Origin of the sequence: Paenibacillus ginsengarvi (assembly GCF_003626695.1) — a bacterium.
GTDB classification, from domain to species: Bacteria; Bacillota; Bacilli; order Paenibacillales; family NBRC-103111; genus Paenibacillus_AB; species Paenibacillus_AB ginsengarvi.
Window position 1 is genome coordinate 66,034 of record NZ_RBAH01000018.1, and the last position, 114,795, is coordinate 180,828.

At 52.5% G+C, this 114,795-nt stretch carries 89 protein-coding genes, 1 rRNA gene and 2 pseudogenes (1 of these 92 only partly in view); 77 read left to right on the forward strand and 15 right to left on the reverse strand.

The genetic code is table 11. The annotated features are described in order from the left end of the window. From spoIIID to argH, 51 genes and pseudogenes are all read left to right on the forward strand, one after another. A protein-coding gene (gene spoIIID / locus D7M11_RS22500; RefSeq protein ID WP_120749516.1) for a sporulation transcriptional regulator SpoIIID crosses the window boundary here: on the forward strand, window positions 1-8 show its 3' portion. The gene continues 280 nt to the left of window position 1, outside the view; only the last 8 of its 288 coding nucleotides appear in the window; its start codon lies beyond the left edge, outside the window; the stop codon is at window positions 6-8. A gap of 235 nt (window positions 9-243) precedes the next feature. Next, on the forward strand, window positions 244-1,245 hold the full coding sequence (gene mreB / locus D7M11_RS22505; RefSeq protein ID WP_120749517.1) for a rod shape-determining protein: 1,002 nt from the start codon (window positions 244-246) through the stop codon (window positions 1,243-1,245). 140 nt (window positions 1,246-1,385) lie between these two features. Then, complete coding sequence (locus D7M11_RS22510; protein ID WP_120749519.1) at window positions 1,386-2,282, forward strand: flagellar hook-basal body protein; 897 nt, start codon at window positions 1,386-1,388, stop codon at window positions 2,280-2,282. Between the two features lie 12 nt (window positions 2,283-2,294). Continuing rightward, window positions 2,295-3,167, forward strand: a complete 873-nt coding sequence (locus tag D7M11_RS22515) for a flagellar hook-basal body protein (RefSeq protein ID WP_120749520.1) — start codon at window positions 2,295-2,297, stop codon at window positions 3,165-3,167. A 25-nt stretch (window positions 3,168-3,192) separates the two neighbouring features. After that, the gene (locus D7M11_RS22520) at window positions 3,193-3,483 is read left to right on the forward strand and encodes a DNA-directed RNA polymerase subunit beta (protein ID WP_120749521.1); all 291 of its coding nucleotides are present in this window, start codon (window positions 3,193-3,195) and stop codon (window positions 3,481-3,483) included. A 166-nt stretch (window positions 3,484-3,649) separates the two neighbouring features. After that, window positions 3,650-4,177, forward strand: a complete 528-nt coding sequence (locus tag D7M11_RS22525) for a CDP-alcohol phosphatidyltransferase family protein (protein ID WP_120749522.1) — start codon at window positions 3,650-3,652, stop codon at window positions 4,175-4,177. Window positions 4,178-4,338: 161 nt separating this feature from the next. Then, on the forward strand, window positions 4,339-4,764 hold the full coding sequence (gene fabZ / locus D7M11_RS22530) for a 3-hydroxyacyl-ACP dehydratase FabZ (protein WP_120749523.1): 426 nt from the start codon (window positions 4,339-4,341) through the stop codon (window positions 4,762-4,764). Window positions 4,765-4,856: 92 nt separating this feature from the next. After that, a complete protein-coding gene (locus D7M11_RS22535) occupies window positions 4,857-6,569 on the forward strand; it encodes a phospho-sugar mutase (RefSeq protein ID WP_120749525.1) in 1,713 nt (570 codons plus the stop codon). Between the two features lie 181 nt (window positions 6,570-6,750). Next, entirely contained in the window at window positions 6,751-8,721 is a 1,971-nt protein-coding gene (locus D7M11_RS22540; protein ID WP_205127102.1) for a DUF5693 family protein, read from the forward strand. Beyond that, entirely contained in the window at window positions 8,706-9,812 is a 1,107-nt protein-coding gene (gene csaB / locus D7M11_RS22545; protein WP_120749527.1) for a polysaccharide pyruvyl transferase CsaB, read from the forward strand. Before D7M11_RS22540 ends, csaB begins: the two co-directional genes overlap by 16 nt. A 210-nt stretch (window positions 9,813-10,022) precedes the next feature. Then, a complete protein-coding gene (locus tag D7M11_RS22550; protein ID WP_120749528.1) occupies window positions 10,023-11,108 on the forward strand; it encodes an MraY family glycosyltransferase in 1,086 nt (361 codons plus the stop codon). 330 nt (window positions 11,109-11,438) lie between these two features. Beyond that, window positions 11,439-16,766, forward strand: a complete 5,328-nt coding sequence (locus tag D7M11_RS22555) for an S-layer homology domain-containing protein (RefSeq protein WP_193556260.1) — start codon at window positions 11,439-11,441, stop codon at window positions 16,764-16,766. 456 nt (window positions 16,767-17,222) lie between these two features. After that, window positions 17,223-20,354, forward strand: coding sequence for an S-layer homology domain-containing protein (locus tag D7M11_RS22560; protein ID WP_120749530.1), 3,132 nt, complete (start codon window positions 17,223-17,225; stop codon window positions 20,352-20,354). Window positions 20,355-20,488: 134 nt separating this feature from the next. After that, on the forward strand, window positions 20,489-22,657 hold the full coding sequence (locus D7M11_RS22565; protein ID WP_120749531.1) for a hypothetical protein: 2,169 nt from the start codon (window positions 20,489-20,491) through the stop codon (window positions 22,655-22,657). A 93-nt stretch (window positions 22,658-22,750) separates the two neighbouring features. Further along, window positions 22,751-23,425: a hypothetical protein gene (locus D7M11_RS22570; protein ID WP_120749532.1), complete on the forward strand. Its 675-nt coding sequence runs from the start codon at window positions 22,751-22,753 to the stop codon at window positions 23,423-23,425. Window positions 23,426-23,517: 92 nt separating this feature from the next. Beyond that, window positions 23,518-23,790 carry an alpha/beta-type small acid-soluble spore protein gene (locus tag D7M11_RS22575; RefSeq protein ID WP_120749533.1) on the forward strand — a complete coding sequence of 91 codons (273 nt, stop codon included), beginning with the start codon at window positions 23,518-23,520 and terminating at the stop codon, window positions 23,788-23,790. A 190-nt stretch (window positions 23,791-23,980) separates the two neighbouring features. Then, the gene (metK, locus tag D7M11_RS22580) at window positions 23,981-25,186 is read left to right on the forward strand and encodes a methionine adenosyltransferase (RefSeq protein ID WP_120749534.1); all 1,206 of its coding nucleotides are present in this window, start codon (window positions 23,981-23,983) and stop codon (window positions 25,184-25,186) included. A 318-nt stretch (window positions 25,187-25,504) separates the two neighbouring features. Continuing rightward, complete coding sequence (locus D7M11_RS22585) at window positions 25,505-28,153, forward strand: stalk domain-containing protein (RefSeq protein WP_240041256.1); 2,649 nt, start codon at window positions 25,505-25,507, stop codon at window positions 28,151-28,153. Window positions 28,154-28,257: 104 nt separating this feature from the next. Then, window positions 28,258-29,415, forward strand: a complete 1,158-nt coding sequence (locus tag D7M11_RS22590; RefSeq protein WP_120749535.1) for a sensor histidine kinase — start codon at window positions 28,258-28,260, stop codon at window positions 29,413-29,415. Between the two features lie 4 nt (window positions 29,416-29,419). Beyond that, complete coding sequence (locus D7M11_RS22595; protein ID WP_120749536.1) at window positions 29,420-30,133, forward strand: response regulator; 714 nt, start codon at window positions 29,420-29,422, stop codon at window positions 30,131-30,133. A 68-nt stretch (window positions 30,134-30,201) separates the two neighbouring features. After that, entirely contained in the window at window positions 30,202-30,606 is a 405-nt protein-coding gene (locus tag D7M11_RS22600) for a glycosyltransferase family 2 protein (RefSeq protein WP_120749537.1), read from the forward strand. A 37-nt stretch (window positions 30,607-30,643) separates the two neighbouring features. Next, window positions 30,644-32,503: an ATP-dependent helicase ComFA gene (locus D7M11_RS22605; RefSeq protein WP_120749538.1), complete on the forward strand. Its 1,860-nt coding sequence runs from the start codon at window positions 30,644-30,646 to the stop codon at window positions 32,501-32,503. A gap of 52 nt (window positions 32,504-32,555) precedes the next feature. Next, on the forward strand, window positions 32,556-33,314 hold the full coding sequence (locus tag D7M11_RS22610) for a ComF family protein (RefSeq protein ID WP_120749539.1): 759 nt from the start codon (window positions 32,556-32,558) through the stop codon (window positions 33,312-33,314). Window positions 33,315-33,380: 66 nt separating this feature from the next. Beyond that, window positions 33,381-33,797 (forward strand): flagellar protein, encoded by a 417-nt coding sequence (locus tag D7M11_RS22615; protein WP_120749540.1) that lies wholly within the window; start codon window positions 33,381-33,383, stop codon window positions 33,795-33,797. Window positions 33,798-33,891: 94 nt separating this feature from the next. Beyond that, window positions 33,892-34,158, forward strand: coding sequence for a flagellar biosynthesis anti-sigma factor FlgM (locus tag D7M11_RS22620; RefSeq protein WP_120749541.1), 267 nt, complete (start codon window positions 33,892-33,894; stop codon window positions 34,156-34,158). A gap of 24 nt (window positions 34,159-34,182) precedes the next feature. Then, window positions 34,183-34,677: a flagellar protein FlgN gene (locus D7M11_RS22625; protein ID WP_120749542.1), complete on the forward strand. Its 495-nt coding sequence runs from the start codon at window positions 34,183-34,185 to the stop codon at window positions 34,675-34,677. 42 nt (window positions 34,678-34,719) lie between these two features. Next, on the forward strand, window positions 34,720-36,312 hold the full coding sequence (gene flgK, locus D7M11_RS22630; RefSeq protein ID WP_120749543.1) for a flagellar hook-associated protein FlgK: 1,593 nt from the start codon (window positions 34,720-34,722) through the stop codon (window positions 36,310-36,312). Between the two features lie 44 nt (window positions 36,313-36,356). Continuing rightward, window positions 36,357-37,253, forward strand: coding sequence for a flagellar hook-associated protein FlgL (flgL, locus tag D7M11_RS22635; protein WP_120749544.1), 897 nt, complete (start codon window positions 36,357-36,359; stop codon window positions 37,251-37,253). A gap of 32 nt (window positions 37,254-37,285) precedes the next feature. Next, the gene (locus tag D7M11_RS22640; RefSeq protein WP_120749545.1) at window positions 37,286-37,858 is read left to right on the forward strand and encodes a DUF6470 family protein; all 573 of its coding nucleotides are present in this window, start codon (window positions 37,286-37,288) and stop codon (window positions 37,856-37,858) included. 71 nt (window positions 37,859-37,929) lie between these two features. Next, window positions 37,930-38,412 carry a flagellar assembly protein FliW gene (fliW, locus tag D7M11_RS22645; protein ID WP_120749546.1) on the forward strand — a complete coding sequence of 161 codons (483 nt, stop codon included), beginning with the start codon at window positions 37,930-37,932 and terminating at the stop codon, window positions 38,410-38,412. Continuing rightward, window positions 38,393-38,644, forward strand: a complete 252-nt coding sequence (gene csrA / locus D7M11_RS22650) for a carbon storage regulator CsrA (RefSeq protein ID WP_120749606.1) — start codon at window positions 38,393-38,395, stop codon at window positions 38,642-38,644. Before fliW ends, csrA begins: the two co-directional genes overlap by 20 nt. A 195-nt stretch (window positions 38,645-38,839) precedes the next feature. Beyond that, window positions 38,840-39,257, forward strand: a pseudogene (locus tag D7M11_RS22655) (flagellin N-terminal helical domain-containing protein); the annotation flags it as partial. 2,162 nt (window positions 39,258-41,419) lie between these two features. After that, window positions 41,420-41,686: pseudogene (locus D7M11_RS22660) on the forward strand (flagellin); the annotation flags it as partial. Window positions 41,687-41,865: 179 nt separating this feature from the next. Continuing rightward, window positions 41,866-43,065: a flagellin lysine-N-methylase gene (fliB, locus tag D7M11_RS22665; RefSeq protein WP_240041257.1), complete on the forward strand. Its 1,200-nt coding sequence runs from the start codon at window positions 41,866-41,868 to the stop codon at window positions 43,063-43,065. Between the two features lie 81 nt (window positions 43,066-43,146). After that, the gene (locus tag D7M11_RS22670; protein WP_240041258.1) at window positions 43,147-43,497 is read left to right on the forward strand and encodes a flagellar protein FlaG; all 351 of its coding nucleotides are present in this window, start codon (window positions 43,147-43,149) and stop codon (window positions 43,495-43,497) included. A 28-nt stretch (window positions 43,498-43,525) separates the two neighbouring features. Continuing rightward, window positions 43,526-45,043 (forward strand): flagellar filament capping protein FliD, encoded by a 1,518-nt coding sequence (gene fliD, locus D7M11_RS22675; protein ID WP_120749548.1) that lies wholly within the window; start codon window positions 43,526-43,528, stop codon window positions 45,041-45,043. A gap of 20 nt (window positions 45,044-45,063) precedes the next feature. After that, window positions 45,064-45,450, forward strand: coding sequence for a flagellar export chaperone FliS (gene fliS / locus D7M11_RS22680; RefSeq protein WP_120749549.1), 387 nt, complete (start codon window positions 45,064-45,066; stop codon window positions 45,448-45,450). Between the two features lies 1 nt (window position 45,451). Further along, the gene (locus D7M11_RS22685; RefSeq protein WP_120749550.1) at window positions 45,452-45,787 is read left to right on the forward strand and encodes a hypothetical protein; all 336 of its coding nucleotides are present in this window, start codon (window positions 45,452-45,454) and stop codon (window positions 45,785-45,787) included. Between the two features lie 368 nt (window positions 45,788-46,155). Further along, window positions 46,156-46,353 (forward strand): cold shock domain-containing protein, encoded by a 198-nt coding sequence (locus tag D7M11_RS22690; RefSeq protein WP_120749609.1) that lies wholly within the window; start codon window positions 46,156-46,158, stop codon window positions 46,351-46,353. Window positions 46,354-46,727: 374 nt separating this feature from the next. Beyond that, window positions 46,728-47,282, forward strand: coding sequence for a ribosome hibernation-promoting factor, HPF/YfiA family (hpf, locus tag D7M11_RS22695; RefSeq protein ID WP_120749551.1), 555 nt, complete (start codon window positions 46,728-46,730; stop codon window positions 47,280-47,282). Window positions 47,283-47,474: 192 nt separating this feature from the next. Continuing rightward, entirely contained in the window at window positions 47,475-48,563 is a 1,089-nt protein-coding gene (locus tag D7M11_RS22700; RefSeq protein ID WP_120749552.1) for a site-2 protease family protein, read from the forward strand. 161 nt (window positions 48,564-48,724) lie between these two features. After that, window positions 48,725-51,229 carry a preprotein translocase subunit SecA gene (secA, locus tag D7M11_RS22705; RefSeq protein WP_120749553.1) on the forward strand — a complete coding sequence of 835 codons (2,505 nt, stop codon included), beginning with the start codon at window positions 48,725-48,727 and terminating at the stop codon, window positions 51,227-51,229. Between the two features lie 122 nt (window positions 51,230-51,351). Further along, window positions 51,352-52,465, forward strand: a protein-coding gene (gene prfB / locus D7M11_RS22710) for a peptide chain release factor 2 (RefSeq protein WP_120749554.1) whose coding sequence is annotated in 2 segments (ribosomal slippage) — window positions 51,352-51,423 and window positions 51,425-52,465 — 1,113 coding nt in all. Because the reading frame shifts where the segments join, the coding sequence is not laid out codon by codon here. A gap of 88 nt (window positions 52,466-52,553) precedes the next feature. Then, on the forward strand, window positions 52,554-53,423 hold the full coding sequence (locus tag D7M11_RS22715; RefSeq protein WP_120749555.1) for a YitT family protein: 870 nt from the start codon (window positions 52,554-52,556) through the stop codon (window positions 53,421-53,423). Between the two features lie 269 nt (window positions 53,424-53,692). Next, complete coding sequence (gene argC, locus D7M11_RS22720; protein WP_120749556.1) at window positions 53,693-54,742, forward strand: N-acetyl-gamma-glutamyl-phosphate reductase; 1,050 nt, start codon at window positions 53,693-53,695, stop codon at window positions 54,740-54,742. Window positions 54,743-54,809: 67 nt separating this feature from the next. Beyond that, a complete protein-coding gene (gene argJ / locus D7M11_RS22725; RefSeq protein ID WP_120749557.1) occupies window positions 54,810-56,042 on the forward strand; it encodes a bifunctional glutamate N-acetyltransferase/amino-acid acetyltransferase ArgJ in 1,233 nt (410 codons plus the stop codon). 79 nt (window positions 56,043-56,121) lie between these two features. Next, window positions 56,122-56,910: an acetylglutamate kinase gene (gene argB, locus D7M11_RS22730; protein WP_120749558.1), complete on the forward strand. Its 789-nt coding sequence runs from the start codon at window positions 56,122-56,124 to the stop codon at window positions 56,908-56,910. Window positions 56,911-56,973: 63 nt separating this feature from the next. Further along, entirely contained in the window at window positions 56,974-58,164 is a 1,191-nt protein-coding gene (locus D7M11_RS22735) for an acetylornithine transaminase (protein WP_120749559.1), read from the forward strand. A 79-nt stretch (window positions 58,165-58,243) separates the two neighbouring features. Further along, entirely contained in the window at window positions 58,244-59,206 is a 963-nt protein-coding gene (argF, locus tag D7M11_RS22740; protein WP_120749560.1) for an ornithine carbamoyltransferase, read from the forward strand. Window positions 59,207-59,359: 153 nt separating this feature from the next. Continuing rightward, window positions 59,360-60,598, forward strand: coding sequence for an argininosuccinate synthase (locus tag D7M11_RS22745; protein ID WP_120749561.1), 1,239 nt, complete (start codon window positions 59,360-59,362; stop codon window positions 60,596-60,598). Window positions 60,599-60,747: 149 nt separating this feature from the next. Then, complete coding sequence (gene argH, locus D7M11_RS22750) at window positions 60,748-62,163, forward strand: argininosuccinate lyase (protein ID WP_120749562.1); 1,416 nt, start codon at window positions 60,748-60,750, stop codon at window positions 62,161-62,163. A 97-nt stretch (window positions 62,164-62,260) separates the two neighbouring features. Here the strand turns inward: argH and D7M11_RS22755 are convergent, their stop codons facing one another. Further along, window positions 62,261-63,727, reverse strand: coding sequence for a VanW family protein (locus D7M11_RS22755; RefSeq protein WP_120749563.1), 1,467 nt, complete (start codon window positions 63,725-63,727; stop codon window positions 62,261-62,263). 466 nt (window positions 63,728-64,193) lie between these two features. Between D7M11_RS22755 and ftsE the strand changes: the two genes are divergently transcribed. The 5 genes from ftsE to D7M11_RS22780 all read left to right on the forward strand — a co-directional run bounded on the left by ftsE (window position 64,194) and on the right by D7M11_RS22780 (window position 70,110). Next, the gene (gene ftsE, locus D7M11_RS22760; protein WP_120749564.1) at window positions 64,194-64,880 is read left to right on the forward strand and encodes a cell division ATP-binding protein FtsE; all 687 of its coding nucleotides are present in this window, start codon (window positions 64,194-64,196) and stop codon (window positions 64,878-64,880) included. Continuing rightward, window positions 64,870-65,787, forward strand: a complete 918-nt coding sequence (ftsX, locus tag D7M11_RS22765; RefSeq protein WP_120749565.1) for a permease-like cell division protein FtsX — start codon at window positions 64,870-64,872, stop codon at window positions 65,785-65,787. The genes ftsE and ftsX overlap by 11 nt, the downstream gene beginning before the upstream one ends. Window positions 65,788-65,860: 73 nt before the next feature. Continuing rightward, window positions 65,861-67,054, forward strand: coding sequence for a murein hydrolase activator EnvC family protein (locus tag D7M11_RS22770; RefSeq protein ID WP_120749566.1), 1,194 nt, complete (start codon window positions 65,861-65,863; stop codon window positions 67,052-67,054). A gap of 144 nt (window positions 67,055-67,198) precedes the next feature. Then, complete coding sequence (locus D7M11_RS22775; protein ID WP_120749567.1) at window positions 67,199-68,659, forward strand: S41 family peptidase; 1,461 nt, start codon at window positions 67,199-67,201, stop codon at window positions 68,657-68,659. A 158-nt stretch (window positions 68,660-68,817) separates the two neighbouring features. After that, window positions 68,818-70,110 (forward strand): PDZ domain-containing protein, encoded by a 1,293-nt coding sequence (locus D7M11_RS22780; protein WP_158606779.1) that lies wholly within the window; start codon window positions 68,818-68,820, stop codon window positions 70,108-70,110. A gap of 92 nt (window positions 70,111-70,202) precedes the next feature. Here the strand turns inward: D7M11_RS22780 and trpB are convergent, their stop codons facing one another. The 3 genes from trpB to D7M11_RS22795 form a co-directional block, all read right to left on the reverse strand. Then, complete coding sequence (trpB, locus tag D7M11_RS22785) at window positions 70,203-71,366, reverse strand: tryptophan synthase subunit beta (RefSeq protein WP_120749569.1); 1,164 nt, start codon at window positions 71,364-71,366, stop codon at window positions 70,203-70,205. Between the two features lie 206 nt (window positions 71,367-71,572). Beyond that, the gene (locus D7M11_RS22790) at window positions 71,573-72,364 is read right to left on the reverse strand and encodes an OmpA/MotB family protein (protein ID WP_120749610.1); all 792 of its coding nucleotides are present in this window, start codon (window positions 72,362-72,364) and stop codon (window positions 71,573-71,575) included. Then, window positions 72,348-73,142: a flagellar motor protein gene (locus tag D7M11_RS22795; protein ID WP_120749570.1), complete on the reverse strand. Its 795-nt coding sequence runs from the start codon at window positions 73,140-73,142 to the stop codon at window positions 72,348-72,350. Before D7M11_RS22795 ends, D7M11_RS22790 begins: the two co-directional genes overlap by 17 nt. A 160-nt stretch (window positions 73,143-73,302) precedes the next feature. On the opposite strand from D7M11_RS22795, the gene uvrB reads away from it, so the two are divergent. From uvrB to D7M11_RS22815, 3 genes are all read left to right on the forward strand, one after another. Next, window positions 73,303-75,297, forward strand: coding sequence for an excinuclease ABC subunit UvrB (gene uvrB / locus D7M11_RS22800; protein ID WP_120749571.1), 1,995 nt, complete (start codon window positions 73,303-73,305; stop codon window positions 75,295-75,297). Between the two features lie 125 nt (window positions 75,298-75,422). After that, the gene (gene uvrA, locus D7M11_RS22805; RefSeq protein WP_120749572.1) at window positions 75,423-78,305 is read left to right on the forward strand and encodes an excinuclease ABC subunit UvrA; all 2,883 of its coding nucleotides are present in this window, start codon (window positions 75,423-75,425) and stop codon (window positions 78,303-78,305) included. 406 nt (window positions 78,306-78,711) lie between these two features. Next, window positions 78,712-78,924: a hypothetical protein gene (locus D7M11_RS22815; protein ID WP_120749574.1), complete on the forward strand. Its 213-nt coding sequence runs from the start codon at window positions 78,712-78,714 to the stop codon at window positions 78,922-78,924. 75 nt (window positions 78,925-78,999) lie between these two features. Here the strand turns inward: D7M11_RS22815 and D7M11_RS22820 are convergent, their stop codons facing one another. The 5 genes from D7M11_RS22820 to D7M11_RS22840 form a co-directional block, all read right to left on the reverse strand. Further along, window positions 79,000-80,148, reverse strand: a complete 1,149-nt coding sequence (locus D7M11_RS22820) for an MBOAT family O-acyltransferase (RefSeq protein ID WP_120749575.1) — start codon at window positions 80,146-80,148, stop codon at window positions 79,000-79,002. Window positions 80,149-80,312: 164 nt separating this feature from the next. Next, window positions 80,313-81,215 carry a type 2 periplasmic-binding domain-containing protein gene (locus tag D7M11_RS22825; RefSeq protein WP_240041259.1) on the reverse strand — a complete coding sequence of 301 codons (903 nt, stop codon included), beginning with the start codon at window positions 81,213-81,215 and terminating at the stop codon, window positions 80,313-80,315. A 30-nt stretch (window positions 81,216-81,245) separates the two neighbouring features. Continuing rightward, window positions 81,246-82,457 carry a hypothetical protein gene (locus tag D7M11_RS22830; RefSeq protein WP_120749576.1) on the reverse strand — a complete coding sequence of 404 codons (1,212 nt, stop codon included), beginning with the start codon at window positions 82,455-82,457 and terminating at the stop codon, window positions 81,246-81,248. An 8-nt stretch (window positions 82,458-82,465) separates the two neighbouring features. Further along, the gene (locus D7M11_RS22835; RefSeq protein ID WP_120749577.1) at window positions 82,466-82,717 is read right to left on the reverse strand and encodes an acyl carrier protein; all 252 of its coding nucleotides are present in this window, start codon (window positions 82,715-82,717) and stop codon (window positions 82,466-82,468) included. A gap of 41 nt (window positions 82,718-82,758) precedes the next feature. Beyond that, window positions 82,759-85,947, reverse strand: coding sequence for an FG-GAP repeat domain-containing protein (locus D7M11_RS22840; RefSeq protein ID WP_240041260.1), 3,189 nt, complete (start codon window positions 85,945-85,947; stop codon window positions 82,759-82,761). Between the two features lie 204 nt (window positions 85,948-86,151). Between D7M11_RS22840 and D7M11_RS22845 the strand changes: the two genes are divergently transcribed. From D7M11_RS22845 to D7M11_RS22880, 8 genes are all read left to right on the forward strand, one after another. After that, on the forward strand, window positions 86,152-87,138 hold the full coding sequence (locus tag D7M11_RS22845; protein WP_158606780.1) for a PfkB family carbohydrate kinase: 987 nt from the start codon (window positions 86,152-86,154) through the stop codon (window positions 87,136-87,138). A 6-nt stretch (window positions 87,139-87,144) separates the two neighbouring features. Beyond that, on the forward strand, window positions 87,145-87,654 hold the full coding sequence (locus D7M11_RS22850) for a metallophosphoesterase (protein ID WP_120749579.1): 510 nt from the start codon (window positions 87,145-87,147) through the stop codon (window positions 87,652-87,654). 184 nt (window positions 87,655-87,838) lie between these two features. Continuing rightward, the gene (locus D7M11_RS22855; RefSeq protein WP_120749580.1) at window positions 87,839-90,370 is read left to right on the forward strand and encodes a U32 family peptidase; all 2,532 of its coding nucleotides are present in this window, start codon (window positions 87,839-87,841) and stop codon (window positions 90,368-90,370) included. 125 nt (window positions 90,371-90,495) lie between these two features. Further along, window positions 90,496-92,301 carry an AfsR/SARP family transcriptional regulator gene (locus D7M11_RS22860; RefSeq protein WP_120749581.1) on the forward strand — a complete coding sequence of 602 codons (1,806 nt, stop codon included), beginning with the start codon at window positions 90,496-90,498 and terminating at the stop codon, window positions 92,299-92,301. After that, the gene (locus D7M11_RS22865; protein WP_120749582.1) at window positions 92,295-93,746 is read left to right on the forward strand and encodes a PP2C family protein-serine/threonine phosphatase; all 1,452 of its coding nucleotides are present in this window, start codon (window positions 92,295-92,297) and stop codon (window positions 93,744-93,746) included. The genes D7M11_RS22860 and D7M11_RS22865 overlap by 7 nt, the downstream gene beginning before the upstream one ends. Continuing rightward, complete coding sequence (locus D7M11_RS22870) at window positions 93,733-95,337, forward strand: PP2C family protein-serine/threonine phosphatase (RefSeq protein ID WP_120749583.1); 1,605 nt, start codon at window positions 93,733-93,735, stop codon at window positions 95,335-95,337. The genes D7M11_RS22865 and D7M11_RS22870 overlap by 14 nt, the downstream gene beginning before the upstream one ends. A gap of 28 nt (window positions 95,338-95,365) precedes the next feature. Next, window positions 95,366-95,881, forward strand: coding sequence for an ATP-binding protein (locus D7M11_RS22875; RefSeq protein ID WP_120749584.1), 516 nt, complete (start codon window positions 95,366-95,368; stop codon window positions 95,879-95,881). Next, window positions 95,878-96,252: an STAS domain-containing protein gene (locus D7M11_RS22880; RefSeq protein ID WP_240041261.1), complete on the forward strand. Its 375-nt coding sequence runs from the start codon at window positions 95,878-95,880 to the stop codon at window positions 96,250-96,252. Before D7M11_RS22875 ends, D7M11_RS22880 begins: the two co-directional genes overlap by 4 nt. Before the next feature lie 90 nt (window positions 96,253-96,342). Here D7M11_RS22880 and D7M11_RS22885 read toward each other — a convergent pair whose 3' ends face one another. Beyond that, window positions 96,343-96,777: a MarR family winged helix-turn-helix transcriptional regulator gene (locus D7M11_RS22885; protein WP_240041262.1), complete on the reverse strand. Its 435-nt coding sequence runs from the start codon at window positions 96,775-96,777 to the stop codon at window positions 96,343-96,345. Window positions 96,778-97,081: 304 nt separating this feature from the next. Here D7M11_RS22885 and D7M11_RS22890 point away from each other — a divergent pair, with 304 nt between their 5' ends. From D7M11_RS22890 to D7M11_RS22905, 4 genes are read left to right on the forward strand one after another with little or no spacing between them, the layout of a single operon-like run. Further along, the gene (locus D7M11_RS22890) at window positions 97,082-98,077 is read left to right on the forward strand and encodes an ABC transporter ATP-binding protein (protein ID WP_120749586.1); all 996 of its coding nucleotides are present in this window, start codon (window positions 97,082-97,084) and stop codon (window positions 98,075-98,077) included. Next, window positions 98,070-98,786 carry an ABC transporter permease subunit gene (locus tag D7M11_RS22895; protein ID WP_120749587.1) on the forward strand — a complete coding sequence of 239 codons (717 nt, stop codon included), beginning with the start codon at window positions 98,070-98,072 and terminating at the stop codon, window positions 98,784-98,786. Before D7M11_RS22890 ends, D7M11_RS22895 begins: the two co-directional genes overlap by 8 nt. Before the next feature lie 12 nt (window positions 98,787-98,798). Further along, window positions 98,799-100,190 (forward strand): GldG family protein, encoded by a 1,392-nt coding sequence (locus tag D7M11_RS22900; protein ID WP_120749588.1) that lies wholly within the window; start codon window positions 98,799-98,801, stop codon window positions 100,188-100,190. Beyond that, window positions 100,187-101,119, forward strand: a complete 933-nt coding sequence (locus D7M11_RS22905; RefSeq protein WP_120749589.1) for a DUF4340 domain-containing protein — start codon at window positions 100,187-100,189, stop codon at window positions 101,117-101,119. The genes D7M11_RS22900 and D7M11_RS22905 overlap by 4 nt, the downstream gene beginning before the upstream one ends. A gap of 88 nt (window positions 101,120-101,207) precedes the next feature. Here D7M11_RS22905 and D7M11_RS22910 read toward each other — a convergent pair whose 3' ends face one another. Then, entirely contained in the window at window positions 101,208-102,248 is a 1,041-nt protein-coding gene (locus tag D7M11_RS22910; protein WP_240041263.1) for an alpha/beta hydrolase family protein, read from the reverse strand. A gap of 103 nt (window positions 102,249-102,351) precedes the next feature. Beyond that, on the reverse strand, window positions 102,352-103,689 hold the full coding sequence (locus tag D7M11_RS22915) for an ABC transporter substrate-binding protein (protein ID WP_120749590.1): 1,338 nt from the start codon (window positions 103,687-103,689) through the stop codon (window positions 102,352-102,354). Window positions 103,690-104,109: 420 nt separating this feature from the next. Between D7M11_RS22915 and D7M11_RS22920 the strand changes: the two genes are divergently transcribed. Further along, entirely contained in the window at window positions 104,110-105,513 is a 1,404-nt protein-coding gene (locus D7M11_RS22920) for an extracellular solute-binding protein (protein ID WP_120749591.1), read from the forward strand. Window positions 105,514-105,556: 43 nt separating this feature from the next. On the opposite strand, the gene D7M11_RS22925 is transcribed toward D7M11_RS22920, so the two are convergent. The 3 genes from D7M11_RS22925 to D7M11_RS22940 all read right to left on the reverse strand — a co-directional run bounded on the left by D7M11_RS22925 (window position 105,557) and on the right by D7M11_RS22940 (window position 108,016). Further along, complete coding sequence (locus tag D7M11_RS22925; protein WP_120749592.1) at window positions 105,557-105,931, reverse strand: GIY-YIG nuclease family protein; 375 nt, start codon at window positions 105,929-105,931, stop codon at window positions 105,557-105,559. 154 nt (window positions 105,932-106,085) lie between these two features. Then, entirely contained in the window at window positions 106,086-107,225 is a 1,140-nt protein-coding gene (locus D7M11_RS37935) for a dihydrofolate reductase (RefSeq protein ID WP_338042512.1), read from the reverse strand. Then, window positions 107,222-108,016, reverse strand: a complete 795-nt coding sequence (locus tag D7M11_RS22940) for a thymidylate synthase (protein WP_120749593.1) — start codon at window positions 108,014-108,016, stop codon at window positions 107,222-107,224. Before D7M11_RS22940 ends, D7M11_RS37935 begins: the two co-directional genes overlap by 4 nt. 269 nt (window positions 108,017-108,285) lie before the next feature. On the opposite strand from D7M11_RS22940, the gene D7M11_RS22945 reads away from it, so the two are divergent. The 5 genes from D7M11_RS22945 to D7M11_RS22965 all read left to right on the forward strand — a co-directional run. Continuing rightward, entirely contained in the window at window positions 108,286-108,702 is a 417-nt protein-coding gene (locus tag D7M11_RS22945) for a PspC domain-containing protein (RefSeq protein WP_120749594.1), read from the forward strand. Between the two features lie 354 nt (window positions 108,703-109,056). Next, window positions 109,057-109,749 (forward strand): heptaprenylglyceryl phosphate synthase, encoded by a 693-nt coding sequence (pcrB, locus tag D7M11_RS22950; protein ID WP_120749595.1) that lies wholly within the window; start codon window positions 109,057-109,059, stop codon window positions 109,747-109,749. A gap of 16 nt (window positions 109,750-109,765) precedes the next feature. Then, on the forward strand, window positions 109,766-112,084 hold the full coding sequence (pcrA, locus tag D7M11_RS22955; protein ID WP_120749596.1) for a DNA helicase PcrA: 2,319 nt from the start codon (window positions 109,766-109,768) through the stop codon (window positions 112,082-112,084). A 180-nt stretch (window positions 112,085-112,264) separates the two neighbouring features. Continuing rightward, complete coding sequence (gene ligA / locus D7M11_RS22960; protein ID WP_120749597.1) at window positions 112,265-114,268, forward strand: NAD-dependent DNA ligase LigA; 2,004 nt, start codon at window positions 112,265-112,267, stop codon at window positions 114,266-114,268. 329 nt (window positions 114,269-114,597) lie between these two features. Next, window positions 114,598-114,795 (forward strand): 16S ribosomal RNA (locus D7M11_RS22965); the annotation flags it as partial.

A 114,795-nucleotide genomic window follows, 5' to 3' on the forward strand; every position in this document is an offset into this window, starting at 1 on the left:
CAAGATAGTCGGACCATCGATCCAACCAAACGCCCATCCAAATCCTTCACCAAAACATTGCGAAGCCGTTTGCAAGCGGATTACCGAAATATCGTGTAGATTGTAAAAAAGGAGTTTTGAAAAAGTTGTCGAATTAAGTATACTTATACGTATGTAGGTAATTTCGGATTGTTCGCCCGCGGATGGAATCGTTTCGTCCTGCGCGGCAGGCATTATTCCGTTATGCTCCCGGGAGGATGTAGGATGTTTAGCAAAGATGTAGGAATCGATTTGGGTACGGCCAATGTTCTCATTCACGTCAAAGGGCGCGGGGTTGTGCTGGATGAGCCGTCTGTCGTTGCCATTGAAAGTGAAACGAAGCGGCTGCTCGCCGTCGGTGAGGAAGCTCACCGGATGGTCGGGCGTACCCCCGGCAACATTGTGGCAATTCGCCCCTTAAGGGATGGAGTTATTGCCGATTTTGAAATCACCGAGCTGATGCTCAAACATTTTATTAACAAAATCGGCGGCAAACGTTGGTACAGTCACCCGCGAATTCTCATTTGCGCTCCTGCCAACATTACTTCCGTGGAACAGAAGGCGATTCGCGAAGCGGCGGAACGCAGCGGCGCGAGAGAAGTGTACTTGGAAGAGGAACCGAAGGCTGCTGCGATCGGGGCTGGAATGGACATATTCCAGCCTAGCGGCAATATGGTCGTCGACATCGGCGGAGGGACTACGGATGTAGCCGTTTTATCCATGGGCGACATCGTAACCTCCTCCTCCATCAAAATAGCGGGGGACAAGTTCGATGCCGCGATCATGAAATATATCAAATCGAAGTACAAGCTCCTGATCGGCGAACGCACGTCCGAGGATATCAAGCTGACGATTGGAACGGTTTATTCCGATGCGCGCAAAGAGGAAATGGATATTCGCGGCCGGGATATGGTTTCGGGGCTGCCGCTTACCGTAACGATCCGTTCGGACGAGATCAAGGAAGCGTTATGGGAAACGGTGTCGTCCATCGTCTCTGCGGCGAAGGTCGTACTCGAGCGTACCCCCCCGGAGTTGTCGGCGGACATTATCGACCGCGGCGTCATTTTGACGGGTGGCGGAGCGCTGCTTCACGGCATCGATCAGCTGCTGGCGGACGAGCTCCGGGTACCGGTGCTGATCGCCGATAACCCGATGAGCTGCGTTGTACGCGGTACGGGCATTATGCTCGATAATTTAGATAAGGTAACGAAGAAAAAATTCGGGTAAACGTTTCGGCGTTTCGCTCCGATATATAGAGTATAGGATAAAGCTCAGCAGATCCTAACGAAACCAGCTTTTTCTCCAAAAAAGCTCAGCATATGCTTACGAAGCCAGCTTTTTCTGCGAAAAAGCTCTCAGGAGGTCCCATGCTAAGAGGACTATACACCGCAACCGCCGGCATGATCTCACAGCAGCGCAAGCACGACACCATTACCAACAATATCGCCAATATGAACACGCCCGGCTTTAAACAAAGCCGAGCGGTTTCGCGTTCCTTTCCGGAAATGCTCATCGGACTGATGGAAGGAAAGCCGGGAATGGAAGTGGCGAATACAGGCAAATTAAATACAGGGGTACTGGCCGAAGAGGCGCTGACGATCAACGTTCAGGGCATTCTGCGCGAAACGAACAATCCGTTCGACTTCGCGGTCGTATCCGACATTCAAGTTCCGGGGCTTCAGTTCGACGCCGGCAAAACGATTACCCCTGAAGGCGAGCGTATTTTTCAGCCGCAAGCGTTTTTGACGGTTGCGAATGAGGCTGGAGAGCCACGGTATACGCGAAACGGCAAATTTAGCGTGACCGAGCAAGGAGCGCTTGTGACCGCCGAAGGGTTCCGGGTTCTCGGGGAAAACGGGGAGCCAATCGTGCTGCTCGACCCGGCCACGCAAATTCCGATTACGAATATTACCGTGAACAGGTACGGACAGCTTCTCGATTCTACGAACGGACAAGCTCTCCTGGACGGAGCAGGAATCCCGATTCGGATGCTCATCTCCAGAGTGGACAACCCGATCCGGCTGGTTCCGGAGGGCTCGAACTTGTTCCGGCTTGACGCTGCCGATGAAGGCGCGGTTACGCAGGTGACGGCCGCTGACGCCGTCGAGGTAAAGCAGGGATTCGTAGAGTCGTCGAACGTCGATCCGACGCAGGCGGTCGTCGATATGATGTCCGCATCCCGGATGTACGAAGCGAACCAGAAGGTCATTCAGGCTTACGATAAAAGTATGGAGAAAGCCGTCAATGAAATCGGAAGAGTGTAAAAGGGGTAGCCAATGAACCATTCGATGATCAACTCGCTTGTCTCCATGCAAGGTGTTCAGCAGAAGCTGGATGTGATCGCAAACAACATGGCCAATATAAATACGACCGGGTATAAGCGCAAAGAGGCGACGTTTCACGACGTTCTGACCACAACGATGCGTCAGCCGAACGCGTTCCAGCAAGCCGGCCGCTTGTCGCCGCTGGGTCTGACTCAAGGGTGGGGGGCCAAGCTGAGCCAGATCCAAACGCTTATGGCGCAAGGATCACTGAAGCAAACCGACCAGCCTACCGATTTGGCTATCGAGGGCGATGCCTTGTTCGAAGTGATCATTCCGTCCGTCGACGACAACGGGCAGCCGTTTCAGCAAACGGCATGGACTCGCGATGGGGCTTTTTCGCTGAGGGAGCAGCCAGGCGATACGGAGAATGTGTATTTGACTACACAAGAAGGACATCTTGTCATGGGCGCCGACGATCAGCCGATTCAAGTGCCGATCGGTTCCCGGATCAAGGTGGATCCGAACGGCGTCGTTATGGCCTATAACGACGGTCAGACGGATCAGCCGCCCGTTGCCGCAGGCACACTGAAGCTGGTTCAGGTCGTCCGTCCTCAGCTGCTGCAAAACCGAGGAGATAATCTGTACACGCTGCCGGACGCCATTGATCCCGCACTTGGGGAAGTACTGCGTGTCGTCGCTCTCGACGGCGCCAACCCCGAGGCTGCGAAAGTAAAAGTGCAGCAAGGATTTTTGGAGCAATCCAATGTAAACATTGCGGAAGAAATGACGGAGCTGATGATGACGCAAAGGGCGTTCCAATTAAACGCCAAGGCGCTGACGTCAGCCGATACGATGATGTCTCTGGCCAACAATCTCCGAGGCTAATTCATGATGTTGGAGGAGGCCATCTATGCTTGATCAAGATACGAACGTCGTGCCGCAGCTTCCTGTGCAGCCGCCAAAACAGCCGCAGCCACAGAAGCAGGAGAAGCAGCAATCGAAAGAGAAGCGTAAGCTTAGGAGGCGCTGGGTTCGCATTGTCCTGTGGATATTGCGAGCACTGCTCGTTCCGGTTCTCTGCGTCGCGGCGGTTATTGCCGGACTGTATATCGGATATGTGTATTTGGGTCATAAACAATCGGCGGACGTATGGGAATGGACGACTTGGAGACATTTGTTCGATCTCGTATTCGGAAGCTGAAGCGGCTCTCTGCCGGGCTTTCATCTGCTGTTGCCAACCATTAAACAAACCGAGTGGCGGTACCGCTATTTCGGTTTCCTTACTCCCCGCTCCGGGGAGTTTTATTTTGCAGCCAAGGACGGTATAATGGATAGGTGTGGAAGTATGATCCGGGGGAGAGAAACGGGTGAATTTGCCAAATCTTTTGACGTTAAGTCGATTTGGGTTGATCCCGATATACGTCGTTTTTTTCGCCACGAATCATTTGAAAACGGCATTTTTAATTGTCGTTTTAGCAGGGGCGACCGATGTATTGGACGGTTATTTGGCCCGGACAAGGGGACAAATTACACAGGTGGGCGTCATGCTCGATCCGCTTGCCGACAAATGTATGATGCTCACCGTCATCATATCGCTGCTTGTTTCGGGGATGATTCCCTGGCTCGTAGCTGTAGCGATGTTCGTCCGCGATGCCGGGATGATCGCGGGTTCCGCCTTCTTCCATTTTCGTGGCAAGATGACGGTGCCGGCCAACACTCTGGGCAAGCTGACAACCGTTTTGTACTATTTCGCGTTTTTGTTTATTTTTTTCGATTTCTCATTTGCGATTCCGTACCTTTGGTTTGTCGTTGGCGTATCGTTCCTGGCATCGATCATCTACATCATTTTATTTCTCGGTTTGAACCGCACAGAGGATGGAGAAACAGACTCATAAGCGTTAAAAAGGAGCACAAGCTGCTGGACTATCTCGGAGTCCTTCAGCGTATGCTCCCTTATATCAACCTTCGCTACTGCAGGTCACGAAGGGGACAATATCTAGTCTAAGTTAATGGACGCCATTTTATACAAGAAGGCAGAAAGGGGCCGATCCCGTTTATGGACATTACGCAAATTCAGGAAACGATTCCTCATCGTTATCCATTCCTGCTTGTGGATCGCATTTTGGAAATCCAGGAAGGGGTCCGCGCCGTCGGTTTGAAAAACGTAACGATTAACGAGCCGTTTTTTAACGGCCACTTTCCCGGATATCCGGTCATGCCGGGTGTACTCATCGCGGAGGCGCTTGCCCAGGTAGCTGCGGTAGCGATGCTCAGTTCCGAAGGGAATCGCGGCAAAATCGGCCTGCTTGCCGGTATTGACGGGTTTCGCTTCCGCGATCAGGTAAAACCGGGGGATACGCTCATTCTGGAAATGGAAATTACCCGGATGAAAGGCACGATCGGCAAAGGCCGAGGCGTTGCCAAAGTCGGGGACAAGGTTGTTGCCGAAGGTGAACTGATGTTTGCGCTCGCCAATCCGTAGGCGCCCAGCACCTGTAGCCTTACGACAATGTGCATACGCGATAGAGAAGACCTCGTCTTAGGCTGTTACTATTTTGAGACCGGGAGAGATGCATGTTGAGTTTGGATCATGCGATGAAGCAATACGAGATTTGGATGAACGATTCTTTCATTGATGAACATACGAAGCAGGAGTTGGAATCGCTGCGGGGCAGCGACAAGGAATTGGAGGACCGATTTTATCGGGATCTCGAGTTCGGCACAGGCGGACTGCGCGGGGTTATCGGAGCCGGTACGAATCGGATGAACCGATATACGGTGGCGAAGGCAACCCAAGGTCTGGCGCAATTTATTATCGGGCAAGCCCAGAGGAAACCGGGCTCGGTCGTAATCGCTTATGATTCGCGGAACCAGTCGCCGGAATTCGCTCTCGAAGCGGCCCTTGTGCTCGCTGGCAACGGAGTGAAGGCTTATGTGTTCGAATCGCTTCGGACTACGCCTGAGCTGTCGTTCGCGGTGCGGCATTTGAACGCATCGGGAGGCATCGTCATAACGGCGAGCCATAATCCGCCCGAGTATAACGGTTACAAGGTGTACGGCCGCGACGGCGGGCAACTGGTCCCGCACGATGCTGGGCAGGTGCTTGCGCAGATTGAGGCAATCACCTCGTTCGCCGCGGTAAAACGTATGGAGCGCAGCGAGGCCGAAGCCAAAGGACTTCTGGAATGGATCGGCGAGACGGTAGATGAAGCTTTTGTTCAGGCCGTGTCGAGCGTAAGTCTGCACCCGGACGTTATTAAGTCGACAAGCGATGATTTCCGCATTTTATATACGCCGCTTCACGGGGCCGGCAATTTGTCGGTTCGCGCCGTGCTGGAGCGGATCGGGTTTCGCCATGTGTTTGTTGTTCCGGAGCAGGAGAAGCCGGATGCGAATTTTTCGACCGTGAAGTCGCCTAACCCGGAAGAACGCGAAGCCTTTACAATGGCGCTTGCTATGGCGCCGCAGACGAACCCGGACATCATTATCGGAACCGATCCCGACTGCGATCGGATGGGAGCCGTCGTCCGAAACGATCAAGGCGAATTCGTCGTACTGAACGGCAATCAATCCGGCGCGATTATGGCCTATTATGTGCTCAGCAGCCTGAAGGAACGCGGCGAACTGCCGGATAATGGCGTCCTCGTCAAGACGATCGTCACTAGCGAGATGGGTGCGGTCATCGCCGAAAGTTATGGCGTCCGTGTCATCAATACGCTGACCGGGTTTAAATATATCGGCGAGAAAATGACCGAGTTCGATCGTACAGGGCAGTACCGGTTCTTGTTCGGCTACGAGGAAAGCTACGGTTATTTGGCCGGAACGTACTGCCGGGACAAGGACGCTGTGCTCGCTTCGATGCTTATATGCGAAGCGGCTGCATATTTTAAAAGTAAAGGTAAAACGCTGTACGATGTACTTCAGGAGCTATATACGAAATATGGCTATTTCCGCGAAGCGCTGGAGTCCCGGACAATGAAGGGTAAGGACGGCCTGGACAAAATCAAGGCGATCATGGAAGACTGGCGGTCTCATCCTTTGGCGGAAGTAGCGGGCGTACCGGTGGTTCGCGTACAAGACTATTCCAAAGGGATCGACGGCCTTCCTGCCGAGAACGTGCTGAAGTATACGCTGGCGGACCATTCTTGGTTCTGTCTTCGTCCATCGGGCACCGAGCCGAAAATTAAAATGTATTTTGCCGTACAGGCCTCTTCCGGAGAGGATGCGGCGGGACGCCTCGATCGTCTTCGCGTATCGGTGATGTCCAGAGTCGATCAGTTTCAATAAAAGAAGGAACATGCCTCTTCGAACGGTGCGACAGTTCCGCACGGACCTTGTGTCGCGCCGGCCCGAAGAGGTTTTCCGGGTTTCGGATTGTTTTCAACAAGACAAGTAACAAGGAGTGAATGGCTTGCTTCAGCGGTATGTTACCTTAAACAAACTTGCGAGCAAATGGCTTTGGTGGCTCGTGGTGATCGGATTGATCGCTTCCGTGCCGCTTGTTTCCGAACGAATTCAAACGGAACGGTCCACGAAAAACGTGGAAATGGTATTCGATTATCGCGACCTGCTCGACGTATCCATCTATCGCCCGAATCCCGATGCTTATATTATCGAAAAGTTGAAGCTGATGAAAGAGGCCGGAATCGGCACGATGTCCGTATATGAAAGCTCGCTGGAGGAACTGAAAAACAGCCGGCGCATCCAGGTGTACACGCCTCAAGAGTATTCGCTGTTAACGGGCAAACCGCTCACGCCGGGGGAAAATTACACCTATTTGCTGTTTACTTCCACTGAAGCCAGGGACAAGCTTCAACCGATTATCGAGAAAACGTACAGGGACCGGCTGGATATTAACGTCAGCTCCTGGTCGTACAATAACCGTCCAGGGCTGATCATCAGTCTTCCATATGAAGAGGCGAACACGAAGCCGATGGAACCGGACCCGATTACGATGGATATGCTCCAAAATCAGGGTTTCCGGCTGATCGTGCGGCTGTCGAACCGGATGCAGCCATATAGCGAGGAGGAGCTTGAAGGATTACTCCATAAGTTAAGCTCCCGAGGCGTAAAACGGATCGTATTCGATGGCAGCGCCGTTACTGGCTATGACGAAAACCCGGACAACAACCATGTGAAAGAAACGGCCGAGCTTCTGAAGAAGTACGGATTCGGTGCGGCCATCATCGACCGCTTGAAGGCGCCGCAAAAAGGCTTTACGATTTCATTTGCGGATCAGCTTGATTACAACATCGTACGGTTGTTCCCTCTGTACGATACCGAGGTCAATCTGAAGCCAGAGCTAATTGAAGACAAGCTGGTGCTGGCCGTCAAAGACCGGAACTTGCGTATTTTATTTTTAAATACGAAAGCGGCCAAAGATCTCGATAAAGGGTATATTAACGATTACCTGGACAATCTCTTGAAAAGCTTGACCGGTTCCGAGGAGGATCAAACGGAAGGAGCTATCGCCAGAATCGAAAGTCTGGGCTATAACATGGGCGAAGCTCACGCTTTTGTGGTGCACGGCGAATCGCTGAAGCCGCTCAAGCTGGTGCTTCTCGTTGCAGGAACGGCTGTAATTGCACTTACCATAGCCATGTTTTTCCCGATCTTAACGTTGCTGGCGTTTGTGCTAGGAGCATTAGGTTCTCTTGCGCTGTATGTGCTGTCCAATTCGATTGCGCTGCAAGCGATGGCTTTCGGAGTAGGTGTATGCGCCCCGACGCTAGCGACTATTATGGCCATCCGGTATTTGCGCAGGCTTCGAGAAGGGAAGTCCGGTTCCGGCTGGGTTCGAGCGACGCTTGTGTTTGTAGCGGCTTCGCTAATGTCTGTCGGCGGCGTATTTTATGTAGTGGCGTTGCTGAGCGGCATTACGTACTATTTAGTGCTGGAACAGTTCCGCGGCGTGGCGCTTTTGCATCTCCTTCCGATTGCGCTTGTCGGGGTTTACGCCCTATTTTTTGCCGAGTCGAAAAAACCGGGTGAAATTATCGCACGGATTCGGGCCATTTTGTTCGCGAAAATTACCGTCATTTGGGTTGTGCTGGCCGTAGTGTTCGGTGGGGCCCTCTACTATTACTTGACGAGAACCGGCAATGCCGGACAAGCTTCCCAGATGGAAAAGCTGATCCGGACTTATTTGGAAAACGGATTGGGCGTACGCCCCCGGTTCAAAGAATTTTTGTTCGCGCATCCTTTGTTCATATTGGCCGCTTATCTGTATATGAAATATAGAAACGCCATCTTCTTGTTCGTCGGCGCCGTCATGGGGCAGCTTTCGATCATCGATACGTTTGCCCATTTGCACACGCCGCTGTACATCTCGTTTATTCGCGTCGGGCTTGGCATTGGCTTCGGTATCTTGTTCAGTATTGTTTTCGTCCTCGTGTGGGAGCTGCTTGAGAAAGGATGGCGTAAATGGGCACCGAGGTAAGACGACTTGTGCTTTCCGGCTATTATGGTTTCGGCAATAGCGGAGATGAAGCGGTACTACAATCGATTTTACTTGCACTTCAGAGCGAAGGCGAGCGGCAAGGCGTCCGGATCGAGCCGGTCGTGCTCTCGATACGACCGGAACAAACGGCAGCGATGTACGGAGTAAAAGCGGTGCATCGGATGCGCTTTGCCGATGTATCGCAGGCGATTCGCGAATGCGACGGGCTGATCAGCGGGGGAGGAAGCTTGCTGCAGGATACGACGGGGATCAAAACGATCCCCTATTATCTGGCTATTTTGCGGCTGGCGCAGTTTTATCGCAAACCTACCTTTATATATGCGCAAGGAATCGGTCCTGTCCGGCGCCCTTTATTTTTCCCGTTTATACGAACGGTATATAAGAAGTGCCGTTATATTTCCGTCCGCGACGAGGAATCGGCTGCTTTGCTGAAACGTATGGGAATTACGCGGAATACGATCGAAGTTGTGCCTGATCCGGTCATGGGATTAACGCCGAAGAGCGGTTTTGCACGCTTGAATCGTGCCAAGCCTGTTGTAGGTGTATCGGTACGATTTTGGAATAAAGATCGTTCGGAACTTGATGCGCTTGCAGAGGCGCTTCGGTCCATTGCCGGACAACGGCCTGTCACCATCCGAATGCTTCCGTTTCACTTGCCTGACGATGCAGACGCCTCCAGTTATGTGATGGAACGGATAGGCTCACTGCCTGTTCATTCCGACATGGAGATCAAGCAGAATGCGATTCATCCTCAGGATATGCTAGGAGAAGTAAGCGATTGCGATGTTCTCATTGGCATGCGGCTCCATTCCTTGATCTATGCGGCCTCCCAGAAAGTACCGCTGATCGGAATATCATACGATCCCAAGATCGATCAGTTTTTGAACCGGCTCGGCTTGGCTGCGGCGGCAACGACGGAACGTTTCGATCCGAATCAAGTGGTGCGGGAAGCTATGCAGCATCTCGATCATCCCGAAGATTGGCTAGCTCAAACCGAGCCCGCAATCGAGCGGTTGAAAAAACAAGCGAGGCAGCCAGCGCAACAAATCGTCTCGACCTGCGCATACTAAAGGCGAGCCGCGAAGATAAGCGGAGAAACAACAGTCGGCCGAATGAGAAAATCCCTTTAGTTTCAGAATTGGATTCAAAACTGCCCATTTCGCGCATTTTTTGCTTGAATTTCGCTGTGGAGTTTCCGCACATTTCGGAGTATAATGGGTCCGTTGGTCTCTTGACCTTGTCAAGAACCGACACATAGAGATGGGGGTGGGGTAAGTCGGATGGAATTTGTTTATTACATCATCGGTTTTATCGCAGCTTGCGTATTAGCCGTCATCCTGACACCTGCAGTCAAAAAGTTCGCTTTCCTAGTGGGAGCGGTAGATAAGCCGAACCAGCGTAAAGTACATACGCGCATTATGCCTCGATTGGGCGGTTTGGCCGTATTTCTGGCGTTTGTAGGAGCATTCTTCGTCATTGCGCCGATGACGGATGATTTGAATTGGAAAGTGGCCTCCGCTCTGCTGATCGGTAGTTCGCTTATTGTGCTGGTTGGAGCGCTTGACGACCGATTCGATCTGTCGCCGAAAACGAAACTTTTCGTCGAGCTTGTAGCAGCGCTTGTCATTGTTTTTTACGGCGACATTCAGATCGATCTGGTTAACTTGCCTTTCGGCGACTCGTTCGAAACGAAATGGCTCAGTGCGCCGCTTACGATATTCTGGATCGTTGGGGTTACCAACGCGGTCAATCTGATTGACGGGTTGGATGGACTGGCTGCCGGGGTGTCCGGTATAGCCAATGCGACCATGCTCGTTATGGCGATCATGATGGGCAATGTTACGGTTATCCTGTTCAGTGCACTGCTGCTCGGCAGCATTATCGGATTTTTATTTTACAACTTCCATCCCGCCAAAATTTTTATGGGCGATTCGGGAGCATTATTTCTGGGCTTCTGCCTCGCGACCTTATCGGTACTCGGATTTAAGCAGGCTACGCTGGTTTCGTTTATCGTACCGATCTTGATTCTTGGCGTCCCGCTTTCGGACACATTCTTCGCGATCGTACGCAGGAAGCTCAACAAGACGCCGATATCGGTGGCGGATAAAAACCATTTGCATCACTGTTTGCTTCAAATGGGACTTGGACACCGGAATACGGTGCTTGTTATATACGGAGTATCGGTTTTCTTCGGGCTTTGCGCCATTTTGCTGTCGCAAACGTCACAATGGGTGGCGGTAGTGTTTATCGCAGTGATCATGATCGTGCTTCAGGTCGGAGCTGAAGCGATCGGCATTGTGGGCAAGAGCAATCGTCCCGTGCTCAATTTGTTTTTACGCTCCAGATCGAAAAATGTTTCTAAATAACGCTTATCGATCCACAGATCGAAGAACGTTTCTTAAATAGCTTGTATCGATCCTAAAACCCCAGCGAAGGCTGGGTTTTTTGTTGATTCTTTTCCATAACTATCTATTAAATTTCGGGCCATTCCGACCGATAACAAAACTACAAGATTCTTTTTTCGGAGGACGACTCCTCCTTATAAGGAATAAACAAAACAAGAACAAAAAGAAGGGAGCCAGGAGAGAACTAGGCGGGAAGGAACAAACAAACGTTCATAAGTAACTTTGAATAAGATTTGAGGAGGAAGAGCTTTGAGGAACAACTTGCGCAAGTGGACAAGCGTAGCTCTCATTATGGCTATACTGATGAGCCTGCTTCCGGCGATGTCCGCCAATGCGGCCACGGCAAGAATCACGATCAAGGAGCTGTTTACGTCGGATACGCAGCCGGCTGACGATTCCATGATTCCGCGATACACGAGCAACCCGGTTAATATTTCGGCCACGATTGAAAATATAAGCGACACTCAATTAGGTGAGCTTTACTACGAAATCACGAATATGACTACGACGAAAACTCCGGTTGTAGAGAAAACGAACAAAGCTCAGAAGACCGGTCAATTTGATATCGTATTCAAAAACGTACTGCTTACGGAAGGTCTCAATAAAATTGTAGTAAAGCTCGGCGATACGAGCGTTATTTCTTCCGCTCCGGGCTGGGTTTATTTCACGCCTACAACGACGCTGACTACCTTCAATATTAATGGCCAGCCGTTCCAGGACGGCAAAATGTATCCGGAAAATCCGGGTCAATCGACCGTATTGAACATTTCCGGTACAGCGCCTAATGCTACCGAAGTCAAAGCGTATACGGAAGGCAACCCGAATCCGATTAACGCTTACTTGAACAGCGGCGAGTTTTTCTTCATCGCGGACGACGTCAATAATACGCAGTCGACGGCCAATTTGCGTCTGCGCGCCGGGGATAACCCGCTGACGATTATGTCGGTCAATAATACGAAGACTTATCAGATGAGTAAAAATTTAATCTACAACAACGGATTGCCGTTTGCCTTTAATGCGAAAATAACGGAGTTGCCGCTCAGTAGTCCTCCAACAACGAAGGACTTGATTAAAAATCCGACGGTAACAACGCCAAAAGTTAATATATCGGCGCTTTTAAAAGATGATTTAACTACGCTTGGCGACTTGCAGTACAATTTTGTGGATGTGTTTGTAGGAGGACAGAAGTTCGGACCGTACAACTTGTCCGGTGCGGCCGCGGCTCCGAGAACAACTTCTATGTATCCTAATATTGTTTATGAGGGGCATAGTCCGACGAGAATATTCGTTTCGGGTCAGGCGCTAAGCAACTCGGTTTTGCTTACACTGACAGATAAAAACGATGCGTTGGTAGGCGTGCTGGAGGATAAAGGTCCGGTTGCTGTAAATGCATCCCAAACGGCAGCTGTATATGCCATACCGGAAGGCACATTTATAAAGGACAATGGTCCGTATAAAGTGAGCTTACGAGCAGGAACGGTAGCTAGCAAGTCTCCGATTTTGCACACTGAACCTTTTTCCATTGCAGTAAATAAGTCGACGGACCCGCTTCCGAAAATTACGAACAGTACCATCCCGAGTATTAAGGTAGGTCAGTCTCCGGTACCGCAACCAAGCTTTGTTGTAACTGGAACGGGTTTGAGCGAAGCTGATTTTACAATTACGTATACCGACCTAAGCGGTAAACCTGCAGGTCAATCGGCCGCTACCAAGATTTCCGGCGATACGTCGAATATGACGTTAGGTTTCGCCGGTCCGACTGCAACGGTGGATGGCCTGTATAAGTACAAAATTGCATACAAAAGCGTACCGCTTGCCGAACAGGAGTTTCAGATCGATAAGAAGGATCCGATTTTGCCTACAGCTACATTTGGCGGAACGATCGGAGTGACGAAGACCCCTTCACCTACAACGATATACGTTTCCGGAACGAATCTGGGAACTAGCGCAAGCGATTATCGTAATGTGAAGCTTGTGAATGTTAATGACAGCAGCGATTTCGTTCTGGTGAATGTGTTTGAAGCGCGTGAAAATGCCCTTCTGTTGCAGCCATTAAGCAATCTGGATCCCTTGAATCCTGTTTACGGCCAAACCAAGTTTACAGCCGGTGCAACTTACAAATTAGAGTTTGAAAAGCAGCTGAGGTATCCGGACGGAACTTTGGCTAACTGGACAAATCCAATATCCACTGTGACAAACGGGGTTTATGTATCACAAGCTACCAGTAGCGCCAGTATTCAGTCTGTTTCTATTCCGCAAGTAACACTTGCTGAAGTGAGCACAGCGTCGATTACGATTCAAGGCGACGGCATGTTGGATGCACTAAAATTGTCGGCTATCGTCATGAACGAAGACGGAAGTAATCAGCGAAGCGCAAAGGTTTCGTCTGTATCCCAAGACGGGAAAACTGCAATTGTCGATTTCTCCACAATTGCAGGCCTTACTGCTGGAAACTACTTGCTCAAGTTGGCTTACAATAGTGGTACATTAGTTACATTAGGTCAATATCCGTTTACGATTGCTGATCCATCACCAACAGGATTTACTACATCAGGGTCTACAATGACTATCACGGGAAATAATTTGGGGCGAGATATTTCGAAATTGAAGCTGAGATTTGCTGCCGAAGATAATCCGTCCTATATTATGGAGGCTATGGCGACCCAGGTTGTTTCGGGGCGAACGGCTACCTTTAATAAGCCGGTCGATTTATCGAATGGTACCTATACAGTAAGCTTGCTCTACAACGACACCATAGTCGGCAATGCATTCACTTATAGTGTAAGTGCGGCACCTACACAGCTGAGCGAAGCATCTGAGTGGTCCCAGCCGGGCAGATATAAAGTGTTTAATTTCTCTGCCGATGTGGACATCCCATCTGACCGTACGCAACTGGTACAATTTAAATTTTATAATTCAAATGCAGATGATATCCCAGTAACTGCCTATACCTTTAATTATGTCAATCCGGACTTACCATACGTGGAATCTGTCGATAATATGTCCGAGTCAAACGTAAACAATATTTCCGAATTGCCGAGGACATTCCGCGCTCTTGCCAGTGCTCAGACGGAAAAGCTTAATGTGTACTTGGGCGAGTACACAAGTAATTCGGAAGTTTATTTGACAGCGGGCTGGAACGGATCATCGAAAGATACAATCAACGGTGTTGAATATCGGGTATTCACCTTTGAACTTCCCGCCAATGTACCGAATGGATTTACACAAATGACGGTTATTCCGAGTTCTGACGCTCAAAGGGTGGATAAAACCAAAACAGGGGAAAACTTCTCAGGTAAGAGACAGTTTGATATGCTGATCTCCAATACGCCGTACCTAATTGTAAATAATATTTATAACGGTATGGTTGTAAAAACGCCAAGCACCCAAATCGTATGCGAGCAAGGGGGACTTGTCGGCAGCTGTGTATCCGGTCGGATAGTTAATGTTCCGAATATAAGCAGTGATTTGGCACGACCGGATCGGATTGAAGTAACGCTAAACGGCATACCTAATACTTCAATTAATATTGCAGCTGACAAGACTTTTACGTTATCCGTTTCCGATTTGCGCGAAGGCAAGAACACATTAATTTTTAAAATTTATATTAATTCGATTCTCGTCACGACTGCATCTTACGAAATATTCGTATTCAGCACGGATGCGCCGGAGTTTATTTCGGTAAATCCTGTGGAAACATCCGATGTGAAAAAGTTCATAGCGGCGACCAAGCCGGATACGTACGCGACCAGTGAAACGGCAGTTTCGTTCTCCGGGCAATTTGCCAATGCTTCCGAAATCAAGCTGACGGTGCGTACGAAGGATGCAAACGGAGTACCGGTTGTGAAGTCTGATCGTCGCTATGGCGGCAATTACGGAAACCTTGATCCGCAAGTCAACAATCCTTATTATTTTAGCACCATCAATCAGGGGCAGTTCCGAACAAATCTTATACCGCTTCAGGCAACGGGAGATACCATCTTCGAGTTTTCGATTACGAACGCGTCGGGCATTACGGTGACTAAGGTTATCACGATAAACAGAGAGCCGCTTCCTTATATCATTAAGTCTCCGAAGCTGATTAAGAACGAAAAACACGAAGACCAAGCGAATATCAATAGCAATTATATTGAAATTGAGATCGAAGCCGAAAATGCAACCTCGGTACTGTTCGGCAAGGAAGAAGCTGTGATACGCGAGGTAACGGAAAACGGCATCAAGAAAAATCATTTCTTCTATGAAGTAACCGGATTAAAAGCAGGAAAAAATACGGTGAAATTTACTGTAGTTCGTGGCAATAATATCAAGACGAATGGCAGCTTCGTACTGTACAACTCAGATACGGCCATAGAAGGCGCACAATACAAAGCGCCTCTGCAGTCGACTACAACGGTATTTGACGGCCAGCTCACGCTTAAATTCCCGAAAGGGACCAACTTTATGCGTAACGAGCCGGGTGCGATTAATCAATATTTGACTTCGGATCGTAAAATTTTGTACGGTATCGCAAGCAAATCAGACGGACGCGTAGATAAAATCAAGCATCCTTCCGCTTCGGATGGCCAGATCGGAAACGGCAATCCGTATATCGACGGAGTAGGGAAGTTGATGCTCACGGAAACCACGGGACGGTTCCGTTCTGCGAGCAATTTGTTCTGGGTCGATGCCGGGACGATCAAGAAAAATGAGCCGGATATGATTAAAGCGTTGAACGGAAGCGGACGGCTGCCTTACGACAAGGAAGAGTTCTATCTTCGCACGAAGGAAGACTTGGTCGTAACGACGGACCGCGGAACGCTTACCTTAAAGTACGATTCCAGTATTCGGGACGATGCTTGGAAGTATTTGAGCGTTTATCATTTTGATATTTACGAAGACTATACGGGTATCGTTCAAGGCAGATGGAGAAACCTTGGCGGCGTCGTAGACACCGGCAAAAATACGATTACGGTTCCATTCGATACGTTCGGGTATTACCAGGTCGTATATATGGATAAGAGCTTTGACGACGTAACCGGACATCCTTGGGCGCGTAACGACCTCGATATTTTGTATTCGAAGGGGTACATGCTCAATAAGGAGAGCTCGAGCTTTGTGCCGAACGAATCGATCAAACGCGGAGAATTCGCGACGATGCTCGTGAAAATTTTCGACTTGCCGCTGAACTATACCGAGGTGCCGACGTTTACTGACGTGCAGCGGGTTAATTTGCTCACCAGACTGTATGACTACAAGTATATTGAGACGGCTGCCAAGGCAGGTATTGTGCGCGGTGCCGCCGGCGGGCGATTTATGCCGGATAGCGATATCACCAGACAGGATGCCGCCATTATGATCGCCAGAGCCGCGGATCTGAAACTGTCGTCCGATTCGAACATCGACAAAGTATCGGCCAGTCTGCAAAAGACGTTTACCGACGGAGACAAAATCGATATTTATGCAAGGACTGCTGTTGAAGCTGTTTCCAAAGCCGGTCTGATCGAAGGAAAAGAAAACGTGTTGTTGCAAGGCCAGACTAAGGCGACGGTTCGTTTCGATCCGCTCGAGACATTCACAAGAGCCGAGGCTGCGGCGGTAGCGATCCGGGTTCTGAAAAACCAAAAGAAAATTCCAAAATAATACTGTCTTTATGTTGCTGTCGGCTTAGGCCGGCAGCATTTTTGCGTTTTATTCATCAGGGTCATCAATGGAAAATACTTCGTAATGACGAATGTGATGGATGCAGGTATACTGAGTTTGTAGCAAAACGCTATACGGTCTGATATACGAAATGTAAGAAGACCTTCATTCTGAGGCTGAGCGCAGACATAGAAAACTTTTTTCGAAAAGTCGCAACTTTTTTCGAAACGCTGCGTTTAATTAGTTGAGTTAGCAAACAGCGCACAACAAGAACATAAGAAAGCTAGTCGCTGTGGTACTTTTTCACAAATTATTGCTTTACGCTGTGAAAGTACCATTGTATAATGTTATAGTGGCTAGTCTTCTATTTCGACAGTTTACTAGTTTCTGTGACACAAGTTACAGAGTCCTTATAAGAAGTGGCGCTCAAACTCTGGAAAGGAGGTGAATTGGCCGATGAGTAACAAGAGCTTCCCATCAAAACTAAACACTCAAACATCGTATGATGATAATCGAGGAGGAGAAAAAAAGGTTATGAAAAAAAGTTTGTCTGTACTCGTAGCAACAGCTATGGTGTCGTCCGTATTCGCATCCGTTGCATTTGCAGCTGATACAACTTTGACGACTCAACAAAAATTGGATGCCTTGATCGCAGCTGGCATCTTCGATAAAGACGGAACAGGTAACGGATCCGAACTGGATGCCAACATGTCCCGTGAGCAATTGGCTAAAATCCTTGCTAAACTGAAAGACCTGAAAGAAGTTTCCGGTACTAGCTACACGGACGTTGCTGCTGACCGCTGGTCCGCTGGTTTCATCCAAGCAGTATCGAAAGCGACTCCTGTCTTGATGGATGGCGTAGCTGACGGCGTATTCAATCCGTCCGGCGAAGTTACTCTTGAGCAACTTGCTACTGTAGCAGTTCGCGCATTGGGCTTGCAACCGAACAACAGCGGTGCGGTTAAAGGTAACGTATCTAGCTGGGCTAAAGGTTATGTTGCAACTGCAATCGCTAACGGCCTCCTGAGCGAGAAAGCAGACTTCACGAAGTCCGCAATCCGTTCCGAACTGGTAGAAGCTACTTATGGCGCGAAAGAAGCAATCGAAAAAGCTAATGTTCCTGCTCAAGTTTCGGTTAAAGAAGTTAAAGCGACTGGTGTTAAAACCGTAACGGTTGCACTTGATCGTGATGTTGACACTTCTAAAGCGACTGTAACGCTGAAAAAAGGTTCGACTGCCATTACAACTACTACGAAGTGGTCTGCCGACAAGAAAACAGCTACTTTGACGCTGACTGAGACTACTCTCAAAGCTGGTGAATATACTGTAACTCTTGGTGGTTTGGATGCATCCGCAATCAAAACTGCTGAAGGCAAATTCACTGCAGAAGACGAAAAAGTACAAAAGATCGACTTCGTTAATGCAAACGACACGATTGCTTACGCTAAAAATACGGTTGTAAAAATCAAAGCATCGAACCAATATGGTGAAAATGCTTCGTCCTCGGCTGGTAACTACAATGTATACGGCGCAACTAAGCTGACCAAAGATGCTGAAGGTTACTTGTTGGCGACTGTAGACACAACTACTCAATCGCAAGGCGTTGGCATCGTAACTCTTACGATTATCAATAACGACAGCCACGTATCGGCTACAAAAAACTTCAAAGTTGGAACTGCACCGATTCTTTCCAAATTGGAACTTGGCGATCCTCAGTACTCCAACGGTACTGCAGTTACTGGCAGCGGCGACAATGTTAAGTTCACTTTGAACCTGTATGACCAATACGGCGGTTCGATGGGATACGACGCATTGAACATCGGCAGCACGGGTGAGTTGAAGCCAACTGTAATTTGGAACACTTATCTTGAGGGTGTAAACTATGCAACTGAAGATAATGGCAATAATGTTCCGATTTTGAAAATCAATTTGACAAAAAATGTTGACAAAGACGGCGATTACACGTTTACGGTAATTAACCAAGCGGCATCTGCTAGCGGTAAAATTACGGTTAAGTCCGCTAAAGTCGCTACTAAAGTCGAAATCGGCGCACCAGAAGGTGACGTAATTGCCGCTGGCGACAAGAACGTATACGTTCCGATTATTGCTTATGACGCAGCAGGTAATGTATTGAGTGCTTCAGATCTTGTTAGCGATGAAAACCTGAAGCGTATCATGGTTTCCAGCAATGCAAGCACTTCGACGCAACTCGTTGCATCGGGCGAAAATAAAGGTAAAGTTTTGCTGGATAATGTTCCGGGAAGCAAGAACAGCGCTGTTTCCTTGAATGTGTTCATTGCTACGGCTAATGTTCAAAGCAACGCTTCGAAAACATTCACGGTTCAACAAGCCCGTATTCCGGACTTCATTAAAGAAGTAACTGTTCCAGGCAAACAACTTGCCCCAGGCGGTTCGACTGCATTCAAATATGCTATCTATGACCAATATGGCAAAGTAATGGATACTGTTAACCAAGTTGACTCGCAAGGAAATATTTCCGCTAGCGGTTCGACATTTAAAGTAACAGTTACGGCAAACACTTATGATGCAAATGGCAATCTGGTAACTGGTATTACTAAAGGTAATAAAGTTGAAACCTTGCCAAACGCTCTTGCTTATGTAACTACTGATGCTGATTCTGCTGATTCTAACGTAGTACAGTTTGACAGTACTGCAAAAGAATTTGGTCCAGACGTAAAAACTGGTTTTGGCGGTTCTACTTACAGATTTGCTGCTAAGAATACTGATGCTGCAAAAGGTTATAAAGTAGAATTGACAGTAAAACTGTGGAAAGACAGCACGGAACTCAGCAAAGTTGTAAGATCGGTAACTGTAGCAAACGTTACATCGTCTGACATGACTTACAGCTTGAATGCCGTAGCAGCTCTTTACAATGCAAAAGACCAAAACAACTATTCTGTAACTGATGCTGTTTATAATAAAACCAGCGCAGGGGTAGAAGAGAAGTTCGAAAGAAAAGATCAAATCGTAGCAACCAGCAAATTTGGCCGTGAAGTAGTGGTTTCGGCTAAAAATGCAGCTGGTGAAACGGTCGGAATTCCGAAACAAATCATCTCGATCCAACCTACTGATTCGAGCATCGTTAACACTTTGGTTGTTCCTCAAGCTAACGGAAACTCCAAAGCATACGTTATCGGTGTAAAACCTGGTACAACAACTGTAACGGTTAGCTTCTTGGCACCGGACGGTTCAACTAAAACTTTGGATACTAGCGTAACCGTTAAAGGCGATGCTATGAATGTAACTAAAGTATCTTGGGATGCTAAAGCTTACAATGATAAGCTCACCTTCAATGCCTTCATCAACGCTAACATCGTTGATAACTACAATGTAACGTTTGAAGATGCAACTGCTCAAAAATACAACTACCTGTTGGGTGCAACGTTTGGTATTTCGAACGTATCTGGCGGTACTGCAAAAGTTGACCAATATGGCAACGTTACTGCTACACCTACAGTAGCTGGCGGCACAGTTGTTTTTGACCTTTCGGTTAATGCTGCAGGTAAATCGGCAACTACTACGATTTACGCTAACGCTGCTACAACTACTCGCTCGGAACACAAGTAATCATAAAATTTTTACCGAAAAAGAAGACCCGAAAAGGTCTTCTTTTTCTTTTTATATAACTATTTTTTAATCTAAACGAAACAATTTTCACATTTATTCGTCTATTACTTTAGTAGAGTTAAAGGAGGCCTTTTATGACAAAGAAATCCAAGTTCAAGCGGCTAACGATGCACTCCGTACTGGCATTATCGCTAATGGCGAGTGCTGCGCCGATGTATACATATGCAGATGGAGTTCAGGCTGAAGCAGAAAATGTATTCGATATCCCTTCTATAGGCTCTGTGTGGGTCAATAATAGCAGTTATTTTGAAATAAAGAATGTAAGACTAACCCCGGGATCGGATTCCAATCTGGTCACGTTTGCAATTAAAATCGTAAATGGCAGTTCAAGTGACATTCAATTTATCGATTATTGGATTAAATTGCAGACTACGGCAGGTGCTAAATTCACTGTTAATGTCATTCCGCAAGACAAGGACAAAAATTTGATTCCGGCAGGCGGCTCGCAAGAAATCCAATTTTATGCAAGTGTAACTCCAACCTCAAAATTATCGGACTTGGAATTCAATGTAATCAAATGGGATTTTTCGGCTACAGATTATCAAAAAGTACTTGGTTCCTTAAGAGCATCTGATGAATACAGTACGGTCGCACCTGCCGGTGCAAAAGCTAATTTCAAGATCGCCAAAACAACCATCCAAGGATACATCAAAAAAGCTACAACGAGCAGTAATGAAGAGAACTATTTACCGTCTGTACTACTTGAACTTCAAAATACAGATTCGAGAAGCCTAAAACTCCCGGCACTGAAGTTTATGCTGCGGACAGCAGATGGGCTAACCTATCCTTTACAAGCAACTGGCGTTGGCGACAACACCACGATCGACCCACTGATGAAAAAGGAGATCGCACTAAGCGGCAAGCTTCCTCGTTCTATACAAAATGAAGGTTGGCAGTTGGTTATTACTGAAGTAACCAGTACCGGAGAAGATTCAAATATTAATGCAGCCATAGTTGAATTTGCTCTTCCCAAATCTCAAGGAGATCAAACTTCCACGGAGAAAGAACAATCTTTCTCCAATAAAGACGGCGCTTATGTAACCAAGTTAGAATCGATTCAAAGAATGCCATGGGAAGACGAAGATATTATTTCGGCTATGATTTCCTTAAAAACGAGTGAAAATAAGTCGATGCCGATACCTAATTTAGTCGGATATATTAAACTCGATGACTCCGTCAAAGTAGATGTTAAAGTGATACAAACCGATAATGTAATTGGTCTTCAGCCTGGGAAAGAAGTACGGTTGCAGTTGTTGGGCAAAATTCCATACACTTATGATTTTTCAGAGTTGACGATTTACCTTCAAGAAAAGGAAGGTACCACCACAGGTACTGGTAGTTCAAGCGGAAGCACCGGGGGAACCGTAACTGATCTAGTTCAGTTTAAAGTTAACTCTGAGATGGATAATCTCCCATTGGTTAATCCGAAAGAACATTTCAAAATAGGAGGTGTAGGACGGAGCGGAGATTATACAATCCAATCTGTTAACACATTCCCAGGAAAAAGTTCGGATATTGTAACCGCTCAGGTAGAAGTTGAAAATTTAGAAAAACGTGCGAACGAACTTTCTAAATTGGTGGCACACTTTAAAGGTTCCGACGGAACGATCTACCCGGCAGCTATTTCGGATATCAAATCAAAAATAAGTCCTTCTGGTAAAGCGTTGCTTTTTATATCGGCTAGAGTAGCCAGCAATAAATCGAGTGATATTACCCAGTTGATTTTGGGTGAGGGAATTACGGAAGGGAAGTTTACGCAAGTAGACGGTAAGCCGGACTCTTACGTCAATGCTGTTTCTTTCTTCCTGCCAAGCGAACAAAAAGAGGCGCTGAGTGCTGTAAAAGAAATCAATCTATTCCCTTATAACTTGAAAGTGAATAAAGTTGCAACAGCTGTAGACCAACAAAAAATAACATTAAAATTTAATTATGAGCTCGAAAAAGATGCACAATATGAAGTGAATTCCGAAGATTATAAGTTGGTTGTTGAATTGGCTGACGCTGATGGCAAAGCAACTATGAGCTGGCCGTTAAATGTCGAGAAAACAAAAGATGGCGCTACGGATGGTAAAGACACTCTTCGCATCGGTAAGGAAACTATAGAATTAACGAAAAACGATGAAAACTTCATCTTTAAAGTAACCTACTTAAAAAAGTACAAATTGAACATTTATCATCAATACCAAGGCGAAAAGAAATTAATCGCCAGTCAAGACTTTGATTGGTTCATCGTATCCGACTGATCCACCTTCTGAGTCCTTTCGATCATTTTCCAAATGTCGAAAGGATTCTTTTTTTCATGCGTCGAATGTAACCATAGTCAGGAGGCGAACCAATTGGTACAACCACGCAAGCTTATTCTAACCGGCATACTTGGATTAGGTATCGCAGCAGGCATCTATGCAGGACAAGCGGTCATCATATCGAAAGCGGATGGAGCCGTACAGCCTGGATCGGCAGACGATCCACTTGTCACCAAAAGTTACCTGGATGAACAATTGAAAAAGTTGACCGGGGGACAGTGGACAGCTCCTTCTACGACGCCAACTCAAACCGGGACCAATACAGGAACGGGAGTATCCGAGCAGCGCGTAAACGAGCTGATTGCTGCGGAAGTGGCGAAAGCGAAACAAGAGCTGTTGAGTCAGTTGAATACATCTGGCGGAACATCAACTCAACCGGCACAACCTACCCCGACTCTACCCGCCGGAACAGCCCAACTTGAAGTTATTAAGCTCGAAGCCGGCCAGATTTTATATGGTGGTATCGGCTCGGAAATCATTGTCCGCACCGGTAAAACGATAGCGGTAAGCAATGACGATGGAATACCGGATGTAACCGCAGGGAAAGATATAGCAGCAGGTGCAGCCATTGAAAACAATCACTTGCTCGTCATCCCCCATGAAGGACGCGGTGTGAAGGCCGATCCGAAAAACAAAGACGAAATTTACATTATGATTCGCGGCAGTTATTTATTGTTAAAAGAGGGCGGAGCGAAGACGACTCCATAATTTTTACCCATTCTGACAACAATACATACGGTTCATCCCTTTGCATGCAGCCATACTAACGGTACACCAGCATTAAGGGAGGTGAACCGAAAATGGCCAGCAATCGTAAAATGGTTCCGGAATGCCGGAAGGCGCTCGATCAAATGAAATACGAGATCGCAGCAGAGCTTGGTCTTCCAGTAGGCGGAGGGTTGTCTCAGTTCGAAAACGTGGAGTTTGCTACGGAGCTCGGAGGGATCTCCTCGGGTTCGATCAAGGAGGATTACTGGGGACATATCGCCAGCCGGGATGCAGGCGCCGTAGGGGGCTCGATCACGAGAAGACTTGTCCAGCAGGCAGAGCAAACCTTGTTCGGGATGCAATAATTTTGCCTTTATTCGTTTATTGACAGGATCGGACAAATCCAGTAACATCAATATTTGAAGGTATCGCATTCGCAACCTTTTCCTACCGGAAAAGGTTCATTTTTTGCTTGTTGGCTCGACATCATTTGCCTTATTTCGCGTAAAGGTTTTTCTTACGATAAATACTTGTTGCAGGAGGTTGAATGGATTTATGTCTTTGAAGAACGGTCGCCGCTTGTTTACATCTGAATCCGTTACGGAAGGGCATCCGGACAAAATTTGCGATCAGATTTCCGACGCGGTGCTGGACGCTTTTTTGCAAAATGACCCTAACGCCCGGGTAGCTTGCGAAGTTTCGGTTGCTACTGGTCTTGTCCTCGTAATCGGCGAAATTAGCAGCTCTGCGGAGTTTGTCGATATTTCCGCTATTGCGCGCAATACGATTAAGGAAATCGGCTATACGCGTGCAAAATATGGCTTCGATGCTTCCACCTGTGCGGTGCTGACATCGCTCAACGAGCAGTCGGCTGACATCGCTCTTGGCGTGGACAAGGCGCTGGAAGCCAAAGAAGGAACGATGACGGACGAACAGATCGAAGCGCTTGGCGCCGGAGACCAAGGCCTTATGTTCGGCTTCGCCGTTAACGAAACGCCTGAACTGATGCCGCTTCCGATCGCGTTGTCGCATCGTCTGGCCCGCCGTTTGTCGGAAGTGCGCAAGAACGGTACACTCCCATACTTGCGTCCGGACGGCAAAACGCAAGTAACGGTTGAATACGAAGGCGACAAGCCTGTTCGTGTCGACACGATTGTCGTTTCTACGCAGCATGCGGAAGAAATTACACTGGAGCAAATTCAAAGCGATATCCGTGAGCACGTTATTAAACCGGTTGTTCCGTCCGAATGGCTGGACGATCAAACGAAATATTTCATTAATCCGACAGGCCGTTTTGTAATCGGCGGTCCTCAAGGCGACGCCGGACTGACCGGACGTAAAATTATTGTCGATACTTACGGCGGATACGCTCGCCATGGCGGCGGCGCATTCTCGGGTAAAGACCCGACGAAGGTTGACCGTTCGGCAGCTTATGCAGCACGTTATGTAGCGAAAAATATCGTTGCTGCAGGCTTGGCGGAAAAAGTGGAAATTCAGCTTGCTTACGCAATCGGCGTAGCTCGTCCGGTTTCGGTCAACGTAGATACATTCGGCACTGGCAAAGTTAGTGAAGAGAAGCTGGAAGAGCTGATCCGTAATAACTTCGACCTTCGTCCGGCAGGCATCATCAAGGAGCTGGATCTGCGCAAACCGATCTACCGTCAAACGGCTGCTTACGGTCACTTTGGCCGCACCGATATCGACTTGCCTTGGGAAAGAACGGATAAAGTCGAAGTGTTGAAGCAACAAGCTTTCGCATAATTCACATGAACAAGGAGCCGCTTCCTGCTAAGCGGCTTTTTTTGTTGCTCCTGGCCTGTGGCGATCCCCAGAAAGAAGACTACTAGATTCGAAGTATATAAGTACACGCAAAATTCGACACATCCGAGCCCAAATAGGAGTGCAGTCAAACTTCTGGTAGAAAAGATCGTGTAGGACGACTTGCCTATATCCGCCTATGCGAGGCGGAATGTATAGAATTGTAGAATAGAGACGTAACTTTTTCGAGGGAATAGGAGTCTATACAGTTGGATCGAAATCACGGATATAGATAGAGAGATTCGGAGAGGAGCATCATACTTGCATCAAGAGAAACGAAACAAAAGCAAGCCGGGGAGGAAACTTGCTGCGTTGCTTCTGGCAGCCGCAATGGTTGTCGGGCCATGGGTTCAATCATCGCCGATCTATGCGGCCACAGCGGCCGAATCGCCGGTACTGTTGACCGCACAGGAGCCGCTCACGTATGGAGCGATACGCAAAACGTACGACTGGAGCTTCGTCCGGAACAAACAGCCAGTCTCCGTCAAAGTGAATGTAGTCGAGGTGGATTTGAAAAATCCTTATGTGAAGCTGGATACGGTTGTCGGTACCGGCGGACAATTGACGAAGAAGCAAAACGTACGCAAGATGGCGAATGAAACAGGAGCCGTAGCTGCCATTAACGGAGATTTTTTCAACACGAAGGCGGAAGGGGTGCCGATGGGGCCGCAAGTGAGCGGCGGCAAACTGGTTGCGACTCCGCCGTATTTGACCGGTTGGTATTCCTTTGCCTTGACGAAAGAGAATAAGCCCGTTATCGATATGTTTACCTTCCAGGGCAAAATCGTCGCCAGGGATGGGGCTTCGTACCCGCTTGGAGGAATTAACAAGACGTACTATTGGTACGAGAATGATGGTGTCCATGAAGAAGGCGGACACAGCATGGTAGACGGCCTTTATATGTATACGAGCACTTGGGGACAGGCCGACCGTTCCAACGACGGGGTTACTGTGCCAACCGAAATTTTGGTGCAGAACGGCATTATCAAGGATATCAGACGTCCAGGCATATTCGAAATGGTGGCGCCCGCAGACGGATATATTTTGCGTGCGTCGGGGAAAGCGGACGAGTTTGTCGCCCAGCATTTGAAAGTGGGAGAGCCGATCTTCTCCGACTACAGGATGCTGTCGCAAGATCCGGCGGTGCAGTACGATGCGGCTAGCTTCAAAACAATGATTGGCGGGCATACGATTTTGGTCGATGGAGGTCAGCCAGCCCCTTTCTCTCATGAAGTCGGGGGCGTAAGCGGCTACTCGCCGGTTGCCCGGACCGCTATCGGCTACTCGCAGAATGAGCAGTACGCGTACCTGATTGCGGCGGATACAGGACTTACATTGCCGGAGCTTCAGCAATTTATGGTGCAAATCGGCGTGTACAAGGGGATGAATCTGGACGGCGGCGGCTCGACGCAGATGGCGGCAAGACCGCTTGGCGAATTCCAGACGTCTCTCGTAAGTGCGGATGTCGGTTACGAGCGTCCGGTTGTGAACGGTTTGGCCGTATATTCGTTATCGCCGAAAGGGCAAGTCCGGGATGTTCTCATCCAAGGAGCCACTACGCTGTTTATCGGGCAGAAGGCGACTTACAGTCTGAAAGCATACGACGATTACTACAACTCGGTAAAGGCTGACGAAATACCGGCAAGCTGGACGTCCTCGCAGCCGATCGGCGCCTTCCAGGGCAATGTATTCACGGCTTCGGCCGCGGGTAAAACGAAGCTCACGGTGGCATCGGGCAAAGCGACCAAAAGCATCGATGTCGAAGTGATAGGCGGAAAAGATATCGCCAGCCTGAAGCTGAGCTCGTCGTCTACATCGCTTATGGCGAACTCGGTATACACGCTGACGGCAAGCGTCCAAGCCAAATCGGGAGCGAAGGCGAATTTGCCGGTCGAATCAATGAGCCTCGAGTTTATCGGCTTCAAAGGCCGGGTGGAAGGCAACAGGCTGATGGTCGACAGCATCGATAAAGATGTTACGGAAGGGCGGATCATTGCCAGATACGATGGGTTTTCTACCATGCTGACAATGCCGATCGTGGATTCCAAGGTCGCAGAAACGTTCGACGGCATGACTCCTATTACCTTTACCTCGACGGCAGGCGTTGTAGGTAGCGTGTATAAAGCGACAGGTCTCGAGGGTACGAAGGTCGGCAATCAAGCATTGGTCCTGCAGTATGACTTTACGAAAGGGACAGGAACGACAGTCGCTTATGCGAAGTTTGCGGACGGACTTAAGATTGAGGGCCAGCCGGAATCGTTCAGTGTGAAGGTGAAGGGCGATAGCAGCCGCAACTGGATTCGGGCAGAGGTTGTCGATAGCGCCGGCAAAACGCAATTGATCGGCTTGAGCGAATTTGCCAACTGGTCCGATTGGAAGACGCTCAGTGCGGATTTGACCAAATACAACTTCGCTTATCCGATTACGATGACCAGGCTGTATGTGGCCAATCCGGAAAACGGACATGACGAGCGCGAACTGAAAGGACAAATCGCGTTTGACGATCTTGCGTTCGAATATAAAAAGTCTACCCCAGCAGTCAAGAACATAGTCAAACTAACGGTTGACCAGAAGTCGCTGACGGTTAACGGCAAATCGCTTGTTCTGGATCAGGCTCCGGTTATTTACAAAGACAACACGCTCGTTCCGGTCCGGTTTGTTGTCGAAGCGATGGGCGGACAATTGACATGGGTCGACGAACAACGTAAAGTGATCATCGTCAAAGATAATCACCTGCTTGAGCTGTGGCTGGATAAAACCGAGCTGATCGCCGACGGAGAAGCCGTCACCGCGGAAGTGCCGCCGCTGCTCATGACGGAGCGGACGATGGTGCCGCTTCGCATCATCTCCGAGAAGATGGGGTGGAAGGTGACCTGGGATGAGAAGACTCGCGGAATTACATTGGAATAAATTAGGTACAATGAACCCAGTCCACTCGCCGTCGAAATATGGTAGTATATGATGTAGTACATGTGATTACTAGCCTATCATATAGGTAAAGGGGCACGGGTTGCTTGCAATTCGACGCGATCGACAAGGTTATTAAAAATGCGATTGGAGTCATGGAAACTAGCAAATATCAAATGTTTGAGATTTGCGAAAGTGCCCGCAGCGAGTGGGAGACGTTATCCAAGGAACTGCATCAGGTGAAGGACGAAGTTTCCCGGACGATTGACCAGGTGGACAAGCTAGAAGTTGAATATAAACGATCCCGACTCCGGCTTACGGAAGTAAGCCGGGATTTCCACCGCTTCAAGGAAGAGGACATACGGGTTGCGTATGAGGCGGCCACCCAGATGCAGCTTCAGCTCATCATGGCCAGGGAAAAGGAGCATCACCTGAGAGCCAGAAGGGACGAGCTGCAGAAGCGGATTCGCGGCGTCGAGAAGACGGTGGAACGTGCGGAAGCGCTGATCGGGCAAATGAACGTGGTGCATGAATATTTGTCCGGCGATTTGAATCAGGTGACCCGCATCCTCGAAACGGCTAAAAACCGCCAGCTCATCGGGCTCAAAATCATTTTAGCGCAGGAAGAGGAGCGCAAACGAATATCGCGGGAAATTCATGACGGTCCGGCGCAGGCGATGGCGAATATGGTGCTGCGCTCGGAAATCGCCGAACTGATGATCGACCGGAAAGAATACAGCAATCTGAAGGAAGAGCTTTCCGATCTGAAGGGAGCGGTGCGTCACGGTCTCGAAGAAGTACGAAAAATTATTTTCAATTTGCGTCCGATGGCTCTCGACGATCTCGGGCTGATGCCAACGCTGCGCAAGTATGTACAAGACTTTGAAGACCGCAATAAAATTCATACCCGTTTCGAAGTTGTCGGTGTGGAAGCCCGGCTTCCGTCCGCTATGGAGGTTGCCGTGTTTCGCTTGGTGCAGGAGTCGCTTGCCAATGTGCTCAAGCATTCGAAGGCGACTCATGCCGGCATCGAAATTACATATCAAATAAGCATGGTCAAAATCGTCGTCAAGGATAACGGTGTCGGCTTTGCCTTGGATAAGCTGGAAGCGATGATAGCGAGAGGCAACTCGCATTTCGGCATCATGGGGATGCGAGAGCGGGTCGAGCTGCTGGGGGGGCGAATGGATATCGAGTCGGAGCCCGGGGCGGGCGCGAAACTCACCATGATCATTCCGATCAGTATGGAACAAAGAGAGGAGTAAATTTATGGAAACCAAACGCAATGTCCAAATCGTGATCGCCGACGATCATCAGCTGCTGCGAGAAGGCGTCAAGCGAATACTGAATATGGAAAAAGATTTTGAGGTGGTTGGCGAGTGCGGGGACGGCATACAAGTCGTCGAGCTCTGTAATTCGCTTCGCCCGGACGTCGTGCTGATGGACATTAATATGCCGGTCGAGAACGGGGTTGTGGCGACGGAGAGGCTGAAGGAGTTTTTCCCGGAGATCAAAGTCATTATATTATCCATTCACGATGACGAAACGTATGTGTTCGAGACGCTACGCAAAGGGGCATCCGGTTATCTGCTCAAAGATATGGAGGCCGAATCGCTGATCAACGCCATTCGTTCCGTAGTGGCGGGGCATGCTTACATTCATCCGAAGGTGACCGGCAAGCTGATCAACCAACTGCGGCGAATGACGTATCTCGATCCGAATGGCATCGGCGGAGGAGACCAGACCCCTAAGGAAGCCGGAGTAAAATATATACATCAGCCGAACAGCCCGCTTACACGCCGGGAAGCCGAAGTGCTGCGTTTGCTCGCAGAAGGGAAAAGCAACAAGTCGATCGGCGAAATTTTGTTCATTAGCGAGAAGACGGTCAAAAACCACGTCAGCAGCATCCTCCAAAAAATGGAGGTCGAGGATCGCACGCAGGCGGTCATCATTGCGATCAAGAACGGCTGGGTAACGCTCTAGCCAGAGCAAACGCGCAGGAACGATGGACATCATAGCGGCATATACTAGCGGTAAGGGAGGGTGCCGCTATGATCATCGGGTTACTGTCGATTATCGGAACGTATGGGCTCGCGATCGCCCTGGTCCACCTTGTCTGGTACCGGTGGCGCCGGAGCCGTCCGAATCCGATTCATTACGTGCTTATTACGAGAAATAACGCTTTGCATATCGAATGGTATTTGCGGACGCTATTGTTTGTTTCGCAGTTCAAAGCAAGAGAGGTTCACATTGTCGTTATCGATGAACAATCCGAGGACGAGACCGTGGCGATAGTGGAGCGTATGGCCGCTACCAGAACGAATCAGTTCGATATACTCGAATGGAGCGGACCGTCTCAGCTGGATGAGGTTATGCTGCGCTACGCCAATGAGGAAGTTGTCCTTGTGCGGCTCAGCAATGCGGAGGAGCTGCAAAACTTGCCGCTATTTCAATAGTTAACCGCTTACAAGTGCGGTTTATGGGGGGAATCTGGTGAAGGTCCGGTTGTATGCTGCGGCCGTCCGCGACAAGGTGGACTGGCGGGTTACGCTGAATATCGAGATTGATTGCGCATACTGGTTCGAACAGTACGGCGGGAAAGCATCCCTCCATCTGCTCGAACCAGTTTTGTCTTTATCGGAGGCCATGGAGCTGCTGCCTGTTTTGCAGAGAGGTGAGGCGGGAGCTTCAGGGGCAGTACTGCAACAGCTGTGCAGGGTGGCTTGTAAGGATAGTGGACTGCTCATTGAGGAGCCGCGTATACGAACGTTAACCTTTCAAAGCTATACCGATCAGAGGTTGGGGAATTCGATCGATGCGCAAGAGCTTGTACAGTTGGAGCGACTGCTGGCCGGACGTTGCTTCTCTAGGGACGAGCTGCTCCGATTCATGGAGCACTATGGGCTGGAATCGGCTCGGGCGGATTGGACGAGCTATATCCAGGCCGCCGCGCTGCGCAGCCGTGTCCGGCTGGGCTGTGGCGTGCAGCGGGAATGGAAGCGGCGGTACATGTGGTCCAGGCCGGTACGCCAGAGTAGGTGCCAGCGTTGCGGGACGGGGCCGGAGCGAATGTACCGTGCGGAATGCCAGCACTGCTCGGGGGAATGTGTGTACTGCGAGGAATGTTTGACGATGGGACGTATGCAGTCGTGCTCGCTGCTTATTTACGGGACGTTTGATGAAGGCGGAGGAGCGGTGCAGATCCCGGCAGACCCGCTAGTTATAGACGACATAGTCGGGAAATGGGGACTAAGCCCTGCGCAGACGGAAGCCGCTTATGCGGGTCTCGCGTATTTGACGACAACGAGAGGCGAGGTGCCCGGGAAGTTTTTGATATGGGCTGTAACGGGGGCAGGCAAGACGGAAATGATCTTTCCGTTTATCGACCATGAGCTGTTAGCGGGCAAAAAGGTGCTCATCGCAACGCCGCGGCGCGACGTCGTGCTGGAGCTTCAGCCCAGACTGAAGCGGGCGTTCCCGGAACGCACGATCGTGACTCTTTACGGCGGCAGCGAGGAGCGCTGGGAGCGCGGCGATATTACGCTGTCGACGACGCACCAGCTGCTGCGGTTTTATCGCAGCTTCGAACTTGTAATTATCGACGAGATCGATGCGTTTCCCTATCACAATAATCCTATGCTGCAATATGCGGCCGAGCGGGTTTGCCGGCGCTATGGCACGTATTTACTGCTGTCGGCCACTCCTCCCGGGGAACTTGTCCGGGACGCCTCACGCCGCCGCTTGGCGCACGTCAAAGTGCCGGTCCGTTTTCATCGGCATCCGCTGCCCGTTCCGAAGAGAATTCGAGTAAAGGCGATAGCCGAATGGCGCGGTAGTTTACCGGGACGCGTAAGGTCGGCTCTGCGGCAATCGATCGAACGAGGGGCGCAGCTTTTCGTATTTGTGCCGCGGATTCGGGATGTAGCCGTAGTTGAATCCGTGCTGCGCAGCAATTTTGCCGATTGTATCGTTGACGGAACATCGTCTCAGGACCCGCAGAGGGCGGAGAAGGTGACCCGATTCCGGCAAGGGCTCATTCGGATTTTGGTTACTACTACAATTTTGGAACGAGGTGTTACCGTACCCAAGACGGACGTTTTTATTATTCAAGCGGATTCCGCCACGTTTGACAGTGCCGCTTTGGTTCAAATGGCCGGCAGGGCAGGCCGGTCCAAGGATGACCCCGCAGGCAGGGTGTATTTCGCTGCCGTAAGCTACACGCGCTCCCAAGCTCGAGCAATTCGTCAAATACGAGATATGAACCGGCTTGCGCGGCGTAAAGGGTATTTGCTTGGCTCACGCGAGAGGGCTCCAATACATCCCGGTAAAAAACATGATAGAGGAGGGGACTAGCGCATTTACATATTAGGGTACGACTTATGAGGACAAAACAAGGAGGGCATTTATGATCGGAAAGTTATTGAAGAGGATTGTTCAGGCTGGAGAATCTTATTTGGGGGCGGTTACGAGCCCTTGCACGTATTGCGCTGTATCGGTAAAGCAATATGCGGCTCCAACGTCGCTTCAACTGTGTGCGCGCTGCGCGGGGCAGATTTCGTGGATCGTGGAGGTGTTGTGCCCGCACTGCGGGAGAGCGGAGAGCTGTCCAGATTGCGCCAGACGAGAGCGTAGGCATTTAAAGATCAGCCGAAGCGCCGTAAAGTATGACGAGCATATGAAGGAGTGGTTAGCGGCTTACAAATACCGGGGCAACGAGCGTTTGAGATGGCTGTTCGCTTCGATGCTGTATACGGCATACAAGCGTCACGAGCAGGAGTATGCTGGGACCGGTTCCATTCAGTGGCTAACCTACGTACCGGTCAGCGGAGACAGGCTGGAGGAGCGCGGCTTCAACCAGGCCGCCCAGCTAGCCCGCGCACTCGGCTTGCGTACGGGAATTTCCGTTATCCCCCTGCTAAGGCGAAGCCGGGATACGGGCAAGATGAGCTATAAGTCGCGCGCGGAGCGGTTGAAGGAATTGAAGGATGTTTTTGCCGTAGACGAGGATGGTATAAAACAGATATTAAAAAATACGCCGCATCGGCCGATAAACATAGTAATTATAGATGATGTGTATACGACCGGGAGCACGCTGCACCACTGTGCCGAGGCGATCAACGGCCGGCTGGATGCGAATGTGTACGGGCTGACGTGGGCTAGATGACCGACGCCTGTTGATGCGCAGCGGTTGGAAATAGCTTTTTTAACGGAATGGAAAGGGTGCTGCAAGATGAATTTGTCCAATTGTCCGCAGTGCGGAAAAGTATACGTGACCAACCATTATAAACTATGCGCCAACTGCCTGCGGGATATCGAGGATCAGTACCGGAAGTGCGTCGATTATTTGCGCCAAAACCGGAGGTGCAACCTGAACGAACTCAGCGAAGGCACGGGCGTCAGCATCCGGATGATTATCCGCTTTATTCGGGAGGGCCGGATCTCGACGAAGGACGCCCCTAACGTGCAAACTCCGTGCGAATCCTGTGGAGAGCCGATCCGGGATGGGACGCTTTGCGTGGGTTGCCGCAGCAAGCTGTCGCGGGATGTCCAGCATATGCATGAGGACACGCGACGCAAGGAAGGTCTTGATATGAATGAGTTCGGCAACACCTATATGAAAGATCGCAGTAAATTTGATAAACGGTAATTTGTGACAAGCTATTCACAATTAGGCCGTCACTTCCGATATATGTTCTGACGAGCAACGGAAACGAATGCAATCGAAGAAGCGGGTGGAATGAATGAATATTGGCGGTGTGAACCGTGTGGGCGGAACGAACCCTTATGCGAGACACGATGCGAAGCTTGCCGAGCTGAAGGGCAAGCGGGAGAAGCAAAAGGACGAGGTGCAAATATCGGCCGAAGCGAAGGAGCTGCTGGTGGCGAAGGGAACGGATGCCGAACTCCGCAGCCGGAAGCTGCAAGAGCTGCAAACCTCGGTGCGATCGGGCACGTATCATGTAGACGCAGGTCAAATAGCGGAGAAGCTGTATCCGTTTATTAAATAAGGCAGAGACGGGGGAACGACGAAGATGGATGCAGTATTGCAGACGCTGGAACGGCAGCTGGACGTTCACCGTCTTTTGCTGGAGCTGAGTGAGAAGAAGCGGCACATTATTATAGATAACGATGTTGAGAAGCTTATGCAAATCACACAAAAAGAAGGAAAACTGATCCGCCTGGCGGAACAGCTCGAAGCGGAACGTGCGGAAGCGGTTCAGGCCTATATGCGTTCCAGAAACATGTATGTGACATCCGCAATTACGATCCAGACGCTCAGCAAGATCGCCACCCGGCTTGAGGAGAAGCAGACTCTCGCGGAGCGGCGCGAGGAGCTGCTGAGCCTAATGGAGCGGTTGAAGCAGGCGAATGAATTGAATCGGCAACTGATCGAGCATTCGCTCGCTTTTATCGATTATTCACTGAACCTGTTTCTGGATAATGGCAGTCAGGAAGCTGTATATCAGCATCCTCTGCAGGAACATTCGGCCTATCAAGCTAACAGCTTATTCGACCGCAAGGCTTAGTAATAGACCTCAGCGGAAACGCGAAGCAAAGGGGAACGGGCAATGAGATCTACATTCGGCGGCATCGAAATATCGAAACGAAGCTTATTTTCCCATCAAGCTGCGCTTACGACAACGGGCCATAACGTGGCTAATGCCAATACGAGAGGGTATTCCCGGCAGGTGGTCAACTTTGTTGCGGCGAAGCCGCTCGAAGCAGTCGGCATGATGCGCTCTAACATCCCGGGGCAATCGGGACAAGGGGTCGAGTTTACTTCGATTACGCGCATACGCGAGCAGTTTCTGGATGGGCAGTTTTACAACGAGAATAAATCTTTGGGCGAGTGGTCGATTCGCAACGATACCCTTGAAAAAATAGAAGCAATAATCAATGAACCGACCGACACCGGAATACGTCAGGTTGTTGAGAATTTTTGGAATTCCTGGCAGGAGCTCAGCAAAAATCCGGATAACTTGACGGCAAGATCAGTAGTCAAAGAAAGTGCAATCGCCTTGACTGACGCATTCAACCATACTGCTAAGCAATTGAACGACCTTTCATCGGACTTAACGGACAATATTAATGTGAAAGTCATTCAAATCAATACGGCAGCCCAGCAGATTGCCGAACTGAATCAGGAAATTTTCAGGGTGGAAGGGTTAGGTAACGACGCCAACGATTTGAGAGATCAGCGCGATGTGCTGCTGGATGATCTGTCCAAAGTTATTAATGTGAATGTTACAGAAACCGACAGCGGCTATAACGTCCGAATGGGGAATATACAGCTGGTAGAGGGCAGGAATGTGGTAACCCAATTCACGGCCCAGACTTTGGAGCAGGCATATACCAGTAAAGATTTGGCCAGTGGCGAAGCGTTCGGAATGATTGTATCCCGTGACTCGTTTGTAGCGAGCTATCGGAACGAACTCAATACGATGATCAGGGCGTTGGCTACGGGTGATACAGAAGTTACGCTGCCGAAAGGTGCTGTAATACCGGCAGGCACGCAGATCGGAACTAAAGTCTACAATGGTACGATCGAACAACGGACTTTAACCGAGCCGCTTAAAACGACCGTCAAAGGTTTTAATGGTTTGCACAGCCTGGGTTACGCGCTCACGAATGGCGAAGCCAAGCAGGGCGGGGTATTCTTCCAATCGAAAGACGGCAGCAATCCAATCACGGCCGAAAACATCAGTGTCAGCCCGGATATTGTCAACAATGTCGAAAACATCGCCTCGGCGATGAGAACCTATTTAGATCCTGCCGATAACAAAGTAAAAGTAGTCAAAGGGAACAACGACTTGGCACTTTTGATGGCGGGCCTTAGGTCGACTAAATTCGATTTCAGTACAAGCAGCGATGCGGGAAATGTCGTCGCTTTGAATGGCGGTACGTTGGATGAGTTTTTCCGCGCTGTCGTTGGACAATTGGGCGTTCAGACGCAAGAGGCTACCCGGCAAATGGCTAACCAAAAAATATTGGTTGAGCAAGTCGAATCGCGCCGCCAATCCGTTAGCGGTGTATCGATGGATGAGGAAATGGCCAACATGATCAAGTTCCAGCATGCCTATAATGCGGCCGCAAGGGCACTGACCGTGCAGGACGAAATTTTGGATAAGGTCATCAACGGAATGGGAGTCGTCGGCCGATAAAACGGTCCGGCGGTTCGGCAACTAGCAGGAACGGGGGTTGACTAATGCCTTTACGCGTGACACAGAATATGATGAATTCGCAGCTTCTGCGCAATTTGAACAATAATATGCTGCGTTCGGAAACGTTTCAAAACCAGCTTGCAACGGGTCGGCGTATCAATAAGCCGTCTGATGACCCGGTTGGGATTAGCTTTGCGATGCGTTACCGCAGCGAGTTGTCGGCGAACGATCAGTATCAGAGCAATGCAGACAATACTACGTCATGGCTAACCTTCACGGATACGTTAATGGATCAAGCAGGCAGTGTCGTTCAGCGCCTTCGCGAGCTGGCCGTTAACATGTCGAATGGAACAAACCCTCAGCAAAGCTTGGACATTGCATCCAAAGAAGTAGAGCAGCTTTATGAGCAAATGGTGGACATAGGAAACAGTTCTTTTAACGGGAAATACGTATTCAATGGCGAGAAAACGGATATAAAGCCGTATACGCTAGAGGAAGCACAAAATGAAAAATCTGACGACGGGCACTTTCAATTTGAGATTGGAGCCGGCGTCAAGATTCCGATTAATGTGACAGGGAACAAAGTGTTTGGCGTAGATACTGACGAAGACAACATGTTTCGGATCATAAACGAGTTCTCGACTGCCTTGAAGGAAGGCGAGTTTAAAGATGTCAATAAAATGATCGGCAAGCTTGACTCTCGTATGACCAAAATGCTCGATATTCGTTCCGAATTAGGTGCGAAAACGAATCGGGTCGAACTGGCTTCCGAGCGCTTGAAGGATATTTCGCTCAACGTATCGCAGTTGCAATCGAAAACAGAAGATGCTGACATGGCGATCGTCATCACAAACCTAAAGATGAATGAAAATGTGTATCAAGCGTCTTTGTCCGCTGGCTCGAAGCTTATTCAACCAAGTTTAATTGATTTTCTCAGATAAGACGGCGCAAATGATTATAGGAGGAAGCATCGATGCCGGAAATTCCGCAAATCCGAATATCTCAGCAGTACGCTCGGATAGGCATTGATGCCGACTTGGGCCGTTATGAGATGAAGCAGCCCCGCCCTACGTTTGAACTGGAGCAGACAAATGCCAAGATGGAGATCAGGCAGCCGCGAGGCGAGCTGGAAATTGATCAAAGCAAGGCATGGGATGCATTAAGCCGTACGAACATTCTTGAGGTTATGCAGCGCATTTACGGACAGGCACGCGAGGTAGCGATGAAAGGTATCGCCAGAATCGTGGAAGACGGTAATCGTATGGCTGCCATTCATAAGAACAAGGCAGATGCTATTCTGGAATTGGCGAGTGATGTTACCGTAAGCTTTCCGGAAATGGAATATGCGGGAGAAGCCGCATTTGATAATGTTGACGTCCGCTATACCCCCCATAGACCCGAAATCGAGACCATACGTGGTGAAGTAAAATTAAACACCCGCGTGAATCCCCCGGAAGTGGATTATTATCGAGGTAAACTGGATATTTATATGCTCCAGTACAACAAAGTGGAAATCACGCCGCCGGCCATTGATATAAAAGTTTAAAAAGGTTTACACTGACTATAGATGGGAATCTATAGTTTTTTCGTTTTACCAATATTACGGGAGTGTGAGCCATGATACATATCCAGACACTACAGTTTGGCGAGTTGAATATACAGGAAGAAAGCCTCATTTCGTTTAAGCAAGGGCTGCCGGGATTCGAAAGCTTGAACCGATTTACAATCATTACCCCCGATCCTGAGCTGCCATTTTCATTTTTACAGTCTGCAGATGACGGCAATATCGCGTTTGTCATAACGGACCCGTTCCTGTTCTACCCTGATTATGAGTTCGACATTTCTGACGAAGATCATCAGCACCTCCAATTAACAAGCGACCCGGCTGATGTTACAGTGTGGTCGATCGTATCTATTCAGGATGATATAGCGGCATCCACCATCAATTTATTGGCGCCGCTAGTAATTAACAATAAGGTGAGCATCGGTAAGCAATGTATCCTGCATGGCAGCAAGTACACTACGAAGCATCCTTTATCGGTTGCAACCAATGCCTCTGCGGTAGAAGTGGGGGGAGATCATGCTCGTATTGACGCGTAAAAAGGGCGAGTCGATTTTCATCGGAGACGCGGTTGAGGTTGTAGTGTTAGGCAGTGAAGGAGATACCGTAAAAATAGGGATAAAGGCGCCTAAAAATATTTCGATCTATCGCAGCGAAATTTATGAAATGATTCAGGAGTCGAACCGGGAAGCGACTAAATCGATGGCAAGTATAGGGAGAATAAATGAATGGATGAGGAAGACGAAGGAAAACCCAATAAACCATAGCTGAGATGTCGATCTTTTGGCGAAATGGCTCGTATTTCCTGAATACGGGCTTTTTTTGTCGTTATTCCTGCAAAACATTTTGGCCTCTTTTCCCGATATATGAATCAGGCGCTATTATTGTCCGGGCGGCCGACCTGGCAAAACAGTAGACCGATAACCCACAAGGACGTGGGGATACCTTTCAAGGAGGAAGAATTAAATGAGAATTAATCACAACATCGCGTCTCTGAACACGCATCGTCAAATGACGAACAACACTAATGCAACTAGCAAATCTTTGGAGAAGCTGTCTTCCGGTCTACGCATCAACCGCGCGGGCGACGACGCTGCAGGTCTCGCAATCTCCGAGAAAATGCGCGGACAAATCCGTGGCTTGGAGCAAGCTAGCCGCAACTCGCAAGATTCGATCTCCCTTATTCAAACGGCTGAGGGTGCGCTGAGCACGACTCATAACATTCTGCAACGTATGCGTGAGCTTGCTGTACAAGCAGCGAACGATACTTCTACAGATTCCGACCGCGCAGAGCTTCAAAAAGAAGTAACTCAGTTGAAATCCGAAGTTGATCGGATTGCCAGCACGACTGAGTTCAATACTAAGAAATTGTTGAACGGTAGCTTGACGGCAGCTAAGTCCGCTCAAGGTTCAGTTGCAAATTCGTCTGCTATCGATGCAGCTGATCAAGCTGCAACTGCTGCCAAAACAGGAGCAGGCCTCTCGATTGAGTTGTCTGAAGCGCTGGCAGGTAAGTCTGGCACTGGATATTCACATACTGGTGGAGCGGCATTGGCCGAAAGAACGATTATTCGTACTGGTGCGAATGATTCTTTCAAAATTGCAGTTAATGGAGCAACTGACCTAACAGTTACTATTGCTGCTAGTGGGGCTGAAGGATATACTCGTGAAGATTTCGCCAATGCGGTAAGCAAAGCAATTATTGACGCTCAAGAGACAGCTACGCCAGGCTCGTCCAAAGCAGAGTTTAATCAAGTGACCGTTAGTGTTTCTAATGATGGAAGGCTGGAACTGACTTCAAAAGCAACTGGAGCAAGTAACACGATTAAAATTGAAGTTAAGGGCGATACGGCTGACAAAGATGCTCTTGCAGCGATGGGCTTTGATGAAAAGGCTACTTCCTTTACATCGAATGTTGATCTTGGAACTGCAGGACATAAGACTGCGGCAACTGGATTAAATACGTTTAAAGTAACATTTGGTAATGGTGCTGCGGTTGTAGTTGATCTTGAAAATGATGGCGGATTAAGCGCTGGCACTCAATATAGCTTCTCTGCTCTAAAAGAAGGTTTGCAAAAAGCTCTCGATACAAAACTTGGTGCAAATCAAATTATTGTTGGCGATGATCAAAACGGTCACTTGACACTGAAAAACAATGTTGGGACAGGTACATTGACCCTGGAGAATAACACTACGGGTGCAGTTAGTGCCAACTTGTTTGGTGCAGCTACAGTTAACGTTACACAAGATGTATTGGCGACAAAGTCCACAACGACTAAAGGAACGAATGTTGTCAATACCATAAAAGCTGGTACAGTTATATCTGCTGGAGCTAACGACCAGTTTAATATTACATTGAATGGTAAAGAAACTACGCTTTCTCTTACTGCTGGTATTTATAGCGACCGCAATGCTCTTGTCACGGAAGTGAACAATCAAATCAATGCATCTAGCGATTTGATCGGAAAAGTTAAGGCTACATTGGGGTCTGATGGCAAGGTTGAATTTGAGTCGCTTATTAAAGGTGCAAACGCAACTTTGAAAGTATCCACGCCACCTACCATTCCACGCTCCGCTTTGGGTGCGCTTGGTTATGATGGAGCTGGCACTTCGATCAATGCTCCTGCTGCTGCTGACCTTGCAGGTGGTATAGACTTGACCGCTGCAGCAAATAGAAAAATTAAAGTAACCTTGGGTGCCAAAACGGAATATCTCGATCTGACCGGTTACGAGGGTATTAATGGAACGGTAGCAGGGAAAGTAAGCTCCCGTGACGCTATCGTCAAGGCTCTCCAAGCCGAGTTGAATAAGAAATTTGGAGAAAATGCTGTAACGGTCGCTACTAAAACGACACCAGCTGGGGTAGACACTCTTTCCCTGACAGCTAATGCTCGTGGTGCAGTTTTCAAAATTGAAAATGATGCAGCTGCAAATGCAACGGGACGTAATGCACTGTTTGGTGGAGCCGACTTAACGGCGACTATTACCACAGCAGGAGTTAACTCTAATATTGCTGGTACAGACGCGGTAGATAATTCGATTGCCAACACAACTAAGCTTGTTGATCTCGTTGATACTAACGGCAACGGACTTGGATTGCAAACTGGTAACGTAATCAAGATTACGGGTACGCAAAATGGCAATGCATTTGAAGCATCTGTAAAAGTTGAAGCAAACAGTAAAGTTGATGACATCTTGAGTGCTATTCGTAATCTTAAGCAATTTGATGGGGCTACAGTAGCGTTGAATGCAACTACCGGTAAGATAGAAGTACGTGGTGCTGACGGTCAAGATAAAGACATCTCGAATCTGAAATTTACGGCACAAAAATCGGCTACTGATGTAACTCAAGTTGCTAACTTTAACCGTGTTTTCGGAGACTTCAACGTTACGCAACAAGCGCAAAATGGTGCTGCAGACAGCTCGCTGCAAATGCAAATTGGTGCTAATGAAGGCCAAACGCTAAAAGTTGATATCAATGATATGGGAATCCAGGCTCTTCGTATCCAAGATGTTGACGTTTCTACTAGCGCAGGTGCTCAAACTGCCATTAGCGTTGTAAACAACGCTTTGGAGATTGTTTCTGCTGAGCGCTCGAAGCTAGGTGCTTACCAAAACCGTTTGGAGCACACAATTAGCAATCTCGGAACTTCCGCGGAAAACCTGACGGCTTCCGAATCGCGTATCCGTGATGTCGACATGGCGAAAGAGATGATGGACTTTACGAAAAACAACATCCTTTCCCAAGCTGCACAAGCAATGTTGGCCCAAGCGAATCAACAGCCACAAGGTGTACTGCAGTTGCTTCGTTAATAATTTGCTACTTGAAAGAGACCTTAGTATATCTAGGGTCTCTTTTCCTTATTTAGCTCGTCATTTACCTCTTCAGTAACAGATTAAAAATGCCGATAAGTTATGTAACGATAATATTTTTCTAAAGGGGTTTGTATATGAACAGAACAAAGCACGTAAAACATTTATACCCCCAGTACATGGATAAATTTCAATGCATAGGATCGGAATGTGAGGATACTTGCTGCGCAGGGTGGCAGGTATCGATAGATCGACCTACCTATAAAAAATATAGTAAGGTTGCTGATCCTCACTTAAGGAAAGAGCTTGATAGTAGTCTCAAGAGAAATCGGTTTAATCCCAGCGATGGCTACTTTGCTAGTATTAAATTAAATGAGAAAAACCATTGTCCAATGTTAACCGAAGACAGGAGATGTGGTATTCAACTTAGACTTGGTGAGGAATATTTGTCTAATGTGTGTGCAAGTTATCCTAGAGGGGGAAATGTTGTAAACGGTGTGTATGAATTATCGGGAACAATCTCATGTCCCGAAATGGCACGTCTCGTATTATTAAATCCCGATGGAATTGAATTCCAAGAAAGCAGTAAAGAATATGATCGGAGAATTAATATAGGTAAAGTAGTACAAACTGCTGACCCCAAAAGCCAGTCTGAGCGATATTTATGGGAATTTCGAATTTTCACGATACAAGTTCTTCAAAACCGAAATTATGAATTAACAGATCGTCTTATTTTGTTGGGGATGTTTTTTCAGAAATCGCAGGAATGCATGAAAGAAGAGGAGTCCGGAGGAGTAGTAGAGCTAATCGCTAAGTATACATCGATAGTTGACAACGGAAATTTAAAGGATGTCTTACAAGATATCCCTTCCAATACAGTAATTCAGATGGAACTTTTAAAAGAATTAGCCGATGAACGGTACCGGTTAGGGGTTAGCAGTCAAAGGTACTTTGAGTGTTATGCTGCATTTTTACATGGCATTGAGTATAACTTACAGGATACTACAGAAGATATAGCATTGCGCTATAAAGACGGTTACGAAAACTACTACCAACCTTTCATGAAAGAGCATGGATATATCATTGAAAACTACTTAGTAAACCATGTCTATAAAAGTCTTTTTCCATGTGGTAAATATGAAACTCTATTTGATGAATTTATTATGTTGGTTCTTCATTATGCTCTTATAAAGATGCACTTAATTGGAATGGCGAGATATGCCAAGGAAGAGTTTACGATAGATTTTGTCATAAAATTAATGCAATCTTTTTCAAAGACTGTTGAACATAATAACACGTTCTTCTCCAATGCGTATCAACTGCTCGAAAAACACAACTATAAATCCATGGCATACATGGCAATTCTAATTAAAAACTAAGCCGTTTGAATTATGATCTAATATTTCGTCCGCGCCTCTCCGATAAATATCGTATAGGGATACATAACGGAGGGATTCGCAGTGGAAAGTCAACCAATAGGTGGAGCTTCGCCGAAAATCCCGCCCAGCGGAAGCGATTCGGTCAACATGATACAAACAGCACAGGAGCTAAAGAGGGCGGAAGTACAGGGAGAACACATCTCAATCAGTGAAGAGCAACTGATTCTTGCAATCGATAAAGCTGTAAAAGCCGTTCAGGGAGCAGCGACAGTGCTTGACTTTTCTATTCACAAAAGCACGAATCAAATTATGGTTAAAGTTCTTGAACGAGATACCGGTAAGGTTGTACGTGAAATTCCGCCTGAGAAGATGCTAGATTTTGTGGCAAAACTATGGGAAATGGCCGGTATTTTGGTGGATAAGAAAGTTTGAAATATATTGAAAGGGGTGGGCAAGACAAATGCGTGTAGCAGGATTAAGCGGATTCGATGTGGACAATACCGTAAAAGAATTAATGAAGGCGCAACGTGTCAAGTACGATGCTCTCGATCAGAAGAAGCAAACATTTGAATGGACGCGGGATGCATACCGGGATATGAATCTTCAGTTAACGGATTACCGGAACAATAAACTATTCAAATTTCGATTGGAAGGTACCTTTAATAAGAAGGATGTAACGGTATCAGGGGACTCTGAGGCTATTTCAGCAAAGGCGACTGCTTCTGCTTCAGGTAGTAATATTACTGTTTCTGTACAAAAGTTAGCTGTGGCTGCTCATAACTTTAGCAAGGAAGAAGTCGCTAAAGCGGAATTCGATCGGACAAAACCCTTAATCGAGCAAACATCAAACCTACTTCACGGAACGCCTCTTTCGTCAGCTTACACTTTTAAAATCAACGGTAGTGAAAGTATTGTAATCGATACGAGCAAAGACTCGATTAATGATGTTATTAGCAAAATTAATCAAAAAACGAACGTTACGGCTTTCTACGATGAAAGTACCAGAAAAGTTTCCTTTATGGCCAAGCAGACGGGATTAGTCAATGGGGCTGACCAAAAGGGTGATACCATTCTTTTTGAGGATGTATCGGGGGACTTTTTGAGTAATGTTTTACAGGTAAAACCCGAGGGTGCTGTAAAAGCGAATGACGCCGAGATTACAATTAACGGATTGACTACCACACGTTCCAGCAATACGTTTACAGTAAACGGCATCGAAATCACGCTCAAAAAAGCAGGCGGAACTACGGCTACAATTGAACCGAAGACAAAAGTCGACGAAGTAGTAGACTCAATCAAAACGTTTATTTCCGAATACAATGATTTCATAAAACTAACCCAGGATAAAGTAGCCGAAGCAAGAAACAGAGACTACCTGCCGTTATCCAGCGAGCAAAAAGGAAGTTTGTCGGAGAAGCAGATCGAGCAGTGGGAGAAGCTGGCCAAAAGCGGTCTTTTGCGCAACGATCCTATTTTATCCAAGTTAACAAATAGCCTGCGGTTGGCGGTCACAGCCAATGTAGATACGGGTCATCCGACAATACGCTCCTTGGCCTCGATTGGGATCGATACAGGAGACTATTCTGAAAAAGGGAAACTTGTTATCAAAGACGAAACAAAGCTGCGTGCTGCTATCGAAAACAATCTCGACGCGGTCCAAGCTTTATTTACCCGACCTGCAGCAGAGGGTGGCAGTGGATCCGAAACGGGTATTGCCAATCGAATGTATGCCCAATTAAAAACCGGACTGGATGAATTGGTCGAAAAGGCGGGCGTTCCCAATACAACGTCGTTTGATCAGAGCGTGGTAGGCACCCAGCTTCTGCAAGTAAATAAACAGTTAAATCAGCTGGATACGAAGCTGAAAACGATGGAAAATAACTATTATACAAAATTTGCGGCAATGGAAGCTGCTATTAATCGGTATAACTCACAGTCCGCCTATTTGGCAAACGCATTCGGCACCAACAGCAAATAGAACATAGGAGGCGGACCATAATGATTCAAATGCAGCCGAATAAATATCTGGAGAATTCGGTTCATACAGCTTCTCCCGCTCAACTTCTTGTTATGTTGTGCGATGGCGCTATTCGTTTTAGCAAACTGGCCATTGAGGATATACGCAAGAAAGATATGAATGCGGCACATCAGCATATCTTCAAAGTTCAAGATATCATCAGCGAGTTCGTCATTACTTTGGACCAGTCGGCCCCAATAGCTAAAGACTTACTACGTCTCTACGACTATTTAATTTACAGATTGATTGAAGCAAATACGAAGAAGGACATTGAAGCGCTAGAAGAGGTCATTGGATTCGTAAAGGAATTGAAAGAAACCTGGATAGAAGCAGTCAAATTGATGAGTGCCCAGCGGGGCGGGGCTTGAAATGGATGAATGGATTGAAGAACTAGAACGGATTACGGAACAAATTCGAATAGGGATTCACACCGTTTCCCAAGACGAGCTTGAGCTGTTTATTGAGCGACGAGAAGATATTGTCGACAAAATTCGACAGTCTGAACTTACTGATATAATAAAGAATAAGTACAGGGAGCGGATAACCATTCTCCTGGAAAGCGATGAGCTTATCCGCAACCGTATCGCCGACATTCAGAGTGAGAATCAACAAGGGATTGCAAAAATAAATCAGGCCAAAATGCAAAAATCGGTCTATGATGCGGAGTATGCGATCGGCGGGTTTATGTTCGATAAGAAAAAGTGATTAACTTCATCATTTCTGTCATGACAAGCTAACGTTCAATTCGGCGGGAGCTTGTTTTTTTTGAATGTTTATTAATAATTCTTACCCTATTTTCACTGCAAACCAAAAAGCAAATCATTAACCTGTGCACAAATACAAAAAACAACCTGTGGATAATGTGCATAACCCTGTGAATAACTAATGAAAATAAGCTTTCATAATGTGTACGTTCTGTAAATAGCCAAATTTTCTAGCAATTCAATCTAGCAAAACTTGGGTGTAAATACACGTTTAGATATCGCTTTCACGTTGACATTATGCGGGCTGGATGGTATAGTCAGGGTGTCGGCATAGTCCGCAGCTATTTGAAGATGAAGGGAATGTTTTGCATGCAAGGTAAAGTTAAATGGTTTAACGCAGAAAAAGGCTATGGATTCATCGAGCGCGAAGACGGCGGAGACGTATTCGTACACTTCTCGGCAATCCAATCCGAAGGTTTCAAAACTTTGGAAGAAGGCCAAGCAGTAGAGTTCGACATCGTGGAAGGCGCACGCGGACCGCAAGCAGCTAACGTCGTAAAGATATAATCAACCGGCTGTACAGCCGCGATTGAATATATACGCTAGCAGCGAAGACTCCCCGGGAAACCGGGGTGTCTTTTTTGTTTTATTTCCCGTGCTACTTAGGCTGTCACATTATTTTCAGAATATACAAAAAATTTTGAATTATTGATAAGTTTTTTTGAAGATTGGACGTTAATATGCTATAGTAGAGATAGGAAAAACAACAGGCGAAAGCCTAGGGGATGGAAGGCGCAAACTCCCTTCGAGGCAGCGTTTTCCCTCAAGCTTAAGGCAGGAACCGCGCGGTTTTTCCCCGGATAAAGGCGTATCCGTCTCCGGGCTTCATTCGGTGCATAGGGACGAGCGCGCTTTATCGAATCGAAAGGAGCTGTTGGACAATGAACTTTGCCATTCGCGGACAAAACTTGCTGCTCACCGACGCTCTCAAGGAGTATGCGGAGAAAAAAATCGGAAGGCTCGAAAGGTACTTTGAAGCTGCTCCCACCTCGGATGTAACGGTCACCTTGAGTGTAAGCCGGAACATGCAAACCGTCGAGGTGACGATTCCGCTGCCAGGCATTCTGCTCAGAGCCGAAGTTCGAAGCGAAGATATGTATGCTTCGATCGATCTGGTTACGGAGAAGCTGGAGCGGCAAATTCGCAAGCATAAAACGAAAGCCAACCGCAAGTTTCGGCAAGACGGTATTCGCTCATTGTTCAGGGAAAGCTATGATGGAACGACGGCGGCGCGCCGCCTGGAGGAAGACGACGAGGAGATGGAGCTCGTGCGTACGAAACGCTTCAATCTGAAGCCGATGGATGTGGAGGAAGCGATTCTGCAAATGAATATGGTCGGTCACAATTTCTTTGTATTCGCCAATTCGGACTCCAAGGAAGTGAATGTCGTTTACCGCCGAAGCGACGGCAAATACGGCTTGATTGAGCCGAATTAACATATATTCGCAAATTCCAATCACATAATGGTTTGTCTTTCTGCTCTTACATGAATATCCGTCCGAACCCGGCGGAATCCTGAATAACAGGCGATGAAAAATGCCCGGTATACCGGTTCTAAGCCCCGATCCTGAAACGGATCGGGCTTTTTGACGTAAGTACAAGGTAGAACGTAAGGAGGTGCCGTCCATATGGACAATAAACCGGCTTCCCGTAAAAGCGGGTGGATCTTCGGTGCGGCCGGACTGTTTCTGCTCAGTAAGGCGAAGGCGCTGTTGGCCCTGCTCAAATTCAGCAAATTCGGCTCGGCGCTGATCAGCATGCTGATCACGATCTGGGCGTATACGATTGTGTTTCCGGTTCAAGTTGCGGTAGGGTTGGTCGGGATGATTTTTATTCACGAGCTCGGCCATGTCGCGGCGGCGAAGCGCAAGGGCTTGCCGGTCAGCGCGCCGTTTTTCATCCCGTTCGTCGGTGCTATGGTGATGATGAAGCGGCACCCGCGAGATGCGGTGACCGAGGCGTATATCGCTTACGGAGGACCTTTGATTGGAACGATCGGGGCAACGGCCGCATTCGCTATCGGCTCGATCGGGCTGCAAGGGAGCGGAGGCGCGGGCTGGTACATCTGGATCGTCATTGCCAAAATCGGCTTCATGATCAATCTGTTCAACTTGCTGCCGATGCAGCCGCTCGACGGGGGAAGAATCGCTTCGGCGGTCAGCCGCTGGCTGTGGATTGTCGGTCTGATCGGCGGGGCGCTGCTTATTGTGTATATGAACGCATGGATCTTGATCATCTTCTGGCTTTTGTTCGCCTACGATCTGTACAAAAAGTACATTCGCAAAATAAACACGACCCCGATGAAGCAAATGATCAACTGGGAGGAGCCGCTGGGGCCGCTTCTGCAAGCGGGATATTTCATTCCTGGCGAGGAACACCGGCGGGAGCTTCCTTTTACAACCTACAGCACGCTGGATGGAGTTCAGCGCGTTATGGTGAAGTGGGAGTCGCTGGGCATCGAGCATACGGCCGATCTGTCCGGGCAATCCATAATCGACAAGGTGGAAGTGGTAAAAGTCGGGAGGGTGCTGGACCGCGAGGAGCCGCAGCTGCTCATAGTCGTGACGGTTCAGGGCCATACTCATGAAAGCGACCTTTATTACGAGGTTCCGGCCAAAACGCGGCTCGGTTACGGTCTGGCTTACTTCGCGCTGGCTGCTTACCTGATCTCCTTATTGTGGTTGATCGGGACGATTGAGCCCCCGGCGCTGCCTTAATGTTCCTCGGCGGCCGCCCGGATGTCAAGCGGATTGTTGCGGCGATGGGCGCAAACTGTTACAATTTATGCAAACCAGTTTTTGTCGAAGTCTTCTTTTATTCCAAGTGATAAGTTTGTTCCGCCAGGAGCGGACTGACGTATAGCGAAAGGGGTTCTCGCATGTTAGGACTCGTAAAAAAAATATTCGGCGATACAAACGATCGCGAAATTAAACGACTGCTGAAAACGGTAGATTTGATTAACGGACTCGAGCCCGATATCAAAAAACTGTCCGACGAGCAGCTTCGCGGCAAAACCGTGGAGTTTCGCTCGCGGCTGGAGCAAGGCTCCGATCTGGACGAGCTGTTGCCTGAAGCTTTTGCGGTAGTACGCGAGGCTTCCTTGCGGACGCTGGGCAAGCGGCATTACGATGTGCAGCTGATCGGGGGCATGGTGCTTCACGAGGGAAAAATCGCCGAGATGAGAACCGGCGAAGGGAAAACGCTCGTAGGAACGCTCCCTGTTTATTTGAACGCGCTGCTTGGCAAAGGCGTCCATGTCGTAACGGTCAACGAATATTTGGCTAGCCGCGATAGCACCGAGATGGGGAAAATTTATGAGTTCCTCGGCATGACCGTCGGCGTCAACGCAAGCCATCTGTCCCACGGCGAGAAGCAAGCTGCGTACGCCTGTGACATCACTTATGGTACGAACAACGAATTCGGCTTCGACTACTTGCGCGACAATATGGTGCTTTATAAAGAGCAAATGGTGCAGCGTCCGCTCTATTTTGCAGCGATTGACGAAGTGGACTCGATTCTCGTCGACGAAGCCCGGACGCCGCTCATTATTTCCGGACAAGCCGCCAAATCGACCGACCTGTACTACTCGGCTGACCGTTTCGTCAAACGGCTTACCGCCGAGGATGATTACACGGTCGATATCAAGCTGCGCTCCGTCAACTTGACGGATGCGGGTGCGGCGAAGGCGGAGAAGGCATTCGGCATTGAGAACTTGTACGATCATGCCAACGTTACGCTGAACCATCATATTTCCCAGGCGCTCAAGGCCAACATCATCATGAGACGCGACGTTGACTACGTCGTACAGGAAGAAGAAGTTGTTATCGTCGACGAGTTTACCGGACGTTTGATGGTCGGACGCCGGTACAGCGACGGTCTCCACCAGGCGATCGAGGCGAAAGAACAGATCAAGGTGCAGAACGAAAGCATGACGCTCGCCACGATTACGCTGCAAAACTATTTCCGGATGTACCGCAAGCTGTCCGGGATGACCGGTACGGCGAAGACGGAGGAAGAAGAGCTTAAGAAAATTTACGGTCTCGAGGTTGTCGTCGTTCCGACGAACAAGCCGATGATTCGTGCCGATATGCCGGATATCGTATACAAAAGCGTAAACGGCAAATTCAAAGCGGCGGTCGAGCAAATTGTCGATCGGCATAAACAAGGCCAGCCGGTGCTCGTTGGCACCGTATCGATCGAAAACTCGGAGCGTCTGTCCGAGATGCTGAAGAAAAAAGGCGTGCCGCACAACGTGCTGAACGCGAAGCATCACGCCATGGAGGCCGAGATCGTCTCCAAAGCGGGCCAACCCGGCGCAGTCACGATCGCTACGAACATGGCCGGCCGCGGTACGGACATTATGCTTGGCGAAGGGGTTGCCGACGTCGGCGGCCTGCATATTATAGGTACGGAGCGGCACGAAAGCCGGCGGATCGACAACCAGTTGCGCGGCCGCGCAGGCCGTCAGGGCGATCCGGGATCGTCGCAGTTTTATTTGTCGATGGAAGACGAACTGATGCGCCGTTTCGGTGCCGAGAATATTATGGGCATGATGGAGCGAATCGGTTTCGAGGAAGACCAGCCGATCGAGAGCAAGCTGATCACCCGCGCCATCGAATCGGCGCAGAAGCGGGTAGAGGGCAACAACTTCGACACGCGGAAAGTCGTCCTGCAATATGACGACGTCATGAACCAGCAGCGGGAAATCATCTACAAGCAGCGCCGCGAGGTGCTCGAGCATGAGAACATCAAAGAAATTACGCTTGGCATGGTGATGCCGGTCGTCGAGCGGATCGTGACGGCGCATACGCCGGACGATCAGGTGCCGGAGGAATGGGATCTGGAAGCAATCGTCGACTACGCCAACGCCACCTTCCTCGAAGAGGGCCGCCTGACCAAAGAAGAGCTGTGGGGCAAAGAGCGGGACGAAATGATCGAGTACGTACAGAATCTGCTGAAGGAGCTGTACGACACCCGCGAGCAGGAGATCGGCGAGGAAACGATGCGCGAATTTGAGAAGGTTGTCGTGCTGCGTGCGGTCGACAGCAAGTGGATGGACCATATCGACGCGATGGAGCAGCTTCGTCAGGGCATTCATCTCCGCGCTTACGGCGGAACCGATCCGCTTCGCGAATATCAGTTCGAAGGCTTCGAAATGTTCCAGGAAATGATCGAGAGCATTCATGAAGAAATAGCCAAATACATCATGAAGGCTCACGTCGAATCGAACCTCGAACGCCAGGTCGTCATGGAAGGGCAAGCCGTAGATCCGAAAGCCGAAGAAGAAGGCAAGCAGCCGGTTCGCACTGAGGACAAAATCGGTCGTAACGATGCGTGTCCGTGCGGAAGCGGCAAAAAATACAAGCAGTGCCACGGCAAATAACCGACCAGGCAAAGCGAGAGCCGGACAGGTTGGCGAAGGAAGCCGGATAGGTGAGGCCCCCTGAATTTTGAAGGGGGTTTCCGTTTTCGTTTTACTATTCATGTTCAGAGGTGATTGTATTTATGTTGGAAGCAGATGTAAAGCAGGATTTGCGGGAAGTGGCGAAGCGTATTCAAGACCTTAGGGGGTCTCTTTGACTTAGATCTGAAGCTGGAGCAGATCGCGAATTTTGAGGAAAAGATGGCCGCTCCCGATTTCTGGGACGATAACGAAAGCGCGCAAAAAGTAATCGGCGAGATGAATACAGTAAAGTCGGTTGTTGATGAGTTTCAAGGGATGGCATCGGCTTATGAAGATATTGAGGTTATGCTGGAGCTGGCGGAGGAGGAAGGCGACGACAGCATGGCCGCAGATCTTACGGAGGGCATTCGCGAGCTGCACGGGAAGCTGCAAAGCTTCGAGCTGCAACTGCTGCTGAACCAGCCGTATGACAAAAGCGACTGCATTCTCGAGCTTCATCCGGGCGCAGGCGGTACGGAGTCGCAGGACTGGGCCGATTTGCTGCTGCGCATGTATCGGAGATACGCGGAGAAGCAGGGCTACAAGGTCGAGCTGCTTGATTACTTGCCGGGCGACGAAGCGGGCGTCAAAAGCGTAACGCTATCGATCAAGGGGCACAACGCCTATGGTTATTTAAAGGCTGAAAAAGGCGTGCATCGCCTGGTGCGCATTTCTCCGTTCGACGCCTCGGGACGCCGTCATACGTCTTTCGTATCGTGCGACGTCGTGCCGGAGATCGAGGAAGATGTCGAGGTCGAAATCCGCACGGAGGATCTCCGGGTCGATACATACCGCGCGAGCGGCGCCGGCGGTCAGCACGTCAACCGGACGGAATCGGCCGTGCGCATTACGCACATCCCGAGCGGAATCGTAGTCGCCTGTCAGCTGGAACGGTCGCAGATCCAAAACCGCGAGCGGGCGATGAAAATGCTTCGTTCGAAACTATATGAGAAAAAGCTCGAGGAGCAGGCTAAGCATCTCGCCGAAATTCGCGGCGAGCAGTCGGATATCGCCTGGGGCAGCCAGATCCGCTCCTACGTCTTCCATCCGTACAGCATGGTGAAGGATCATCGTACGCAGGCGGAAACCGGGAATGTGCAAGCCGTTATGGACGGAGAGATCGAGATGTTCATTGACGCTTACTTGCGGCAGCAAATTAAACCGGAGGAAGCTTAATATTTATAAAGAGGAACGTTTATCCTACACTTTGTGTAGGATTTTTTTTGGGACGATGATTGGCAGGTAGGAGAGGAGAAGAACGTTCATGCGCCGCAAAGAACCCGCTATCCGGATCGGCAGCCCGCTCCATCAGGCGATCGAGTACGGTCTGCTGCTCGCAGGTTGTCTCATGATTGCGCTTAGCTTTAATTTTTTCCTCAATCCGAATCAGATCGCTTCGGGCGGGGTTGCCGGCATCTCCACCATCGTTCAGCATCTGTTCGGGATCGAACCGGCGGTGATGCAGTGGGTGCTCAACATCCCGTTGTTCATTCTCGGCATGTTTTTCCTGGGGGGGCAATTCGGGCTGAAGACGGCGGTTGCTTCGGTCGTGCTGCCGCTATTCGTGCTGCTGTCCCACGATCTAGACCCGCTGACGACGAACCCGCTGCTTGCCACGATTTACGGCGGGATCGGCATTGGAGCAGGACTTGGCATCGTATTTCGCGGCAGAGGCTCGACCGGCGGGCTCGACTCGGCGGCGCAGCTCATCCACAAGTGGACCGGAGTCGGATACGGTATTGCGGTAGCGATTTTGGACGGTGCCGTTATTTTGTCGGCGGGCATCGTCTTTTCTCCGGAAAAAGCGCTGTACGCGCTGATCGGGTTATTCGTTACTACGAAGACGATCGATATCGTACAGACCGGGTTTCGCTATTCGAAGGTGGCGTTTATTATGAGCCGGGAGACGGAGGCGATTCGTCAGGCGGTTTTGTTCGAGCTGGACCGGGGGCTGACGCTGCTCGCCGGACAAGGCGGTTATACGGGGGAAAGCAGACCGACGATGATGGTCGTCGTTAGCCAGACGGAGGTAACCCGGCTGAAGACGATCGTCCGATCGGTCGACCCTAATGCTTTTGTAATTTTGGCCGATGCGAGCGAGGTGCTCGGGGAAGGATTCCGGCTTCACGGATAGCGGGAAAAGCTATTGCAGTCGGGGGCAATATTCCGTATGATCGATAAGAGAAACGGTGCCATGCTGGCGATGCCCTACTTGAAAATAACGATTGAATTATAATTCTATCGAATGTATAATAATGCATATGTTTCACGGGACGGCATTCTGAAGCAGGCGGGAAACAGATCATTTCGGGGCTCCCCGCAAAGAATTTGGAGCAAGTCTTGGGTTATGGAAGACAAGGACCAGGCTCCATTTTGCGGGGGTTCTTCATGGGAGGTAAGGCTATGAGCGGCAAAGTGAGAGCGGCCATCGTAGGCTCGACCGGCTACGGCGGCGTGGAGCTGATTCGTCTGCTGCTGGCGCACCCGAACGTCGAGATCACCTCGGTCATCTCGTCATCGAACCCGGGCGCGTTATATGCGGACGGTTATCCGCATTTATCGGAGATTATTACAGATCGTCTGGAAGCGATCGATCCCGAGGCAATGAAGCAGAAGGCGGATGTCGTCTTCCTGGCTACCCCGCACGGCGTAAGCACGGAGCTGTCGCCGAAGCTCGTTGGCATTGGGCTTAAAGTGATCGACGTATCGGGCGATCTTCGCTTGAAGCAAGGCGAAGTATACGAGAAATGGTATAAGCATAAGCCGGCCGACCCGGCCTATCTGGAGCGTGCCGTTTACGGCTTGTGCGAGGTGTTCGGAGACGAGGTTCGCGGAGCCGATCTGATCGCCAACCCGGGATGCTTCCCTACGGCCACTACGCTCGGTCTGGTGCCTCTACTCGCCGAAGGCTGGATAGATCCTTCCACGATCATCTCGGACGCCAAGACGGGCGTCTCCGGGGCCGGACGCGGTCTCGGCCTTACGTATCATTATTCGGAAATTAACGAAAATACGCTTGCGTACAAATTGAACAAGCATCAGCATACGCCCGAGATCGAGCAGACGCTCAGCCGTGTGGCCGGTCAGGACGTTACGATGACGTTTACGACGCATTTGCTGCCGATGACGCGCGGCATTCTTGTCACGAGTTACGCCAAGCTGACGCAAGACCGGACGGACGAGGAAGTACTGAATTTGTTCCGCAGCTATTACGAAGGACGCCGGTTCGTGCGCATTCGTCCAGCGGGCAAATGGCCGGCGACAAAGGAAGTGTACGGCTCCAACTACTGCGATATCGGCGTCTCCGTCGATACCCGGACGAATCGGGTTACGGTCATCTCCGTTATCGACAACCTGGTGAAGGGCGCAGCCGGGCAAGCGGTGCAAAACTTGAACCTGATGATGGGCTGGGACGAAGGAACGGGCCTTGCGTTTACGCCGGTTTATCCTTAAGATACCAAAAAATCATCTCAAACCGGTATTTTACGGGGAATCATAGAAAGATGGTGAGCTTGCGAATATGGCGCAGCAGAATGAATTTGTAGTGGTGGAGAACGGCTCGGTTACCACGCCGAAGGGCTTTCGCGCAGGCGGACTGCACTGCGGTCTCAAAAAGACGGAGCGCAACGACTTGGGCGTCATCGTTTGCGACGTGCCGGCTGCGGCGGCAGGGGTATATACGCTCAACTCGTTCCAGGCGGCGCCGCTTCAGGTAACGAAGGAAAGCATCGCAGCGGAGGGCAAGCTGCAAGTGATGCTGGTCAACAGCGGTAATGCGAACGCTTGTACGGGCAAGCAGGGCGAGGAAGACGCGCGGACGATGCGCTCGCTTGCGGCGAAAGCGTTCGGCGTACCCGATCACTACGTTGGCGTAACGTCGACCGGCGTAATCGGCGAACTGCTGAAGATGGACAAAGTATCGGCGGGCATTGCCGGCTTGCCGACTCGCGTGTCTGCTTCGGACGAAGGCGGGGAGCAGTTCAGCCAGGCGATTTTGACGACCGACCTCGTGAAGAAAACGGTTTGTGTGAAGCTGACCGTAGGCGGTCAAACGGTGCATATCGCAGGCGCTGCCAAAGGTTCGGGCATGATTCATCCGAATATGGCGACGATGCTCGGTTTTATTACGACGGATGCGGCTGTTTCGTCCGCTGCGCTCCAGCAGCTTCTGAACGGAGTGACCGATTCGACGTTTAATATGATTACCGTTGACGGCGATACGAGCACAAACGACATGGTTGTCGTTATGGCGAGCGGCCTTGCCGGCAATGACGAGCTGGGTGAAGGTCATGCGGACTGGGAAGCTTTCGCGGCCGGCTTCCGTTACGTCGGCGAGGTGCTGGCGAAGGCGATCGCCCGCGACGGCGAAGGCGCAACGAAGCTGATCGAGGTAAGCGTTGTGCATGCGGAGTCGGAGGAAGCGGCCCGCGCGATTGCGAAGACGGTTATCGGCTCGAGTCTGGTCAAGTCGGCCTGTTTCGGGGCGGATGCCAACTGGGGACGCATCATTGCAGCCGTGGGTCGTTCCGGCTATCCGGTCAACACGGAAACGGTCGATATTCGCCTCGGGGATATCGTGACGCTCGAGCAGTCCCGCCCGGTCAAGTTCGACGAGGAGAAAGCGGCCGCCTACCTGAAAGGCGACTTCGTCTTGATTCATATCGACCTTCATATGGGGAATAGCAGCGCCACCGCTTGGGGCTGCGACCTGACTTACGATTACGTCCGCATCAATGCGGCGTACCGGACTTAATCCATACTTATCGATAATAAGCCCGGGGGCTGCGGTGAAACGATCGCGGCCCTTTCGGAATAAAGGAGCACGTTTTGCGATGAAGAGCGGTTGTTTTGTGATGAAATGCGGAGGCAGCACGCTTGCGGCGCTGCCCGACACTTTTTTTCTCGATTTGAAGAAGCTGCAGGACGAAGGAATGATTCCCGTCATCGTTCACGGAGGCGGACCGGCCATCTCGGATACGCTCGGCAAGCTGGGCATCGAGACGGAGTTTGTGAACGGGCTGCGTAAAACGAATGAGGCGGTTCTCGACGTTGTCGAAATGGTGCTTTCCGGGCAGATCAACAAGCAGATCGTCCGTAAAGTGATGCAGTTCGGAGCGAAGGCGATCGGCCTCTCCGGTGTGGACGGTCATCTGATCGAGGCGAAGCCGGTAGCGAACGCGGCCGAGGTTGGTTTGGTCGGCGAAGTGACGAACGTGAATGCTGCGATTATCGAGGCTGTCGTGCAGATGGGCTACATGCCGGTTATCGCTCCAGTAGGAATCGGGGAGGGTGCGCAGCGCTACAACATTAACGCCGATACGGCGGCCGGTGCGGTCGCTTCCCATCTGGGCGTCGAGCGGATGATCGTTGTGACGGACGTACCCGGCATTATGAAGAACGTGGACGGCGAGAAGAAGGTGCTGCCGGTCGTGACGGTTGCCGAGATCGAACGGATGATCGAAAGCGGCGACATCTATGGCGGCATGATCCCGAAGGTGCGCGCTGCGATGGAGTGCATTCAGGGCAAGGTGTCCGAGGTCGTGATCGTGAGCGGAACCGAGCCGGAAGTGCTGAGCAAAGTGCTGCGGGGCGATTCCATCGGCACGCGCATTCAGCGGTAAGCGAAGCTTTTACAGGGGCGGTTTAACGGCTGCCGTTATTATAACTGAAACGGAGTGAAGACCATGAGCGAGCAGCAAAGCGCGCTGTTCCCGACGTACGCCAGATTTCCGATTACGCTTGTCAAAGGCGAAGGCAGCCGTCTGTGGGACGACAAAGGAAACGAATACCTCGATTTCGCCAGCGGACTGGCGGTTACGAACCTGGGACATGTGCCGGAGCAGGTGAAAAACAAGCTCGTGGAGCAGCTCGGCGAGCTGTGGCATGTGAGCAATCTGTTCCATATTCCGAATCAGGAAAAGCTGGCCCAACTGCTCGTGCAGAACAGCTGCGCGGACGCCGTTTTCTTCTGCAACAGCGGAGCGGAGGCGAACGAGGCAGCGATCAAGCTGGCGCGCCGATATAATGCCAAGGTGCTGGGCAAGCAGCGTTATGAAATCATTACTTTCCATACCTCGTTCCACGGGCGGACGCTGGCAACGCTGACCGCAACCGGTCAGGACAAGGTGAAGGAAGGCTTCCATCCGCTTCCGGAAGGGTTTGTTTACGCCCCTTACAACGACGCGGACGCGCTCAAAAGCTTCGTAACCGATAAAACATGCGCGATCATGCTCGAGCTCGTGCAGGGCGAAGGCGGCGTCAACCCGGCCGATCCGGCATTCGTGCAGGAAGTCGTACGGCTGTGCAAGGAACACGATCTGCTGCTCATTATCGACGAGATTCAAACCGGCATGGGTCGGACCGGCAAGTTGTTCGCCTATGAGCATTACGGCATCGAGCCGGACATTTTCACACTCGCCAAAGGGCTTGCCAGCGGCTTCCCGATCGGGGCGATGCTCGGCAAGGCGAAGCTGCGCGAGGCGTTCTCCGCAGGCAGCCATGGCTCCACTTTCGGCGGTACGCCTATTGCGACGGCAGCGGGCATCGCAACGGTGGAAACGATGGTCCAGGACAAGGTGCCAGAGCGAGCCGCAGAGATGGGCGACTATTTCTTCGCCGAGCTGAAGGCGAAGCTGAGCGGAAACCCGCTCGTGAAGCAAATTCGCGGCAGAGGCCTCCTTATCGGCATCGAGTGCACGCTTCCGGCGTCGGAGCTTGTTCCGGCCATTCATGAAGCCGGTCTGCTCGTCACCGCGGCCGGTCCGAATGTCATTCGCCTGCTGCCGAACCTGCTTGTTACCCGCGAGGATGCGGACAAAGGCATCGCCCTGATCGCTTCCGTGCTGGCGCAAAAGGCTGCGGCATCGGTTCAATAAGGTAATGTAAACTTGGAATATACCCGGGGCACCCGTGCGCGGTTACAAGCCCGCCCCGCTTTTTGAAGGAGGAACACGAATGTCTGATAATATTGCTATGCAAGATATGGCGGCCAGCCTCAAGGGCCGGGATTTTCTCGGACTTGTCGACTACACGCCGGAAGAAATCCGCTATTTGATCGATCTGGCGATCGATTTGAAGAAGAAGCAGAAGGCCGGAGAAGGGCATCAGCCGCTCAAAGGCAAAACGCTCGGTATGATTTTCGAAAAGTCGTCTACCCGCACGCGCGTTTCGTTCGAGGTAGGCATGTATCAGCTTGGCGGCCATGCGCTGTTTCTGAGCAAGAACGATCTGCAAATCGGCCGCGGCGAGTCGATCATGGACACGGCGCAGACGATGTCCCGCTATTTGGACGGCATCATGATCCGGACGTACGCTCATCGGACCGTGATCGATCTTGCCCGCGGCGCGACTGTTCCGGTCATAAACGGGCTGACCGACCGCTCCCATCCGTGTCAGGCGCTTGCCGACTACCAGACGGTGCTGGAGAAGAAGGGCAAGCTCGCCGGGCTCAAAATCGCGTATATCGGCGACGGAAATAATATGGTACACTCCTTAATGATGGGGGCGGCCAAGCTGGGCCTCCATATGGCGGTTGCTTCCCCCGAAGGGTACGACCCCGACCCGGAAGTCGCGAAAAATTCCCGCGAAAATGCAGTGAAAACAGGCGGCTCGCTGCTGCTGACCCGCGACGCGAAAGAAGCGATCGATGGAGCCGACGTCGTGTATACCGACGTATGGGCCAGCATGGGCTTCGAAGCCGAGCAGAAGGAACGGGAGCTTGCCTTCGCGAGCTATCAGGTGAATGAAGAGCTGGCGCGTTATGCGAAGAAGGATTTCCTGTTCATGCACTGCCTGCCGGCGCATCGCGGCGAAGAAGTGAGCGAAGGGGTCATCGACGGTCCGAACTCGATTATTTTCGATCAGGCGGAAAACCGTCTGCACGCGCAAAAAGCGGTCATGGCCGCTCTTATGGGTTAACACGGCGCAAGAAGAGACGCTTAGTGGCAACGAATAAGGAAGATACCCGTCTAGCTGCGGAAATAGCGGCGTAGGGCGGTCCTGTATAGATCAGTCAGGGCGCTTTCCGCATTTCGGAAAGCCGCCCAAGTGTAGAAAGGGAGACAAGAAACGATGGCGAAACCAAAAATTGTACTGGCCTACTCCGGCGGGCTGGACACATCCGTAATTTTGACATGGCTGAAAGAAACGTACGATGCGGAGATCATTACGTTCACCGCCGATATCGGACAAAAGGACGAGCTTGACGGACTCGAGGAAAAAGCGCTCCGCACGGGCGCTACGAAGGCGTACATCGACGACCTGCGCGATGAATTCGCCCGCGATTTCATCTACCCGATGTTCCAAGCCGGCGCGCTGTATGAAGGCCAGTATTTGCTTGGTACGAGCATCGCCCGTCCGTTGATCGCGAAACGCATGGTTGAGATTGCACGCGCCGAAGGCGCAATGGCGATCGCGCATGGAGCAACGGGAAAAGGCAACGACCAAGTGCGTTTCGAGCTGACGGCTGCAGCCCTTGCGCCGGAGCTGGAAGTAATTGCACCGTGGCGGATCGAAGAATTCCGCGAGCAGTTCCCAGGCCGCGCCGAGATGATCGCCTACGCCGAGAAGCATGGCATTCCGGTCACCGCTTCGGCATCCAAGCCATATTCGACCGACCGTAACCTGCTGCACATCAGCTTTGAGAGCGGCATGCTGGAAGATCCGTGGTTCGACCCGAGCGCCGACTCCAACCGCGATATGTATGTGCTCAGCCGAGCGCCGGAAGAAGCTCCGGACGAAGCCGAATACGTTGAGCTCGAGTTCGAACAAGGCAACTGCGTGGCGATTAACGGCAAGCGCCTTTCTCCGCTGGAAGCGATGGAGCTGCTCAACGAGCTTGGCGGCAAACACGGCATCGGCCGCGTCGACATGGTCGAGAACCGCTTCGTAGGCATGAAAAGCCGCGGCGTATACGAGACGCCGGGCGGCACGATTCTGTTCACCGCTCACCGGAAAATGGAGTCGCTCACGATGGACCGCGAAGTGATGCATTTGCGCGACTCGCTTATTTCGAAATATGCTTCGCTCGTGTACAACGGCTTCTGGTTCGCTCCGGAACGTCATGCGATTCAGGCGCTCGTGACCGAGAGCCAGAAAAACGTCGCCGGTACGGTTCGCCTGAAGCTGTACAAAGGCAACATCATGGGCGCCGGCGTGAAAAGCCCGGTCAGCCTGTACAACCCGGACATCGCCACGATGGAGGCCGATCCGTCCAAAGCGTACAACCAGGGCGATGCGACCGGATTTATCCGCCTGAACGCGCTTCGTCTGCGCGTTGCTTCCGGCGTTGCGCAAAACGCGGACAAGTAACGTCCTGTTACGATAGAACCGAACGAAGGGCAAGGAATCGCCGGAGCCGTCCGAGAATGCGGCGGACAACCGATCCGGGGCGTTCCTTGCCTTTCGGGCGAATAACGAGCGCATAACATAACGAACGATATACGAGGAGGGAACGAGAAGTGTCGAAGCTTTGGGGTGGACGTTTTACGAAAAAAACCGACCAGCTCGTCGAGGAATATACGGCCTCGATCCTGTTCGACAAGGAACTGGCCGAGGAAGATATTCAAGGTAGTCTGGCGCATGTGACGATGCTCGGCAAATGCGGCATTTTACCTGCAGCCGACGTGGAAACAATCAAGGAAGGCTTGTATCAGGTGGCGCAAAAAATCCGCCGCGGGGAAGTCGAATTTTCGGTGTCCGACGAGGACATTCATATGAACGTGGAAAAAACGCTGATCGAGCTGGTCGGACCGGTTGGCGGCAAGCTGCACACGGGACGCAGCCGCAACGACCAGGTCGCTACCGATATGCATCTGTATTTGCGCAAGCGGGTAGTCGAATTCGTCGGCATGCTCGTCAAGCTGCAGGAGGCGCTGATCGGACAAGCCAAGGCGAATCTGGATACGATCGTGCCAGGGTATACGCATTTGCAGCGCGCGCAGCCGATTTTGTTCGCGCATCATATGATGGCGTATGTGTCGATGTTCGGGCGGGATATCGAACGGCTGCAGGACAGCTATAAGCGTATCGACATGCTGCCGCTCGGAGCGGGCGCGCTGGCCGGTACGACGTTCCCGATCGACCGCCATTTCGTGGCCGAGCAGCTCGGCTTCCAGCGCGTGTACGAGAACAGTCTGGACGCCGTCAGCGACCGCGACTTTATCGTCGAGTTCCTGGCGAACGCATCGCTCATTATGACGCATTTGTCGCGGCTGTGCGAAGAGATCGTGCTGTGGTCGAGCACCGAGTTCCAGTTCGTCGAGCTGGATGACGCGTTTACGACCGGCAGCAGCATCATGCCGCAGAAAAAAAATCCCGACGTCGCCGAGCTGGTGCGCGGCAAAACGGGACGCGTGTACGGCAATCTGGTCGGCATGTTGACCGTGCTGAAGGCGCTGCCGCTTGCCTATAACAAAGATATGCAGGAAGACAAGGAAGGCATGTTCGACACGGTCCGGACGCTCCAGGGCGCGCTTCAGCTGTTCGCCCCGATGATCGCCACGATGAAGATTAACCGCGACCGGATGCGGCAGGCGGTGAACCAGGACTTCTCGAATGCGACCGACATCGCCGACTATTTGGCCAGCAAAGGGATGCCGTTCCGTCAAGCGCACGAAGTCATCGGCAAGACGGTGCTGTACTGCATCCAGAACAACAAATACTTGCTTGACCTGACGCTTGCGGAATTTTTGCAGTTTTCCGACCTGTTCGACGACCGCATCTACAAGGTGCTGCAGCCGGAGAACGTTGTGAATGCCCGTAAAGTATACGGCGGAACCGCGACTGCGCAAGTGTCTGGCGCAATCGAGCGAGCTGAGGCAGCTTTGGCGCAAAGCAGCGCTTGGCTGGATCAGTATTTGGAGAAGAGCAAGTAAGCAAGCGGCATGCCCGCATAAATAAAGGAGACGCCTCCGGAGCCACTTATTCACGTGGTGCCGGAGGCGTCTTTTTTTCCATACATGCCAGATCAGCTCAGCGTCCCTTAGGAAACACAGGCCCGCTTACGCCGTCTTCGACAATCGGGCGAGGACCGCCCGGAGGGGCGTCCGGGGCCGTGTCGCCGCCGCGTAAGGCGATCAGCGTAGGCTGCGTCTGGTACGTGTCTTTGGATACCCGCTCCTTGCCGGTGACGACCCCGTTCTCTTTGCGGATGCGGTACGTTTCGACGACGTAGCCGGGCTTGCCCTGCTGGATGACGGCCTGCTCCCCATCCGCCAGCGTCGGGTTGCGCACGTATTTGACCGGTGGCTCAATCGTCTGAAGTACATTCGATTCGATCTCGTAGGTGACGGATGGCGGCATCGTGCCGAATAGTTTGATCGTAACCCGGCCGCCGTCGAATTCGCTGCGAATGAGCAGGTGATGCCCGGTATTATTTGTGAACATGAAGTTGATATACCCGGTTGCGAACGTGGCGTCCTGGCCCAGCGGGACGTAACTGACCGGCAGCGAATGGTTGCGGCGTTCGTTCACCTGGAGACCGGCGCGAAGCACCGCGTTGTACAGGGTGGTCGATACTTGGCATATGCCGCCGCCAATACCGGGAACTAGCTTGCCGTTGAAAATAACAGGAGCCTCGCGAAAACCGGCTCTTTTTTCCGTCTCGCGGATAATCGTACTGTAGTCGAATCGTTCGCCGGGCGCGAGCAGCATATCGTGGATCGTGCCTGCCGTCGCCTGAATATTGTGAACCCGGCCGGGGGCGCTCCCGGGAAAGGTAGTTGTGAACTCGGCGATTTTCCGTTCCACGCCTTGTCCCTTGAGCTGCTCCTGCGTCACCTTCGGCAGCTGCTCCCGCACCGGGACCTGAACGGCGGGAAGGCTTTGTTCCCCGCTTTGCCCGCCTTCTCCGCGCAGTATCGCGTAGAATCGCTCCAGGCCGAGCGACTTCAGGCGTTCGGTCAGCGTGGCGACGTCGATCGTTTGGGCTTTTTGCTCGGGTATGTACTCGATCAAGTCACCCGGGGTCACGGTTCTCTCGGCATTTTTCGTGACCGGATTCATCAGGCCGGGCCACTGGGCCGCCAAAGTCTGGCGCATCGCAGGATCAGACAACCGAAGTTCAAGCGGGAGCGCGGCTCCGCGCATATGCCACCTCTTTTTTGCCTTGGTCAGGCGGCTTCCTTCGAACAAATATTCGAGCAGACCGGACAGGCTTTCTTCCTCCAGCGTCAGGCCGAGTGCATTCCATGTAACCTTCGCCTTAGCGGGTTTTCCTCCGGGCAGCTCCAGCTCTACCGGCTCCCCGTACAGCTGCCCCAGCCGGGATTGCCACTCCAGACGCAGCTCGTGCTCCGTAAGTCCCCCGATTACCCAATCACCAAGCCTAACGCCGCCTGGAACCGTACGGAGACCGGAGTACCACCAGAACCAGCCCCACAGCGCGATCATTCCGCAAATGGCGGCAAGGAGCAGCCGGTTAGCCAGAATTCGCTTCATCGGAACGCCCTCCCTCCCTCAGGTGTTCAATATGATCTGTGTACAGCCCCCTATGTCCACTATATGCGGGAGGTTGTCTGGATTTGACATCAACCCCAAACTGCAGATAATCCGCAGTAGGCCCGGAGTTGTCGAAAGCGCCGGGACAAAGATTATGTTGAAAACCAAAGTTTCCTAGAGGATTTTCGTGGCCGGTGTCGAACTTGTAAATGCTAAGGAACTATTACGTGCCGCACAAGTGAAATCGGCAAGCTCCAATCTTTTTCAGCATTCGGCAAGCTATGACGAATATTCGAAGGTTTTTCACGCAATTGATACTGGCGACAAATAAGCTGCTACTACTTCAAACTGCTGGCAGCGCACGGCGGTTCTTTTTTGTCGAGCGCAGGCGCAGGCGGGCAAGTTCCGGGCGGCTAAGATCCGGGAAGCCGTTTACAGGCGTAATTTTCAGTCAGGATGTGATCGTGTGATCGAAATGCAAGATGTATGGAAAACGTATCCCGACGGGACCCATGCATTGAAAGGCATAAACGTAAAAATCGACGCCCACGAATTTGTGTATGTGGTAGGTCCCTCCGGTGCGGGGAAGTCCACCTTTATGAAATTGATTTATCGCGAGGAACGGCCGACCAAAGGCCATATTTTCGTAAACGGATTCAATCTGGAGAAGCTCAAGCAGCGTAAAATTCCGTATGTCCGCCGCAATATCGGCATCGTTTTCCAAGACTTCAAGCTGCTGCCGAAGTTGACGGTATACGAAAACGTCGCTTATGCGATGGAAGTGATCGAGGCTCCGAAGAAGCTGATGAAGAAGCGCACTATGGAGGTGCTGGAGCTGGTGCGCTTGAAGGACAAGGCGGGTTCCTTGCCGGGTCAGCTATCCGGGGGAGAGCAGCAGCGGGTCGCCATCGCCCGTGCCATCGTCAACAATCCCGCCGTCATTATCGCCGACGAGCCGACCGGAAATCTCGATCCGGATACGTCTTGGGGGATAATGAAGCTGCTCGAGGAGATCAACTTCCGCGGCGCGACGATCGTTATGGCGACGCATAACAAGGAGATCGTCAATACGATCCGCAAGCGGGTCATCGCGATCGAGAAAGGGAATATCGCCCGCGACCAGCTGAGAGGAGAATACGGCTATGAGGATTAGCACCTTCGCTCGGCACATGCGGGAAGGTGCCAAAAACGTCGCCCGCAACGGGTGGATGACGTTTGCCTCGATTAGCGCGATTTCCATATCGTTGTTCGTCCTTGGCATTTTTTTACTGCTGGCGCTTAATGTCAACCGACTTGCCGACCAGTTCGAAAGCCAGATTGAAATACGCGTCTATCTCGACGTAAGCGCGAGCGAGCAGCAACGTAACGCCGTACAACGGGACATTGCAGCCATACCAGATGTCAAAAAAGTGACCTTCGTCTCAAAAGAGGACGGATTGAACATATTGCGGGAGAAGATGGGGGCCGAAGGCAAAGACCTGCTCGAAGGCTTTGACGGAGACAACAATCCGCTGAACGATTCGTTTACGGTCGAAGTCACCGATCCGCGGCTCGTCGGCGAAGCGGCCGAACAGATCAAGGCCGCGGACAGCCGCAACAATCCGCCGCTTATTACGAAGATCAACTACGGCAAGGGAACGGTAGAGACGTTGTTCAAAATAACCGACATCGTCCGTAATGTAGGTCTCGTTTTCGTTCTGCTGTTGGCGTTTACGGCGATGTTCCTCATATCGAATACGATCAAAATTACAATCGTCGCCCGCAGGCGCGAAATTGGTATCATGAAGCTGGTCGGAGCCACAAACGGATTTATCCGCTGGCCGTTCTTCATTGAAGGCGCTTTGCTCGGACTGATCGGATCGGCAATCCCGGTTGCCGTTTTGTTATGGGGATATGCCGAATTTCTGAAGTATACGAAAGTTCCGCTCAGCCTGATGCTGATCCAGCTTATTCCGCTTCACGAGCTTGTGGTCATCATCCCGGTCATTTTGCTGGGCATCGGCATTATGATAGGCATCTGGGGAAGCTTGCTCTCCGTACGGAAGTTTTTGAAAGTATAGCCCGCTCCTAGAGGGTGAGGCGAATGCGTTACATACCGGTCCATTTTCCGAATGCCAAGGAGGAGTACCGCGCTTGAAAAAGTTGAAAAAATCGGCGATCGTCACTTGCGGATTAGTGCTGCTGCTTATGTCTGTTCCAAAACTTGGGAATGCTATGACCAATGCCGAAATCGACAAGCGGCTCAGTCAAATTCAGAAGATTGAAGCGGACAATGCCAAAAAGCAGCAGGAGAATGAAAAGCAGAAAAAGGAAATCGCCATTCAGAAGAAGCAGGAAGCAAACAATCTCGAGGAGATCAAAAAGCAGATCGAGGAGCAGGGCAAGCTGCTGAACGAGATTCAGGGACAGTTGCTGGCTTCGAAGGAGACGGTGAAGCAAACGAACGAGCAGCTTCAGGAGGCCGAGCAGCGGGTCGAGTCGCGCGATCAACTGCTGAAGAATCGGGTCCGTCTTATGTACACGAACGGCTTCGTTTCCTACATGGAGGTGCTGTTCGAAGCGACGAGCTTCAGCGATTTCCTGGACCGGTTCCACGCGCTGCAAGCGATCGTGAGCCAGGATAAGCAAATCTTGCAGGCGAACAAAAAGGATAAGGAATCGGTCGCCCAGAAAAAAGTGCAGGTGGAGGCCGAGCTCGTATCGATTCAGACGCACTACGCCGAAAGCGAGAAAATCAAGCTCGACATGCAGCAAAAAGAAAAAGAGAAGGAAACGGCGCTTGCTCTTCTCGCCAAGCAGGAGGAGCAGACGGAGCATTTTACCGAGGAGCAGGAAGAGTATGCCCGGAAGCTCGCGGATGAAAAGTCCAAGCTGTGGGCCGAGCGGCAAAAAAACGACACTAAAAACAAGCCGGCCGCCGTCTACACCGGCGGAGCGCTTACTTGGCCGCTTCCCGGCCGAACGACGATCTCATCCGGGTTTGTAAACCGGATTAACCCGGTTACGAAGAAGGCAGAAAATCATAAAGGCATCGACATTCCAGCTCCGGCGGGCACGCCGATTCAAGCGGCCGCGCCCGGCACCGTCATTATCGCCCAATGGATGAACGGCTATGGGAACTTGATCGTGATCGACCATGGAGGCGGACTGCAAACGTGGTACGGTCATGCGAAAAGCTTGGCCGTCGAGGAAGGCACTCAGGTAAAGACAGGCGACGTCGTGTCCTATGTGGGTTCCACCGGTCAGTCAACGGGCAACCATCTGCATTTCGAGGTGCGCAAAAGCAGTACGCCGGTCGATCCGATTCCATACGTATCGGCAAAGTAAGCTGTTAGGGCGCGTTCCAATAGTACCGCTTGTTTGCAGGCAAAGCGGTACTTTATTTTCGGTAAAGCTGCCTAATGATCCCGACTTCTTCATACAATAAAACGGCACGATAGACAAGCCAGTGAAGGCGGTGAAGATTTACTCATGTTTTGGAAAGGACGCAACCTATATATATTGCTCGCCTTTATCCTGCTTGCGATGTTTGCGAGCAGCGTGCTGACACTGACGATCGTGGGCCCTCTCTCGTTCGCGGAGCAAGGAAGCGGCGCGTCCGGGGGCAAGTCTGCGGCGGGCGGATTTACATCGCAGGAGCTCAAGAAGCTGTCCACGACGTATGAGCTCATCCAAAGTCAATATTTGCAAGAAGCGGACCGGACCAAATTGGTCGACGGGGCGATACGCGGGATGCTCGATTCGTTGAACGACCCGTACACGACCTACATGGACCAGAAGGAAGCCGAGCAGTTTAATGATATGCTAAGCTCCTCATTCCAGGGCATTGGTGCCGAGGTTTCGCTCGAGGAAGGCAAAGTGAAGGTCGTTTCGCCGATCAAGGGTTCTCCTGCCGAACGGGCGGGCATCCGGACGAACGACATTATCGTCTCGGTCAACGGAGAGAAGCTGGACGGGCTGACGCTCACCGAGGCGGTAATGAAAATCCGCGGCGCCAAAGGCTCGCAGGCGAAGCTGCAAGTGATGCGGGGCGGAGCCGAGCCGATCGATATCGTCGTCGTCCGCGACGACATCCCGATCGAGACGGTGCATTCGGAAATGCTCGAGGATGGCATCGGCAAAATCGAGGTGCGCGAGTTCGTGCAGAACACCGCCAAAGCGTTCAAGGAGCAGCTCAAAGCGCTTGAGGATCAAGGGATGCGAGGACTCATCATCGACGTGAGAGGCGATCCGGGCGGCATGCTGCAGGCGGTTGTCGAAATGCTCGAGCCTTTCGTTCCTAGCGGCAAGCCGATCGTTCAGGTGGAAGACCGGGCCGGCAAGCGCGAGCAGACGATATCCAAAGGCGCAAGCAAACCGTATCCGATCAGCGTCCTGATCAATAACGGCAGCGCCAGCGCATCGGAGATTATGGCCGGCGCGCTGCAGGAAGCGGCCGGCGCGAAGCTGGTCGGCGAGAAAACGTACGGCAAAGGCACGGTGCAGGTGACGTATCAGCAGGAGATGGGCGACGGCAGCAACATCAAGATGACCGTGATGAAGTGGCTTACGCCGAACGGCAACTGGGTTCACCAGAAAGGGATCGCCCCGGATCTTCCGGTCGATCAACCGGCGTACTTTAGAGCGTCCCCCATGTCGAAGAAGACAACGCTCAAAGCCGACATGCTGGGCGACGACGTCAAAAACTTGCAAATCATGCTCGAGGGGCTAGGCTTGTCGCCCGGACGCACCGATGGCTATTTCAGCGACAAAACGGCTCAGGCGGTCAAGAACTTCCAAACGAAGAGCGGACTGACGGCGGACGGCGAGGTCGATGCGAAAACCGCTCAGGCGATCGAGGATGCGATCACGAAGGAAATCCGCGATCCGAAAAACGACCTGCAGTTGAAGGCGGCTGTGGATGCGGTGAAAAAAGCGATTAAATTGAAGTAGCTAGCGATTGGTCTATGCGCCTGGCTGAATACGGCGGCGGAAAATCGTATTCGGCGGCAGGAAATCGTCCGCCTAGCGTCGAACCCATTAGGAAGGTCCGAATCATTCGGCCTTCCTTTTTTCTTTTATTTCGGCGTATTTGCAAAGGAGCGGGTTCGATGGAAATCGCCGCGTCATTGGCTCATAAGGCGCTTGCGGCTTTGCTGCAGCTTGCGGCACAGCCGTTTTATTATATCGGTATTTTGTTTGTTCTGCTGCAATACCGCAAACAAATCGTGCTGGAAAGGCAGCTGTTCTCTACGCGGCTGCACTCGATGCTCGATACGGCGTGGAAAACGGTGCTGTGGGGAATCGTAGCCGGTATGGCCGCCTCCTTCGTGATGGCGTTCATAGGCGCTACGGTGCCATTCGGCGCGATCCTCTGGATATGGGCGTTGTCCGCGCTGCTCGCGCTTTTTCGGGTTCGATTCATCTGCTTGGCCTATTCGGTCGGTGTCCTCGGTGTCATCAAGGCGATCCTGCTTACATTTCCGGCGCTCGCCCAGTTGGACGGAGTAGGCAAATGGCTCGCTCCTATCGACCAAATGCCCATTTCTTCCATGTTCGCTCTCGTCGGACTGCTGCACTTGCTGGAGGCGTTCTTCGTCTACAAGCAAGGGGCTGCGATGGCTATGCCTGTCTTTATCGAAGGGAAGCGGGGCAGGGCGATTGGCGGCTTCCAGCTTCAGATGTACTGGCCGGTACCGCTTCTGCTTTTAGTTCCGCTCCAATCCGGAGGCGTGAGCGCCGCTTTGCCGTGGACGCCCTTGTTCGGCGGGGAGATGTGGTCGGCGGGATGGACGTTTGCGGCGCTGCCGATTATGCTCGGTTTCTCCGATCTAACGACGACCCGGCTGCCCGTAGACAAGGCGAAGCGGAGCGCCGGTGGGCTGGCCTTGTACGCGCTGGCTGTCTTGGGACTGGCCGCCGCTGTCCAGCAGGTTTCCAATCTGACCATGATCTGCTCCTTGGCGGTTATAGGGCTGCATGAAGCGCTTATGCTATGGAGTAAATGGAGAGAGGCGGCAGTCCCTCCCTTTTATGTGCATAACGAGCAAGGTCTCAGAATTCTCAGTGTCTTGCCGGGCAGCCCGGCTGAGGAAATGGGGCTTATGCCGGGAGAAATCATCGACAAGGCCAACGGCGTCCCGGTAAGGACGAAAGATCAACTGCATGAAGCGCTGCGCACAACGGGGGCTTTCTGCAAACTGGAGGTCATCAACACGGATGGCCATACGAAGTTTGCGCAGCGGGCGCTGTATGCCGGAGAGCACCATTTGCTCGGTGTTTTGCTTGCCCCGGACGAGAATGCGAAGTATGTGCTGGTGCGGCGCAACATTCACTGGTTTTCCGCAGCGGGGCGACGCAAGTCCGCCCTTGCCTCCAGCAGCGACAAAGGCCGCAGCGTATGAAGCGATTTGCGGGCATAATGGGAAATAAGCTTCCGGACACCCTCATGGGAACCGGAAGCTTTTGCTTTTGGCGGCCGGCATCATCGGCAGCCTCATTTGTTTAACATATGGAATACTTGCTCTACGTCCTTGTCGCCGCGGCCGGACAAGTTGATGATGATGATCTGGTCGTTTGTCATGGTCGGCGCGAGCTTTTTCGCATAAGCGACCGCATGGGCGCTCTCGAGAGCGGGAATGATGCCTTCCGCGCGGGAAAGCTCCTGGAACGCCTCCAGCACTTCTTCGTTCGTTACAGTGACATACTCCGCCCGGCCGGTCGTTTTCAGGTAGCTGTGCTCGGGACCGATGCCGGGGTAGTCGAGTCCGGCGGCAATGGAATACGTAGGCTTCGGATTGCCGTTCTCATCCAGCAGCACCAGACATTTGAACCCGTGTATAACGCTCGGTACGCCTTGGGTCAAAGTCGGAGCCTGATCCGGCTCGACGCCGATCAGACGGACGGAGCTTTCGTCTAAGTAGTGGGCAAAGGCACCGATCGCGTTGCTGCCTCCTCCGACGCAGGCCAGAACCGCATCCGGAAGCCGACCTTCCTTCTCCAAAATTTGACGCTTCGACTCTTCGCTGACGACCGACTGGAAATGCTTGACCATCGTCGGGAACGGATGCGGCCCTACGGCCGAACCGAGCAAATAGAAGGTCGTTTTGTAGTTTTGCACGAGATCGTTCAGCGCTTCGTCGACGGCGTCTTTGAGCCGGCCTTGGCCTTTGGCAACCGGCACCACTTTGGCGCCAAGCAGTTCCATCCGGAATACGTTAAGCGCCTGTCGGCGCGTATCTTCGGCTCCCATATAGATGATGCATTCCATGTCGAACATGGCACAGGCGGTAGCGGTTGCAACACCGTGCTGGCCGGCTCCAGTCTCGGCGATAATGCGTTTCGCTCCCATCCGTTTGGCGAGCAGGATTTGACCGATAACGTTGTTGATTTTATGCGCGCCGGTATGGTTCAAGTCTTCGCGCTTCAAATATATTTTCGCGCCGCCCCACTTGGCGGTCAATTGCTGGGCGAACGTCAGCGGGTTCTCGCGGCCGACGTATTCCCGCAAGTAGTAGCGATATTCTTCGATAAATTCGGGATCGTCCTTATACTTGTAGAACTGCTCGCTCAAGTAGTCCATTACTTCTTGCAGATCGGGAGGGATGAAGCTTCCTCCGAATTCGCCAAAATACCCCGGTTGTACCGATTCTTCGCTCATAATAAGTTCTACCTCCGCAGTATTCTTACAGATTTGCCGTTTTCGCAGCTTGTCTCTATGATACAATGATTGATTGGTGTTGCGCTACATGGAATCGCTGCCGAATTCACGCAGCAATGCATGAAAGAACGATCCGGCGGGACGGTTTCGGGCCTTGGCAGAGCAAACGAAAAAACCGCGCCATAGAGGTACGGTCTAATAGGCGGTTATTGGGGACTGCCGGAACGCAGCACAACAATTTCGACGCGGCGATTTTTTTGCCGGTCCGCTTCCGAATCGTTCGGCGCAACAGGCTTCGTATCCGCATAGGCTGAGGAGATGAACGTATCCTGCGGCAGCTTGGCGCTATTAACGAAGTAACGGATCACGGAGACGGAGCGGGCTTGGGATAACCCCCAATTATCCTGATAAAGCGAACCTGTGGCAAGCGGCAGGTTGTCGGTATGCCCCTCGATGCTTACCTTGGTACTAAGCTTCGGAAACAGGCTGGCCAGCTTCTCCAGAACCGGGTAAGCGGCTTGTTTCAGCTCAGCCTTGCCGAGGTCGAACAGGAACAGGTCGTTCAGTGTGATCGCAATGCCCCTTGGCGTGTCGGAGGCGGAAACCTGGCCGTCCAGCTGATGCTCCGCGATGTACTCCTGAACCACCTTGAGCAGATTTTGCAAATCCTGCTCCTTCTTCTCCTGCTCGGCTTGGACGGATTCGTTCGGCTTAACCGTCTCCTGCTGCCTTTGCTGCTCGGTATCCCCGGTTGTCCGGCTTTCCTTCGGAATCGCTTCGCCCATAATGCCGGTACCCTTCGGAATAATCGACGGGCCGTCGGCAAATTGCACCTGCAAAGCTTTGGCCAAAGTTTCGTATTTGGCGACATCCACTTTGCTCATCGCATACATGATGACGAAAAAGATCATAAGCAGCGTAATCAGATCGGCGTACGTAATGAGCCAGCGCTCGCTGGATTGATGGGACTCGCTCTTCGCTTTACGTTTTCTCGCCATCGCCATCCGATTCCTTTCCGCTTTGCTGCCTTGTATCGATATGGAGGAAAGACTTCAGTTTTTTCTCGATAAGCTGGGGGTTTTCTCCGGCTTGCAGCGACAAAATGCCTTCCAGCATCATGTCCATCTCCGCGACGTGCTCTTCGCCGCGCGCCTTGATTTTGCTCGCAATCGGCAAATAAATGACGTTTGCGCTGGCAACCCCGTACAGCGTTGCCGTAAAAGCGACGGCGATTGCGCCCGCGAGCGATTCCGGATCGCTCAGATTGCTGAGCACGTGAATAAGCCCCATCACCGTGCCGATAATGCCCATCGTCGGAGCGTAGCCGCCGGCCGATTCGAATATTTTCGCGTAGCCCGCGTACAGCTTCTCTTTGGCCTCGATCTCTACCTCCAATATTTTGCGCAGCAGATCTTGATCGGTGCCGTCGACAACCATTTGCAGCCCGCTCTGCAAAAACGGATCGGGATGCTGCTGGGCACGGTCCTCGAGTGCCAGTACCCCCTCGCGGCGGGCGATGAACGCCATCTCGACCATTTCCTCTATCGTGGCGAGGGAATCGGTTTTCGGCTCGCTGAAGGCGAGGCGCAGCGCCTTCGGAATCTGCCTCAGCTGCGATTTCGGAAAGCTGACGAGCACCGCTCCGAACGTTCCGCCGAAGACGATGATGGCGGCGGTATAGACGATCAGGCCGCTGATGTGCCCGTCATCGAGCAGGAATCCGCCCACCAGCGCGGCCAGCCCGAGCACAATGCCGAGCAGCGTTGTTATATCCATAGCTTACGAGCCACACCCTTTGTTTGAAAATTTGCAACATTTCGGGAAAAGAGGTATAATGATGAGAACAAACATTCGGTGATCCCTGCATGTCATACCTTAATATCGGTCTGAGTCCGACGAACCAATAGAGACGAAAGACCCAAGAAGAGGGTTGAAAATGAGCGATATCGTACTTGAGAACAAACCGTTCCAGCTTGTTTCGGAATTCCAGCCGCAAGGCGACCAGCCCCGCGCGATCGAAGAGCTGGTGCAGGGTGTGCAGGAGGGCAAGCGGTACCAGACCCTGCTCGGAGCGACGGGTACGGGGAAGACATTTACGGCGGCGCAGCTTATCGCGCGGCTGAACAGGCCGACGCTGGTCATGGCGCACAACAAGACGCTGGCTGCCCAGCTGTGCAGCGAGTTTCAGGAGTTTTTTCCTAACAACGCCGTGTCGTATTTTGTCAGCTACTATGATTACTACCAGCCGGAGGCGTACATTCCGTCCAGCGATACTTATATCGAGAAAGATTCCAGCATCAATGAAGAAATCGACAAGCTTCGCCACTCTGCGACAAGCGCGCTGTTCGAGCGAAGAGACGTCATTATCGTAGCCAGCGTGTCCTGCATTTACGGTCTCGGTTCTCCGATAGAGTACGGGAACCTCGTCCTGTCGCTGCGCAAAGGCATGGAACGGTCTCGCAACGACATTTTGCATAAGCTTGTAGACATCCAGTACCAGCGCAACGATCTGAACTTCGTGCGCGGGACGTTTCGCGTTCGCGGCGACGTGATCGAGATTTTCCCGGCCTCGCGGGGCGAGCAGGCGATCCGCGTCGAGCTGTTCGGCGACGAAATCGAGCGGATGACCGAGATCGACGTGCTGACCGGCGAAATTATCGGGGAACGCGATCATGTGGCGATATTTCCGGCCTCTCACTTCGTTACCCGAGAGGAAACGATGAAACGTGCACTCGTAGACATCGAGAAGGAGCTGGAGGAGCGGCTCGAGGAACTGCGCGGGCAAGGGAAGCTGCTGGAGGCGCAGCGGCTGGAGCAGCGCACGCGCTACGACCTGGAGATGATGCACGAGATGGGCTTTTGCTCCGGCATCGAGAACTATTCCGGTCCGTTGACGTTCCGCGAGCGCGGAGCGACGCCATATACGCTGTTCGATTATTTCCCCGACGATATGCTTGTAATCGTGGACGAATCGCATGTGACGCTGCCGCAAGTCCGCGCCATGTACAACGGTGACAGAGCCCGTAAGGAAGTGCTCGTGGAGCACGGCTTCCGCCTGCCGTCGGCGCTTGACAACCGGCCGCTCAAGTTCGAGGAGTTCGAGGCGAAGGTGAATCAGGCGGTATTCGTTTCAGCGACGCCGGGCCCGTACGAGATCGAGCATTGCCCGGTCATGGTGGAGCAGATTATCCGGCCGACCGGGCTCGTCGATCCGATCATCGAGGTGCGTCCGACGAAAGGGCAGATCGACGACTTGATCGGCGAGATCAACGAACGCGTGGCGAAGGACGAGCGCGTGCTCGTGACGACGCTGACGAAGAAGATGGCGGAAGATTTGACCGACTATTTCAAGGAGCTGGGCATCAAGGTGCGCTACATGCATTCCGACATAAAGACGTTCGAACGGATGCAAATACTGCGCGATTTGCGGCTCGGCACGTTTCACGTGCTCGTCGGCATCAACCTGCTGCGCGAAGGCCTCGACTTGCCGGAAGTATCGCTCGTGGCGATTCTAGACGCCGACAAGGAAGGCTTTCTGCGCGCGGAGCGGTCGCTCATTCAGACGATCGGTCGGGCAGCCCGGAATGCGAACGGCCGCGTCATTATGTACGGAGACAAGCGGACCGATTCGATGGAGCGCGCCATCCGCGAGACGGAACGCCGCCGCGCCGTCCAAACCGAGTTTAACGAGAAGCATGGCATTACGCCGCAGACGGTGCAGAAGCGGGTTCGCGACGTCATCGAGGCAACGAAGGTCGCCGAGCAGAAGTCCGATTATTTGACCGGCGTGAAGGCGGAGAAGATGTCGAAGAAAGATCGCGTTTCGCTGATCGAGCGTCTGGAGGCGGAGATGAAGGAAGCGGCGAAGAGCTTGCAGTTCGAGCGGGCCGCCGAGCTTCGTGACGCCATACTCGAATTGAAGGCGGAATAACATAGATCGGCCGCTTGGACTTAAGTTAAGCATCTAAGTTCCAATAAGCGGCCTGTTCCGCGCTTTTGGGCGGACGTGCTATGATAGAAAGTATGAACCGTTTTACCCGGAAAGGATGATCTACATTGGCTCAGGACCGTATTGTCATTAAAGGAGCGAGAGCTCATAACCTGAAAAATATCGATGTCACGATACCGCGCGACAAGTTCGTCGTACTGACCGGATTGAGCGGCTCCGGCAAATCGTCGCTCGCCTTCGATACGATTTATGCGGAAGGTCAGCGCCGCTATGTCGAATCGTTGTCCGCCTACGCGAGACAATTTCTCGGGCAGATGGACAAGCCGGACGTCGATTCGATCGAAGGGCTGTCGCCCGCGATTTCGATCGATCAGAAGACGACAAGCCGCAACCCCCGTTCCACGGTCGGAACGGTTACGGAAATTTACGATTATCTAAGACTTATGTATGCGAGAATCGGCCGTCCGCATTGTCCCGATCATGGAATCGAGATTACGTCGCAAACAGTCGAGCAGATGGTCGACCGGATTATGGAATATCCGGAACGGACGAAGCTGCAAATTTTGGCGCCGATCGTCTCGGGCCGCAAGGGCGAGCATACGAAACTGCTCGCGGATATTCAGAAGCAGGGGTTCGTCCGCGTCCGCGTCAACGGTGAAATTCGCGATTTGTCGGACAAAATCGAGCTGGAAAAAAATAAGAAACATTCGATCGAAGTCGTCGTAGACCGGATTGTCGTTAAGAGCGACGTTCATGCCCGTTTGGCGGATTCGCTGGAAACGGCGCTTAAGCTTTCCGACGGCCGTGTCATCGTCGATGTAATGGAGCAGGAAGAGCTGATGTTCAATCAAAAGCTCGCTTGTCCGGAGTGCGGCTTCAGCATTGAGGAGCTTGCTCCGCGCATGTTCTCGTTTAACAGCCCGTTCGGGGCATGTCCCGATTGCGACGGCCTGGGCGCGAAAATGATCGTTGATCCGGACCTTCTCGTTCCGAATCAAACGCTGACGATCACCGACGGCGCCTTTGAAGCGTGGGCGGGCAGCACGTCCAACTATTACCCGCAGTTTTTGGCCGCCGTTTGCGAGCACTACCAGATTCCAACCGATGTTCCCATCTCCGAGCTGAACGCCGAGCATATGAAGAAAATTTTGTACGGCACCGGCGGCGAGAAGATCAAGTTCCGTTATGAGAACGACTTTGGCTTTACGAAGGAAGCGCTCGTGCCGTTCGAAGGCATTGTGCGCAACCTGGAACGGCGTTACCGGGAGACCGGCTCGGAAGGCATTCGCGAGCATATCGAGCAGTATATGTCGGCGAAGCCGTGCCAGGGCTGCAAAGGGCAGCGGCTGAAGCGGGAAAGTCTCGCGGTTACCGTTGCCGGCAAAAATATGGCGTTCGTTACGAGCTTGGCCATCGGCGAAGCTGCAAGCTTTTTCGGCCAACTGAGCTTGACCGAGAAGGAGCGTACGATCGCGAATCTCGTGCTCAAAGAAATCGAAGCGCGTCTCGGCTTTTTGGTTAACGTCGGTCTCGACTATTTGACGCTGAACCGTTCGGCAGGAACGTTGTCCGGAGGCGAGGCGCAGCGAATCCGGCTGGCGACCCAGATCGGTTCAAGCCTGATGGGCGTTTTGTACATTTTGGACGAGCCGAGCATCGGCCTGCATCAGAGGGACAATGACCGGCTGATCCAGACGCTTACGCATATGCGCAACCTCGGCAACACGCTTATTGTCGTCGAGCATGACGAAGATACGATGCTGGCCGCCGACTATTTGATCGACATCGGGCCGGGAGCCGGCATTCACGGCGGACAGATCGTATCGCAAGGAACGCCTGAGGAAATTATGAAAGATCCGAACTCGCTCACCGGACAATATTTGAGCGGCCGGAAGTTCATTCCTATCCCGTCTCCCCGCCGGAAGCCAAACGGCAAATGGCTGGAAGTGAAGGGAGCGAAAGAAAATAATTTGCGCAACGTTAGCGCCAAAATTCCGCTCGGCGTATTTACATGCGTAACCGGGGTATCGGGATCGGGCAAAAGTACGCTTATTAACGAGATTTTGTATAAGGCTCTCGCCCGCGACTTGAATAAGGCGAAGACGCGTCCGGGGGAGCACAAAGAAATTGCCGGCCTGGAGCACATCGAGAAAGTGATCGATATCGACCAGTCGCCGATCGGCCGCACGCCGCGCTCCAACCCGGCGACGTATACCGGCGTATTCGACGATATTCGCGATCTGTACGCCACGACCACGGAGGCGAAGGTACGCGGCTACAAGAAAGGCCGCTTCAGCTTCAACATCAAGGGCGGCCGATGCGAGGCATGCAGCGGCGACGGCATTATCAAGATCGAGATGCACTTTCTGCCGGACGTGTATGTGCCGTGCGAGGTTTGCAAAGGGAAACGGTACAACCGCGAAACGCTTGACATTAAGTACAAGGGCAAAAACATTGCCGAAGTGCTGGAGCTGACGATTGAGGACGGCTGCGAGTTTTTCCAGAACGTCCCGCGCATTCATCGCAAGCTGCAGACGCTGCTCGATGTCGGGCTCGGCTACATGAAGCTGGGGCAACCCGCCACCACCTTGTCCGGAGGCGAAGCGCAGCGCGTGAAGCTGGCAGCCGAGCTGTACCGCCGCAGTACCGGCAAGACGATCTATATTTTGGACGAGCCGACGACCGGGCTTCATATCCATGACATCGACCGGCTGCTTCATGTGCTGCATCGTCTGGTCGATAGCGGCGAAACGGTGCTGGTTATCGAGCACAACCTCGATGTGATCAAAACGGCCGATTATTTGATCGACTTGGGTCCGGAGGGCGGAAACCGCGGCGGTACGATCGTCGCAACCGGTTCCCCGGAGCAGGTGGTGAAAGTAGCGGAGTCGTATACGGGCAAATATTTGAAGCCGATTTTGGAGCGGGATCGTGCCAGAACCGAGAGTATGCAGCCATCCTCGCAAGAGCATGAGGATGCCGTCGTATAGGTGTGTTCCTATTCGCAGTCGTGCTTCAGGGAGCCGAGCCTCCGGGGTTAGCTTGGTGACAGGCTGATGCCCTGGGGGGCTTTCCCTGGTTATAAATATTAGAAGAGATGGACATCTTATACGTGCCGGGACAGGATGGACAAGTCCTGTTTAAAGTAATAAGTAAGCCGAGTTTCGGCTTAGCCATGGCCAATATCGGAGCAACAGCCTCCTATCGGCAACCGGAAATGGTGACAAACTTGTTAACATTCAAAAATTTGCTTGCAACGGTTGACTGGGCACGATAACATATATGAAGATGAGTACAAGTGTGCTGCAGGATTCCGGCCCTACCCATCAGAATCATGCGCGCAACCGAAAGTTGTAGACTATAAGCCATGTTTCCCTATTAAGGAGGTCCCAAGCTATGTTTTTGGCAGACGAAGCTGCTGCGGCAACTGCATCCAACTTCCACACATTTGACCTGTTCATGATTTTGTTCACGCTGTTATTGGTCATTGCCGTCGTAAGATCGGTTTCGGCAAAGGTAAAAAATAAATTTGCGATCGGGTTTGCAGCATTCAGCCTGTTCGTATTTATCGTGCTCGATATTTACATGGTCAAAGCATGGATGGGCTAAGCGCCATCTACATAGAGAGAACGAAACCCCCTTGCTGCTGAAGCAAGGGGGTTTTTCAATACGATTCGCATCATGTCACCAGTTGACGAGGCCTCTATATATACGCAGCACGACGTCCGAGTTGCCGCTGTAGACGATGACGGCGGCGGTGACGAGCAGCTGGGTCAAGGCGCAGCGGGCATAGAAGTAGGTACGCGAGACCTTCTTCCGGTTGACGAGCGACAGCTGGAGCAAGCTTTCCAGCGCCATGAGCACGCCATGATAGACCCCCCACAGCACGTAAAGCCACGTAAAGCCGTGCCATAACCCGATGCAAACCATTATGATTATGGACAGTCCGGCGGCGGCCCAGCGCGACGAGAAACGGCGGGAGAAGATCATGAAAATATGATCGCGGAACCAGTCGCCGAGCGTCGCGTGCCAGTTGCGCCAATATTGCGTAAGTGTCGGCGACAGGAACGGCTGCTTGAAGTTTTCCGGGATCATATAACCCATCAGCCGGCCGAATCCAATCGCAATATCCGAATAACCGGAAAAGTCGAAGTAAATGAGCGCATAAAACCAGATCATCAAAAACAAACTGTCGTATATTCGAAGCTCGTGATCCAGCACATTGTGAAAGACGGCGGTCATTCCCGCGACAAGCACGACCTTTTTGAACAGCCCGAGGATGACGCGTTTGATTCCGGCTTCGAAGTCGGCGGCGCTTACGGTGTAAGGCTTTTTGGAGTCCGCCAAAAAATCGCGGAACTTCAAGATCGGCCCCGAGGTAAACGTCGGGATAAACAGCAGGTAATTGACGAAATCGAGCAGCGGCGCTTTGACGTCCTTGCCCACGTAGTAGGCGAAATAATACGCGTCGATCACTTTAAGCACCGTATAGATGAGACCGAACAAATAAATCGCATCGAACAGCGGATGTTCGATTACGTTCATACCGAACAACCGGAGGCCGGCGACCGTTGCCACGTTAATCACGATAGCTGCGCCAAACAGCAGCCTGCGGCCTTTGGGAGCGTGGCATAGCCACAAATACCCCAAATAGTTGACCAGCACATAAACGGCCGAGAACAGAAACAGCTTCCGGCTGAACAAGTACAGGAAGAGGAGATTAAACACAAGCACGAGTATGCGTTTGTTCAGCGGCCATCGCCGCGTCAGCATCAGCACGATCACGATGCCGAGCAGCGCGGCCAGGGCGTGCAGATTCAACAAGTAAGACATGAGCGAACTCCTTTGGCAATAAGGCGCTTTCCAAAATGACGAACCGGCCGTTTAGGCAGAGAAAGCCGCCTAAGCGGACGATCAAAAGCCCTCATAAATAAACAGTCCCTTGCCGGTAAAACAGACGGCGACCAAAGCGAGCATGATCGCGTAGAGGAGAGCTTCTACCGCTTTTCGAAGGAACGCAGCCATCGGTCCACCTCCGCAGTAAATTTGGGCGCCCCGGTTTCCTGGTTCAGATGGACGAGATCGTGGAATTCGTCCGGCTTAAACGCGCCCGACAAATCGAGCACAGGAACGTCACGAGCCTTAAGCGTATCGTTCACGCGTTCTTTTAACGGTTTCCAATAGGGAGGCTCGGGATAAGCCGAATCGGGATTCAGCGGCATCCAGATGACCTTTAGCGGCAGCCCTTCTTTTTGCGCGAAGTCGATGACCCAGTCCAGAGCATCCAGATTATCTGTCATGTCGGCGAGTGTCATCCAGTTGTAATTGTCGTTGTAGCGCTGCCAATCTTTGCGCAGCTGATCCGCCGGCTCCCGTCCGAAGTACAGCTCCTTGTCGATCCATCTCGGCTCGAAGGTTGAGAAATCGAGCTTGCCTTGTTTGGCGGCGGCAAAGGCGTTATTCAGCCATTCCTTGCCGGCATCCTGAAAGTAGTCGCGGTAATGGAACAAATACGGGCTATACCACGGCCGGGTCCACGGAAAGCGGGGGTCGGTCTGCATCGCATCCAGCATCGTATGCACGTCAATGCCGATGACGAGCTGCCCTTGGGGCTCATAAAGACCCCGCCGCAAAATTTCCCGCAGATCGGTAATCTTTCCGTAGGACATCCCCATCTCGACGAGAGGTAGCTGCGCCTTCTGCTCCATATAAGCGCCTGTAACGGCAGAATTGCCAAAAAAAACGGGACCGGATCGATCCCAATCGTGATGAAACAACGTTTTCGTAAAATCGTCTTTTTCGAATCGTCTGGAGCCCGTCATCGGGTCCCGCCAGGCGACGAGAGCATCGATCAGCAGGAACAGGATAACGAGCATCAGCACGAAGCCGTTTTTTCTCACCAAAGACCCTAATCTCACGCAAATCACATCTTATCTCGATTTTTGTTGCCAAGCGGCGTATTGCTCGCGGAAAGCCGCAGGCCATCCTTCCTCGCGAAGCCCGAATTGGGCGAGGAACGCGAATACCCAGCGCTCCAGCCCGAAGCCGACGCAGCCCGTCGTAGCCGGACGTTTGCCCAGCTTGATATCGAAGGCCGTACCGAAGGCGGTGCTGTGGAAGTTGACGGAGCTACACGCGATCGATTTGTTTAGGTACGGAATCGTAAACCGCATTTCGTACTTCATTTCCTGATTGCGCTGAAACGATGCTTTTACTTGAAAATCGTTCGTGAAAAACGGATCGTTCGCATTTTCGATCAGGCAGTCGATCTCCCACTCCTGAGCCAGCTGCTTCAAATGCTCTACCGCTTTCATGCGGTTTTCGCGGACGAACTCGGGCTTGCCGACAAAGATGATCTCCCGCATGCTGAAATCGAGCAAACGGCCGAAGTCGGCATGATTTTTCGATTCGTACCGATGACATTTCGCCACCGCCGTCGCTACGATGCCGTCGCCCTCGAGCGTTTCTCCCTGCAGTCCTTCGTAGCAGTGATAACACGTAGAAGGATTCATCGCAAAACGCGGCTTCGGCATCGTCCGGTTCAAATCGAGCGGCGCCTCTTCCTTCCAGCCGCCCGCCTGGCGAACCGAGTCGGAGAACGACTCGATCACGTCCAGATCGTCGCGCAGATGGTTCAGGAAGTGGAGATGCTCCGGAAACGAGGTGAAATGATTCGTTTTATCGAGCGTCGAAAGATGGATGACGGCCGGATACGACTCTTCCTTCGCCCCGAACGCATCGGCGATGCGCTGCACGAATGTGTCGTCGAAAAAGCGAAGCAGGCTGGAAAACGGTTCACGGAAAATAAACAGTCCGGGCTCCAATATTTTGATCGTCTTCGTCTCCACCAGCTCGGCGATAATATCGCCACGGTATGGCATGCTGCCGCGATGCTCGAACAAAATATGCTCCTTGAAGCCGAAGTCGCCCTTGGAGAAACGTTCGATCAGCTTTTCGACGCCGGCGGCAATCTTCGCCCCCCCATCCGGATCGTGGTGAGCGATCGTGAGCGTACCGTCTTCCAGCCGGATATCGTCGATAAACTCGCTGACAAAGGCGGAGGCGTATTTCAGCTGGCCGTGCTGGTTTGGATCGAGTCTCTCCAACGAGAGCGTAAGTATGGTCGCGCTGTCCGTTTTCATGCCTGTCGTTACCTCCCCGTTTTTCCGGCGATAAAGGTGGCTATCTCTGTAATCGTATTAAGCGGATACAGCATAAGGTCCTGGTTCGTTACCTGGATGCCGTACGTTTTCTCGATATGCGCGATCAGCGCGGTAGCTCCGATCGAATCGATAAAGCCATAGTCGAACAGATGGACATCCGTTCCGAAATCGTCATCGTCGTCCGCGATTTCGTAGCGCTCGCGGATATGGCGCTCCAGCTCTTGTATGATCTCATCCATGCGAAGTTCTCCTTTGGGTACGAAAGTAGTCGGTTGGTACATTAATCGGTCGGCATTTTCACGGTTATCGTTACGGCTTCACCGAAATGGGTGACGGTGTACATATGATCCTGCGGATCTTGCTCGATCTTGAGATTGTCGCCCGTAATGTCCAGCGGCCGCGGCGAGTACAGCTTGATCTGCTGCATGCCGTCCGAGCCGGTGCGAATCGTCCACGCCGTCCCGCTATCCTTGATCTCGACAGGCACATTGGAGCGAACGAGATGGAACGGCTCGGCTCCCCAGTTTACGGAAACGCTTGTCAGACGGCGAAGGCCGAGTCCGATGTAGAGCTTCCGGTCTTTTTTCGTAAACACCGGGGAGTCGGTAGCGAATGGATAATTTGCATAAGCTTCGCCCGGCTCGAAAACGACGCCTGCCGTATCCCGGTATTCTGCGGCCAGACCTGGAACATTTCCGGTGTCGGCCGAGAGCGATAACGTCACGTGCAGGCCTCGTCCGAGCTTCGTTTTCAGCTTGTCGATCGCATAAGTCAGCCAAGGCCGCTCCACGCGGACTTCGGTTTTCATCGTGGCGAGGAACGAGCGGGCCATTTGCGGCTCGGACATGAAATTGTAGTCGTAATCGGAACGCAGCTTATCGAAAAAGCGCACGAAATCGGTCAGCATGGCCGTTTTGTCCGGATCGTCGTATTGGTACTCGATATGCTCGAAATAATCGATCGGCATGTCGAGGCTGGCGTACGACTTGTAAATATCGGTCGTATCCGGCTTCGAGCCGTCCGGCGACAAGGTGAACCTGAAGCCTGGCGCATGAAGCAGCATCGGCGATTGCAGCTTGTCGTCCTGAAGCAGGAACGGAAAGCTCCATAAAAATTCGCGGCCCCACTGCGGCTCCGTCGGGCTGTCTGACGGCTTAAAGCCGAAGTTGTACCAGATGTCGGCATTGTTTTCATTGCGAAGCGTTTGGAGCCGATCCACCTGATTGATGCGCCACGTATGCTGGTTTGTACCCGTCTTCGTCCATGGCAGGCCGAGCGCGGCGAACGACTTCCGCTGAAGCTGAAGCTCCAGCTTCTCCTGCTCGGAGCTGAGGAAGCTATGCACGTAGACGTGCGGGACGATCTCCAGCTTGTTCGTCCGGGCGTAGTCCAGAAATTCCTGAAGCTGCTTCTTATAAGGAAACGACGGATCGTCGATCGGAACCGGCTGGCTGTATTGCAGCTGGCCGACAAGCAAATCTTCCTTGCCGTCGTGATTCAGATCGGCCCATAGCGGTACTGAATATTGTCCGCCGACGAGCGCCTTCGAGCCCATCTGATTGTTCGTCGCGCCTTGAATCGGCCCTTTCAGCAGCCACGTTCCTTTGATCTGCTCATAGACGAGCAGATCGCCTTCATTGTTACCTATTACGAGATCAGCCTGCTTGTCTCCGTTCATATCGCGGATGGCGGGCGCTGCGTAGCCGGCGGTTATTTTGAATAACGGCACTGCTTTGCCGAATTGCATCGGCTTTCCGGGAAGGCCATAAAACGCCGTAAGCCCGCCGTCTTGATCGCCGACAACGAGGTCGAGCGTGCCATCTCCGTCGAGATCGCCGACAGCCGGAGCCGAATGGGAGCTAACCCGGATCGGCTGCCCGTCGGACAACAGCGGCACCGGCGGTGCGAAGACGCCTTTGCCCTGCTGCAGCAGGGCAACCACGGTTCCATCCGAGCTGCCTACGACGAGATCGGTGAGGCCATTGCCGTTAAGATCGGCGGTAGTTACAGTGGCGAAGCCCGCCCCCCGAAACGGCTGCCCGTTCGACAGCTTGAGCGCCTCTTTCGCCCCGAAGCCATCGGGGCGTACCGTTCCTTCCGGGACCATCTGTGCCGAAACCGATTGTCCAGTATTCGGATATTTATAGAGGCTGCCGTCGGCGCTGCCTACGATCAAATCTTTTCGGCCGCTGCCGGTTGTATCGATCAACGCCGGGTACGCCCGGTACGGCTCCTCGAGCTTCAAGCCGAGCTCGTTTTTGCCCGGATAGGCCGCTGCGGTCAAAGGGCTGCCCTCGCTCGTTATCAGCGTACCGCTTGAGTAAAACGAGTTCGGAAACTCGCCAACAAATTGCGGCTGTTCGGTTGAACCCGTGTTCAAATGTACGGTGACCCCTTCGTACCAATGGTGCCAGTCGAACGACGAACGGACGAGCGAGAACGAAGGCAGCTGGTTGTACGTCTTCAGCAGTTCGGCCCAGGCAATCCCTTCCTTGTGTTCAAAGGCGGGCAGCGCCTCAAAATGGTTTTGGTACGCCATCGCCGGACGGCCGTACGGACCGAACACCTTTTTCAGGCTATAACCGAACGTTTCCTTCGATATGTAAGATACATATTCGTTACGCAGCAAATGATTGGCTGTCGCGAAGGCGAAATGAAAGTAAGGCTCCTGCGGCAAACCGGTTTTAAATCCAAAGTAAGCCGAACGTCCGGGCTGCTTCAGCGACTCGTCGTGGAGCGCCGCCTTGGTTGGAAAGCCTTTGGCCGGGTCCATGCCGCTAAGCAGGTCGAAGCCGGTAATAAAATACCGGTTCGGCAGGAACGTACTGGCTGCGACGACGGAGCCTGAACCGAATCGGTTGACGGTGAACAGCGCTTGCCCGTTCATCGACACGATGGTTTCGGCTGTCGAAGGGACGACCGCTTGGCCCCAATCGAAGCCCGGCATCATATCGTCCATATTGTTCAAATAAGCGTGACCGGTAAAATTGTCGGCGAACTGCCGGTATACGTCTTGCATCCCTTGCAAGTTTCCGCGAACATGCGGATAATCAAACTTCGGCTTGACCTCTCCGTTTACCGGAGCGATAGCGGAAGCGCCGAGCAGAGACAGCGGGATGTCGCCGAGCAGTTCGTTCTCCACGAACAGATGCCCGCCTTGCTGGACATATTGCTCAATCTGGGGCAAAGCGCCGCGCAGCATGTCGCTTTGTTTCAACGAAACGTCCAAGTATACGGCGTCATACGACTTCAGCCGTTTCCCGTTTAGCTTGTCCAGCGGCAATCGGCTAACTTCGCTATTAGCCACGATCGACTGTTCGAAATTGGAATAGGCCGCCGGATCGAACGTGTTCCCATTGGTGGCGTACAGAAGCCGGACTTGTACCCGTTTGTGGCCGAATGCAAGCACGAGTACCGCGGCGAGCAGAACAATCAGAGCGATCCAGGCTGATTTTTTGCGTGCTGACAAAATAATCCCTCAGAACTTGTAAAGTAATAAATTCTCGATTGTGTGGCGGTATTTCTCCTAAAGGGCTAGTGCCATTATATCATTTTGAAAAAGGGTTGTTAAACATTTGACGAACGGGGGCGGAGAAAGTTGCCGAACGGTCTCCACTTTTATCGAAACATCCGATATAATTCGAAGCAAGAACATGTATCGGAGGAAAAGCCTGTGGAAAAGCGCGCGGTTGTTTGTTTGGGCGAGCTGCTGGTCGACTTCGTCCCGGAAGAGAACGGTCTTCCGCTATCGGAAGTGCAAACGTTCCGCAAAGCTGCCGGAGGGGCTCCGGCGAACGTTGCGGCGGCCGTGGCGAAACTCGGCGGGAAGTCGCGATTCATCGGCAAAGTCGGCCGGGACCCGTTCGGAGAGTACTTGCGTGCCGCTCTGGCGGAAGCGGGGGTGGAGCCGGCGCTTGTCGAAACGGACGAAGCGCGGACCGGTCTCGCGTTTGTCTCGCTGAAGGAAAACGGCGAGCGCGATTTCCTTTTTTATCGCGAGCCGGCTGCGGATATGCTGATGCGCAAGGAAGAGGTGGAAGAGGCATGGCTGCAGGATGCTGCCGTCTTCCATTTCGGCTCTGTGTCGCTGATCAGCGAGCCGAGCCGAATGGCTACGCTTGATGCGGCGAGACGGGCGAGGGTACACGGTGCGATCGTCTCCTACGATCCGAACGTCCGTCTCCCGTTATGGAGAAACGCGGATTTCGCACGAAGGATCATCGTCGATCAGTTTCCGTTCGCAGACATTGTGAAGGTGAGCGAGGAAGAGGTGGCTTTTCTATACGGCGAAGGCGTCTCGCTCGAGAAGGGCGCCAGATTGATTCTCGGCGCCGGGCCGCGGTGCGTCGTGGTTACGCTGGGCTCCGCCGGCTGCCGCTTGTTTACGTCATCGGGCGAAGTAACGTCGCCAGGGATATCCGTCCAAGCGGTGGATACGACGGGGGCGGGAGACGGCTTTGTCGGAGGTCTGCTGTACCGGCTGGCGGCTGACGGGGTGAAAGCGTCCCGGCTCGAAGAGGCGTTCGCCGATTCGGCGTTTGCAAGCGGTGCGCTCCGCTTCGCAAACGGCATCGGAGCGCTGACGACGACGAGGCGGGGAGCGATTCCGGCGCTGCCGACAAGGGAAGAAGCGGAGCGTGAGCTCGCAGGGGAGGCGTGAGCGGCATTGGCGAACCTATTTCTCATCTCCGATCATCATTTTGGACATCGGCCTATCATTGATTTCGAATCGAGGCCGTTCGCAAGCGCGGAGGAAATGACCGAGACGATGATTGCGCGGTGGAACGCCGCCGTCGGCAAGGACGATCACGTGTTCCACTTGGGCGATTTTTCGTTCCTGAACAAGGAGAAGACGAGTGCGATCGTGGAACGGCTGAACGGGCGCAAAACGCTGATCATGGGCAATCACGACCGGGGCCGATCCCGGTCTTGGTGGCTGGATGCGGGGTTCGGCGAAGTTAGCGAGCATCCGATCGTTTACGGGGGCTTCTTCTTTTTGTCGCACGAGCCGATGTACATAAACAAGCATATGCCCTATGTGAATGTTCACGGGCATATTCACGGTCAGAAATATGAAGGAACCCAGTATATCAACGTTTGTGTGGAGCATTGGGATTATACGCCGGTTTCTTTTGAAGAGATCAAGCGGATGGTCGTTCCGAATGAGGAACAGTAGCAGGGATGGGGCGTGCAAATCGGACCGGTTTGCGCGTCTTTTTAATGGAGCGGGCGTATCCTGCAATATCTTCCTGGGACTAAGCTCTGCCGCGCAATGGCGCGGATACCCCCTTTTCTGGTACACTAATAGGATAAGGCAGCGGCTGGATGCCGCTTGTGGAAGGTATTGGAGGAACGTAACGATGCGCGAAGACATTCGCATTCAAGATATTGAGCTGCTCGCCCCGGCCGGCGACTGGGATTGCATGCGGGCGGCGGTTGCAAACGGAGCGGACGCCATCTTTTTCGGCGTGGACAAATTCAATGCGCGCGTGCGCGCGAAAAACTTTACAATGGACGAGCTGCCGGACATCATGTCCTTTCTGCATTTGTACGGCGTCAAAGGCTTCGTCACATTTAATATTCTCGTCTTCGAGGAGGAGCTTCAAGATGCGAAGCGGCTCGTCGAAGCGTGTATCGAAGCCGGTGTGGATGCGGTTATCGTACAGGATCTCGGTCTCGTTAAGCTGATCCGGGACATCTCTCCGGATTTCCCGATCCACGGCTCGACGCAGATGACGATTACGTCGCCGGAAGCGGTCGAGTTTACGAAACCGTTCGATATCGAGCGTGTCGTGCTTGGCCGAGAAAACAACCTGAAGCAGATCAAGCAGATCGGCGATCAGGCGAAGCTGCCGATGGAAGTATTCGTGCACGGAGCGCTGTGCGTATCTTATTCGGGGCAGTGTCTGACCTCGGAAATGTGGGGCGGCCGCTCGGCCAACCGCGGGGAGTGCGCACAGGCTTGCCGGCTGCCGTACGACTTGATGGTAGACGGCGTGCAGAAGCCGATGGGCGATGTGGCTTACCTGCTGTCGCCGAAAGATTTGGCTGCGCTGGAGATCGTGCCGGAGCTGATCGAAGCGGGCGTCACCTCGTTTAAAATCGAGGGCAGGCTGAAGTCGCCGGAGTACGTGGCCAACGTCGTTAGCAAATACCGCAAGGCGATCGACAACTATTTTGCAGGGCGCGACGTGTCGCCTTCGAAGGAAGAAATGCGCGAGCTGCAGCAAAGCTTTTCGCGCGGGTTTACGTACGGATTCCTGAAAGGAACGAACAACAAGCAGCTTGTCGACGGCACGTTTCCGAAAAGCCGCGGCGTTTTTCTGGGCCGTGTGAAGCAGTTGCTGCGAGACGGCGTCGTTTGCGAGCTGGAGGCGCCGCTCAAGCGCGGCGACGGTATCGTATTTGACGCCGGGGACCCGACGAAGCCCGAGGAAGGCGGCCGCGTCTACGACATACGGCGCAAAGGGCAGAAGATCGAAGGCGAGGCGGAGGGCGGTCTTATCGAGATCGTACCGGGGCGCAATGACGTCGATCTGAAGCGGGTTCGCGTCGGCGACCGGATCTGGAAGACTAGCGATCCGCATCTGGACAAGAAGCTTCGGCAAACGTTCGAAACGGATAAGCCATACCGCGTGTTTCCGGTAAAAGTGGCGGTGGCGGGCCGTCTCGGCGAGCCGCTTCATTCGGTATGGACGGACGAGCGGACCGGGCATTCCGTAGAGGTGCTCTCCGAGCTCCCGCTCGTGCAGGCGGAGAAAAGACCGATGGACGAGGCGCTGTTCGCGGAGCAGTTCGGCCGTCTTGGGGGAACGATCTTCGAATTGAACGGGCTCGCGGTAGACCTCGAAGGCGCGCTGATCGTACCGATGCGGGAGCTGAACCAAATGCGCCGCCGTGCTGTCGAGCTGCTCGAAGAGGCCCGCCAGAAGCCGCGCCGCTACAAGAAGCGCATCGCGGATGTGTACGGGGATGCGTACCGAGAGCTGCCGGCCGGCACATTTTCGGAAGACCGGGGAAGCCGGGGGCAGGAGCCGCGGCTTATCGCGTTATGCCGCAACCTCGAACAGGTGAAGGCCGTTCTCACGACGGACGTCGAGTGGATTTATGCCGACTTCGAGTTCATCAAGCAGTTTCCGGCTGCCGTTGAAGCCGTACGGGCCGCAGGCCGCAAAATCGCGCTGGCGACGCCGCGCATCCATATGCCGGGCGAGACCGGTTATTTTAGAAATATGTTGAACCTGAGGCCCGACGCGATGCTCGTCCGCAATACCGGAGCGATGTATTATTTCATGAAGCATCGCGCGGAATCCACCGACGGCTACCGTCCGGAGCTGATCGGAGACTTCTCGCTGAACGCGGCCAATCACAAAACAGTGCAGCTGTTCGTCGATAGCGGCTGCAGCCGGGTAACGCCGTCTTATGATCTCAATATCCAGCAAATGATCGATCTGCTGCGACGCACCGATCCGGGACAGCTCGAGATTGTCATTCACCAGCACTTGCCGATGTTCCATACGGAACACTGCGTATACTGCACGTTCATGAGCGAGGGGACAGATTACACGAACTGCGGGCGTCCATGCGAGGACCACCGCGTCTCGCTTCAGGACCGGATCGGCATGTCGCACCCGGTTCGGGTCGACGAAGGCTGCCGCAATACGGTATATAACGCCATCGAGCAGTCCGGAGCGGAATATTTGCCTCAGTTCAGAGAGCTCGGTCTTACCGCCTACCGCGTAGAATTTCTGGAGGAGTCGCCGGAGCAGGTGCGAGAGGTGCTGGATTTGTACAGCCGGGCGCTGCGGGGCGCGATCAGCGGGACGAGCGTATGGCGCGCGCTGAAGGCGACGAATCAGCTCGGTGTTACAAGAGGACAGCTGGTAAAATAAGCAGTAGAGAGCTTTAACCGCGTTTCGATATCGGAGCGCGGCTTTTTTGCGCTTGTTCGGCATAGGTCGAAGGGAATAGAAAGTAATCGTCGAATTGATACGTAATGACTAGAAGACTGCGGTGATTGACGTTGAACGAAGGCGAACAATGGCTGGAGCCGGGCAAGGATGAGATGACGCTTTTCCGTCTCGAATGTGCGATTTTGGAAGGGGCAAGGCCGGATCTGGAAGACCTCGGCAAACTGCCGGAGACACTGCTGAACCGATCGCCGCTGCTGCAAAAAGCGTATGGGGAACATCTTGCCGAGGAGGGCAGGCTGGCGGAGGCAAAGCGGCTGCTTCTGCAAGCGGTTAAAGCTTTCGCCCGCCAAACGTTCTTGCGAGAGCTGCTGGCGGCGTTCGCCGCGCTCGCCTCCGTGCTTATGCGGCTCGGCGAGCAGCAAGAGGCGGAGACGGCGCTGCTGTTCTTGAAAGCGGAATACGACGAAGGCGAAGCGGCCGCGAACGGGGACGTTTTATTTGCGCTTGCCCAAGGGGCTCGTCTGCTTGGCGAGGAAGCGAATACATACGTTTACTTCAAGGCGGCATTCGAAGCGTTCGATCGGGACGGGACCGCTCGCAGCGTTTGCAAGGCGGCGCTGGAGGCGGTGCTGTTCATGCTGCTGGACGATGCAGCGGCTCCTTCCTCGCTGCTGCTCCGGATTGAGACTGTACTACGGCTCCGCAGCAGTGCCGATGCCGGGTTAACCGTTTACGAAAAAGGGTTTCAAGCCGTCAAGCTGCTTCATGAAGGCCGGTTGGAGGAGGCTTGCGCGGCCTTTGGCTCAATGGGCCGCCGCGACGGGCTGCGGCTGCCGCGTTATTTGGAGACGGCGGTCCGCTGCTGCGAGCAGCTTGCGCTCCTGCGCTCCGGCATATCGGCGAGCGGGGACGAGCGCGAGCGGCTGGACCGGGATATCGGGCTGCTGGCATCCGATGCCCGGCTTCAGCTTCATTATATACGATTGCAGTTTGAGCGGGCCGTAGCGCAGCATGACGAATACGAAGCGGCACGTTCCTTGCAGCAGGCGGACGTTTATGTCTCGCTATGCGGGCTGGCTGGTCCAAATATGCTGCGGATCATGGAGCAGGCCATGGCATCCGTATTCACCGTGTCTGAAGAGCTGGCGCCTGCACCGGATCGTCCGTGGAGCATCTACTGTTTCGGCCCGATCCGTTTCTCGAACGGAGTCGATGAGGTACGGGACATTGCCTGGAAACGGAAAAAGGCGCAGGAGCTGCTGCTTTACCTCATGCTCCAGCCAAACTACGCAAGCCCGCGCGACCAGGTGGTGGAGGCGCTTTTTGCGGAAACCGATACGGGCAAGCAGGCGAATCAGCTGTATGTGACGGTTCATCGGCTGAGACAAGTGCTGCACGAGAGGCTTGGCTGCGAAAACGCCGTTGTGATCAAAGATGGCATTGTCAAAATGGCCGGCGCTTATATCGAACACGCCGATGTGGAGAAATACCGCTCGCTCATCCGGGTCGGCGACCAGCTCTGGGCGAACGATCGCGAGCTGGCCGCGGAGCTGTATGGCCAGGCGATTCAGATGTACGAGGAACTGGTTCCCGAGCTGTCTTATGTCGACTGGCTCGATGCCGCCCGAACGCACTATGCGGAGCTGCAGATCGGCATGCTGAAAAAGCTGATCCGATTCTCCGCCGAACTCGGCGATTACGAAACGGCCGAAGCGCATTGCGCCGAATGGCTGCGGCTCAGACCGGCGGAGGAAGAAGCATACCAGCACATCATCCGGCTGCTGATGGAGCAGAGAAAGACGGCAGAGGCGAACGGATGGTATCGCCGGCTGGAGAAGATGTGCAGCGAGGAATTAAATGCGAAGCCGCTGCCGGAAACGAAGCAACTGCTGCGAGGTGAGCGATGTTGAAGGGCCATGCCCGCCTCTTGTACAACCGTCTGGTTGTCATGTACATAACGATAGCCGTCGTTTCGGGCTCGGCCATGCTTGTATCGAACCGGTTCGTCAGCGAATACTCCTCGGAGAGGCTTGCCGCCGGCGCCGGTTATATCGCAGCCGCGTTTGCATGCTGGGTCCTGCTCGCGTCCGGTTTCAGCCGGCGTCGTTTGTCCCGGGTGGAAGCTTATTTGAACGGCGAAAGCGGCGGTGCGCAGCAAGCGGAGCTTCTCCCGATATGGCGGCAATTGGTCGGGTTTCCGGTACATCTCTTCTGGTTTTTCCTCCTCTTCGGCCTTTTGATGGCCCAAGGAAGTCAACTTCTTGCGCTGGCTTTCGAGGAAGGCCCGCGCCGCTGGCTGTATTATGGCAAAAGCACGCTGTTTAATGCGACGTCTATGGTCGGTTTGGCCTTCGTTCATTATGGCCTGTCCCGCAGCATTCTTCGGCGCAGTATGCCCGTGCTCGGGGAAGCGGACGCCAGGGAGCTGCGCTTCGTCTCGCTGCTGCGGCCGCTCACCTTGGCTTTTATATGCGCTATCACGTTCCCGCTGCTGCGGATCATGTGGCATGCAGCGGAAAACGAATCGAAGGGAAGCGCGGTCTCTCCCGCAACTTTGGCTTCGATTGCGCTGATCGGGGGGCTGATCGTATTTGTCGCTTTTGCCATACTCAGCTTCAGCTTCATCTACGAGCTGCGCGATATGATAGGTAAGCTTCGTCTGGCCGCAGCTTCCCATACGGACGGCTCCGGCAGCGCCGGCGAGGCGATTCCACTTGTCTCGCGTTACGAAGCCGGACAGCTTGCTGTCGTTTATAACGAACTGCAAGTTCGCAAAAGAAACGAATATGCCCGGCTGCTTCACGAACGCGAGCTTGCCGGAAACGTTCAGCGGCATATTATGCACAAAGGAGAGGCCAAGCTGGGTAACTGGCGCGTACGCGGCGAGGCGAGGGAGAACGGAGAAATCGGCGGTCACTTCTACGATATCGTGCATTGCGGCGGCGGCAAGCTCGCCTTCGTCGCGGGCTGCGTATCCGGCGGCGGAATGCCTTCCGCCTTGGCGCTGTCGGCGTTTATCGGCATGTTCCGTTCCGAAGCCGGGATCGGCGATGCGGCTGGGCTTGCGGACAGACTGAATGCGAGATTGGGTCATATGTTCCGAGGCACGCATACGATTGATGTTTTGCTGGGCGTCGCCGATTTCCATCGGGATCATATTGATATCGTAAGAGCGGGGATGGGTTTACAGGCGCCGGCCTTCGGAGAGCGATTGGAAGGACAATACCGGTCGTCGACGGTACCGGTCGGCCTAAACAATCCCCTGCTTCTCACCTTGGCGGAGGCGAGAGCCGGCGCAGTGATATGGGTGAGCCGAGTCCCTGCCGAAGGAGGTAAAGGCTATGGCGAAGCTTAAAACGTCCTATTTGCCGCTGCGGCTGTTTGCCGTGTTTTTCCTATCCATGCTCGTGGGCTGCGGCTTGCTCGTTTATTCGAATCTAGTGATTCTTGGTTTCTCTTTCGGCGAGCTTCTGGCTTTCCAAATACCGGTTGTTGTATCGGCGTCATGCGTAATGGCTGTTCTGCTCTCCTACATTACGGGCCTTCGGCTCAGGCCGGTCATGCGCGCGATGGGCAGTGAACGGCCGGACGACAAGCAGGTCGCCAGCGTTCGGCTCTGGCGATTGCCAAATGAGCTGTTTTGGTGGATGCTGGGACTTACTTGCATCGGTATTGTCTTGTATCATGCGGATGAATACGCGCTGCTGCTGAGGTCGTCCGCAGGTAGCGGCGAGCCAGCCTGGACCCATCTGCTGCAAAGAAATTTGAATGAGCTGACGATCGGTCTGGCGATCTCCTTATTGTTCCTTATATGGCTGCAGCGAACGGTGAAACGTTATCTGGTGCTTCTACACCCTACCAGCTTGCCTCCGGAGAAAAACGGGACGTTCTGGAAGCCGCTCGTGCTTACCTATGTATGCTGCTTTGCGATCGTCATCTACCCTACGGTCCGCTTTCTGCTGGGCGAAGAGGCGGGGCACATCCGTTTCGGCTGGCTGGCGATAACGCTTGCTGTGCACGGCTTCCTCGCTTTCACCGTTTACCGTCTGCTCACAAAGCAGTTTCGCGACGAGCTGCGCAATCTGATATCCGGCATTAGCGTCCTGCTGCAAGGGAAACGCACCCGGCTTCACGAAACGGTGCCCGTTATATCCGACGATGAGGTCGGCCGGCTCGCCTCCGTATTCAATGAGCTGCAAAAGGCAATAGCCGCCAAATACGAGGCGGTCGAACGGGAGATGGCGCTTGCTTCCGAGATGCAGCTGGGGCTGCTGCCGGAGTCTTACGTGGTTTGCGGACATTATACGGTTGCTTCGCGCTTCAAGCCGGCCAAGGAAGTGGGCGGCGATCTGTACGATATAGTCCGGCTCGGAGATTCGCAGACGATCGTGCTTGTTGGAGACGTGTCGGGAAAAGGAATGCCGGCCGCCCTGCTCATGTCGGCGACGCTTGCGCTGTTCCGCTCGCAGCTTCAGGCGGGCGGAACGGCGGCCGACATCATTCGCCGGATGAACCGCGACTTGTCCGGCATGCTTCGCGGCGACATGTACGTTACGCTCGGTCTGGCGCTGTTCGATGCCGATTCGCGGACCGTCCGGTACGCGAGCGCCGGTCACGTCGCCCCGTTCCGGATCGGGGCGGAAGGCGCCGAGCTCGTACCGGTCGGCTCGCTTCCGGCCGGGTTCGACCCGGACGAAGCGTACGAGGAGACGGTTATGCCGTTTCACCCCGGCGACCGGCTCGTGCTTTATACGGACGGAATCGTCGAATCGCTAGACGAATCGATGCATATGCTCGGTTTTGAGCGGTTTGAAGCGCTTTTGGACGGAATCGATCGCACGGATCCCGTCCAGCGGCAGCTTGACCGGCTTCTCGGTTTATTGCCCGAGGAAAGCTCTCCCGATCGGGACGATCGCACACTGCTGCTCATTTCGATGCAGGACTAAGCCGGGTTTGCCTGTAAGAGACTTGTAAGTGAACTCCTATATACTGAAGATGGGGCTGCGCTCCGAAAGAAGGTGTCAGGTGGCGGAGGAGCGATGGATAGTGGATGCGGAATGGATCGTCCCGAGCGAATTTGGGCAAGAAAAGCGGATTTCCGCTCGATTGACCGCCTGCCTGGACGCTTGCGGCCTGTATGCCGACCGTCTGGACGATATGATCACGGCCGTAACCGAGGCGATTCTGAACGCTTCCGAGCATGGCAACGGTTTGGACCCAGGCCGGCTAGTCCGGGTTCAGGCCCGGATCTCGGAAGAAAGAGCCGTCTACCGCGTCCTCGACGAAGGCGGAGGTTTTCCTTTCGAAGCGTGGGATGCGGCGAAGCTGGCGGAAACGACATGCTCGCGCAAGCTGTACGAGGATAACCCGCGCGGCTGGGGGCTGAAGCTGATGCTGCTGCTGGCCGACCGGGTAGGCTTCGGGCGTGAGGCCGGGAGCTTTTATACGGAAATCGAGTTTCGAAACGGATCGCTGACGGGAGGGCTATGATGGAGAGCCAATTTCGGATTCGTACGCGCACGTTCGCAAGAGGAGTCATTCTCGACATGGACGGCGATGTGACCAAACAAGCGGAGGATGCTCTGCTTGGAGAACAACCATGGGGACGGGGGCTGGATGTCCCGGGCTCTTGCTTGATTTTGAACTTTTCAAATGTATCTTACATGAACAGCAGCGGCATAGCCGTATTGATCCGTCTGGTCAGAACGGGGGCGAAGGGCCGTTTCCACACGTTCGCCTTCGGGATCTCGCCGCATTTTCAGAAACTGTTCCGCATGGTCGGACTGACGGAGTATATGATGATCTATCCGGATGAATATGCGGTTCTGGAACGGATCGACTGCCTCACCCGTTCGGAATGAGGCGTCGCTTGAAGAAGCTGTATCCGGTCGATTACGGTGGCAGACGCGTGGTTTTGCTTGGGCGCATAGGACTGGACAAGCAAGGTTACGCTAATCGACAAAAGTGCGATTCAGCTTCGCGAGCAGCCGCAAGAACGACTCGCATTCTTCGGGCGTCCAGTCGGCGAACAGCTTGGCAAAGCGGGACACCCGGGCTTGCTGCGAAACAAGCAGCTCCTTCTGGCCCGTCTCCGTCAGCTCGAAATGACTGGCCCGGCCGTCGGCCGGATCGGGCAAACGACGAACAAGCCCTTTCGCTTCGAGCCCGGCTGCTTGTCTGCTGATCGTCGAAATATCGAGATGAAACTGCTCGGACAGCGATTTGACGCCGTTTGGTCCATGCGACGACAAATGATGGAGCAGCAGGTAAGAGGAGCGCTCCAGCGTGCCCAGCTTCTTATCCAGCGAGGCAGCCGTAACCCGGCGAGCAAATGTAGCGAGTTCGAGGTCCATTTCTTCGAGGTGCTTCTCGTCCAAACTGTTCACCCTTTCCGGTTCCTTACTTGCTACTTTACTCGATTCGGCATGCCGATACAAACCGTTTGCGCAGGAGGGCGGCGGCGAGGAGAGTTGACAAGGATGACGAAAGGACCTCATAATGAATGAGGTCCTTTTTTTGCCAAAAGCAGCGAAGGTGTTCACAATTTGGACACAAAATTTTAAGCAAATTTTCAGATTTGTTTAAGGTTCGCTTATTGTTGGGGCAGTATATTTTGTTTGTTAACCACAATTGATAGCGCTAGCAAAATGCACGACAGGAAATGCCGCCACTGATGAGGAGGGTGTCAAAGTGCTGGAAGTCAAGCAGGTCAGCAAGCTGTATGAGAATCAGAGAGGGGTTCGGAGCATCGACTTTTCGATGAGCCGCGGCGAAATAGTCGGCTTCCTGGGGCCGAACGGCGCCGGCAAAACGACGACGATGCGCATGATTACGGGATACTTGAATCCGACGAAAGGGTCGATTCTGATCGACGGCTTGTCAATGGCCGATCACCCGCGCAAGGCGCGCAGAAAGATCGGGTATTTGCCGGAGACGCCGCCGCTTTATCCGGAGCTGACCATTTCCGCCTACTTGAAATTTGTCGCCAATCTGCGCGACGTGCCGGTGCGCGATCAGAAGCAGCGGGTCGGCGAAGTCATCGAGAAGCTCGGGCTGCAAGGCCGCGAGAAGCAGGTTATCCGCAGCCTGTCCAAAGGCTACAAGCAGCGGGTCGGCCTGGCGCAGGCGATTCTGCACAAGCCGGATCTGCTTATAATGGACGAGCCTACATCCGGTCTCGACCCGAAGCAAATTATTGAAATTCGCCAGCTGATCCGTGATTTGGGCGAAAACCATACGGTTTTGCTCAGCACGCACATTTTGCCGGAAGTGAACGCGATCTGCAACCGCGTGCTCATTATTAACCAAGGCCAGATCGTGCTGGACGAGCATCCGGACCAGATCGGCGGAGCGATGGGCGAATCGTTCGAAGTGCGGCTGGAGGTTAAGGGGCCGAAGGACGACATCGTGCGCGAGCTGAGCGGGCTTCCCGTTATCGGCAGCGTGAAGGAACTGGAGCGCGACCAATCGATGAGCGAGTCCGAATCCGTGCTTTTGCAGGTCGTGTCCAAGGATCGTTCCGATATTCGCGAAGCGTTGTTCTACAAAATGGCCGAGCGGGGCTATCCGATTCTCGAAATGAAGAAGGAAAGCCTCAGCCTGGAAGACATATTCCTCAAGCTGACGACAGACGAGAAGAAAGTCGAACAGCCGGATGAAGAGCCGGAGGTGGAAGCTGATGCGTAGAGCTTGGGCGATATGCAACAAAGAATTGCAGCTTTATTTTTACTCGCCGACCGCTTATGTGGCGTTCGCGTTTTACGTGCTGCTCTCGAGTATTATGTTTTATTTGAACTTCGTCCTGACGTCGACAAGCATCGTCGATGCAAGGCTCGTAGTCGGCAATACGACGTTCATCTACTTGTTCATTATTCCGCTGCTTACGATGCGGCTCGTATCGGAAGAATTCCGTCATGGAACCGACGAAATGCTGCTCACTTCTCCGGCCAGCATAACGGAGATTGTGGTTGGTAAATATTTGGCGGCTTTGACGCTGCTGTTGATGCTCGTCATATGCAGCTTGATTTACCCGTGGATTATGTCCGGCTTCGGCGACCTGGAGCAGTCGGTGCTGTGGCTGTCTTACCTCAGCATGTTCCTGCTCGGAGCGGCGATGATGGCGATCGGTCTGTTCGCTTCCACGCTGTCCAACAACCAGATGGTGGCGGGCATCGCTTCGTTCGTTATTTTGCTGCTGCTCTGGATTATCGACTGGGCCGGCGAAGGCTTCGGCGGCAAGCTGAAAGAATGGATCGTGCAATTTTCGCTGACTCAGCGGCAAGTGAATTTGCAGAAGGGCGTTCTGCATCTTGCCGACGTCATGTTTTATGTGCTGCTGGCAGCCGTATTTATCGTACTGAGCATTCAGACGCTTGAAAGAAAACGCTGGAGATAAGGGGGAAGAGACGTGAACAAGTGGATAAGAGGAACGAACGCGACGGTTATCTCGATCGCCGTGATCGTGATATTTATTATCGTTACGCTCTTCCTGAATTCCTTGAAGGGCATTCAATGGGATTTGAGCGCCAACAAGAAGTACTCGCTTTCCGAGCAAACGATCTCGACGCTCAAAAAGCTGGATAAAGACATTAAGGTTACGATGTTCACGGGCGGCACGTCCACGGACGAAGGCATCATGTACCGCGACATCCGCGATATGCTGAACGAATATGAGAAGCGCAGCGGCAAAATCACGTTCGAGGAAATCGATCCGAACCGCGACCCGGCTAAAGCGCAGCAGTACCAGATCGATCAGCCGGGCACGATTATTTTCGAAATGGGCGACAAACAGAAAAAAGTGTACAGCTATGAGCTGTTCATGCAAGGCCAAGCGCAAGGCTCGTACAACTTCAACGGGGAAAGCAAATTCACGCAGTCGATTATGGGCCTCATCTCCGACGTGAAGCATCCGATCTACTTCCTGACGGGCCATAACGAAATTCCGGCCGCCCAGATCGGTTCGTTCCGTTCCTCGCTCGAAGGGGAGAGCTACAGCATTACCGAGCTGAACCTGTTCAAGGAAGGGAAAATTCCGGATGACGCGCTGGCGGTATTCATTCTCGGCCCGCAAACCGACCTGGATGCGAAGGAAACGGATTTGCTGAAAGAATATGTGAAGGGCAAAGGCAAGCTGTTCATCACTACAGGTTATTCCAAAGACATGCAGAACATGAAAAATCTCGACGATCTGCTTGCTTTCATGAACGTCAAAAACACGAAGTCCGTCGTCATCGAAAACGGCCGTACGTTGTATAACAATCCGCTGACGATCGTGCCGAACGTCCAGTTCCATACGATTACGAACAGCCTCGCCGATTCCGGCCGCGTCGTCGTATTGCCTGTCGCGTCGTCGCTTTCGACCGATACGGGCAACCCGGACTGGAAGGCGAACTCGCTGCTCAAGTCGTCGGACAAGGCTTATGGCGAACTCGATCTGAACCAGCTAACATCGAACAGTCCGAAGCAGGATGCGAACGACCTGAAAGGCCCGCTCGATATGGCGTTTGCGATTATGGATAAGGACAACAAGCCGAAGTCGGTCGTGATCGGCAATACCCAATTTTTGGCGGATCAGATCATCTCCGAGCAAGGTAATCGCGACTTCGCGCTGAACAGCATTAGCTGGATGCAGGAATTTACCGAGAACGTAACAATTCGTCCGCGTGAAGAAGCGGCGCTGCAGCAGGCGTTCATTATGCCGAACAAGGCGAAGATGATTTTCTACGGTACGATCGTTATTTATCCGCTGGCCATCCTGGCGCTGGGCGGAACCATTTGGTGGAGGAGGAGAAAAGGATGAAACGGTTCATTCCGACGATTGTGCTTCTCGTCGTATGTATCGGTGCGTTCTGGTATGCCTCCAGCCAATCGTTCTTTAAAAAAGAGGATGACGCCTCCAAGCCGAAGGCTCTCGTAGCCGTAAAACAAACCGATGTCACAGGCATCCAGATCAAGCAGGGCAATATCGAGCTGCAGAAGAAGGACGGCAAGTGGACGTTTACGAAACCTGCCGCTTATCCGACGAACGCTTATACGGGCGATAGCTGGGTTGGGGCGTTCATCGCCTTGACCCAGGACGGCGAGATTGATGCGAATCCGAGCGATTTGTCGAAGTATGGGCTGTCCAATCCCGAGCAGGAGTACGGGGTCACACTGGCTGACGGTACGTCGAAGGTCGTCCAGATCGGCTCTCCGCTGCCGATCGCGGGCCACTACTATGCGAAGGTGAAGGATGCCCCGAATGTGTACAAGGTGACCGAGGAGCAGCTCAAGTCGCTGCAAAAGGCGCCGGAGGAATTTGTCGAGAAAAGTCCGTTCCAGATGACGTACAACGAAGTGTCCGGCATTCAGATGGAATGGAAGGGAGCTTCCAAAACGCTGCAAAAGACCGACCCGTCCAAAACGTCGACTGAATCGGCGTGGAAGCTTGGCGACAAGGAGATGAAAGGAAGCGACGTCGAGCCGATTTTGGACAAAATGCTGCTCATGTCTTCCGATCAGATGGTCAAAGCGGTATCCGAGCTGAAGCTGGACGCCCCGGAGATGAAGCTGCAGCTGAAATCGACAAAGGACGGCAAAGAAACTACGGTCGTGTATGTGGGCAAAATCGCCGACGATCAAATCTGGCTCGCGATGCAGGGCGGCGCTTGGGCGTATACGGTCCCTATCGATACAATCCAGGAGCTGTTCGACAAAATCAAATTGCCGGAAGCGGCGGCCGCGAAATAACAGCGCAACCGGCATAAGCGATAGCAAACAAAAGAGCAGGGCCCTCGTCCCGAGATGGACGGCGGCTCTGCTCTTTTGTATGCCGCGGTTATGGCTGGCCGGACTCCATCAGCCAGCGGTCGAGGAAGGCGTAGGCCATGCCGCGTATTTCGGGAGGGAAATTGTGCTCCTTTGCGGTCATAACCGCCTGGAACTTGTCGGAGGCCCCAAGAAACTGGTACAGTCCGTCAAGCTCCGCCATACATTCCCCGATCGCCTGCCAGTGGGGAAAGATGGAGTCGGTTTGGCCGAAATAGTGAAACGACGGAATGGGTGCGGCTAACGCAGCGATTTCGTGAAAGTCGAAGGGGACCTCGTACCGGCTGAGCCATTCGGTCACTTTCGGCAAATGCGTATACCAGCCGCGTTCTCCCCAGTGAGTGGGCCGATGGTCGCCATAAAAAGGGCTGAAGCCGCAGCTGCTGACCGCAACCTGAATGCGCTCGTCAAGCCCGGCGAGAAAATAAGAGTTGTAGCCGCCGAACGAATGGCCGATGACCCCGATTCGCTGCGCATCCACCTGCTCCAGCGAACAGAGCAGATCGACGCCTTGCATATGGTCTACCGCATTTTTGCCGATCGTAGACCAATGCGGGTGCTGTTCGTAGAACGGCTTGCTGTGGAAGTGCTGCAGCCCTTCATAAATGCGCTCGCCGGATGTCAGAGCATCCGGCGCGAGCACGATATAACCTCTGGATACGAGCTCGAGTCCGTACCGTCTGTTCTCTCTGCCGCTAGACAGGGCGACCGACGCTTTGCCCAGCTCATTTGTCGGATGCAGCGCCAGCACCGCCGGCCGCCGGCCGTGGCGGTCTTTCCCGCCTGCCGAATCGTCTGGGACCAGCAGGTAGGAGGGGACTGTGTCGCCGTACACCGTATCGTACGCGAGATGAATTCTCGTATGATCCTTTTCCTTCTCTTCGCCGATAATCGTATAACGCACCGGAACACGCTCCGGTATTCCGCCGATGATATCCAGCCAAAGCGACATAATCGCCTTTCGTTTATTCAGCCACCCGGCTTCATCCTGCACGCCGTCCAGCAGCTTGGGCAAGCCTTGCCGATTCAGTTGGTACAAGTTATAGCTCATAGCGCGCAGTCTCCTCTACAGACAGCTTTCCGTTGTTGGTGGTGCAGTCCAATTCGCCCAAGCCGAGCGGCCCGGGCGCGCGCCCCGTGATATCCAGATCCGCCTACTTCGTTTTGCTTCTTTCCTTCTCGACTTCTTTCTTCAGCTGTTCGTCTACTTTTCGCAGCGCCGTATTCACATCGTCTTTGCCCAGCGCGGAATTCAGGAAAGCATCCCTCATGAGAGCGTCCGCCGTATTCGTTTCGATTACAGTCATTCCTTTGGCGCGAGTCGGACGAAGCGGGGCGAATTCATAATACGTTACCGCTTTCATATTTTTGCCCTTGTACGCCTTGCTGTCCTGGGCGAGTACGTCCAGAAACTCCTTCTTGGCCAAGGTCGGCAAAAATCCGTTGCGGGAGTCCTTCATCTGCACATCGTCGCTGAGCATTTCCATAATGACCTGGAACGCTTCGTCCTTATGCTTGCTCTGCTTCGTAATCATCAGGTAGCCGGGAGGGAAAGTGCCGATTTTCTTCGGCGCCCCGTCAATGATCGGGGTCGACACCATATCCCAGTTTTTCAGCATGCTTAGGTCGAGATACGGGGAGTAAATATCGGCGTGAATCGCCACCGTTCCTTTCTGGAACATCGCCCCTTCCTCGGCCAGCGTCGGCCGGATGGCATTGCCCGGAATTTGAAAGAAGCGTATGTAATTATTCAGTATTTTTTGCCAGGTGTCGAAATGGGACAGCTCATCTTTCGCCGGATCGAGCGTTGAGAGCGAATATTCGTTGTACGTCAGGAACGTGGAGGCGTTGGCGCTGAAGCCGCGGTAATCGATGCCATCCTCGGTCCGGGTCATTTTTTTCGCCGCTTCGTAGATTTGATCCCAGTTCATGCCGTCCTTCAGATACGGCTGTCCGAACTTGTCGAACACATCCTTGTTGTAATACAGCACTCTGGAGAAGAAGGGCGATACCGGCAAGCCGTACAGCTCTCCGTTCTGAGCGGACAATTCGACAAAGCCGTTGATGAAAATCGGATTAAACCGGGTCAGATCGTATTTGTATTTCTTAACAAGCTCGTTCATATCGTAGCCCAGGCCGAGGTCCAAATATTTGGTGCGGACAGTACTGGAGAGGCCCCGGATAATATCGGGAATATCGCCGCGGGCAATATATTCCTCAATCGTATTTTGCGCGCCGCTGGACGGCAGCCACGTAACCGTAATATGGGGGAACTTCTTTTTCAGTGCTTCCTTGAACCTGGCGTTGAGTTCGTCGTCGGAAACGCCCGCCGCATGAACTTTAATCTCAACCGGCTCCGGCGGTTTTTCCGGTTTAGTAACGGTTTCCTTCGATGCTTCGCTGTTCGGGGCCGTTCCCCCATTGCAAGCGGACAGCATAGCGGCAAGCGATAAACCGACGAGGGTGCACGACAGAAGCTTATTGGATTTCATACCGATCGACCTTCCTTATTCATATTTACGTTCGGCGTGGTGCCATCAGGATAACGGCGTTTAACGTGGAAGTAGGTCTAATGGCGGCAAATTCGGACGGATTAAAGCGTTTGCAAACCTCCTCTGCATGGTATAGAAAGTCCCCTTTCCAGTACAATTTGCTTTTAAACTAATACGCAACTGATATTTAATTTTACAATATGAATATAATTTAAAGGGTTAGTTACTGTCAATGACTATTTCTTATCGTCGGTTTTATGCAAAAGTCAGGTCTATTTTTAGTTTGTTTGTCGTACATTAATACTTAACTAATATGTAAAGATGCCGATTAGTCAGTTGCTATTCCCTACAAATAATTGACAACCTTTAGGCAATCCTCTAAGATCAATAATCATATTGGTAAGAAGGTTGATCGCAGCTATGGAACGTCGGCCGAGTCGCAAACTGTTTCGTCCCAGGCTGGACGAGATGGTCACCTCGCTTCGCAACAACATCATTACGGGGAATATGGAACCGGGGCAATATTTGGCCTCGGAGAAGCAACTTGCGGAACAATACGGACTCAGCGTGCAGTCTGTCCGCAAAGGTCTCGATCTGCTGGTGGGCGAAGGACTCATCGTCAAAATACCGAAGGTCGGCAGCCGTGTCATCGATCCGGCCGAGAAGGGCGCCGTTACGATCCGACTGGGGTATTCGTCGACCATTCCCGATGATGTGGACATTCATCGGCTTCTGGCGCTGTTTCACCGCGAATTTCCGAATATACGCGTGCAGGCTGTTCCGCTCGGAGGCAATTCGTACGAGCAGTTCAAGCCTTATTTGGACAGCGGCATGCTTGATGTCGTTACGATGAACTACAACAGCTTCCGCCAATTTTACGAACGGGACAGCCTGGACGATCTGGAGGTTCAGCAGCGCAAGCAAGAGCTGTACCCGTTTCTGTCCGACGCTTTTACGCAAAACGGCGAGCTTTGGGTGCAGCCCTTCGTTTATTCGCCGCTTATTTTGGCATATAACCGCAGTCACTTTGCGCAGCTCGGCATGCAAGAGCCGAACAGCGGCTGGAGCTGGCGGCGGTTGTTCGAATGTGCCGAAGCGCTCCAAATTCCGAACGAACGTATCGGCTTCAATTGTTATTTTTCAACGGCGAACAGGGCGAGCGTACTATTGATGCAGCGGGGCAAGTCGTTCGAAAGGAGCGAAGACGGCAGGATCAAGCTGGCCGGCACTCGTATGATGGAAGCGCTCCGGTACAGCCGGAGCATCTATGAGAAAATTCCTTCGCTGCCGAACAGCTTGATGGAGTGGGATACGCAAAAAATCGACCTGTTCCGCCAAGGGAAGCTATCCGTCATTTCCACCAGTTATTTCATACTTAATCATTTACGCGATTCCGAGCTGGATTACGACATCGCGCCGATGCCTCACTTCGGGGAATCGCTTACGATGCTGCTTATGATCGGTCTCGCTATTAACAGGCAGTGCAAAAACAAGGAAGCCGCCCGCAAGCTGGTCGACTTCATGACATCCGCCAAAGCGCAGCTTTACATCCGGCAGCATACATGCAGTCTTCCTGCCCGCGTAACGGCGGCGGAATGGTCGGGGACCGAGCCGGTTCCGATCAACCGGCCGTCCCGGTTTTCCCTGTTTCGTGAGATAATCCCAAGCTTCCGGGTATTTACGGATATGAACATCGGGGAAGAGGAATACAACAAGCTGTTTTACGAGCTCCGCTTGTATTGGGCGGGACTGGAGAACGAGGAGATGTTCTGTTCGCATGTCGAAGCGATAACGCCAGGGATGCCGGCGCCGGTTGTGCCATAATGAGGGCGGGAAATGAGAAGGGACGGCGATTGTACGCCGTCCCTTATTGCTCTGCGCCGTTAACCTCAGGTCCGTGATAGCCTCGTTCCCCAAAAGGCCGGATCTGCTCCATCCATTTGTCCTCCAGCTTCCTCAGTTCCTTTTTCAGATCGTAATACACGCTTTCGTTATCATTTTGCTTGAGCTGCTCCAAGATTTCGATCACAAACGCATCCGCGCCGTGCTGTTTCCAATCCGCCTGCAGCTCCTTGCATGGGTGGCTTCCCATATCCAGCATCATCCGTTTCCCGTTGATCGAGCGGAAATTGTTCGTGCTGGTGATCCATACTTTCCCGTTTGCCGTATTGCGGAATTGGTAGACGCCGGCTTCGGTTTTCATTTCCTTGTACTGCTCGACAAGCTCTTTTCTTCGATTCATTTCTCGGTCACCTCTTTTTTAAACGATAATTGTTTTTGTTTATCTTATATTAGATATATTATTACTTTGTCTATTGTTTTGTCAATGAAAACGGATGGAATACGAAAAACAACAGGACAAACCGTTTTTTCGGCTTGTCCTGTTAGGTTCAGACTTATCCTTTCTTGAGCACGAGCGACTGAAAATGGGGCCTATCTTCACCGAGCGGAACCGTGTCAAAATAGACGACCTTAAATGCGGCGCCTACCGCCTTGAGCAAATTCCCGTCCGAGTACATGGCGAAGAATCGCTTCGGCTCATACTTGTCCATCTCCCATATTCCTTCCGAGTCCTGTCCGCCGTATACGCCCATGTAGAACAGTCCGCCGGGCTTTAGCACGCGGCGAATTTCTTGCAGCACGCTCGCAAGCTCCGCCTTCGGCACATGAAGCAGGCAGTTCAGGCCGAAGACGGCATCGAACGAGCCGTCCGCGAACCCTAGCGCGTCAAAGCTGCGTACTTCGGCCCGAAGCCCTTTCTCGCGGCACAGCTTCACCATTTCCGGCGATTGGTCGGTGCAGGTTACGTCCAGTCCTTCTTGCCCGAAGAAGAAGGCGTCCCGTCCGGGTCCGGAGCCGATTTCCAGCAGCGTAGCCGCATCGCTGCCGCGCAGCATCCGAAGGAAATGGCCGCGTTCGCGAACCTTCCAGTCTTCGATATGCATCGTGTTCCGCTCGGCGGCGTGATTGTCATAAGAGGTTACCAGATCCGCTTTGTAATCCGGATTGCTGCGGACTTCCCGGCGGCCGTCCGATCCCGGGTTTCGCTCGTATATGACGAACGTGTGCGAATGCCTGTTTTTGTCATCTATTGCTCCCGGCACGCTCCCCGTCACTACCCAGCGGTCCGGATCGATGGCCGGGAACGTCGCATCGCCTTCAAACGTTTCATCGATTTCGGTTACGTACAGTCTGTCCGCATACGGTAAAAACAACGCGTAAATTTCCGAGCCGCCGATTACGAACGGACTTTCATCGCCGGCAAGCCTAAGCGCTTCCTCGGGGGAATGTCCGACCAAGCAGCCTTCGGCAGCGAACCCAGGGTCCCGGGTTATGATGATGTTTAAACGGCCCGGAAGCGGTTTGCCAATGGACTCGTACGTTTTGCGGCCCATAATGACCGGATGGCCCATCGTCGTTTTTTTGAAAAAAGCGAGATCCGCCGGCAAACGCCACGGCAGCTTGTTTCCGTTGCCGATAATCCGGCCTCGGGCCATGGCTACGATCATCGACAGGGGCTTGGCGGCGCTACTCATACGGCCACCTTCCCTTTGATGCGCGGGTGCGGATCATAGTTCGACAGCGTGAAATCTTCATATTGGAAATCGAAGATCGAGCGAACGTCCGGGTTCAGCGTCATCGTAGGCAGCCCTCGCGGCTCGCGCGTCAATTGCAGCTTGACTTGTTCCAGATGATTGGCGTAAATATGCGCGTCTCCGAGCGTATGCACGAAATGACCGGGCTTCAGTCCTGTGACCTGGGCCATCATCATTGTAAGCAGCGCGTAGGAGGCTATATTAAACGGCACCCCGAGAAATACATCGGCGCTGCGCTGGTACAATTGGCATGACAGCTTGCCGTCCGCTACGTAAAATTGGAACAGGCAGTGGCACGGAGCCAGCGCCATCTGATCCAGTTCGGCTACGTTCCAGGCGCTTACGATCATACGGCGGGAATCCGGATTTGTGCGAATCTGATCGATAACGGCCGATATTTGATCGATTGCGCTTCCATCCAGCGCCGGCCACGAACGCCACTGGCGTCCGTAGACGGGACCGAGCTCACCGCTTGCGTCTGCCCATTCGTCCCAGATGGAGACGTCGTTCTCGTGCAAGTAGGCGACATTCGTATCTCCGCGCAGAAACCACAACAGCTCGTGGATGATTGACCGCAAATGCAGTTTTTTCGTAGTAAGCAGGGGAAAGCCTTGCTCCAGATCGAAGTGCATCTGGTAACCGAACAGGCTGATCGTTCCGGTTCCGGTCCGGTCGGACTTGTGAACCCCTTCGTGCAGTATCGTTTCGCATAATTGCAGGTAAGTTTTCATAAATAGGACTCCTTCTATCCGTTCTCGGCCAGATTGGCGGATTTTCTTGAATTGCACCAGGCAAGACGGTATTCTAATAGTAACATACGACGGCCGTATCCGGTACAGAGGCGGTTTGTATCGTTTCCCCCGGCTTAAGTCCAGTTCCGATACCATCCGCAGTCCGTTTTGAAACGGTCTGCATTCCCATATACTCAGAATAGAAGGTCCGAACGGTAAGTTACGTCCGATCCGCCTCGGGCCAATTTTTAATAAAGGTGATGTCCGTCATGAAAAAATTGTACCGGTCCCGTAAAGACAGCAAGCTGTTCGGTTTATGCGGCGGACTGGCGGAATTGCTCAATGTCGATTCCACGCTGCTGCGTGTCGTTTTTTTGGTTACTGCTTTTTTCACGGAAGGCACGCTCATTCCGATTTACTTTATCGCATGTCTTGTAATTCCGAAGGAGCCGGCTTTCGAACCGTTCTACGACCCGGCTTACGGCTATTCGAGCGGAGCGCGTTCTACCGGCCGCAGTCCGGCCTATCCGCGGCCGCAGCAGGAATCGCCTCTGGCGTCTACTCCCGATCCGCAGCCGAACATCGACGAGATGATGCGGGACGTGGAGAAGAAGGCGTTGCAGAAGGAAATCGAACAGCTGCGGGCCAAGCTTGCACAGCTCGAAAAGGGAGACAAGGAGCTTTAATCGGAAGCACCTTCAAGATTGACGATCTGAAGCCGCAGACCTCTGAGGTCAGTTCGTCAGAAGAAAGATGAGTTATTTCGTTAAAAGCTCCACAATAGTTCGGCAGTTTCGATCAGCAGCCGTGGGCATCCGCTCGCGGTTGTTTTCGTTTGGTCTGGATTCATATTGCATATTGCGAACGTACATTCGCTTTGTTATTGTTAAGGAAAGCTTTGAATTACGCCGATAGACATTTTTGTTATTGTTAAGGAAGAGAAGCGACCGGAATTGACACCCCCCGGACGCTCGCATAGACTGATAGTAGCTTCTTTAAACGAAGGGAACTTATGCCCGGACGCGGAGGGTGCAATCGTTTTGAAAATCGATATAAGCAAATGGAGGCACGTATTCAAGCTGGACCCGGATCGGAGCATTACGGATGAAGCTTTGGAGAAAGTATGCGTATCGGGAACGGATGCCGTTATGGTCGGCGGCACCTCGGGAGTGACGTTTGACAATACGGTCGATTTGCTTTCGCGCATACGCCGGTTCGAGGTTTCATGCGTATTGGAAATATCCGATCAGGAGGCGATTGTGCCCGGGTTCGATCTGTATTTGATTCCCATCGTGCTGAACAGCGGCGATCCGGAGTGGATCGTCGGCCGTCATCAGCAGGCGGTGAAGGAATACGGGCCGATGATGCAGTGGGATCAGATCGTAGCCGAAGGTTACGTTATCTTGAACGGACAGTCGACAGCCGCCAAAGTAACCCGTGCCCGCACGGAGCTGGATGCCGCCGAGGTGGCGGCTTACGCCCGTTTGGGCGAGCGGCTGTTCCATCTTCCTGTCCTTTATATGGAATACAGCGGAACGTTCGGCGATATGGAGCTGGTAAGGCGCACAGCCGGGCTGCTGGACTGCGCACGCCTTTTTTACGGCGGCGGTATCGACAGCGCGGATCGGGCGAGGCAGGCGGCGGAAGCGGCCCATACGGTGATCGTTGGCAACGCCGTTTACGATTGCCTGGATCGGGCGCTCGAGACGGTTCAAGCCGTACAAGACGTATAGAAAGGTTGTTTGTAACATGAACGGAAGCATAGATATTCATGCGGCGGTAGCGAAGCTGAACAAGGAGCAGCGTGAAGCGACTGAGACGACCCAAGGTCCTCTGCTCATTATGGCGGGGGCGGGCAGCGGCAAAACCCGCGTCCTGACGCACCGGATCGCTTACTTGATCGCGACGCGCAAGGCGGCTCCCTGGAGCATTTTGGCGATTACGTTTACGAACAAAGCGGCTCGCGAGATGCAGGATCGTATCGGCAAAATCGTCGGGCTATCGGCCTCCGACATTTGGGTATCCACGTTTCACTCGATGTGCGTACGCATTTTGCGGCGGGATATCGAGCGAATCGGCTACTCGTCCAACTTCTCGATTCTCGACTCGACCGATCAGTTATCCGTCATCAAGACGTGTATGAAAGAGCTGAACGTCGACGCCAAAAAATTCGAGCCGAAGGCGATTCAGGCCGAGATGGGGAACGCCAAAAACGAGCTGGTGACGCCGGAGCGGTACGAGCTGAAAATCGGCGATTATTTTCAAGGCATTGTCGCCAAAGTATATACGCTGTACCAGAAAAAGTTGAAGGCGAACAACTCGCTCGATTTCGACGATCTGATTATGAAAACGATCGAGCTGTTTAAGGAAGTTCCCGAGGTGCTGGACTTTTACCAGAACAAGTTCCAATACATTCACGTCGACGAGTATCAGGACACGAACCGCGCTCAGTATATGCTGTGCCGGATGCTGGCGGACAAGCATCACAACATTTGCGTCGTCGGCGACAGCGACCAGTCGATCTATCGCTGGCGGGGGGCGGACATCTCGAACATTTTGAATTTCGAGAAAGACTACCCGGAAGCCCGTACCATCTACCTGGAGCAAAATTACCGGTCTACCGCGAACATTTTGAATGCGGCGAACGCCGTCATTAACAACAATACCGGACGGAAGCCGAAAAACTTGTGGACGGACCAGCAGGGCGGCAACAAGCTAATTCGGTACGAAGCCGGCACGGAGCACGAGGAAGGATATTTCGTCGCCGGAGAAATCGTCAAAAGCCACAAGGAAGGCAAGCCTTACGCCAACCACGCGATTTTGTACCGGACGAACGCCCAGTCCCGGGTGATCGAGGAAATTTTAATCAAGTCGGACATCCCGTATCAGATCGTGGGCGGCATCAAGTTCTACGACCGCAAAGAAATCAAGGACATTCTCGCCTATTTGCGTCTTATATCCAACCCGGACGACGATATTAGCCTGCGGCGGATCATCAACGTGCCGAAGCGGGGCATCGGCGATACGACGGTAGACAAGCTGGCCGAAACGGCCACCGCGCGCGGAGTCTCGATATTTGCGCTGCTGGAGCAGGTCGACACCCTCGATTTGAGCGCCAGATTTCGCGGTACGCTGGCCGAATTTTACGGTATGGTCCGCAATTTGAACGCCATGATCGACTACTTGTCGGTAACCGAACTTACCGAGAAAATGCTGGAGATGACGGGCTACCGGGCGGAACTCGTGCGGGAAAATACGATCGAATCGAAGTCGCGGCTGGAAAATATCGACGAGTTTTTATCGGTTACGCTCGATTTCGAGAAGCGCAGCGAGGATAAGTCGCTCGTTTCCTTTCTCACCGACCTCGCCTTGATCGCCGATATCGATTCGATGGACAAGGAAGACGACGGAAGCAGTAAGGATGCCATTATTTTGATGACGATGCACAGCGCGAAAGGGCTCGAATTCCCGGTCGTTTTCATTATCGGCATGGAGGAGGGCGTGTTCCCGCATAGCCGCGCCTTTATGGACAACGAGGAGCTGGAGGAAGAGCGCCGGCTTGCGTACGTCGGGATCACGCGGGCGGAACAGCGGCTGTACTTGACATGTGCGCGGATGCGTACCCTGTTCGGGAAGACGACGGCCAACGCCCCGTCCCGGTTCTTGAAGGAAATTCCCGGAGAGCTTATCGAGATGTCCGGGGGTTACGGTTCGGGCGGAGGCGGCACCGTATACGGTGGACGAAGCGGGTTTGGAGGCGGCGCGTCGGCATACGCCTCGGGCGGACGAGGCGCTTACGGCTCGCCGACGGGCAGCATCATCGGCGGCGTATCGCCATCTGCCGCAAACCGGACGCCGGCGGGGATGCAGCAGCGTCCGGCGGCAGGAGGCGGAGGAGCGCCGACGGCGTACGAGACCGGCGACAAGGTGAGCCACGGCAAGTGGGGAACCGGCGTCGTGGTCGCGGTCAAAGGCGCCGGCGACGATACGGAGCTGCAGATCGCGTTTCCGGCGCCGGTTGGCGTAAAGAGGCTTTTGGCCAAGTTCGCTCCGATTACGAAGGAGTAAGACGTCTTCACCTAGAGACTGAAAAGGCGAACAAATATTCCTTTTCCATATTATACAAGATGAGGCCTCGTGGTATAATGAAGCTATAAGCGCTTGCAGATGAGCCAGTCTCGCCATGTTCAGCTTAGGAATGGACCAACTCGCCCATTGAAAGGATGAAGTCGAACCGTGGCTAGTGCGATGGACGTTATGAAAAGCTTGATCGAGGAAATCGGCAAGCACAATTACCAGTACTATACGCTTGACGAGCCGGTGATCAGCGACAAGGAATACGACGAATTGTACGACAAGCTTGTGGAGCTTGAGCGTGAGACGGGCGTTACGCTGCCGAACTCGCCGACCTTGCGCGTCGGAGGAGAGCTGCTGCCGGGCTTTCTGCCGCATCGTCACCGAGCTAGGCTATGGAGTCTCGATAAAGCTCAGGACGTGGAGGACCTCCAGCTGTGGCATGCCCGCGTGCTGAAGCTTATTAACGAGCATAATACGCATAATCCGGACGAGCCGCTGCCACAGCCTACCTTTGTCGTCGAGTTGAAGTTCGACGGGCTGTCTCTCAACCTTACCTATGAAGATGGGCATTTGGTTCAAGCCTCCACGCGCGGCAATGGCGAGGTTGGCGAAGGCATTTTGCCCCAGGTGAGGACGATTCGTTCGATTCCGCTTGAAATTCCGTATCGCGACGGTGTGATCGAGGTGCAGGGCGAAGGGATGATGTTCCTTTCCGTCTTCGAGGAGTACAACAAGACGGCAGTCGAGGTGCTCAAAAATCCGCGCAATGCGGCGGCTGGGGCGCTTCGCAACCTGAATCCGAAGATGACGGCGGAACGCAAGCTGAATGCGTTTATTTATAATATCGGCTTTTCCGACAAGGTCCGGTTCCGCGATCATCGGGAGATGGTACAGTTTTTGCGGGATAACCGGTTTAAAGTAAATCCTTATTTGAAATTTTTCGATTGTATGGAAGAAGTGACTGCCGAGCTGCGGAGTTTGGAAGCGATTCGCCACGAGTTCAATTATTTGATTGACGGCGCCGTCGTCAAAGTAAGCGATATGCGCACTCGCGAAGTGCTCGGCTACACCGACAAATTCCCGCGCTGGGCTGTTGCGTTCAAGTTCGAGGCCGAGGAAGCGACAACGATTCTCGAATCGGTGTCCTGGGAAGTGGGCCGTACCGGCAAGCTGACGCCGCTCGCCACCTTTGAACCGGTTGATATCGGCGGGGCGACCGTTCAGCATGCTACGCTTAACAATATCGGAGATATAGAACGCAAAAACTTGAAATTTGCGCTCGGGACCTCGATTTTCGTCAGAAGATCAAATGAGGTCATTCCGGAAATACTGGGCAAGGCGACCGACGAGGAGGATGGCGGCGAGATCGTGTTTCCGACTCACTGTCCTTCGTGCGGCACGGAGCTGGAAATGCGTGGGGCGCATCTGTTCTGCCTGAACCGGCTCGCATGCAAGCCGCAGCTGATCGGCCGTATTACCCATTTCGCATCGCGGGATGCGATGGACATCGAGACGTTCAGCGGGAAAACCGCAGAGCAGCTCTACGACGAACTCGAAGTTCGCGATCCGTCCGATTTGTTTTATTTGAGCTTTGAAGATCTGATCAAGCTGCAGCGATTCGGCGAGAAAAAAGCGCAAAAGCTGCTCGAATCGATCGAGAAATGCAAAACGCGCGACCTGTCTTCGTTTTTGTTCGCCCTCGGCATATCGAATACGGGCAAAACGACGACCAAATCGCTTGCCGATCATTACGGCAGCCTCGGCAAGCTGATGGCGGCGACGGCCGAGGAACTTATCGCCATTCCTGATATCGGCGGGATCGTGGCCGAGAGTATTGTGTCGTTTTTCGCCGACCCGGTTATGCTCCGCAGTATCGAACGGATGCTGGAGGCAGGCGTAAAGCCGACTGAGGTGGAGAAGGCGGCGCCGGCGAATACCGAACATCCGCTGTACGGGAAAACGGTCGTGCTTACCGGTACGCTGACGCAGATGAGCCGGGACGATGCGACGAAGAAGCTGGAGGCGCTCGGCGCCAAAGTGACGGGCAGCGTATCGAAGAAAACCGATCTTGTCATCGCCGGCGAAGCGGCAGGCAGCAAGCTAGCGAAAGCGAAGGAGTTAGGTATTGCTGTTATTGAAGGGGAAGATGAGTTAATCAAGCTGCTCGAAACCTAATTAATGATGGGAAATAGCCGTCCTGCTAAGTCAGAGCGGCTATTTTTTGCAAGACGATAAGGGCTCGATTTCGGACCGGAAAGAAATTTTAAAAAAAGACTTGCAATGGGTCCGTAAACCTGATAATATATGTTCTTGTCACCGCATGATTCGACATAAACAAGCCTACAAAAATAGGCCTGAACATCATACAGCATGCATGACAAAGTTCCTTGAAAACTGAACAAATGAAACGGACATGAAGTCGATTCACAAGCAGATTATGCGAATGAGTCGGTGAACCAGCTAGTAAAGTAATGAGCTATCGGCTCATCTAATAAGGTTTCACCTTTTTGGAGAGTTTGATCCTGGCTCAGGACGAACGCTGGCGGCGTGCCTAATACATGCAAGTCGAGCGAACCCTTCGGGGTTAGCGGCGGACGGGTGAGTAACACGTAGGCAACCTGCCCGTAAGTCTGGGATAACTATCGGAAACGATAGCTAATACCGGATACGAAGAGAGAACGCATGTTCTCTTTTGGAAAGGC

What these genes read in the sequence shown, in the direction of transcription:
- D7M11_RS22745 (WP_120749561.1), top strand. Translation starts at nt 59,360, where the DNA reads ATGGCGAAACCAAAAATTGTACTGGCCTACTCCGGCGGGCTGGACACA.
- fliD (WP_120749548.1), top strand. Translation starts at nt 43,526, where the DNA reads ATGCGTGTAGCAGGATTAAGCGGATTCGATGTGGACAATACCGTAAAA.
- D7M11_RS22600 (WP_120749537.1), top strand. Translation starts at nt 30,202, where the DNA reads ATGATCATCGGGTTACTGTCGATTATCGGAACGTATGGGCTCGCGATC.
- D7M11_RS22820 (WP_120749575.1), bottom strand. Translation starts at nt 80,148, where the DNA reads ATGTCTTACTTGTTGAATCTGCACGCCCTGGCCGCGCTGCTCGGCATC.
- D7M11_RS22790 (WP_120749610.1), bottom strand. Translation starts at nt 72,364, where the DNA reads ATGGCGAGAAAACGTAAAGCGAAGAGCGAGTCCCATCAATCCAGCGAG.
- D7M11_RS22735 (WP_120749559.1), top strand. Translation starts at nt 56,974, where the DNA reads ATGAGCGAGCAGCAAAGCGCGCTGTTCCCGACGTACGCCAGATTTCCG.
- pcrA (WP_120749596.1), top strand. Translation starts at nt 109,766, where the DNA reads ATGAACGGAAGCATAGATATTCATGCGGCGGTAGCGAAGCTGAACAAG.
- D7M11_RS22565 (WP_120749531.1), top strand. Translation starts at nt 20,489, where the DNA reads ATGACAAAGAAATCCAAGTTCAAGCGGCTAACGATGCACTCCGTACTG.
- D7M11_RS22575 (WP_120749533.1), top strand. Translation starts at nt 23,518, where the DNA reads ATGGCCAGCAATCGTAAAATGGTTCCGGAATGCCGGAAGGCGCTCGAT.
- flgK (WP_120749543.1), top strand. Translation starts at nt 34,720, where the DNA reads ATGAGATCTACATTCGGCGGCATCGAAATATCGAAACGAAGCTTATTT.
- D7M11_RS22775 (WP_120749567.1), top strand. Translation starts at nt 67,199, where the DNA reads ATGTTTTGGAAAGGACGCAACCTATATATATTGCTCGCCTTTATCCTG.
- trpB (WP_120749569.1), bottom strand. Translation starts at nt 71,366, where the DNA reads ATGAGCGAAGAATCGGTACAACCGGGGTATTTTGGCGAATTCGGAGGA.
- D7M11_RS22520 (WP_120749521.1), top strand. Translation starts at nt 3,193, where the DNA reads ATGCTTGATCAAGATACGAACGTCGTGCCGCAGCTTCCTGTGCAGCCG.
- argJ (WP_120749557.1), top strand. Translation starts at nt 54,810, where the DNA reads ATGGCGCAGCAGAATGAATTTGTAGTGGTGGAGAACGGCTCGGTTACC.
- D7M11_RS22835 (WP_120749577.1), bottom strand. Translation starts at nt 82,717, where the DNA reads ATGGATGAGATCATACAAGAGCTGGAGCGCCATATCCGCGAGCGCTAC.
- D7M11_RS22560 (WP_120749530.1), top strand. Translation starts at nt 17,223, where the DNA reads ATGAGTAACAAGAGCTTCCCATCAAAACTAAACACTCAAACATCGTAT.
- D7M11_RS22535 (WP_120749525.1), top strand. Translation starts at nt 4,857, where the DNA reads ATGTTGAGTTTGGATCATGCGATGAAGCAATACGAGATTTGGATGAAC.
- D7M11_RS22945 (WP_120749594.1), top strand. Translation starts at nt 108,286, where the DNA reads ATGAAAAAATTGTACCGGTCCCGTAAAGACAGCAAGCTGTTCGGTTTA.
- D7M11_RS22830 (WP_120749576.1), bottom strand. Translation starts at nt 82,457, where the DNA reads ATGAAAACGGACAGCGCGACCATACTTACGCTCTCGTTGGAGAGACTC.
- D7M11_RS22700 (WP_120749552.1), top strand. Translation starts at nt 47,475, where the DNA reads ATGGACAATAAACCGGCTTCCCGTAAAAGCGGGTGGATCTTCGGTGCG.
- secA (WP_120749553.1), top strand. Translation starts at nt 48,725, where the DNA reads ATGTTAGGACTCGTAAAAAAAATATTCGGCGATACAAACGATCGCGAA.
- D7M11_RS22895 (WP_120749587.1), top strand. Translation starts at nt 98,070, where the DNA reads ATGCGTAGAGCTTGGGCGATATGCAACAAAGAATTGCAGCTTTATTTT.
- flgL (WP_120749544.1), top strand. Translation starts at nt 36,357, where the DNA reads ATGCCTTTACGCGTGACACAGAATATGATGAATTCGCAGCTTCTGCGC.
- ftsX (WP_120749565.1), top strand. Translation starts at nt 64,870, where the DNA reads ATGAGGATTAGCACCTTCGCTCGGCACATGCGGGAAGGTGCCAAAAAC.
- D7M11_RS22755 (WP_120749563.1), bottom strand. Translation starts at nt 63,727, where the DNA reads ATGAAGCGAATTCTGGCTAACCGGCTGCTCCTTGCCGCCATTTGCGGA.
- D7M11_RS22550 (WP_120749528.1), top strand. Translation starts at nt 10,023, where the DNA reads ATGGAATTTGTTTATTACATCATCGGTTTTATCGCAGCTTGCGTATTA.
- D7M11_RS22925 (WP_120749592.1), bottom strand. Translation starts at nt 105,931, where the DNA reads ATGAATCGAAGAAAAGAGCTTGTCGAGCAGTACAAGGAAATGAAAACC.
- D7M11_RS22510 (WP_120749519.1), top strand. Translation starts at nt 1,386, where the DNA reads ATGCTAAGAGGACTATACACCGCAACCGCCGGCATGATCTCACAGCAG.
- argC (WP_120749556.1), top strand. Translation starts at nt 53,693, where the DNA reads ATGAGCGGCAAAGTGAGAGCGGCCATCGTAGGCTCGACCGGCTACGGC.
- D7M11_RS22880 (WP_240041261.1), top strand. Translation starts at nt 95,878, where the DNA reads ATGATGGAGAGCCAATTTCGGATTCGTACGCGCACGTTCGCAAGAGGA.
- argB (WP_120749558.1), top strand. Translation starts at nt 56,122, where the DNA reads ATGAAGAGCGGTTGTTTTGTGATGAAATGCGGAGGCAGCACGCTTGCG.
- D7M11_RS22870 (WP_120749583.1), top strand. Translation starts at nt 93,733, where the DNA reads ATGGCGAAGCTTAAAACGTCCTATTTGCCGCTGCGGCTGTTTGCCGTG.
- D7M11_RS22905 (WP_120749589.1), top strand. Translation starts at nt 100,187, where the DNA reads ATGAAACGGTTCATTCCGACGATTGTGCTTCTCGTCGTATGTATCGGT.
- D7M11_RS22940 (WP_120749593.1), bottom strand. Translation starts at nt 108,016, where the DNA reads ATGAAAACTTACCTGCAATTATGCGAAACGATACTGCACGAAGGGGTT.
- D7M11_RS22690 (WP_120749609.1), top strand. Translation starts at nt 46,156, where the DNA reads ATGCAAGGTAAAGTTAAATGGTTTAACGCAGAAAAAGGCTATGGATTC.
- D7M11_RS22815 (WP_120749574.1), top strand. Translation starts at nt 78,712, where the DNA reads ATGTTTTTGGCAGACGAAGCTGCTGCGGCAACTGCATCCAACTTCCAC.
- fliB (WP_240041257.1), top strand. Translation starts at nt 41,866, where the DNA reads ATGGATAAATTTCAATGCATAGGATCGGAATGTGAGGATACTTGCTGC.
- fabZ (WP_120749523.1), top strand. Translation starts at nt 4,339, where the DNA reads ATGGACATTACGCAAATTCAGGAAACGATTCCTCATCGTTATCCATTC.
- D7M11_RS22855 (WP_120749580.1), top strand. Translation starts at nt 87,839, where the DNA reads ATGCGCGAAGACATTCGCATTCAAGATATTGAGCTGCTCGCCCCGGCC.
- D7M11_RS22610 (WP_120749539.1), top strand. Translation starts at nt 32,556, where the DNA reads ATGATCGGAAAGTTATTGAAGAGGATTGTTCAGGCTGGAGAATCTTAT.
- metK (WP_120749534.1), top strand. Translation starts at nt 23,981, where the DNA reads ATGTCTTTGAAGAACGGTCGCCGCTTGTTTACATCTGAATCCGTTACG.
- D7M11_RS22795 (WP_120749570.1), bottom strand. Translation starts at nt 73,142, where the DNA reads ATGGATATAACAACGCTGCTCGGCATTGTGCTCGGGCTGGCCGCGCTG.
- D7M11_RS22615 (WP_120749540.1), top strand. Translation starts at nt 33,381, where the DNA reads ATGAATTTGTCCAATTGTCCGCAGTGCGGAAAAGTATACGTGACCAAC.
- D7M11_RS22910 (WP_240041263.1), bottom strand. Translation starts at nt 102,248, where the DNA reads ATGAGCTATAACTTGTACCAACTGAATCGGCAAGGCTTGCCCAAGCTG.
- ligA (WP_120749597.1), top strand. Translation starts at nt 112,265, where the DNA reads ATGGACGTTATGAAAAGCTTGATCGAGGAAATCGGCAAGCACAATTAC.
- D7M11_RS22640 (WP_120749545.1), top strand. Translation starts at nt 37,286, where the DNA reads ATGCCGGAAATTCCGCAAATCCGAATATCTCAGCAGTACGCTCGGATA.
- D7M11_RS22715 (WP_120749555.1), top strand. Translation starts at nt 52,554, where the DNA reads ATGCGCCGCAAAGAACCCGCTATCCGGATCGGCAGCCCGCTCCATCAG.
- csaB (WP_120749527.1), top strand. Translation starts at nt 8,706, where the DNA reads ATGGGCACCGAGGTAAGACGACTTGTGCTTTCCGGCTATTATGGTTTC.
- D7M11_RS22515 (WP_120749520.1), top strand. Translation starts at nt 2,295, where the DNA reads ATGAACCATTCGATGATCAACTCGCTTGTCTCCATGCAAGGTGTTCAG.
- D7M11_RS22915 (WP_120749590.1), bottom strand. Translation starts at nt 103,689, where the DNA reads ATGAAATCCAATAAGCTTCTGTCGTGCACCCTCGTCGGTTTATCGCTT.
- fliS (WP_120749549.1), top strand. Translation starts at nt 45,064, where the DNA reads ATGATTCAAATGCAGCCGAATAAATATCTGGAGAATTCGGTTCATACA.
- D7M11_RS22625 (WP_120749542.1), top strand. Translation starts at nt 34,183, where the DNA reads ATGGATGCAGTATTGCAGACGCTGGAACGGCAGCTGGACGTTCACCGT.
- D7M11_RS22685 (WP_120749550.1), top strand. Translation starts at nt 45,452, where the DNA reads ATGGATGAATGGATTGAAGAACTAGAACGGATTACGGAACAAATTCGA.
- D7M11_RS22920 (WP_120749591.1), top strand. Translation starts at nt 104,110, where the DNA reads ATGGAACGTCGGCCGAGTCGCAAACTGTTTCGTCCCAGGCTGGACGAG.
- D7M11_RS22865 (WP_120749582.1), top strand. Translation starts at nt 92,295, where the DNA reads ATGTTGAAGGGCCATGCCCGCCTCTTGTACAACCGTCTGGTTGTCATG.
- argF (WP_120749560.1), top strand. Translation starts at nt 58,244, where the DNA reads ATGTCTGATAATATTGCTATGCAAGATATGGCGGCCAGCCTCAAGGGC.
- D7M11_RS22595 (WP_120749536.1), top strand. Translation starts at nt 29,420, where the DNA reads ATGGAAACCAAACGCAATGTCCAAATCGTGATCGCCGACGATCATCAG.
- mreB (WP_120749517.1), top strand. Translation starts at nt 244, where the DNA reads ATGTTTAGCAAAGATGTAGGAATCGATTTGGGTACGGCCAATGTTCTC.
- D7M11_RS37935 (WP_338042512.1), bottom strand. Translation starts at nt 107,225, where the DNA reads ATGAGTAGCGCCGCCAAGCCCCTGTCGATGATCGTAGCCATGGCCCGA.
- D7M11_RS22620 (WP_120749541.1), top strand. Translation starts at nt 33,892, where the DNA reads ATGAATATTGGCGGTGTGAACCGTGTGGGCGGAACGAACCCTTATGCG.
- fliW (WP_120749546.1), top strand. Translation starts at nt 37,930, where the DNA reads ATGATACATATCCAGACACTACAGTTTGGCGAGTTGAATATACAGGAA.
- D7M11_RS22555 (WP_193556260.1), top strand. Translation starts at nt 11,439, where the DNA reads ATGGCTATACTGATGAGCCTGCTTCCGGCGATGTCCGCCAATGCGGCC.
- hpf (WP_120749551.1), top strand. Translation starts at nt 46,728, where the DNA reads ATGAACTTTGCCATTCGCGGACAAAACTTGCTGCTCACCGACGCTCTC.
- D7M11_RS22780 (WP_158606779.1), top strand. Translation starts at nt 68,818, where the DNA reads ATGGAAATCGCCGCGTCATTGGCTCATAAGGCGCTTGCGGCTTTGCTG.
- uvrB (WP_120749571.1), top strand. Translation starts at nt 73,303, where the DNA reads ATGAGCGATATCGTACTTGAGAACAAACCGTTCCAGCTTGTTTCGGAA.
- csrA (WP_120749606.1), top strand. Translation starts at nt 38,393, where the DNA reads ATGCTCGTATTGACGCGTAAAAAGGGCGAGTCGATTTTCATCGGAGAC.